The sequence below is a fragment of the Paraburkholderia nodosa DSM 21604 genome, from assembly GCF_000519185.1.
In the GTDB taxonomy this organism is placed as follows: domain Bacteria; phylum Pseudomonadota; class Gammaproteobacteria; order Burkholderiales; family Burkholderiaceae; genus Paraburkholderia; species Paraburkholderia nodosa.
In genome coordinates, this window is sequence record NZ_JAFA01000015.1 from 57,487 (window position 1) to 171,891 (window position 114,405).

Here is a 114,405-nt window from a genome sequence, read left to right on the forward strand (position 1 = left end):
GCGCGTAAGGATGAGCGTCTGCGAAATGCCGGGCAGCGTGAGTTCGCTGCCGAGCGCCGCCGCGCACGCCGAGGTCGCGGTCACGCCGGGCACGACTTCATAAGGAATACCAAGTAGACGCAGCCGCCGGATCTGCTCGCCGATTGCGCCATAGAGGGACGGGTCGCCCGAATGCACGCGCGCCACGTCGAAGCCCTGGGCATGCGCGCTCTCGAGCAGCGCGACGATCTCGTCGAGCGTGAGCGGCGCCGTGTCCACCACCTTGTGCGCGCGGTGGCCTTCCAGCACGGCGGGCGGCACGAGCGAGCCCGCGTAGAGAATGACGGGGCAGCTGCGCACGAGGCGCTGGCCCTTCACGGTGATCAGTTCAGGATCGCCCGGACCCGCGCCAATAAAGAAAACGGTCATGCGTGGAAACTCCGCTAAATAGGGTTCGCGAGCGCGTCGATTGCCGCTTGCGCCGACGTGAATTCACGTTGCGCTGCGGGCAGCGGCGGCCGCTGCATCATCACCACTGGCAAGCCCATTTCGCGCGCGACGGCGAGCTTCGCTTCGGTCGCGCCACCGCCGCTGTTCTTGCTGACCACGACGTCGATGCGCGCTTCGGTAAAGAGCGCGCGCTCGCCAACGGCTGTGAACGGCCCGCGCGCGTCGATCACGCGCGCGCGGGCGTGACCGGGATGCGCTTCGAGACAACGGATCGTCCAGTGCTGCTGCGGCGGCACTTCGTTCAGATGCGCAAGCGGCTCGCGCCCGAGCGTGAAGAGCGGGCGCGCGAACGGCACGATCGCTTCGACTACGCCGGCCCAGCCGCTCACCATGCGCCAGTCGTCGCCGGGCTGCGGCTGCCACGGCGCACGCCGCAGCGCCCAGTACGGCACGTGTGCCGCAGCGCACGCGTGCGCCGCGTTGGCGCTGATCTGCGCGGCATAGGGATGCGTGGCGTCGAAAACGAGCGCGATGTTTTCGTCGGCGAGAAAGCGCGCGAGCCCTTCTGCCCCGCCAAAACCGCCCACCCGCACCGCGCACGCGAGATCGGCGGGCACGCGGCCAAGGCCCGCGAGCGAGTACACGTGCTGCGGGCCGAGCGTGCGCGCGATCGCCAGCGCATCGCCGGTGCCGCCGAGCAGCAGGATGCGCGCCGTCATGGCTTGACGGTCTCGTAAAGCGTGACGGGCAACGCCTGACGCCAGGTATCGAAGCCGCCCAGCGGCTGCGCCTCGCCGATGCCGATGCGCGTGAGCGTGCCGCCGTGCTGCGCGCGCCATGCCACGAGTGCGGCTTCGCTCTGCAATGTCACCGCGTTCGCGACGAGCCGCCCGCCGCTCGCTAGCGCCGCCCAGCACGCGTCCAGCACGCCGGGTACGGTCACGCCGCCGCCGATGAAGACCGCGTCGGGCGCGGCAAGTCCTGCGAGCGCGTCGGGCGCGCGGCCCGCAACGAGTTGCAAACCCGGCACGCCCAACGCCGCGCGATTGTGCTCGATAAAACGTTGACGCTCGGCGTGCGCCTCGATCGCGATCGCGCGGCAAGCGGCGTGCGAGCGCATCCACTCGATGCCGATCGAGCCGCTGCCGGCGCCCACGTCCCAAAGCAGCGCACCAGGCGTCGGCGCGAGACGCGCGAGCGTGAGCGCGCGTACGTCGCGCTTCGTGATCTGACCGTCGTGGCGGTAGGCGTCGTCGGGGAGGCCGGGCGTGAGCGTCCAGCCGCGCGCAGGCGTTTGCGTACCATCGCTTTCGCATTCGAAGGCGACCAGATTGAGCGCCGCGGCTTCTTCGACGTGCCAAGCATCGGCGCGGCCTTCGATACGGCGTTCGAGCGGGCCGCCCAGATGCTCGAATACGGCAAGACGCGTGGCACCGAAGCCCGCTTCGGCGAGCAACGCGGCAAGCGCCGCGGGCGTACGCCCATCTGCGCTCAACGCGAGCACGCGCGAGCGCGCGTAGAGATGGCGGCGCAGCGCATCGAGCGGACGGCCGACGAGCGAGATCACCGCCGTATCCTGCAGCGCCCACCCCTTGCGCGCCGCCGCGAGCGAAAGCGACGACGGCGCGGGCAGCACGCGCATTTCACCGGGCGCCACGCGGCGCGCGAGCGTCGCGCCTACGCCGAACAGCATGGGGTCGCCGCTTGCGAGCACGCATACGGACTGATTCGACTCGCGGTACGCAAGCAGCGCTTCGACGCTGAACGGCTGCGGCCACGCTTCGCGCCGCGCACGCACGCGCAAGGGCAGCATCGCGAGATGGCGCTCGCCGCCCGTCACGATGGCCGCGTCGAACAGCGCGCGCCGCGCGTCGCGCCCGAGCCCCGCGTAGCCATCGTCGCCGATGCCCACCACCGTCAGCCATGCCTGCGTGCCCTGCATTCGCTCTCCCGCCGTTGCCTGTTTGGTTGCCTGTTTCTCTACACCGCCACGGGCCCGCAGCCCAATCGTGGGGCGGAGCACGCGTGAAAACGGGCATAATACCGTGTCCGCCGGCGCCGTTAAGGCAACCTTGCATGGGACCGGAGTACGCGCTGAAGCGCTAACTCCGGATCGCAATCAGGGAACACAGCATGCTGTGGCCGCCCCCGCGACTGTGAGCAGCGAGACCGCATCCACCCGAGCCACTGGTTTTACCGGGAAGGCCGATGCGGTCCACGACCTGCGAGCCAGGAGACCTGCCGGCCGAATGTTTGCGCGAACCCATATCGGGCGGGGTGTACCGATATCGCTGCCGTTTCCCGCCTGGCGTGCGGGCAGCGCGCCGCTGCCGCGCAATGCTTACCCGGTATTCCCTTGAAACACGAAACGAAACCCGTCTCGCCCGCTGCTGCATTGGCCGTCCTCCGCCCCTCGGCGTGCCCGGGGCTCGTGCGCATAGTCGCAGCGCGCGACGGCGGCCTGTGCCGCATCCGTTTGCCTGGCGGCGTGCTGAGCGCCGCGCGGGCGCGCGCCCTCGCCGACGCTGCGTCGACGCATGCGAGCGGCGTGCTCGAACTGACCAATCGCGCGAACGTGCAGATTCGCGGCGTGCGCGCCGGCGAGGAAGCGGCGTTGAGCGCCACGCTGATCGACGCGGGCCTCGGCCCCGCCGGCGTCGACGCCGCGAGTCCGGTCGAGCGCGCGTGCGCCGCCGACGAACTGCGCAACGTGATGCTGAGCCCGCTCGCGGGCCTCGACCCGAATGCGTTGTGCGACACGACGGCACTCGCCGCCGCGCTCATCGACATGATGCAGCGCGAGCCGCGTTTCGCCGCGCTCTCGCCCAAGTTCGCGCTGCAACTGGACGGCGGCGAACGTGTGGCGATGCTCGAGCATCCGCACGACATCTGGCTCGCCGCGCTGCCGCATGGCGCAACGGTGCGCTTCGCGGTGGGCCTCGCAGGTTGCCCCACGGCGCGGCCAATCGGCACGCTCGCGGCCGAAGACGTTTGCGCATCGATGCGCGCGCTGCTGCATGCGTTCCTCGATCTCGCGGGCGCGGACGCAACACGCATGCGCGACGTGCTGGCCGCTCACTCGCTCGACGCGCTGCTGCAGCGCGCGCAACAGCATGGCGAATGCGCGCTGATGCGTGACGCCGCCGCCCTGCACGCGTGGCGCCGCGCGGCGAGCCCCGCCGACTTGCGCCTCGGCGCACACGCGCTGCACGCCGACGGCAGCGGCTACGTGGGCGCGCAGCCCGCGCTGGGCCGTATCGACGCGCCAACGCTACGCGCACTCGCTGCGCTCGCGGAAGACTCGGGCGACACGACGCTGCGCGTGACGCCGTGGCAAGGCGTGCTGCTGCCCAACGTGCCCGCGCACGCCATGGCCAGCAAGCTCGAACGCCTGCACGCGCTCGGCCTCATCGTCTCGCGCGCCAACCCGCTTGGACGCCTGATCGCGTGCACGGGCTCGACGGGATGCGCAAAAAGCCACGCGGACACGAAAGCCGACGCACAGCGCCTCGCCGCCCTGCTGCCGCCCGGCACCGAAGCCCACCTGAGCGGCTGCGAGCGCTCCTGCGCGGCCGCGCATTGCGCGCCGTTCACGTTGCTCGCCCGCGCCCCGGACCACTACGACCTGTACCAGCGCGACGATACGCAAAGCGGCTTCGGCCAGCTCGTCGCGCGCAACCTGACGATCGAAGCCGCTGCGCTGGCACTCGCGCAGCAGCCCCGGAGTACCCAAGATGCCTGATTACATCCGCGACGGCCAGGCGATCTATCGCGAGTCGTTCGCGACGATCCGCGCCGAAGCCGACCTCTCGCGCATTCCCGCCGACCTCGAAAAACTCGCCGTGCGCGTGATTCACGCATGCGGCATGGTCGACGTGGCCGCCGACCTCGCGTTTTCCACAGGCGCGGGCACGGCGGGCCGCAACGCGCTCGCGGGCGGCGCGCCGATTCTCTGTGACGCGAAAATGGTCGCCAATGGCGTGACGCGCGCGCGCCTGCCCGCGAATAACGCCGTGATCTGCACGCTCGACGATCCCGCCGTACCGGATCTCGCGCGCGAGATCGGCAACACCCGCTCGGCAGCCGCGCTCGAACTGTGGCGGCCGCAACTTGCAGGTAGCGTCGTTGCGATCGGCAATGCGCCTACCGCGCTCTTTTATCTGCTCGACATGATCGCCGCCGGCGCACCGCGCCCCGCGCTGATCCTCGGCTTTCCCGTGGGCTTCGTCGGCGCGGCCGAGTCCAAGGCGCAGCTCGCAGCCGAAAGTCATGGCGTGCCCTTCGTTGTCGTGCATGGCCGCCGCGGCGGCAGCGCGATGGCCGCCGCCGCCGTCAACGCACTCGCTTCGGAGACCGAATAAATGATCCGCAAAGGACGTCTGCACGGCATTGGCGTCGGCCCCGGCGACCCCGAACTGCTCACGCTCAAGGCGCTGCGCCTGCTCAAGGCCGCGCCCGTAGTCGCGTATTTCGTCGCGAAGGGCAAGAAAGGCAATGCGTTCGGCATTGTCGAGGGCCATCTCGAAGCGGAGCAGGAACGCCTGCCGCTCGTGTACCCCGTCACGACCGAAGCGCTCGAACCGCCGCTCTCGTACGAAGCGATCATCGCCGACTTCTACGACGGCGCGGCGCAAACGCTTTCGCGCCATCTCGACGCCGGGCGCGACGTGGCCGTGATCTGCGAAGGCGATCCGTTCTTCTACGGCTCGTACATGTATCTGCACGACCGGCTCGCCGCGCGCTACGAGGCCGAAGTCGTGCCGGGCGTGTGCTCGATGCTGGGCGGCGCGGCCGTGCTCGGCGTGCCGCTCGTCTACCGCAACCAGAGCCTCGCCGTACTCTCAGGGGTGCTGCCCGAGGACGAATTGCGCCGGCGCCTGGCCGACGCGGACGCCGCCGTGATCATGAAACTGGGCCGCAACTTCGACAAGGTGCGCCGCGTGCTGGGCGAGCTGGGCCTCGCGCATCGCGCGCTATATGTCGAGCGCGCAACGATGGCGAACCAGCGTATCGTCCCGCTCGACGACGTCGATCCGATGGCTTCGCCCTACTTCTCGCTGCTCGTCGTGCCGGGGGTGAAATGGCAGTCGTGACGCCGCCCGCCATCGTCATTCTCGGTCCCGGCGCACTCCCCACGGCGCGGCGCGTGCAGGCGCTCTACGCAGGCGCGCAGGTCCATGCGCTGCAAGGCCGCGTGGCAGGCGATGTCGCGTTCAGCGAGCTTGGCGCGCATTTGCGCGAATGCTATACGCGCGGCCTGCCCATCGTCGCGTTGTGCGCGGCGGGCATCGTGATCCGCTGCCTCGCGCCGCTCCTTGCGAACAAGGGCGCGGAACCGCCGGTGCTCGCGCTCGCCGAGGACGGCAGCGCCGTCGTGCCGCTGCTCGGTGGACTCACCGGCGTGAACGTCATGGCGCGCGAAATTGGCGCGGCGCTCGCGGTTGCGCCCGCCATCACCACGAGCGGCGAATTGCGCTTCGGCACCTGCCTGCTCAATCCGCCCGCGGGTTATGCGCTTGCGAGCCTCGCGCAAGGCAAGCGCTTCGTCTCCGATCTGCTGGCGGGCGCAACGACACGCGTGGACGGCCAGGCACCATGGCTGGAAAACGTCGATCTGCCGCGCGACGCCGCGGCGCGCCATGCGATACGCGTGAGCGCGCACAGCTGGGACGGCAGTCCCGACGACCTCGTGATTCATCCGCGCAGCATCGTCGCGGCCGTGGGTGCGCCACGCGAAGCGCTTGCCGATTGCGTGCGCCGCGCACTCGTTGCACACGGCCTCGCGCCGCTCGCGCTCGCGGCGCTCGTCGCCCCTGCTGCGCACATGTGCGATGCGTCGCTCGCGCAGGCGGCAACGGAACTCGGCGTACCGCTGCGCTTCGTCGATAGCGCGGAGAACACCGCGCAAGCCACGCTCGCCGCCCTCGACTTTGTGGCAAACGTCGAACGCTATGCGCCGAACGACAACGGCGTCGCCCTCGCCTGCGCGGCCGCGCCACTCGACCCGCTCGCGCTGGGCCGCGCACGCGGCAAGCTCACGGTGCTGGGCCTCGGCCCCGGCCGCGCCGACTTGCTCACGCCCGCCGCGCGCGCCGCGCTCGACAGCGCCAACGATATCGTCGGCTATGCCACCTATGTGGAGATGGCGGGCCCGTTTCGCGCGGACCAGCAGCGCCACGCCACCGACAACCGCGAAGAACTGCAGCGCGCCCGCCACGCGTTCGAGATGGCGAGCGAGGGCCGGCGCGTGGCCGTGGTCTCGTCGGGCGACCCCGGTGTGTTCGCCATGGCGGCCGCCGTGCTCGAAGCGCTCGAAGGCTCGGACAACGCACGCTGGCATGCCGTCGAACTGGCAATCGTGCCAGGCGTTTCCGCGGCGCTCGCCACGGCCGCACAAGCCGGCGCGCCGCTGGGCCACGACTTCTGCATGCTGTCGCTTTCCGACAACCTGAAGCCGTGGACGGTGATCGAAAAGCGCCTGCTGCACGCGGCGCAGGCCGATCTCGTGATGGCGTTCTACAACCCCATCTCGCGCGCGCGGCCCTGGCAGCTCGAGCGCGCACTGGAAATCGTGCGCAGCGTGCGCGCGCCGCACACGCGCGTGGTGCTGGGCCGCGACGTGGGCCGCCCCGGCGAGACGCTGGGCGCCATGACCCTGGGCGAACTGCGTTCAGCGGATGTCGATATGCGCACGATGGTAATCGTCGGGTCGTCGGCCACACGTGGCTTTGCTCGCGGCGACGGCAGCGAGTGGATTTACACGCCGCGCTGGTATCGCGAGGATACCTAAAAGAAACTTACGCCTTCAACGTGGGTAGCGTGTCGCGCGGGTCGGGTGGCGCGCCCTCGAACTCGCGCGCTTTCACCTGATTGCGCCCCGCCTGTTTCGCCGCGTAAAGCTCCGCGTCGGCGGCGCGCAGCAGCGCCTGGGCGCCGCCGCGCTCGCGCGGCACGCAGGTCGCGCAGCCAATGCTCACGGTCAGCGTGCCGTATTCGCTGTGCTCGTGCGCGATTCCCAGCGCCGCCACCTGCTGGCGCACCGCTTCCGCGATTTTCACGGCGCCGTCGGCCGGCGTGGCCGGCAGGACCGCGGCGAACTCCTCGCCGCCGTAGCGCGCCACCATGTCCGTTGCGCGGCGGCAGGCCTCGCGTATCGCACGGGCCACGGCGGCGAGCACTTTATCGCCCTCGGCGTGCCCGTAGAAGTCGTTGAAGAGCTTGAACTTGTCGATATCGATGAAGAGCACGGAGAGCGGTTCGCCCGCGCGTCTCGCGTGCTGCCATTCGGTTTCGATGCGCAAGTCGAGTGCGCGCCGGTTGAAGAGACCCGTGAGCGCGTCGGTGACCGCAAGACGTTCGAATTCCTTTTGCGTGGCGAGCCGCGTGCGCATCGACAGTGCGAGCAGCCACGACGAAGCCGCGATCAGCGCGCCGAAGATCAACGCCATCGGCGCGTAGATCCGCAGGCGGTGGTGCCATGCGTCGAGCGCGCCGTCCACGGAAGGCGCGACCACCGCGATGAGCGACGTGTGCGGAACGCGCTTGAACGAGTAGATGCGCTCGACCTCGTCCCCCTCGCCCGCGGCGATGAACGAACCGGCACTGGTTTTCAGCATCGGCTGGACGTAATCCAGCTCGCCGATTTGCGCACCCACTTCGTAGTCCGAATAGGGTCGGTGCGCGAGCATGGTCCCGTCGCTCAGCAGGATGAACTCGCTGCCCTTCGGGTCGACGTCGACGCGGTCGAACAGTTGCTGAAAATACGCGAGCCGCAGCGTGAGCAGCACGACGCCGCCAAACGAGCCGTCGTACTCGCTCACGCGGCGTGACAGCGCAATCGAGTATTGGCCTTCGCGCGTGCGCGAGCGAATCGGGTCCGAAATAAACATGCCGACCGAGCGCTCGTGCTGCGCCGTGAAGTAGTCCCGGTCCGCGAGATTGACGCCGGGATACGCGCGGCCGTCCCGCGATTCGACGATACGGCCACTCGCGTCAGCGTAGAACGCGTCGTCGAGATACGCGCCGGTGGCCACGCGGCCGAACAGCAGCTTGCGGCGGATGTCGGCCGGAAGGCCTGGCGTGCGCGGGTCGCGCGCGCTGTCGGCGGCATCGAGCAGCAGGAGGTCGTAGATGCCGAAATTCGCCTCGAGGTCGTTCGACATCAGCGCAACGAGCGCGGCCGAATTGTGCTGTGTGCTGGCGATGGCCTGGGTGCGCTGCTGCATGAGCCCCACCAGCACGATGGCCACGATGGTCGCACCGACCAGCGAGCCCATCGTGCCGACAATGAACGGATGGCCCCCCACCCACTGCATGAGCGCCCGGTTCCATTGGCGGAGGATTCGCAAACATCGTGTCCAGAGCGTCATGAGGCGTTTCCTCTTGCTCCGCGCGTTTGGTTGATACCGCTTGCACCGCGTGCCGGCCGATTACAGATTGCATTCAGGGGCCATCATACTGCGGCTCGCGAAACCGCCTTCGAATCGCGGCACGCACTCAATATCCCTGCCGCAGCGCCGTAAACCAGATGAACCCGCGAAGTGCATTCGCGACGCGAACCGCTCACCGCCTAGCCCTGCGCCGATGACCAACCCGACCACCGAAGATCAAGCCGAAGCGACCGACGCCGCAACGCAAGCCGCCCCGCTCACGCCGGAAGCCCTGCCGGTTGGCGAGCCGCTCGCCTGGCCTGTCGTCGATCGCGACGGCGCCCTGCTGCTCGACGCCGGCTCGGTGCTGATGGGCGAAGCGGAACGCGACTTTCTGTTCCAGCATTTCGCGCCGCATCGCGGCGACATGGAAAGGCACGAGGTTGCACCGGAGAGCGCGGCGGCCACGAATGCGCCCAGCACCGGCGATACCGCCACCACCGCGCGCGACATGCACCTGAACATCGGCGCGCTGATGGGCCTGCGTCCGCAGATGGGCGCGAGCGGCGAGCCGATGCACCCGTGCCGTCTGATCGGCTTCGCGCCCAACGAGGCGTTCTTCGTGACGACGCCCTACGTCGATGGCCGCCCCATCGCCATTACGCCGGGCGAAAACGTCGAGATCGTCGCGATTGCGAGCCAGGCGGTCTATCGCTTCGTATGCACCGCGCATGCGCTCAGCCAGACGCCGTTCGACTATCTCGTGCTTTCGAAGCCCGCCAATATCCGCCGCCTGCGCGAACGCCGCTCGATTCGCGTGCGCGCGCAATTTCCTGTGCGCTACGGCATCGGCGAGGAAGGCGCGGGTTATGACGGCGTGGCGCTCGCACGCGGGATCAGCGCGCTCGGGCTTTCGGTGAGCGCCGCGTGGGCGCTCGGCAAAGTCGGCGAGCGGCTGCGCGTGGCCTTCCAGCTGCGCTCGGGCGACAATGCAACGGCGATCGAAACCAGCGCGATCATCCGCAACGTGCAGGCGGAAACGGGCGCCCCCGCGCACGCGACGCTCGGCCTCGAATTCGACCGCCTCACGGCCGCCGAGCAGATGGCGATGAAAGTCTACGTATTCGATCGTCAGGACGACGTGCTGTACTGGACCGGCGGCACCCGCTAACGCGCGTTCAGGCGAGCAGCGCCTGCGCGTTCAGGCACTCGCCGGCCCATGCCTGCGCGAGCGCCTCGCAGCGGCCCACGCGCAGCGTGCCAAGTTCGCAATCGATCACCGTGACGTGGTCGGCGTGACGTGGCCGCGCGGGCCACTGCGTCGTACGGCCGTCGCTGAACAGCCAGAGATGGCGCGCGCGCGCCGGATCGCGGCGCGCGGCGGTTTCGAGCACTCGCGCCGCGCGGCCGATGCCCGCTTCGAGCGGCGTGCCGCCGCCCCCGCTGATCGGCTCGATCCAGCGCTCGTTCCACCAGCGCGGCACAGCGGGCCCGAACCTCAGCTCGGCGCCGGCACCGCCGAAAGCAATCAGCGCCACTTCCACACGCTCGGCGCGGGCGCGATCGAACAGCGCGATCAACAACCCCTTGGCGAGCGCGAGTTGGCCGCGCGCCAGCATCGAGGCCGAGCAGTCCAGCACGAAGCAATGGAGCGCGCCGGAACCCGTCTTGCGTCTGGCGAAGCGGAAATGTTGCGCCTGCAATGACCCGGCGCGCTTGGCCGCGAGCGTGGGCGGCCAGGCGATGCGCTCGCCGTGCTTCGCGACTTGCGCGGGACCGCGCCCCGGGCCTTCTCGCCGTCGAGCGCCGCCCTGTGCCGAGGCGGCGGCCTGTGCCCGACGGGTCAGCGTTTTTTTGCGGGCAGCGGGATGACACCCTTCACGGCCTTCGCCGCGACGGGCTCGGGCGGCAACTCGCCCCAATCGGCATCCGATGTTGTTTCGGTATGCTTGTCTTCGCGCCCGGGCGCGGATGCCGGCGGCGGCAGCGGCTGGGGGGAAGACGGCGCATCGGAACGCTGCGGCATGGCGTGCCGGCGATGCGCGAGCACGCAATCGGCAACCTCGTCGACGTGCTCCGGGCTCACCGCTTGCGCTCCTTCGAACGCGGCCAGCGCACGCGCCGCACGCAGCATCACGAGGTCGGCGCGCAAGCCGTCAACGGCGGCCTCGATGCAACGCTGCGCCGCGCGCTCGTGGACGGCATCGCTCCAGTCGAGCTTGCCGAGCGTGTCGCGGGCCGCCGCAATACGCTGCGCGAGCGCGCGCTGTTCGGTCTCGCGCGCCACACAAAACGCCTGCGGATCGGCGTCGAATGCAAGCCGCGCCTTGACGATGCGTTGCCGCTCTGCGACGTCATAAGGCGTGCCGAGTTCGACCATCAAGCCGAAGCGATCGAGCAATTGCGGCCGCAACTCGCCTTCTTCCGGATTCATCGTGCCGACCAGCACGAAGTGCGCGTCGTGCATGTGCGAGACGCCATCGCGCTCCACGGTGTTCACGCCGCTCGCAGCCGCGTCGAGCAGCACGTCGACGAGCGCATCGGGCAGCAGGTTCACTTCGTCCACGTAGAGCACGCCGCCATGCGCGCGCGCGAGCAGCCCCGGCGCGAAGCGCACCGCGCTCTCGCGCAACGCCGCTTCGAGGTCGAGCGTGCCGATCAGCTTGTCCTCGCTCGCGCCGAGCGGCAGCGTGACGAACGCACCTTCCGGCAAGAGCGCCGCGAGCGCCCGCGCTGCCGTGGATTTCGCGGTGCCGCGCGGCCCGCTCACCAGCACGCCGCCGATCGCGGGGTCGATGGCCGCGAGCAGCAGCGCGCGCTGCAACGGCGCCTGGCCGACCAGCGCGGTAAAGGGAAACGCGGGACGCGTGGCCGCAGCGCTCATGGTCCTGATCCTTCCAGATGCTGCCCGGCTTCGAGCAGACGGTGTTCGAGTTGTGCGCGATGCTCGCCCGGCTCCTGCCAGAGACCGCGCTGGATCGCTTCGAGCAGGCGCTCGCACACGGCATGCAACGCGTGCGGATTGTGGCGCTGCATGAACTCGCGCGTGTCGTCGTCGTGCACGTAGGCGTTCGCGACGAGCGCGTACTGATGATCGCCCACCACGCGCGCGGTCGCGTCATAGCCGAACAGATAGTCCACGGTCGCCGCCATTTCCGCCGCGCCCTTATAGCCGTGACGCTTCACGCCGTCGATCCACTTCGGGTTCACCACGCGCGAACGGATCACGCGCGCGATCTCTTCGTGCAGCGGACGAATGCGCGGCGCAGCGGGGTTGCTGTGGTCCGCGTGATAGAGCGCGGGCTGCGCCTGCGAAAAATGCCGCGCTGCCGCGGCCATGCCGCCCTGGAACTGGTAATAGTCGTTCGAGTCGAGCAGGTCGTGTTCGCGGTTGTCCTGGTTCTGCAGGACCACATCGAGCGTCGCGAGACGCGCGCGGAACGCATCCCTCGCCTCGTCGCCCGCGCTCTTTTGCGCGTAGGCGTAGCCGCCCCACGCCTGATACGCGTTCGCGAGATCGGCGTCGGTCTGCCACTGGCGATGGTCGATCATCGACTGCAAGCCCGCGCCGTACGCGCCGGGACGCGCGCTGAACACGCGCCAGCCCGCGCGGCGGCGCGCCTCGTCGGCGGCCATGCCGTTCGCAACCAGCGCATCGCGCTCGCGCAGCACGCGTGCGCGCAGCGGGTTCTGGTGCTCCGGCTCGTCGAGATCGGCCACGGCTTGCACGGCGGCGTCGAACAGATGCATCACGTTGGGAAACGCGTCGCGGAAGAAGCCCGATACACGCAGCGTCACGTCGATGCGCGGCCGGTCCAGCGCCTCGACCGGCATGATCTCGAAGTCGGTCACGCGCTGGCTGCCGGCGGCCCACTTCGGCCGCACGCCGATCAGCGCGAACGCCTGGGCGATGTCGTCGCCGCCGGTGCGCATCGTCGCCGTGCCCCAGACCGAAAGCCCCACGGCGCGCGGGTAGTCGCCGTGCTCCTGGAGATGGCGCTCGATCAGCTGCTGCGCCGATTTCATGCCGAGCGCCCACGCGGCCTGGGTCGGTATGGCGCGCGTATCGACGGAGTAGAAGTTGCGGCCCGTGGGCAGCACATCGGGGCGGCCGCGCGAAGGCGAACCGCTTGGGCCCGGCGGCACGAAGCGGCCTTCGAAGCCACGGCGCAACTGGCGCAACTCTTCGGGGCCGCAGGCGTCGAGGCGCGGCAGCACGTCGTCGCGCAGGCGCGCGAGCACCTGGGCCGCGTGCGGCAGCGATGCGCGCTCCGCATTGCTTCGTTGGCCTGAGCAAATGTCTTCAATCAGCGTGGCTGCGAGCATTTCCAGGCGTTCGCGCGTGTCGCCCGCATGACGCCATGGCATATCGCTCACACCGGCGAGCAGCGGTGGACGCGGGCCCTGCCACGGCGCAGCCCAATCGACCGTGGCCGGATCGACGAGGTGATCGATGCGCAGGTCTCGCGCGAGCGCGTCGATGAGGCCCGCGTTCGCGCCCTGCCCGTCGCCGCATGCATAGCGCCCGAGCGCGAGCAGCGTGTCGCGCCGCTGCTGGCCTTGCGGCGATTCGCCGAACGTATGCAGGCCGTCGCGAATCTGGGCTTCCTTCAACTCGCAGAGGTAAGCGTCGGCGCGCGTGAGCAACTCGTCTTCGCCGGCCTGATCCTGCGGCGCGGAAACGCTCAATTCCTCGTGCAGCCGGTGCTCGATGATCGTCGCGAGTATGGTCTTGCGCAGCAGCTTCGCGCGGCGCGGGTCCACCATCAATGCTTCGTAATACTCATCGACCTGACGTTCCAGGTCTTGCAGCGGCCCGTAGTTTTCGGCGCGCGTGAGCGGCGGCATCAGGTGATCGATGATCACGGCCTGGGCGCGGCGCTTGGCCTGGCTCCCCTCGCCCGGATCGTTGACGATGAACGGGTACAGATGCGGCAGCGGGCCGAGCGCCATGTCGGGCCAACAGGTGTCGGCGAGCGCCACACTCTTGCCCGGCAGCCACTCCAGGTTGCCGTGCTTGCCCACGTGCGCGATGGCGTCGATGCCGAACGTCTCGCGCAGCCAGAAGTAGAACGCGAGATACGCGTGCGGCGGCACGAGTTCGGCGTCGTGATAGTTCGCGTAGGTGTCGTCGCCGCGCGAGCGCGAAGGCTGGATGCCCACGAACACCTGGCCACAGCGCCAGCCCGCAATCATGAAGCGGCCGCGGCGCACCGTGGGGTCATCCTCCGGTACGCCCCAGCGCGCGATCAGCGCGTTTTGCGCCTCGGCGGGCAACTGCGAGAAGCGCGCGCGGTAGTCGTCGAGAGAAAGACTCTGCCATGCGGGACGCAGCGCGCGCGTGTCGGGATCGTTCGTCACGCCCTGCGTGAGGATGCGCATGAGCGCGTCGCCGTCTGCGGGCACATCGGCCACGCGATAGCCTTCGTCGCGCAGCATGCGCAGGATGCCGACCACCGAGGCCGGCGTGTCGAGCCCCACGCCGTTGCCAATGCGCCCTTCGCTCATCGGATAGTTCGCGAGCACGAGCGCGAGTTTCTTCTCCGCATTCGACAGGCTGCGCAAACGGCACCACCGGCGCGCCAGTTCGGCGACGAACGCCACGCGTTCGACATCGGGCTGATAGCGCACGACATCGACCTGCGTCTCCTTGCAGTGGTACGCGAGGCCCTTGAAGCTGATTGCACGCGTAATCACGCGGCCGTCCACTTCGGGCAGCGCGATATGCATTGCGATGTCGCGCGAATTCAGGCCGTGATTGTCCTTCACCCAGTCTTCGCGATTGCCGCCGCTCAGGATCACCTGGAGCACAGGCGCGTCGCCGGCGAGCGCGATCGGTTCGGGGTCGTCGAGCGACGAAGCCGCGAATGCGGTGGTATTCAGCACGAGCGAGACGTCGTGCTCGGCCGCCAGTTGATCGAGTACGTCGCGGCTCAAGGTGTCCTTGAGCGACGTGATCGCAAGCGGCAGCGGGTTCATGCCGCGCGCCAGCAGCGCGGCGATCAGGGCATCGAACGCGGCGGTGTTCGCCGCCTGCAGATGCGCCTTGTAAAACAGCAGCGCGACGACCGGCGCGCCGGGTTGCCAGCGCGCGCGCCATTCGTCGATGGTCGCGACGTCGCGCTGCGGGCAATAGAGCGCGGCGGCCGGCAGCGCGACGGGCGGCGCAGGCTCGCTGCCCCAGTCGAATGCCCGCCACGCGAGCGCACGCAGGAACGATTCGGCGTTGGCCGCGCCGCCTTCGCGCAGATAACGCCACAGCAAGCGGCAAAACTCGGGCTCGGCGCGGCTCTTCGCGATGAGATTGGGATCTTCCTGCAAGTCGCCGGAAAACATCGCGAGCAGTTGCCCGCGGCGGTCGGCGAGCGAAACGACCTGCTCGATGCCATAAGGCCAGTACGTTTCGCCGCCCAGATGATCGACCACCACCACGCGCGCGTGCTGCAGGACGTCTTCGACGTAGAAGTCCACGGACGCGGGCTGGCGCAGATACGTGACGTTCGCGAGCCGCACGCTGGGAAAGCCTGCGGGCAGGCGCGGCACGACGCTCGCCAGCAGCGCGAGCGTCGTGTCCGCCGAACTGAGCACGACAATTTCGGCGGGCTGCTGGTCGATACGGATGACGCCCTGCGTGTCGTCGACGAAACCGCCTGGCGTGGTGCGCAGCAAATGCATGGGACGGCCTCGTCTAGCTCGGCGCGTTCACTTCGCGCCCGCGGTCTGCACGTTCGCCAAAGCGGTATCGAATGCCGCTTGCAGCGTCGCGCCATCGAGGTCCTCGCCGATCAGAACGAAGCGGCTCGCCAGCGGCTGCGCCGCGCTTTCCTGCGCGTTCCAGCGGCGGTCGAAATAGCTGTCGAAGCGGCGGCCCACGCCTTGAATCACGAGGCGCATGGGCGCGCCCGGCAACGCGGCAAAGCCCTTCACGCGATAGATCGTGTGCGCGTCGACGAGTTGTTGCAGCGCCTCGATCACGGTCTCGCGCGAAGCGGCATTGCCTGACACCACGACCGAATCGAACTCGTCATGGTGATGATCGGGATCGTCGGCCGAACCGTGATGGTCGTGCCGCAGATGAATGCTCTCCTCGGAGGCCGCCTCGAGCCCGAGCAGCGTATGCAGATCGAGCTTGCCGTGCTGCGCGCGCACGATTTTCACCTGCGGCGGCAGCTCTTCGCGCAGGTCGGCGATGAGCGCGTCCTGGCCCGCCTCGTCGAGCAGATCGGTCTTGTTGAGAATGACGAGGTCGGCGGCCGAAAGCTGGTCTTCGAACAGCTCATGCAGCGGCGATTCGTGATCGAGATTTGGGTCGGCGCGGCGCTGCGCGTCCACGGCCTGGGGATTTTCGGCGAACTGGCCGCTCGCGGCGGCGGGGCCGTCCACCACGGTGACGACCGCATCGACGGTGAACGCGTTGCGGATCGACGGCCAGTTGAACGCCTGCACGAGCGGCTTGGGCAGCGCGAGACCCGAGGTTTCGATCAGCACGTGATCGACATCGCCGCGGCGTTCGAGCAGTTTCTCCATCACGGGGAAGAACTCTTCCTGCACGGTGCAGCAGAGGCAGCCGTTCGCGAGTTCGTAGAGCTGGCCTTCCGTTTCGTTGCCGTTCTCGTCGCAGCCTATGCCGCAGCCACGCAGAATTTCGCCGTCGATGCCGAGTTCGCCGAATTCGTTGACGATGACCGCGACGCGCAGGCCGCCCGCGTGCTGAAGAATGTGACGCAGCAGCGTGGTTTTACCGCTGCCGAGAAAGCCCGTCACGATCGTGACCGGAATCTTGCGCATTTGCATGAAGTGCTCCTTCGGCGCCAGGCCGTGTCGAGGGGCATGATGCGTCGCGCCTGCCGTTCGTGCGGGTGTCGTGTTGCGCTCACGCGCGTATCCGTGGAGACGCTGTCACGCGTAACGATTCAACAACCTGCAGGGGACGAACGACCAGAAACGCACCCGGGCCACGCCCGGCTGACGCATGAAAATCACGGACCCGGCGCCGCATCCCCGCAGCGCGAATCCCACGTATCTGGCCGGTATCCGGACTGACGAGACACCGCTTCGCCTTCCCGCGCGAGCGGCCTTGCGGCCGGCTTGCACAGTGGCGTGGACTGCGTAAAGCATGGAAGCGGTTTGCGGCATTCGTGCGAACGCCGCGCTCGTTGTACCGTTGCGGGTGCAGTTCAGGTTGGCCATGCCCGAGGCGGGATGGCTCCCTGATTCCCGTTTAACTGCGCGCGCATTATGAGTCGCGCACGCGAGCACCAGAGTGCGTGCGAGTGTAGGCGCGGGGGGCCTGCGCGTCAAGGAAGGCGTGGGAAGCCGCAAACGCGTGTGCTATCGTAGCGCGCATCCGGCGCCGGCCGGAACGCGACTCCTTTGCTCGTTTTGCCTCTGCGGTCACGCCTTCGATCGACGCTCTCGCCGTGAATCCTGCCGAAAATCGCGCCTCGCGCGCAGCCTCATTCGAAGCCACGCTGGAACCCACGCAGCGCGTGCCGCCGCTCGCGCTCGGCATCGGCTGCCGGCGCGGCGTGACGCTCGTGCAGGTCGAAGCCGCGGTGCAGGCCGCGCTCGGCTCGTGGCCGCTCGACAGCGTAACGGCCGTGGCGACGCTCGACGCCAAAGCCGGCGAACCCGCCTTGCAAGCGTTTTGCGCGGCGCATGCGCTGCCGCTGCAAACGTACACGCGCGAGCAACTCGCCGCGACGCCCACACTGTCGGCGCCCTCCGCAGCCGCGCAAGCGCAGTTCGGCGTGGACGGCGTGTGCGAACCCTGCGCGCGGCTTGCAGCGGGCGGCGCTCCGCTCGTGCGCGGCAAGCTGGCGCTCGACGGCGTGACGGTCGCAATCGCAGGCTTTCTGCAAGACCCCGCAAACGCGGACGCGAAAACGCCGCAACCAACCCACTCCCGATGATGAAAACCGATCCCGAATCGCACCAACGCATGACGCAACGCCGCCGCGAAGGCCATGAGAAGAAGCAGGCCGCCGCGACGCACGAAAAGGGCCTGTTGATCGTCAACACCGGCAACGGCAAGGGCAAGAGCACGGCCGCGTTCGGCATGGCGGTGCGCATGCTCGGCCACGGCATGAAGCTCGGCGTCGTGCAGTTCATCAAGGGCGCGCTGCACACGGCCGAACGCGATTTTCTCGGCAGCGTTGCGCACTGCGATTTCGTGACGATGGGCGACGGCTACACCTGGAACACGCAGAATCGCGACGGCGACATCGCCACCGCGCGCAAGGGCTGGGACGAAGCGAAGCGCATGATCGAGAGCGGCGAATACGCCATGGTGATCCTCGACGAACTCAACACGGTGCTCAAATACGAGTACCTGCCGCTCGACGAAGTGCTCGGTGTAATCGCGTCGCGCGCGCCGCACGTGCACGTGGTCGTGACGGGCCGCCATGCCCCCGACGCCCTGATCGAAGCCGCCGACCTCGTCACGGAAATGCGCCTCGTGAAGCATCCGTATCGCGAGCAAGGCGTGAAAGCGCAAAAGGGCGTGGAGTTTTAAGCGCATGAGCGCAACGGTTGCCTGCCCCGCGCTCTTCATCAGCGCGCCCGCCTCGGGCCAGGGCAAGACCACGCTCACGGCTGGCCTCGCGCGCCTGCACCGGCGCGCGGGCCGGCGCGTGCGTGTCTTCAAGACCGGGCCGGATTTTCTCGACCCGATGATCCTTGCACGCGCGAGCGGCGCGCCGGTGCTCTCGCTCGACCTGTGGATGGTGGGCAAAGAGGCGTGCCGCACCCTGCTCGCGCAGGCCGCGCGCGAAGCCGACCTGATCCTCATCGAAGGCGTGATGGGCCTGTTCGACGGCACGCCGAGCAGCGCCGATCTCGCGACCGCGTTTGGCGTGCCGGTGGCCGCCATCGTCAGCGCGAAGTCGATGGCGCAAACCTTCGGCGCGATCGCGTTCGGTCTCGCGCGTTTTCGGCCGGACGTGCCGTTTCATGGCGTGCTGGCGAACCGCGTGGGCTCGCCGCGCCACGCGCAGATGCTGCAGGAGGCGTTGCCCGCCGACGTACGCTGGCTCGGCCACGTCGCGAGCGAAGCGACGATGGCGCTGCCCGACCGTCATCTCGGCCTGCATCAGGCGGCGGAGATCGACGACCTCGACGCGCGCATCGAACGCGCCGCCGACGCGCTCGCGCAAACCGCGCTTACCGAATTGCCGCCTGCGGTGACATTCGCCGATCCTTCGCATGACGAAGCGATTGCGCGCCAGCTCGAAGGCCGTCATATCGCCGTTGCCCGCGACGCCGCGTTCTCGTTTCTCTATCCGGCGAACATCGCGTTGCTCGAATCGCTGGGCGCGAACGTGAGTTACTTCTCGCCTCTCGCGAACGAGCCCGCGCCTGCCGGCGCAGAGGCGATCTTTCTGCCGGGCGGCTATCCCGAGCTACATGCTTCGACGCTCGCGCACAATACGCAGAGCGCGAATTCGTTGCGCACGCATGTATCAGCGGGCAAACCGCTCGTCGCCGAATGTGGCGGCATGCTCTATCTGCTCGATGCGCTGACCGACGTAGAAGGCACGCGCACGCCGATGCTCGGCCTGCTGCCAGGCGTTGCGGTCATGCAAAAGCGCTTCGCGGCGCTCGGCATGCAGCAGCTCGACGGCGCGCATGGCGCGCTGCGCGGCCACACGTTTCACTACTCGCGCGTGGCCACGCCGCTGGCGCCCGCGCTCACGGCACACCACGCACAAACTGGCGCGCCCGGCGAGGCGCTGTACCGGCACGGCTCGATCACGGCCACCTATATGCACGCTTACTGGCCCTCCAACCCGGCTTTCGCGGCCGCACTCTTTCATGGCACAGCCCTTTGACGAAGCCGAACGCGCGGCGGTCTACCGCGCGATCTACGAGCGCCGCGACATGCGGCACTTCGCACCGGGCCCGATCGATCCCGCGACGCTCGTGCGCCTGCTCGACGCCGCGCATCACGCGCCGAGCGTAGGCTTCATGCAGCCGTGGCGGATCGTGCGCATCACGGACCATTCGCTGCGCGAGCAACTTCACGCGGCAGTCGAGCGCGAACGCATCGCGACCGCCGATGCGCTGGGCAAACGCCGCGACGAGTTCATGAAGCTCAAGGTGGAAGGCATGCGCGATTGCGCCGAGGTGCTCGTGGTCGCGCTGATGGATCGCCGCGAAGCCCACGTCTTCGGCCGGCGCACGCTGCCCGAGATGGATCTCGCCTCGGTGGCGTGCGCGATCCAGAACATGTGGCTCGCGGCGCGCGCCGAGGGGCTCGGCATGGGCTGGGTGTCGATCTTCGACGTCGACGAGGTGCGCGCCCTGCTCGCCATGCCGCCCGGCGCCAAGCCGGTGGCGATACTCTGCGTGGGTCAGGTCGACGCGTTCTACCCGCAGCCGATGCTCGAAATGGAGAAATGGGCCGAACGCAAGCCGCTTGGTGAATGCGTGTTCGAAAACCGCTGGCCGCAGGACGAGGCGGCGAGCGTGCCCGAAGCGGCGCCGGATGCCACGCCCGGCGCCTGACACCCGCTCACGCTTCGCGCGCGTAGCAGACGGCCTCGACGTTGTTGCCGTCGGGATCGATCAGGAATGCTGCGTAATAATCGGGACTGTAGTCGGCCCGCACGCCGGGTTCGCCATTGTCTTTCGCGCCTGCGCGCAGGCCCGCTTCATAGAAACCTTCGACGGCCGCGCGGTTCGCCGCCGCGAACGCCACATGTACGCCGCGCGGCGCCAGCGCGGCGTCGGCGGAGACGGCGTGCAGCCAGAGTTTGGGCTCACCCGGCTGGCCGAGCCCCGCGTAGGTGTCGTCGCGCATGCACACCACGACGCCTAGCGGCGCAAGCAGCGCCTCGTAAAAACGCACGCTGCGTGCGAGATCCTGCACGCGCAATCCAATGTGATCGAACATGAGCGACTCCCGTGATGTCTGCGCGCAACCGTTGCGCCAGATTCCGGAGCCAGCATAGCGCCTTCGCGCTCGGCGCGGCCTGGGGAAAGTTGCCCTGAACTAGTGCGGATTGACGGGTGAGACGGAGAGCACTTCCGGCATGCCCGGCGCTTGATCCGCCGTGCCGGCGTTGGCCGGCCCCTTCAGCTTGACGCGCCATTGCGGCGCGCCCGCGTACGGCAGCCGCGCCAGTGCGCCCGCCACGAGGTACGGCACGGCCTCGCGTGCGTCGGCGTTGCGGTCGCGCTTCACGGCGCTCACCTTGTAGACCTCGCCGCCATCGGGCAACACGAAGAAACGCAGCGTCAGCGTATGCACGTAGGGCCGCCCGAACCACGGCAACGACGGTCCCTCGGCCGGCGCGCAGCCGGCGCCGCAGCCGGCGTCCACGACTTTTACCTCGGCGGGACGCGTGTCCCACGCCACCGAGACGAGATAGCGCGCCGCCTCGGGCGCGCCTGCTTTGAAGCCGCGCTGCGCGAGACCTTCGCTCAGCAACGCCTGGTACGGGAGAATCTCGCCCGCCTCGGCCTGGGCGGGCGTTGGCGCAAAACGGTAGGTCGCGGGTTGGCTGGTCGCCGCCGCAGCGGGCAGCGCGCCCGTGGCCGCGACGTCGGTCGTCACACCCGCGCATCCGGCGAGGGCGACGAATATCGGCAGGAGACAGATCGACAGCAAGGTCTTCACGAAACACTCCATCGGGTTGCCGCCGGCATGCGGCCAGCGGCATTCGGGTTATTCATGCGCAGCCGCAACGGCCTGGTGCGGCTCAAACCGGCGCGTCGAACGCGGGCAGCGACATCGTCAGGACGGTGCCCTTGCCTGGCTCGCTGTCCAGCTGGACGTCGCCGCCGTGGCGCGTCACGACGGTTTTCACGAACGCCATGCCAAGCCCCGCACCGCTCACCTCGGGGCGCTGTTCCGCGTGAAAGCGCTGGAACGGCTGGAACAGCCTCGCCTGATCTTCCTGCGCGATGCCGTAGCCCTGATCGCGAATCGAGCAGACCACACGCGGCGCAACGCGCTCGTCCAGCGCGACGGTGCAGACGATGCGCGTATCTGCAGGACTGTACTTCACTGCGTTGTTCAGCACGTTCACGAGCGCGCGTGTCATGAGCGAGCGGTCGGCGTTGATCCAGCCCATCTGCTCGCCTTCGAACACGGTGTCGATCTGGATGCGCTTCGCGTGCGCCTGCGGCCACACTTCGTCGCTCGCGTCGATCACCAGTTCCGCGAGGCTCGTGGGCTCGAGCGCGTACACCTGCGACTCGGCGCGCGCGAGTTGCACGAAGTCGTCGGCGAGCTTGAGCGAGCGGCGCGCGTAGCGCTCGATGCGTTCCATCACGCCGCGCACGGGCTCCGAGCCGAGCGTGCCGCGCTCGCGCTCTGTCTCGACGAGCGCGACGATCGAGGCCTGCGGCGAGCGCATGTCGTGCGACAGCAGGCGCAGCGCGTCCTCGCGCTGGCGTTCGGCGTCGTGCAGCTCGGTCACGTCGACGAGACCCGCGATCCAGCCCACCGCCTGCCCCTGCGCGTTCGTACAGCGCGCGTAGCGCAGCAGGTAGTCGCTGCCGTCGCGCGCGCGCACTTCCACGCCGCGCTCCATCAGCTCCGCGAACTCGTCGCGCGCCGGGTCGAGCGGCGCGGGCCAATGCGCGTGCGCAAACGCCATCGCGTCGGGCGCCGGGTCGATCGGCTTGACGAGCGCGAGGTCGCCGAACACGTCCTGCATCCGGCGCCCTTCCGCGGCGCTCACCGCCAGGCGCTCGAGATACGCACGCGAAGCATGATTCGCGATCAGCACGACACCGCGCAGATCGGCCACGAGAATCGGCTCCGGCACGGAATCGAGGCTGTCCCACACGAAGCGGCGCATGTCCTGCAGCCGCTGCGCGGCCTGCGCCATGAGCGCCATTTGCTGGGCGAGCGCGTCGCCGGCGAATTCGCGGCGCGGCGTGGCCGCCTCGGGCAGCAGGTAGGGTTCGTCGGCGAGCTGGCGCAGTTCCTTGCGCAGGTAAGCCATCGTCATTTCGAGGCGGCGCCAGCTCCACACCGGATAGACGATGAGCAGCGCGACGATCGCGGGCACGGGCGAGAGCCAGAGGCGCGCGTGCAGCATGCCCGCGCTCGCACCGAGCGACACGGCGATCAGGAGCGCGAGCAGCAGCAGCGTGCGCAGCGGCGAGAGCACGAGGAAGCCCGCGAGCAGCAGCACGAGCGGCGCGAGCGAGGCAAACACGACCATGACCGGCGGCGCGGGCTGGATGGCACTGCCGTTGAGCAGCGTGTCGAGCACGATGGCGTGGATGTACACGCCGGGCAGCGGCCCGAGCGTACCCGAGAGCGGCGTGGCGAAGCGGTCGTAGAGCCCCGAGGCCGTGACGCCGACGATCGCCACGCGCCCGCGCAACTGCTCGGGCGGCACGCGGCCATCGAGCACGTCGGCGAACGAGACCTTTTGGAAGGTCTGCGAATTCGCGCCGAACGGAATCAGGAAACGCGCTTCGGTGCCAGGCGCCGCCGCATGCAGGACATCATCGCGCTGCGCGGCCGCGGGCGTGCCGTGCGCGAGCTTCACGGCACCGTTGCGCACCGCCCGCCAGACCGGCACCATCAGTTGCGGCCAGCGCTGCTGCGCGTCGCCTTCGAAGAGCGCGACGCTGCGCACGATGCCGTCGCTATCGACTTCGAAGTTGATATGGCCCATGCCGGCGACCGCCTGCGCGAGCGGCGCGACCGGGCGCACGGCCTCGCGGCGACCGGTGTCGTCGGCGGGGGTGAGCAGGATGGGGAGGAACGCCGGGCGCGCGCGCAGCGCCTGCGCAAAGTGCGCGTCGTCGGGAGACGATTCGGTGAACAGCACGTCGTAGACGACGGCCGCGGCGCCCGCTTTCGCGAGCTGATCGACGAGCCGCGCATGCAGTTCGCGCGGCCACGGCCAGCGCCCGAGCGCGGCGACGCTCGCATTGTCGATCTCCACGAGCACGATGTCGGGCGACACCGGCAGCGCACGCGCGGAGAGCAGGCGGTCATAGACCAGATGGTCGGCGCCGCTCGTGAGCCGCCAGAGCACGCAGAGCACGACCACGACCACGCCCGCGCAGCCCACTCCGGCCCATTCGAACAGGAAGCGCCGCCCGACTGAGCGGCCAAGGCGCGCGGGCGGCCTCACGCTCATGCGCGGCTCCACCTCGTCTGGCCGAGTCACCAGTCGAGCCTGAACGACTGGACCGGGCTTGCCTTCTGGTAATAGTGGCCGTTGTCGAACTGCTCGGCGATCACCGTCCAGTAGTAGACGCCCTTCGGCAGGTCGCGCACGACCGCGTCGCCCGCCGTGATGTCGGTACGGTCGATGAGCGGCGCGCGCAGATCGGACGTCGTGGCGAGCACGAAGCGAAAGCGCGTGTTCGGCGCGTTGCGGTCGATGAACCAGCGGAACGCGAAGTCACGCGAGCCTTCAATGGGACCGGCGCTCGTGCCGAGCGCGACGCGCCGGCGCTCGAACGCATAGGACGCCGGCATGCCTTCGAGACCGCGAGCGTCGATAGCGGAGATGCGTACGAAGTAGGTGCCGTCGTCGAGGTTGGCAAACGACACGCGCGGGTCGGCGCTGCGCTGGTCGCGAATCATGTCGAGCAGACCCGCGTCGCGGCCGATTTGCACGCGCCAGGCGCTCGCTCCCGCTGAGGGCGCGATTTCGAAGGCGACGTCTTCGTCGTCCTGCACCCTGGACGGATGCAGCAGCTCGGGCGCGTCGAGCAGCGTGACGGGCGCGCCCGCCGGCTGGCCCGCCAGCGTGAGGTTGCCGTGCTGCGCGGCGACGAGTTGCTCCGAGGCGCTGAGCGGCGTACCCGGTGCCGGCGGCTGTGCGCGGGCGCCGTGGCCGTTGCGGGCCGGCGAGCCGGCGTCGACGCCCACCGCGCCGTCCAGCACCTCGACCGCCGTCGCGCCCTTGTCGCCGTCATAGCTCACGCGAAACTGCGTGCCGCGCACGCCGGCCACGACGGAAGGCGAGCGGATCTGGAAGCGATCGTCCTTCTTCGTGGCATGGGTGACCTCGCTGTTCACCTCGCCATGGTGGAGATCGACGATGCGGTCGGTCGCGCCCGTGAGCGCCGTTTGACGCAGCGTGGCAAGGTCGAGCGAGGTATCGGGCGGCAGCGCGATATGCGAGCCGTCGGCCAGTTCGAGGGTCGCGAAGCCGTTGTGGCCGGTCTGCACCCGGTCGCCTTCGACGAGGCTCTCGCCGACCGTGAGCGGCAGGAGCGGACCGGCGCGGAACGCATGCTGCACGGGACCGTTCGCGGCGACCACCTTCGCGCTCAAGCCATCCTGGCGCAGCAGCGCGACCGGCACCCGCAGCGTCGTGCCCGGCCGGAGGTGGCGCGGCTCGCTCACATGATTGAGGCTCGCGAGCTTCTTCCAGTCGGCGGGATTGCGCAGGTAACGCGTGGCGATGTCGTAGAGCGAGTCGCCGGGGCGCGTGACGTAGGTGGTCATCTCGGGCGGCTGCGCCGCAGCGCCCTCACGCGCCTCGGCGCCGCGGGGAAGTGCAAGGAATGCGAGCGCGAAGGCAAGGAACGGCGCCGCGGTGGCGCGCACCGCACGCGCGCCCGTCACGCGTTGTCCCCCTCGATACGCTCGAGCCGGTAACCGTAGCCGTAGATCGGCGTGAGGCGATAGCCGTTTTCGGGGCGCAGGCCGAGCTTCGAGCGCAGCATGGAGACGTGCGTGTCCATCGTGCGCGAAGGAATGTCGTCGGACTGCTTCCAGATCACGTCGAGAATGTGCGCGCGCGACAGCGGCCGACTCAGGTGCTGGAACAGCAACAGCGCGAGATCGAACTCCTTCTGCGTGAGCGCGACGTTGCGGCCGCTCACTGAAGCCTGGCGCGACTTCAGGTCGAACTCGTACTCGCCGAAGGTTTCCTTGAACGCGGGCGTGTGCAGCTGATAGGCGCGGCGCAGCAGCGAATTGACGCGGGCGATCAGCACCGGCGCCGAGACGGGCTTGACGACATAGTCGTCGGCGCCGGCGTTGAGCATTTGCGCGATGTCGGCCTCGCGGCTGCGGCTCGTCATGAAGAGCACCGGCAGGCGTGTGGAGAGGCTCTGCCGCACCCAGTGCAGCACCTCGTCGCCCGCCATGTCGGGCACGTTCCAGTCGAGCACGAGCAGATCGAACGTCTGCCGCCGAAGCTGCCTGACGAGCTCGCTGCCCTTGGCAAACGCGTGGCAGGCGTGGCCCGCCGCGCTCAAGGCCTGGCAGACGAACTCTGTCTGCGCTGCATCGTCATCCAGTACTGCAACTCTCATAGCACCCCGCAACCAGGTTTGTTATTCATCGTCTCAGGATGGACTGCCTCCCTGCCGCACCGCGCTGCTACCGGGACCATCGTCTGGCAGGCTCTGGCGCGCGCACCGGCGCCGGGTCGCCGGCCGTCCGCCCTGGCCCTGGCGGCACGCGGGACCCGCCGTGCGCCGAAGCCCGCTACTTTCGCCGCGTCTCGAAAAAAATGGGAGCGCGAGGCCGCGCTCGACTTCGGTGAACAGATCGCTCTCATGTTAATCACTCATGGTAGTCGAATTTGCCTTCGTTCGAACCGGGCCTGGCCTCCTCGCCCGCAGCCGACGGCGATTGCGCGAGCAGCGCGGTCAGATGGGAGCGCACGTGCTCCCATGCCGCGTGCGCATAGTCGGGCTGCAAGGCCGCGCGCGACTGCGCCGTCATGAACACGCGCAGCACGGTGGACGAACACTGTGTCAGGCGCTCGGCCGCGCCGAAACGCGAAAGGTTCAGCGCTTCGCTGAGCCACGGGAGTTCGGCCGCGCAGGAATCCGCGTAGGCCTCCATCGCGGCGCGCGCATGGCGGTCGCGCGCGAGGTCGAGTTCGATGCGGTCGAACTCGCGGCCACTGTCGGGGCCGTCCACGCGCGAGCCCGGTGGAAAACGCATACGGCCGGATCGGAAAAACATGTAGCCCCCGTGAAGACAAGCAGGCAGAGCATCAGAAGTGTGAAACGGCCAGGCGTTTTTTCGCGGACGCAACAACGTCGAGCCGCTCGCAATGCGCGAAGCGGCAAAGAGAATGCGTTCAGAAGTGCGGAAAAAAATGTGGCGACGGCCGCGTGCAGCGCACTGCATGGTCTCCGGATTCCGCCCCCGGAGTCGGACCGCCAGCGCAGTCATCGTCGTACGCAGCGCGAGCCCCGCTGCCAGCGTCACCGCCCGACGCTGTCAGCGGGCCGCAGCCGCCTCCCTGCACGACGAGGCACGTGCCGCCATCGCCACGTCCACCTCAAAGCACTGGTTTTCCCAGCGTTATCCGGCGAACTCGGGTTCGCTCTGACTTCCTCTTGCTGACTGCGTCGCCAGGTCCCGAGCGAGCCAGCCCCCGTAGCAGATATCCGTTGCCAGCGGCGCATGCGCGAAGCTCGCGTGGCGCTGGCGGCGTGCGGCCATGCCTGCATTAGCCGCGACGACGTATTCTCACCTGGGCGCCATGAATTTACTGTCAGGGATTGTTAAATCTGTCAGAACCGACGAAAAGCTGAGAAAAGCCAGGCGGATGCATGGGTTGGGCGATGGCTCTTGCGAGCCTGCGTAACGCGGCGCATGACCGTCATACACCTTGATTGATTCGCAATCCTAACTCGCAGTCGGAAAACAGCAGCGGCGGGATTCCCGCCATGGAGATCCCGCCGCTGCAGCGAAGAAACGCGCTATGCGTTAGTGCTCGGTTTGCCGGTCGTTGCCCCGTTCGCCACCCTGGCTGGGAGCATGGCCGCCCTGACCACCCTGAGGCGGCGCGGCCGGCCGCCCCTGCGGCTGTTGAGGTGCGGGCCCGGGCGCATGCATGCCGCCCTGCGGCTGGGGCGCCGGAGGACGCGCATAGCCCTGCGCGGGAGCGCCGGCCGGCGGTCGGCCGCCGAATTGCTGCTGCTCGGGCGGATGCCCCGCCTCGTGGGGACGCATGGTGCCCGGCTGCTCCACGTTGCCGGGCGGGCGTCCCGCGCCCTGCGGCGGCATGTAGCCCGGCGCACGCGGCGCTTCGGGGTTGCCCGGCGGGCGTTGCGCTCCGGGCGGCGGTGCGCCGCGCATCGGCTCATTGGGCGCGGGCGGGCGGCCGCCACCGCCAGACTGAATGGCGGGCGGACGGCCCGGCGCACCATGCCACACCGGCGCTGCCGGCGGGCGGCCGCGTTCAGGCGGCGGCACGTGCTCCCAGCGCTGTTGTTCGCCATACCATGGCCGGTCGCGATAGAAACTGCCCCAGTAGGCACCGAGCGAGAACGCCACGATCGGCAGGCCGATCTCCGCGCCATAGTCGGTGAGCGGCACGTAGTTGCCCTGATACGGATAACTGAGATACCCACCGTACACCCAGCCGCGCAGACCGGGCACCGTGACGTCGCACCACGAATAGTCGCCCACGCAGCCCATCACGGTGACGGGCTGGCCGGGTCCCAGTTCCGCGACGACGGGATAGTCGCCTGAAGGCCCTGCGTACAGATCCACCGGTTCGCTCGTGTAGGCCGCGGATTGCGCGCTGGCGTCGGACGACGCGAGCACGAGACCGGTTGCGAGGCACGCGCTGGCGAGCGCAGGTACGAGCGCACGCAGGCGCGTGTTGAGGCGCTTGGACATTGTTTCTCCCTGTTCCAGCTAATTTGTTTTGCGGTGAGCAATTGTCGTGCCCGGTCCCGTCTCTCGTTGCGGCGCTGCTTCGAGGTTATTCGTTTTCTTTGACGTAGTGAAGTCGCTGCGCGACTGGACGTATCCGCTCCCTCATCCAGGTGAACCTGCAACGACATTAACCATCCGATGCGCTCGACCGACCGGCATTCGAACGCCGGTCAAGGCTGAAAACCGGCCGTCGAGCTGCTGTTCTGGACGCACCGCCTCCCCGCCCTTGCGCCTGGCTCTGCTCGCGCGGCCTTGTCACGCGGGGCTCTGGTCTGGATTGCCCGCCAATGGCATGGCTGTTGCAGAGACGAGCGCGAGCCGCCACATCGCATGCGATGCATTCGGTCAAACGTGAGCAACGCGGCTCGTGACTACTTCAATCATTGGAGACGGAACCATGGAAGGGCTTTCGCAAGTCCAGGTGTTGGGCATCGACGCCGGCGGCACGATGACCGACACCTTCTTCGTGCGCGCCGACGGGCGATTCGTCGTCGGCAAGGCGCAGAGCAACCCTGAGGACGAATCATTCGCGATCTTCAACTCGTCGCAGGACGCGCTCGCGCACTGGCAGCGCGACGTCGACGCCGTCTATCCCGAGCTCGTGACCTGCGTGTACTCCGGCACGGCCATGCTCAACCGCGTCGTGCAGCGCAAGGGGCTCGACGTCGGGCTGCTCGTGAATAAAGGCTTCGAGCACGTGCACTCGATGGGCCGCGCGATCCAGAGCTACCTCGGCTATGCGCTCGAAGAGCGGATTCATCTGAACACGCACCGCTATGACGAGCCGCTCGTGCCGCTCTCGCGCACGCGCGGCGTCACCGAGCGCACCGACGTCCAGGGTGAAATCGTCATTCCCGTACGCGACGCCGAAGTGCGGCAGGCGACGCGCGAACTGGTCGCAGCGGGCGCGAAGGCCATCGTGATCTGTCTCCTGCAGTCGCATAAGAACGCCACGAGCGAGCGCCTGGCGCGCGACATCGTGCGCGAGGAACTGAAGGCGATCGGCGTGGACATCCCGGTGTTCGCCTCGGTCGACTACTATCCGCAGCGCAAGGAAAGCCACCGGATGAATACGACCGTGCTCGAGGCCTATGCAGCCGAGCCGTCGCGGCAGACGCTCAAAAAGGTCAGCGACCGCTTCCGCAAGCACGGTGCGAAATTCGACCTGCGGGTCATGGCGACCCACGGCGGCACGATCAGCTGGAAGGCGAAAGAACTCGCGCGCACGATCGTCTCGGGCCCGATCGGCGGGGTGATCGGTTCGAAGCTGCTCGGCGAGGCCCTCGGCTACGACAACATCGCTTGCTCGGATATCGGCGGCACGTCGTTCGACATGGCGCTCATCACGAAGGGCAACTTCGCGATCGCATCGGATCCCGACATGGCTCGCCTCGTGCTGTCGCTGCCGCTCGTCACGATGGATTCAGTGGGCGCTGGCGCGGGCAGCTTCGTGCGACTCGATCCCTATAGCGGCGCGATCAAGCTCGGCCCGGACAGCGCCGGTTATCGCGTCGGCACCTGCTGGCCGCAGAGCGGGCTCGCGACCGTGTCGGTATCCGACTGCCATGTGGTGCTGGGCTACCTGAACCCTGACAACTTCCTCGGCGGCCAGATCAAGCTCGATGTCAACCGGGCGCGCGAACACATCAAGGCGCAGATCGCCGATCCGCTCGGGCTCTCTGTCGAAGATGCGGCCGCTGGCGTAATCGAGTTGCTGGACCTGCAACTGCGCGAGTACCTGCGCTCGAACGTCAGCGCGAAAGGCTACAACCCGACGGAGTTCGTCTGCTTTTCGTATGGCGGCGCGGGCCCGGTCCACACCTATGGCTACACCGAAGGGCTCGGTTTCAAGGATGTCGTGGTGCCCGCGTGGGCCGCCGGCTTCTCGGCATTCGGCTGCGCGTGCGCGGATTTCGAGTATCGGTATGACAAGAGTGTCGATCTGGCGCTGCCGCAACTCGCCGGCGACGACGACAAGGTCCTCGCCGCACAAACCATCCAGAAGGCGTGGTCAGAACTCGCCGCCAAGGTGGTCGAAGAATTCCGCATCAATGGCTTCAGCGAGCAGGACGTGATCCTGCGCCCGGGTTTTCGCATGCAGTACATGGGGCAGCTCAACGACCTCGAGATCGAATCGCCCATCGCCAGCGCCGCGCAGGCTGGGGACTGGGACCGCATCGTCGCGGCATTCGAGGACACCTACGGCCGCGTCTATGCCAGTTCGGCGCGTTCGCCCGAGCTTGGCTTCTCTGTCACCGGCGCCATCATGCGCGGCATGGTGATCACGCAAAAGCCCGTGCTCCCCGAGGACGCGGAAGGCGGCGCCTTGCCGCCGGCCGAGGCGCGAACCGGCGTGCGCAGGCTCTATCGCAACAAGCAATGGCATGACGCCGTCCTGTGGAAGATGGAGGCGCTCAAGCCCGGCAACGAGATCACCGGCCCGGCGATCATCGAATCCGACGCGACAACCTTCGTCGTTCCGAAAGGCTTCGCGACCACGCTCGACAAGCACCGCCTCTTCCATCTCAGGGAAGTCCAGCAAGGAGACACGCAATGAACATGCTATCCAGCCAGGAAATTGGCTTCGCCGACCTCCTCAAGAACGGCCAGACCCTCAAGCAGTTCCGCGACGGCATCCTCGCGCGCACCGGTCAAACAGGCCATTACAACGGGCTCGAGCGGCTCGAATTGCGCGAGCGCGATCCGATCCGCTACGAAAAGATGTTTTCGAAGCTGCGCGGCGGCCTCGTCCATGCGCGCGAAACCGCGAAGAAGATCGCGGCAAGCCCGATCGTCGAGCAGGAAGGCGAACTGTGCTTCACGCTTTACAACGCCGCGGGCGACTGCGTGCTCACCTCCACCGGCATCATCATCCACGTCGGCACGATGGGCGCGGCGATCAAGTACATGATCGAAAATAACTGGGAAGCGAATCCCGGCATTCATCCCGGTGACATGTTCACCAACAACGACTGCTCGATCGGCAACGTCCATCCGTGCGACATCGCGACGATCGTGCCGATCTTTTCGCACGGCAAGCTGGTCGGCTGGGTGGGCGGCGTGACCCACGTGATCGACACAGGCGCAGTGACACCGGGATCGATGTCGACAGGCCAGGTGCAGCGCTTCGGCGACGGCTACATGATCACGTGCCGAAAGACCGGCGTGAACGACACACCGCTGCGCGACTGGCTTCACGAGAGCCAGCGTTCGGTACGCACACCGAAGTACTGGATTCTCGACGAGCGCACGCGCATTGCAGGCTGCCACATGATTCGCAACCTGATCGAAGAAGTGATCGAAGAGGAGGGACTCGAAGCGTACGAAAAATTTGCCTATGAAGTGATCGAGGAAGGACGCAGGGGTCTGCAGACCCGCATCAAGGCGATGACACTGCCGGGCAAGTATCGCAAGGTCGCCTTCGTCGACGTGCCGTACAACCATCCCGATGTGCAGACCTCGTCGGCGTTCGCGAAACTCGACTCGATCATGCACTCGCCCGTGGAAATGGAAATCCGCAAGGACGGTACGTGGCGGCTCGACTTCGAGGGCGCGAGCCGCTGGGGCTGGCACTCGTACAACGCGCACCAGGTCGCGTTCACGAGCGGCATCTGGGTAATGATGACGCAAACACTCGTCCCCACGCAGCGCATCAACGACGGCGCCTATTTCGGCACCGAGTTCCATTTGCCCAAGGGCGCCTGGATGAATCCGGACGACCGCCGCACGGGTCACGCCTATGCCTGGCACTTCCTGGTTTCGGGCTGGAGCGCGCTGTGGCGAGGTCTCTCGCAGGCCTATTTCAGCCGCGGCTATCTCGAGGAGGTCAACGCGGGCAACGCCAACACGTCGAACTGGCTGCAGGGCGGCGGCATCAACCAGGATGGCGACATCCATGCCGTCAACAGCTTCGAGGCTTCGTCGTGCGGCACGGGTGCCTGCGCAGTCAAGGACGGCCTCAGCCATGCCGCCGCGATCTGGAATCCCGAAGGCGACATGGGCGATATCGAGATCTGGGAGATGGCGGAACCGCTGCTCTACCTCGGCCGCAACATCAAGACGAACTCAGGCGGCTACGGCAAGTATCGCGGCGGGTGCGGCTTCGAAACGCTGCGCATGGTGTGGAAGGCGCAGGACTGGACCATGTTCTTCATGGGCAACGGCTACATGAACAGCGACTGGGGGCTCATGGGCGGCTACCCGAGCGCCACCGGCTACCGCTTCGAGGCGCATCGCACCGGCCTGAAGGAGCGCATCGCACTGGGCGAAAGCCTGCCGCTCGGCGGCGATGCCAACCCGGATTTCCCGGACTACGAGAATCACCTGAACGCGGGCGCCATCATCAAGCGCGATCATCAGTGCATGACCACGGAGGATTGCTACAGCAACTACGATCTTTACCTCAACTATCTGCGCGGCGGCCCCGGCTTTGGCGACCCGCTCGATCGCGAGCCCGAAGCCGTCGAACGGGATCTGAACAGTGCCTTGCTGTTGCCCGAATACGCGCAGAAGGTGTACGGCGCCGTCGCGACGAAGGATGCCAACGGACTCTGGACCGTCGACGCAAAGGCAACTGCGCTGCAGCGCGTCGCGATCCGCAATGAGCGCCTGGCCCGTTCGCAACCCACGCGCGAATGGATGAAAAGCGAACGCGAGCGCATCGTGCTCAAACACGCCGCACCCCAGGTGCAGCACATGTTCGCAACGAGCTTCGGGCTCTCGACGAAGTTCGAGCAGCAGTTCCGGGCGTTCTGGGATCTGCCGGACTCGTGGACGCTCACTGAAGACGAGCTCGACGTACCGACCTACGGCTCGAAATTCCGCATGGACCTCTCGAAGATGCCCGACGTCAAGACCGTCGTGCTGGTCGAAGAGTAAGTCCGCCGGCTTTCGCGCAACCATCAAGGAATTCGAGGAGGAAACGCAATGTCCACCTACACCAGGGAACAGATCCGGAATCTGGTCGACGGCAAGCTCGACTGGGACACGACGCTGCGCATGCTGTCGATGCCCAAGGACGGCGAGCGGTTTCAGATGTACGTCGAGTCGCTGCAGGCCAGGCTCGGCTGGAAAGACCGCATTGTGCTGCCGCTCGGGCCGCACCTGTACATCGTGCAGCAATGGGCGACGAAGAAATGGGTCACGCAGTGCGACTGCGGCCACGTGTTCTGCGACTACCGGGAAAACTGGAAGCTGCACGCCAACGTCTTCGTACGCGATACCGACGAAGCCATGGACGAAGTCTATCCGCGGCTGATGGCGCCCGATACGCAATGGCAGGTGTATCGGGAATACTACTGCCCTACGTGCGCAGCGATGCATGACGTGGAGGCGCCTACGCCGTGGTATCCGGTCGTCCATGACTTCGAGCCCGACATCGACGCGTTCTACTCCGAATGGGTCAAGCTGCCGGTCCCCGAGCGGGTCGATTAGCCTGAGGTTCGAACCGGCTGGCGCGCCTTGACGCCGGTGTGCCCCGCTTTCGCACAGCGCGAAGCGGGGCGTTCGTTTTCCGGCCGTTCGATTTCCGGACGGTCGGCGTGTTTCCGGGCGCGCTTTCGCTCAACCAGTTGAAGCCGACTCGCCCGATTGCGCTAGCAGCATGCACCACGAGGCCCGCCGGGGGCCGGCTGGCGCACGCATTGCTTGTACGGGATCGATTGCGAGCCGGTCATGGCACCGGATCGGAGTACGATACCCAGCAACGAGCCCGGCCGGTCCTGCCGGGCAAGACTGGAATGAAAAAAGAGGCCGGTCGCAAAAACGGCCTCACGGTTTGCTGCCAATGCGAACTGCGAGGAGACAGGTATGCAACAGACAGGCACGCCCATGGACTGGTTTTCCAGTCCCCAGCACGACGCCGGGATCATGACGGCATGGGAGCATCGGGTGGGCGGCGACGAATGGCACTCGGCCGAGGTGCGCGGCGTCGTCGACGATTCATGGCAGCGCTGCCTCCTGGGGCAGGTCAACCCGGCAGCGGATCGCGCACCGCCGCCGCTCGGCGAAGACCAGCTGATGCAGTGGCAAGGCGCCAGCAACCGTCTGATCAGCGCAAGTCTGCCGCTCATGCAGCAAATCCGCGAGTTGCTGACGCAGACCGGTACGGTCATGCTGCTTGCCGACCCGGACGGCATCGTCCTGAAGCACGAGGGCGACATGCGGATCATCGAGCCCGCGCGTGAGGTCGGGCTCGTGCCCGGCTGCAACTGGACCGAGCTCAACTGCGGCACCAACGCGATCGGGACTGCACTTGCACTGGGGCAGCCCGTGCAGATTCACGGCGCAGAGCACTTCTGCGCCGGCATCAAGCGCTGGACCTGCTCGGCAACCGTCATCCGCGATCCGTTCCATGGCCACGTGCTGGGCGTGATCGATGTCTCGGGACTCGCGGACACCTACAGCCGCTACACGCTTGCGCTGACCGTGTCGCTCGCGGGGCGCATCGAAAGCCGGCTTGCCAAGGATGCCATGCAGCGGCGTTTGCGCGTGCTGGACCTGTGCGCGTCACGCCTGGGTACCAACGGCCCGGACGGGGTACTCATCGTTGACGAGCAGGGACGCCTCGTCAAGGCGAATGCCCAGATCGTGCCCGCGCTGCGGCGACTCGGTTTCGACGTGCAGCTCGACGCCAGCTTCATGCTGCCCGGACTGGACACCAGGTCAGGCACCGTCGCTTCGGCGGCAGCACCGGCCTGGCTGCGGCATGCCCATGTCGAAATACTGCGCGAAGACGGTGTCGTGGGTTTCATGATCGTGATCCCCGGCACCCCCGCCGTTCGCGGCGCAAAACCGGTTGCCCGCGAACGCGAGCCACATCACGGCGCGACCCGCGGCTTCGGGCGCATCGTCGGAGACAGCCGCGTATTGCGCGCGGCCGTCGACAAGGCGCGCCAGCTCGCGCCCTCGAAAGTCCCTGTCCTGTTGCTCGGCGAGACAGGCGTGGGCAAGGAGCTCTTCGCGCAAGGCATCCACCAGGCCAGCGAACGGGCAAACGGGCCATTCGTCGCACTGAACTGCGGCGGACTCTCGAAAGACCTGCTCACGAGCGAACTGTTCGGCTATGCCGAAGGTGCTTTTACCGGGGCGCGCAAGTCGGGAGCCGCGGGCAAGATCGAAGCGGCCAACGGCGGCACGCTGTTTCTCGACGAGATCGGCGAAATGCCGCTCGACATTCAGCCGCATCTGCTGCGCGTTCTGGAGGAAAACGAAATATACCGGCTAGGCGAGAACACGCCGCGCAAGGTCAACTTCCGGCTCGTCGCCGCAACCCATCGCGACCTGAAGGATGCCATTGGCAAGGGCACGTTCCGCATGGACCTGTTCTACCGCATTGCGGTGACGACTGTGTCGATTCCGAGTCTGCGCGAGCGTACAGAAGACCTGCCAGCCCTCATTGCATACTGGCTCGCGCATATGTGCGCATCTTACGGTTTGCAGGACAGATCGTTCGACGATGAGGCCTATGCCTGTCTGCTCGATTATTCGTGGCCGGGCAACGTGCGCGAGCTGCGCAACGCGATCGAAGGCGCCCTCCTGCTGGCCCACGGCCCGACGATCAGCGTGGAGACGTTACCTGCGGAGGTTCGCGCTCCTGTGGTGCCAGTCGAGTGCGGCGCGCCAAGCGCTACAGGCACATCGGAACAGGGCGCGGAGGCATCGCTGCGGATGACCGAAGCCGAAACGATCCGCCGGGCGCTCGATCGCCACGCCGGCAATCTCACGCAGGCAGCGAATCAGCTGGGCATCGCCAAAAGTACGCTTTATGAAAAGGTCCGCAGATACGGCCTCGTGGCAGCCGTGAGTAACGCGCGCCGGTCAGGGGGCTTGCGCTAGACGAGCCAGACCTGCACGGCAAGGCCTGAACGGCTACGCCGCATTGCTGGGCGCGGCCGGGGCAGTTTCGCTATCGGCGGCGTTATTCGTTTTCTTCGAAGTAGTGCCCGAACTTGACCTGCTTGGTGCGGATATAACGCTCGTTTTCCTCGCGCATCGGAATCGCGAGCGCTACGCGCTCGATCACCGGGAGGCCGTGCTGCCGGAGCGTGTCGAACTTCTTCGGATTGTTGCTCATGAGCTTCACCGACGACACTTTCAGCAGGCGCAGGATCGCTGCCGCCGAATCGTATTCGCGCGCGTCGTCGGGCAGACCGAGATCGAGGTTCGCCTCGACGGTGTCACGACCCTGCTGCTGCAACTGGTACGCGCGGATCTTGTTCGACAGGCCGATGCCCCGGCCTTCGTGGCCACGCAGGTAGAGCAGCACGCCACGGCCTTCGGCCGCGATGTAGCGCAGGGCGAGGTCGAGCTGCTCGCCGCAGTCGCAGCGGTAGGAACCGAACACGTCGCCGGTCAGGCACTCGGAGTGAAGCCGCGTCAGCGTGGGCTCGCCGCTGCCCACGTCGCCCATGACGAGCGCGAGATGCTCGGCGCCGCCGTCCTTCACGCGGTAGACATAGGACTCGAACGTGCCGTAGCGGGTCGGCAGCGTGGCGGTCGCGTCAAGCACGACGCATTCATTGGCGTTGTCGCCGTCCGCACAGGACGACTCAGGAAGCGTAGGCATGATTCTCGAGCAAAAAACTGGCAAAACCGGCAAGGGACCGGGTTGAGGTTCGGAACCGGAGTTTACCGCCATTTGCTCCGCCCCGCCGCCCAGCCCCGTAGCGGGCAGCTCGGCCCGCGCCGCATGCCCCCGGCATAAATGGTGCGACCCCGCGCATACCCCGACGACGCATGGCACGCCAGCCGCCTATACTGGTATGGCTTTCCAATGGCTTGACGGGCAATACACCCGGCCTGCCGCGCCGCGCAATGACTGGACAACCAGAAGGACGAAGAGGGGTCGCCCTATGACAAGCGTTGCACAGGTACTCAAATCGAAGCCGGAACAGGTGGTCTACACGATCGAAGCCTCCGATTCCGTCTACAACGCAATCCGCCTGATGGCCGATAAGCAGATCGGCGCGCTGCTCGTGACCGACGGTCCAACGATCGCCGGCATCGTCACGGAGCGTGACTACGCGCGCAAGATCGTGCTGATGGACCGATCTTCGAAAACGACCGCCGTGCGCGACATCATGAGCACGCACGTGCGCTTCGTCGAACCGGAGCAGACCACCTACGACTGCATGGCGCTCATGACCGAGCGGCGCATGCGCCACCTGCCCGTCATGGACGGCGGCAAGCTCGTGGGGATGGTGTCGATCGGCGACCTGGTGAAGGAAATCATCGCGGAGCAGAAGTTCACGATCGAGCAGCTCGAGCACTACATCACCGGCGGGCCCGGCGCCTGACGTAACGCTCCCGCCCCTCCAGACCGCCAGACGTGAAAAAGCGCCCAATCCCGAAGGGGTTGGGCGAAGCCACCTTTCGGCGGCGGAGGTTCCACGCATGAAAAATCGCGCGATGGTTTGCGCGGGCGGCGTGCGACAAAGGCGGAACGGTGTCCGCCTTCGCCGGTATCGGTTAGGGGCGTTGCTGGGTGGGGGCGGCTGCCGGATCATCTTGCGAGGGCCTCTGTGCCCGCTCGAAGCGCCCGGGCACCGGCTTGCGCGGAAGCGGCCAGCCTGTGGCCGATCGATGTCGCCTGTGCCGGTGTCTGAGCGACGGCCATATGCACCGTTCGCGCTCCCTGGACTTTGGCGCCCCTGACGGCGCGCCCTGCCCGGTTATCCGCTCAGCTGCCCGCTCACTGACCCACTTAGTTGCCGAAGTACACCGACTGCGACGGGCGCACCGTGGCCGGCTGACCCGACTGCGCCGAACCCGAGGTCGACGGGCCATAGCCGCTCGTTTCGGCTGCCGGCGCTTGCGCCAGGCCCTGCTGCTGGCTCACGCGGGCTTCGGCGGCCTGGATATCGCTCGGGTACGTCGCGTCGTTGGCCGTAGCCGGGTTGTAGCCGGCCTTCTCGAGCTGGATCAGTTCGGACTTCACTTCGGCGCGCGTGACCGGACCGTTGCCTTGCACCTGGGCAAACGAAAGGGCCGGAGCCGCCACGAGGGCGGCGACGAATGCGGCTTGAATCAGGGTACGGGACTTCATGTTCATTACCTCCATCACTTGTTTTATGCCGGCGGCGGTGTCTGATTGCATCGCCGAACCAGTGATTTCAGTGTATTGAGCCAGGAGCCCAGGGGAAACCCTTATTTTGAGAAAATACACTTTCATTCGCGGCAACAATGCCGCGCGCATACGACGTCCCGCGAGCGCCTTGCGGCGCGGCACTTCCCGCGGATTCCGCCGGGGTGCTCGAGCCAGTCACAGCGGGGCGACGCTGCCGTCCAGCAGCTTGCGCGGGCCGCTCACGAACCGGCTGCCCAGTTCGTAGAAGCGCAGCGGCCGGTCCATCTCGCGCGAGAGCCCGATGCGCGTCGTCACGCCCACGGGACGCTCGGGTTCGTCCGCGCGGCCGATCCAGAGTCCGTGCCCGCGGCACAGGTCGACGCCGTCGAAGGCCGCCGCAATGCCGAACGCCTGCGAGAGCCGCCCCGGCCCGCGCGCGAGATCGCGCAGCGGGACGCCGGGGCGCAGCGCCTCCATCGCGCCGATGCCTTCGAGCGGCTCCAGCGCGCGAAACAGGATGCCCGCGCCCACGTCCACGGCCTCGCTCGACATGTTGAACATCCAGGCGCTGCCGTAGGTCAGCCGCACGTGGGCATGACCGCGCTCGAGGAACATCGCGGCGTTATAGGGCCGGCGTCCGATGTAGGCATAGCTCGTGGAGTCGCCCACGGGATACGCTTCGACTTCGACGAGCCGCCCGGCCATGCGCCCGCGCGCCAGGTCGCGCACGAGATATTTGCCGACCATGAAGCGCGCCAGCTCGGCGGTGTCGAGCGGCAGGTCGTTGCGGTGCAGTGGCAGGATCGTCATCGTCATCGAAGCGTTATCGGGGTGATCGGCGCGCGGGCATCGCGGTTTCGCGGACCGGCAGAGTGTAGCGCTGCCGCGCTCATGCACGGCTCATCTACCGCTTACCCGCGCGCGACCGGCCATTGCGCTACCATCGTCCGCATATCGGCGCGAACGGTTCGCGCTACCTCATGATCCGGCGCGCGCCGTTCGACGATGCGTCACGACCCGACGAGCGCCACCGAAGGAGCCGCACGATGAACGAACAAAGCGCGATTCAATTCCTCACGACCGTGCGCAAACCCCTGCTCACGCTGCACAAGGCGATTCTCGACCACGAGCGCAAGGACTACGAACGCGAGTTCGGACCGGTCACGCCGGCGGCCTTCCTGCAGGTGCTCATCAACGGCTCGGGCTTTCGCTGGCTCATGCCGTTCTCGACGGTGATCGCCAACGTCGACGAAACGCTCGACGCCAAGGACGCGAGCCCCGACGATCGCATCGGCGCGGCGCAGGGCGTGGCCGCGCTCTTTTCCGGCGAGGAATCGGCGGAATTCTACGAGCGTTATCAGGCGTTGTTGCAGGCGAGCCCCGACATCCTGCACTTGCACGGGACTGTCGCGCCGCTGCTCAACGCCCTGAAGAACTGAGCGCGATTCAGGCGCGCGGCGCCTTGCGGGGCGCCGTGGCCGCCGTTGCCTCGGCGGCCGCGCTGCCGCGCTTGCCCTTCGCCGCGGAAAGGCGCCGCCACAGCGTCGTCTTGCTGATGCCGAGCATCTCGCACGCGCGGTCGCGATCGCCGTTGCAGGCGTCGAGCGCGGCGCGGATTTCATCGGCTTCGGTGTTGAGGCTGCGCTCGCGCAGGGTGAGCGCGCCCTCGCCTGCCGTCGCTGCGGCGCCACTCGCCGCGTGGCGCGACTCGAACACCTCCGGCGCGATCGAGCGCAGCACGTCGGGCGTCAGCACCTCCTCTTCCGTATCGGCCAGCTCCACCACCATCCGCTCGACCACGTTCTGCAGCTCGCGCACGTTGCCGGGCCATGCGTGCCGCGCGAGCGCGCCGCTCACCAGCGCGAGCGTGCGCGCCGCGTCTTCGGGCGTGCGGATGCGCACGGCCACGCGCGGCTCGCGCCGCGAGGCCTGCAACAGCAGTTCTGCCGCCAGCAGCGCGATATCGGCGGCGCGCTCGCGCAACGGCGGAATGGCGAGATTGAGAATGTTCAGGCGATAGAAGAGATCCGCGCGAAACTCGCCCGCTTCGATCTGCTCGGTGAGCGCGCGGTGCGTGGCGGCGACCACGCGCACGTCCACGCGCGTGGGCTCCGTGGCGCCGAGGCGCACCACCTCGCGCTCCTGCAGCACGCGTAGCAGGCGGCTCTGCAACGGCAACGGCATCTCGCCGATTTCATCGAGAAAGAGCGTGCCGCGGTGCGCCGCCTCGATGAGCCCCACCTTGCCGCCGCGCCGCGCGCCCGTGAACGCGCCCTCCTCGTAGCCGAACAGCTCGCTCTCCAGCAACGCCTCGGGAAACGCGCCGCAATTCATCGCGACGAACGGAAAGTCGCGCCGCGGGCTTTCGCGATGAATGCCCTGCGCGATCATCTCCTTGCCGGTGCCGCTTTCACCGCGGATCAGCACCGTGGCGTCCGACTTCGCATAGCGCCGCGCGAGCTGGCGCACGCGCTCGATGCCGGGCGTTGCGCCGCTCAGGTCGTCCAGCCGGTAGCGCGCGACGAACTGCTGCGTGCGCTGGCGCGTTCGCAATGTGCGGTCGAGCCGCTCCACCGCCCGCGACTCCTGGAACGTGAGCACGGCGCCCGTCGTCACGCCGTTGTCGACGAGCGGCCCGCGATGCACGACGTAACTCACGCCGCGCACCGTCTCGAGCGATTCGCCATCGGCTTCGGGCAGCGCGAAGGCGATGTCGGGCGCGAGCGCCGCGAGCGACTGGCCCGCGGCCGCCGCCGGATCGATGCCGAGCACGGCCGCGAGGCGCTGGTTGATCGCCTCCACGCGGCCGCGCGCGTCGAGCGCGACCACGCCGTCCCGCAGATGTTGCAACACACTGTCGAGGCGCTGGCGGCGCTGCGTTTCGCGCCAGGTGGCTTGCACGAGATCCAGCGCGTTGTCGAACGCCGCGCGCACCGAGGGTCGCGAGTAGACGAAAAACGGCACGAGCCCGAGCCGGGCCGCGAGATCGTTGACGAGGCCCGGCCCCACGACCGCGCCCACGCCGCGGTCGCGCAGGTCGAGCACGCACGCCTCGGCGTCCTGGACCGTGCGGTACTGGCCGAACACCACGTCGATGCCATAGGCGCTGGCAAAGCGCCGCATCTCCACGGGCGTCTCGCCGTAGGTGACGAGCGCGACGAGATCGGCCTCGCGCCGCGCGCGGGCGAGCGCCTGCATCACGTCGAAGCCGGTGGGCTGCACGAGCACCACGGGCAGGTCGATCCGCGCCTTCAGATAGGTGCCGTTCGAGCCCGCCGCCACCACCACATCGGGCCGCTGGTTCAGCCCCGCTGCGGCGATTTCGGCCACCGCTTCCTCGAAGCCGCGCGGCACCACGCGCAGGTCCGCTAGCTCGTCGTATTCGCGGGCGATGTCGCGAAACAGGTCGCGCAGGCGGCTGATGCCCATGGCCCACACACGCGGGCGGATGGCGGACGAAGCGGGAGCGGGAAAGCGGTTCATGATGTCCAACGATACGGTCGTGGCGTCGAGGGCCGGCGTAGCCGAAAGCCGGCCGTCAGCCGGATTTCGCATTATCGCGCGTAGATTTCACTTTTGAAATTGCGATTTCATCATGGAAATCAGGGTCCGCTACCAGCAAACAGGATTCCGTCGCAAAATCAACGCGTTAGTCTCATAGCGCGGAGCTGGCACGCTATCTGCAGTATCAGGCGGCGATTCAATTGGAGACATCCCGCATGAACAACAAATCCCCCGCAAGCGCCGGCGCAAAATTCCGCGCAGCCGTGGCCGCCGAACAACCGCTGCAGGTCGTCGGCGCCATCACCGCGTATGCGGCCAAGCTCGCGCAGGCGACCGGCTTCAAGGCCGTTTATCTCTCGGGCGGCGGCGTGGCCGCCAACTCGCTCGGCGTGCCGGACCTCGGCATCAGCACCATGGACGACGTGCTGATCGACGCCCGCCGCATCACCGACGCCGTGGACATTCCGCTGATGGTCGACATCGACACCGGCTGGGGCGGCGCCTTCAACATCGCGCGCACGATCAAGTCGTTCATCAAGGCGGGCGTGGCCGCCGTGCACCTGGAGGACCAGGTGGGCCAGAAGCGCTGCGGCCATCGCCCGAACAAGGAAGTCGTGGCGACCGGCGAGATGGTGGACCGCGTGAAGGCCGCCGTGGATGCGCGCACCGACGACGGCTTCGTCATCATGGCCCGCACCGACGCGGCCGCCGTGGAAGGCATCGACGCCGCGATCGAGCGCGCGGTGGCCTACGTGGAAGCGGGCGCGGACATGATCTTCCCCGAAGCGATGAAGACGCTCGACGACTACCGCCGTTTCCGCGCCGCCGTAAAGGTGCCGATTCTCGCCAACCTCACGGAATTCGGCTCGACGCCGTTCTTCACGACCGAAGAACTGAAGAGCGCGAACGTGGATATCGCGCTCTACTGCTGCGGCGCGTATCGTGCGATGAACGCCGCCGCGCTGAACTTCTACGAGACCGTCAAGCGCGACGGCACGCAAAAGGCCGCCGTCTCGACGATGCAGTCGCGCGAAGACCTTTACCGCTACCTCGGCTATCACGCGTACGAAGACAAGCTCGACGCGCTCTTTGCCGCTAAGAAGTAAATCCGCCCACCATATAGTTCACAGATACCTGGAGAGAGGAAGACACCATGAGCGAAGCAGAAAACACCACGCAAGCCGCAGGCGGTTTCAAGCCGAAGAAGTCCGTTGCGCTGTCGGGCGTGACGGCGGGCAACACGGCGCTGTGCACCGTGGGCCGCACCGGCAATGACCTGCACTATCGCGGCTACGACATTCTCGACCTCGCCACGGCGTGCGAATTCGAGGAAGTCGCGTACCTGCTCGTGCACGGCAAGCTGCCGAACACGGCCGAACTGGCCGGCTACAAGGCGAAACTCAAGGCGCTGCGCGGCCTGCCCGCCAACGTGAAGACGGCGCTCGAAGCCGTGCCCGCCTCGGCGCACCCGATGGACGTGATGCGCACCGGCGTCTCGATTCTCGGCACGGTGCTGCCCGAGAAGGACGACCACAACCTGCCGGGCGCGCGCGATATCGCCGACCGCCTGATGGCGTCGCTCGGCTCGATGCTGCTGTACTGGTATCACTTTTCGCACAACGGCAAGCGCATCGAAGTCGAAACGGACGACGACTCGATCGGCGGCCACTTCCTGCACCTGCTGCACGGCCGCGCGCCGTCGAAGTCGTGGGTCGACGCGATGCACGTGTCGCTCAACCTGTACGCCGAGCACGAGTTCAACGCCTCGACGTTCACGGGCCGCGTGATCGCGGGCACGGGCTCGGACATCTACTCGGCCATCACGGGCGCGATCGGCGCGCTGCGCGGTCCGAAGCACGGCGGCGCGAATGAAGTCGCGTTCGAGATCCAGTCGCGCTACGAAAACGCCGACGACGCAGAAGCCGATATCCGCGCGCGCGTGGAGAAGAAGGAAGTCGTGATCGGCTTCGGCCACCCGGTGTACACGATCTCGGACCCGCGCAACAAGGTCATCAAGGAAATCGCGAAGAAGCTCTCGAAGGAGCAGTCGAACATGAAGCTGTTCGACATCGCCGAGCGCCTAGAATCGACGATGTGGGAAGTCAAGAAGATGTTCCCGAACCTCGACTGGTTCAGCGCCGTGTCGTATCACATGATGGGCGTGCCGACCGCCATGTTCACGCCGATCTTCGTGATTGCGCGCACGGCCGGCTGGAGCGCGCACATCATCGAGCAGCGCATCGACAACAAGATCATCCGCCCGAGCGCGAATTACACGGGTCCGGAGAATCTGAAGTTCACGCCGATCAGCAAGCGCTGAATGAGGCTCACCAGTCGTCCGGGCGGACTATGACGTTCGGACGACTGGGAGACGGCGGCGCGCGCGTATAGAGTGAGGACATTCGCTTACGACGCGCGCAGCTGCCGCCAACCCACTACATCTTTGGTCCCCAAGCCGTGAATACCGCCTACCGCAAGTCCCTCCCGGGCACCCGGCTCGATTACTTCGACGCGCGCGAAGCCGTCGAGGCCATCCAGCCCGGCGCCTACGACACGCTGCCGTACACCTCGCGCGTGCTCGCCGAAAACCTCGTGCGCCGCTGCGACCCGGCCACGCTCACCGCATCGCTCACGCAGCTCATCGAACGCAAGCGCGACCTCGACTTTCCGTGGTTCCCGGCGCGCGTGGTCTGCCACGATATCCTCGGGCAAACGGCGCTCGTCGATCTCGCCGGCCTGCGCGACGCCATTGCCGACCAGGGCGGCGACCCCGCCAAGGTGAATCCGGTCGTGCCGGTGCAGCTGATCGTCGATCACTCGCTCGCCGTCGAATGCGGCGGCTTCGATCCGGACGCGTTCAACAAGAACCGCGCGATCGAAGACCGACGCAACGAGGACCGTTTCGACTTCATCAACTGGACGAAGAAGGCGTTCAAGAACGTCGACGTGATCCCTCCGGGCAACGGCATCATGCACCAGATCAATCTGGAGAAGATGTCGCCCGTGATCCAGGCGCGTGAAGGCGTGGCGTTCCCCGACACCTGCGTCGGCACCGACAGCCACACGCCGCACGTCGATGCGCTCGGTGTGATCGCCATTGGCGTGGGCGGCCTCGAAGCCGAAAACGTCATGCTCGGCCGCGCCTCGTGGATGCGCCTGCCCGATATCGTCGGCGTGGAGCTGACCGGCAAGCGCCAGCCCGGCATTACCGCGACCGACATCGTGCTCGCCCTCACCGAGTTCCTGCGCAAGGAAAAGGTCGTGGGCGCGTATCTGGAATTCCGTGGAGCAGGCGCGTCGAGCCTCACGCTCGGCGACCGCGCCACGATCTCGAACATGGCGCCCGAATATGGCGCCACGGCCGCGATGTTCTTCATCGACGACCAGACGCTCGAGTATCTGCGCCTCACGGGCCGCGAAGAAGAGCAGGTCAAGCTCGTCGAAACCTACGCGAAGACCGCGGGCCTCTGGGCCGATACGCTCGCTAACGCGCAATACGAACGCACGCTCACGTTCGATCTTTCGAGCGTGGTGCGCAACATGGCTGGTCCGTCGAATCCGCACAAGCGTCTGCCGACTTCGGCACTCGCCGAGCGCGGCATTGCGGGCAAGTGGGAAGAAACGCCGGGCCAGATGCCCGACGGCGCGGTCATCATCGCCGCCATCACGAGCTGTACGAACACGAGCAACCCGCGCAACGTGATCGCCGCCGCCCTGCTCGCGCGCAACGCGAACGCACGCGGCCTCACGCGCAAGCCGTGGGTGAAAAGCTCGCTCGCACCGGGATCGAAGGCCGTCGAGCTTTACCTCGAAGAAGCCAACCTGCTGCCGGATCTGGAAAAGCTCGGCTTCGGCATCGTCGCGTTTGCCTGCACCACGTGTAACGGCATGTCGGGCGCGCTCGACCCGAAGATCCAGCAGGAAATCATCGACCGCGACCTCTACGCGACCGCAGTGCTCTCGGGCAACCGCAACTTCGACGGCCGCATTCACCCGTATGCGAAGCAGGCGTTCCTCGCCTCGCCGCCGCTCGTCGTCGCGTACGCGATTGCGGGCACGATCCGCTTCGACATCGAACGCGATTCGCTCGGCACGGACAAGGACGGCAAGCCCGTGTACCTCAAGGACCTCTGGCCGAGCGACGAAGAGATCGACGCCATCGTCGCGAAGAGCGTGAAGCCCGAGCAGTTCCGCAAGGTGTACGAGCCGATGTTCGCGGCCACGGCGGCAAGCGGCGAAACGACCGACCCGCTCTACGACTGGCGCGCGCAAAGCACCTACATCCGTCGTCCGCCGTACTGGGAAGGCGCGCTGGCTGGCGAGCGCACGCTCAAGGGCCTGCGCCCGCTCGCGGTGCTCGGCGACAACATCACGACCGACCACCTCTCGCCTTCCAACGCGATCCTGCTGGACAGCGCCGCGGGCGAGTACCTCGCGAAAATGGGCCTGCCCGAAGAGGATTTCAACTCGTACGCCACGCACCGCGGCGACCACCTCACGGCGCAGCGCGCGACCTTCGCGAACCCCACGCTCATCAACGAGATGGCCGTGGTGGACGGCGCCGTGAAGAAGGGCTCACTTGCGCGTGTCGAGCCGGAAGGCAAGGTCACGCGCATGTGGGAAGCCATTGAAACCTACATGGAACGCAAGCAGCCGCTCATCATCGTTGCGGGTGCGGACTACGGCCAGGGCAGCTCGCGCGACTGGGCGGCCAAGGGCGTGCGTCTCGCGGGTGTGGAAGTGATCGTGGCGGAAGGCTTCGAGCGCATTCACCGCACGAACCTGATCGGCATGGGCGTGCTGCCGCTGGAGTTCAAGGCGGGCACGAACCGCACGACGCTCGGCATCGACGGCACGGAAACCTACGATGTGATCGGCAAGCGCACGCCGCGCGCCGACCTCACGCTCGTGATTGAGCGCCGCAACGGCGAGCGCGTGGAAGTGCCGGTCACCTGCCGGCTCGATACGGCCGAAGAAGTGTCGATCTACGAGGCGGGCGGCGTGCTGCAGCGTTTCGCGCAGGACTTCCTCGAATCGTCGCAGGCAGCGGCATAAACGGGAAACGGGCGGCGCAGCGGTCACACGCGCGCCGCCCTTCGTTTCAGGACAACACATGGCACACGTACCTCAGATCAAGATCCCCGCCACCTACATCCGCGGCGGCACCAGCAAAGGCGTGTTCTTCCGCCTCCAGGATCTGCCCGCTTCGGCGCAGCAGCCCGGCGTCGCGCGCGACAAGCTGCTCATGCGCGTGATCGGCAGCCCCGACCCGTACGGCAAGCAGATCGACGGCATGGGCGGCGCGACGTCGAGCACGAGCAAGACCGTGATTCTGGCCAAAAGCAGCAAGCCAGACCACGACGTCGACTACCTGTTCGGCCAGGTCGCCATTGACAAGGCCTTTGTCGACTGGAGCGGCAACTGCGGCAATCTTTCCGCCGCCGTGGGCCCGTTCGCGATCAGCGGCGGCCTCGTCGACCCGAGCCGCGTGCCCGACAACGGCGTGGCGATCGTGCGCATCTGGCAGGCCAACATCGGCAAGACCATCATCGCGCACGTGCCGATGACGAATGGCCACGTGCAGGAGACGGGCGACTTCGAACTGGACGGCGTGACCTTCCCCGCCGCCGAAGTGCAGCTCGAATTCCTCGACCCGGCTGCCGAGGAAGAAGGCGCGGGCGGCGCGATGTTCCCCACCGGCAATCTCGTTGACGACCTCGAAGTGCCGGGCGTGGGCACGCTCAAGGCCACGATGATCAACGCGGGCATCCCGACGATCTTCGTGAACGCCGAGGCCATCGGCTACACGGGCACGGAATTGCAGGACGCGATCAACAGCGACGCGCAGGCGCTCGAGAAATTCGAGACGATCCGCGCGCACGGTGCGCTGCGCATGGGGCTCATCAAGCACCTCGACGAGATCGCCACGCGCCAGCACACGCCGAAAATCGCTTTCGTGGCGAAGCCCGCTGCCTATACGGCGTCGAGCGGCAAGCGCGTGGAAGCCGGCAATGTGGACCTGCTGGTGCGCGCCATGTCGATGGGCAAGCTCCATCACGCCATGATGGGCACGGCGGCCGTGGCGATCGGCACCGCGGCGGCCATTCCCGGCACGCTCGTGAATCTCGCGGCGGGCGGCGGCGAACGCAGCGCGGTGCGCTTCGGGCATCCGTCGGGCACGCTGCGCGTGGGCGCCGAGGCCCGCCAGGAAAACGGCGAATGGACAGTCACGAAGGCCATCATGAGCCGCAGCGCGCGCGTGCTGATGGAAGGCTGGGTGCGGGTGCCGGGGGACGCGTTTTAAGAAGCGGTTTTAAGCAGTGCGCGGTTTGCGGTGATGAAAAAACCGCCCTGACGTTGCGATGCGTCAGGGCGGTTTTGTTGTTCTCGCCGCGCAGTCTGGACACTGGAAACGCGGCGCCCTTGCGCCGCGATCCGAAACGCCGCGCTCAGCCCTGCGGCGACGACGGCAAATACGGCATCGGATCCACCGGCTTCCCGTCGCGGCGCACCTCGAACAGCACCGCCACGCGGTCATTGTTCTCGCTGCCCATCTCGGCGATCTGCTGGCCCTGATGCACCGTATCGCCGGTCTTCACGAGCAGACGGCGGTTGTGCGAGTAAGCCGTGAGGAAGTCCTTGTTGTGCTGGACGATGATCAGGCTGCCGTATTCGTTCAGGCCCGTGCCCGCGTACATGACCTTGCCGTCGGCGGCGGCGATCACGGGGTCGCCGGCCTTGCCCGCGATCTCGATGCCGCGCGTCGTGCCCGGCGCGAACGGCTCGACCACACGGCCATGCGCCGGCCACACGAGCGCGACGCTGCTCGCGTGGCGCGCCACTTCGGCGGCAACCTGGCGGTTTCCGGCTGCGTTCGGGTTGGCGTTCGCCGTCGCGCTGCCAGCTTGCGGCGCGGCCACCTGGACGGTGATCGTCTGCTTCGAAACCAGCTTGATCGACTGGCCTGCGCGCAGATGACCGTTCGGCTTCAGGTGATTCCAGGCGGCCAGATCCTTGACCGAAACACTGTGCTTTTGCGCGATGCGCTGCAGCGTGTCGCCGCGGCGCACGCGTACGTACGTCGTTTTCGTGACGACGCGCGTGACGGGCGCACTCGCCGCCTGTTGTGCACTGTCGTCGGCGCTCGCTGCATCGGAAGCCGGGGGCGCCGCTGCCGCCGTGTCGGGCTGCGGTTGTTGTTGCGGTTGCTGCTGGTTCATGTTGGCGCAGCCGCCCAGCAGGGCTGCCAATCCCAACGCTGCCCAGAACCCCTTGAGACCGCGCTGACCGATACGATCGTCTTCGAACATTCCTCTCTCCTGCGGTGCTTGCAGCCTTGCGATGCAGCGAGCGGATGCCCCGGACGGTCTGCTGCGTATGCCGCGCTCCCGCCCCTCATGGCGCTCCGACTCGCCTGCGCCGACTGCTCCGATCTGCGTCTAAATCGACTGCATCTCGAACCATAAACATTCAATGCACGCGATCGCCGTATTAACGAACGAGCGTGCCATCTCAAATTCGATCCGGCATTGTAAAGCGCAACTCCACGAAAACAGCCCAGGGAGAACACTTTGAAACAAATGTTAATTAGCCGAATTCTTGCCCGATAAAGGCATCGACAAAGGGCCAGAAGAAATTGCCCAAACCCGCGTCAGAGCGGCATTTGCCGCGACAGCATGATCGTGCCCCTTCCCCTGCCTTATCGGCACAGGCCCCGGAAACTTGAACGGCGCACTGGCGGCGCCCACTGAAAGGTATTTGAAATTACGCTAATATCGACGGCGTCAACGTAAACCCGCGTGTGGCGGGAACCCTCGCGTATTCTTCAGGTCTTTTCCTGCGTTTGTCGTGCGGCCGCCCCGGTGACCGCTTCACGGTTCCCGGCGCGAGGCGCCCCGCGAACCCCGCCCGAATTCCTGATTTCCTGATTTTCCAGCCAGGTACTTCCAGCATCTGCCCGCCTGGCCCGTTCAGCATCATCGGCTGCTTCATGCGCCCCATGCCGGCCCGGCCTGCTGCCCCAACATGTCAAAGTCATCCAACCGTCTAGTCGAACTCGATTTCTTCCGCGGCCTCGTCCTGCTCATCATCGTCGTCGATCACATTGGCGGCAGCATCGTCTCGCGCGTCACGCTGCACGCCTACGCGCTGTGCGACGCGGCCGAGGTCTTCGTCTTCCTCGGCGGCTTCGCCACGGCCACCGCGTGGGCTACGCTGTGCGCACGCCGCACCGAGGCTGCGGCGCGGCAGCGCTTCATCAAGCGTGCGTTCGAGATCTACCGCGCGTTCGTCGTGACGGCGCTGTTGATGCTGCTCGTCACCGCAATTCTCGTGGCGTGCAACGTGGATGCGCCCAACCTCGCCACCACTGATCTCGACGATCTCACGCTCGCGCCTGCCGCCGCGTTGCGCGACATCGTGCTGCTGCGCCGCCAGCCGTATCTGGCCGGCGTGCTGCCGATGTACGCCTGCTTCGCCCTCGCCGCCCCGCTCGCGTTGCCGCTCGCGCGCACGCGGCCGTGGCTGCTGCTGGCCGTGAGCCTCGCGCTCTGGGGCGTCGCGCCGCACCTGGCGCCGTGGTTGCCGCACGTCGAAGACGTGCAATGGGACTTCAACCCGTTCGCCTGGCAACTGATGTTCGTGCTCGGCGTGATCGCGCAAGCGCAGCCCGTGTTCCAGCGGGTGAACGCGCACCGTTTCGGCACGCTCGTGACCCTCGCCGCACTCGCTGTCGTGGCGGGCGCGGCGATCTATCACCTGCAGCTCGGCAACGTCGCGCTCGACGGCGACTTCAAGCGCAACCTCGCATGGTTTCGCGTGCTGAACTTCCTTGGCATCGCGTGGCTCACGGCGCATGTCATCCGCCTCGGCTGGGCGAAGCGCGTGGCGCATGCGCTGCCCTGGGTGGGCCTCGTGGGCCGCAAGGGGATGCTCTCGTTCGTGGCCGGCGCCGTGATTTCGCTCACGGTCGATTCGGTGCTCTACTGGTACACCGACGGCTACCTGAACGTGCCGCTCGGCCTCTGCGCAGACGCCGTCGCGATCACCGCGCTGCTGCTCGTCGCGCGTGCGTCCGACCCGCTCAGGCGTCTGCTGCCTTCGCGCGCCAAAGCTTCCGCCTGAAACGACGCGGCTCGCAGACCATGCACTGCGCGCCGGCTCGCCGCTCACGGCTTCCGGCGCGTACGAGCGGCTGCTAGCATGATGACCCCGCGCCGCCGGCGCGCCACCGCCCTCGATGTCCTTGCCATGCGCAGACTCCTTCGCACCGCGCTGCTCCCGCTCGCGCTCTCTTGCGCGGCGTTCGTCACGCCAGCGGCGCCTGCCGCGGCGAGCACGATCGTGGTCCGCACGTTCCACGCCGAGGCGCTCAACCGCGACTGGCCCTACGTGGTGTACCTGCCGAACGGCTATCGCGCCGACCAGGGCCGCTACCCGGTGCTCTATCTCCTGCATGGCAACAACGGCGAGCCCATGGACTGGGTCACGCAAGGCCAGCTCCAGACTACCGCCGACGCGCTGATCGCCCGTCACGAGATCCCGCCCGTGGTGATCGTGATGCCGCAGGGCGGCACCGACTGGTACGTCGACCGCAAGGAGAGGATGGAGACGGCGTTCTTCCAGGATCTGCTGCCCGAGATCGAGTCGCACTTCGCGGTGGACGACGCGCGCGACGGCCGCGCGATCGGCGGCGTTTCGATGGGCGGGTTCGGCGCGCTGCGCTACACGCTGGAGCACCCCGACATGTTCTGCGGCGCGCTGCTGCTTTCCCCGGCGGTCTATGCGGGCGACCCGCCGCCCAGTTCGGCGGCGCGTCACGTGGGCGTATTCGGCGACCATCAGTTCGACGCGCAGGTCTGGCGCACGCTCAACTATCCGGCGCTCTGGAAGCCGTATTTCGCGCGGCCCTGGCGCGTGCCGTTCTTCATCGCCGCCGGCGACGACGACCTCGTGATCCAGGCCGAGTCGTCGCTGCTCTACACGCGGCTGCGCGAGGCAGGCAACCCGGCGGCGCTGCGCATCGTGGACGGCGGCCACGTGTGGCCAGTGTGGCGCGAACTGCTGCCCGCTGCGCTCAAGTACACGCTCGCCTGCTTGCGTTGAGCGGGGCGCGCGGGGCGCCTCGCCGCGAACTGAGCGTAACTGGGCCTCACTCCGCCCAGTTCACCCAAAGCACCATCAGCACGGTCATGAGCGCCGGGCCGATGAAGATGCCGATCAGCCCGAAGGTCGTCGCCCCGCCCAGAATGCCGAACAGCACGAGCAGAAACGGCAGACGCGTGGAACTGCCGATCAGCACGGGCCGCACGAAATGCTCGGCGATGAACACCACCACGAATCCCCATATCGCGAGCGCAGCCGCCGCGATCAACGAACCCTGGATGACGAGCCACAGCGCCGCGCCACCGAACACGATGGGCGCGCAAAACGGCAGCATGGCCGCGATGGCGGTGACGGTGCCGAGCAGCGCCGCGTGCGGCACGCCGGTCGCGATATAGGCGGCGGCCAGCAGCACGCCCTCGCCCAGCCCCACGACCACGAGCCCCGTGACCGTGGCGCGCACGGCAGCGGCCATGCGCTGCAGGAGCTGCGCGCCGTCGGCGCCGAAGGCGCGGCGCGCACCGCGCATCACCGTCGCCGAAAGACGCGGGCCCGCCCGGAAGATCACGAACAGCGTGACGAGCATGAAGCCGAACGTCATCGTGGCGTGGGCGGCGCGCGCCCCAAAGTGGCGGCCGAACGAGGCGATGGTGTCGCCGTGCAGGCTCTTCATCGCCGGGGACACCTTGAGCGGCTGGGCGAGATTGGCCTGCCACCAGTCGCTCACCTGGCGGCTGCCGACCGGCAGATGCGAGACGAAGTCGGGCACCGGCACGCCGTTCTCCTGGGCGTCACGCAGCCAGAGGTAAAGCTCGTGGGCCTCGCCGCCGGCCTGAATGGCCGTGACGGCGATCGGCAGGAGCACGAGCAGGCCGATCGCGGCAGTGAGCAGCGTGGCGATCAGCGTCTTGCGGCCCTTGAACCAGGCGCGGCGCTCGATCGCCTGATAGGCGGGCCACAGGACGATGGCAAAAACGCTCGCCCAAGCCACGGCGGGCAGGAACTCGCGCACGATCCACAGCGCCAGCAACACGAGCGTGGCGTACAGCACCGCGGAGGCGGCGCGCTGGATTTTCTGCTCGTGTGCGGAGTTCGGAGCAGGCGGACGATGAATCATGTAACCTCTTGAAAATTCAAAAAACAGCTACCCGGGTTTCGTGGCTGCGCAGGTGCGGTGCAACCAGCCAGCGCGGTGCAGCAAACCGATCCAGCCGGGCCGGTCTTTCCTCAGATCCAGATCTCCCCCAGCCGTTCCGTCCCCACCCTGGAACGCCCTCCAGGCGCCCGTTTTCGGGCCACTCGATGTCGCGCCACGTACAACAGTGCGTTGCACAAATTCGAGATGTCGACCCCAAATCCGCCGCAAACCCCCATTCCTTCGTGAATCGCAACGTGTCGCAGGGCAATTGTTGCTGATAATGGAATGGTGTTTCAACGGCGACAGAATGGCACTTGTCAGCGCGCAGGACTACATTCGCGGCACCACACTTACGGAGCCGACAATGAAGAAAAAAGCGTGCCTCTCGCTTGACGGAGCCAACGGTGAGCGTATCGAAATACTCGAGCAGACGGATACGGCGCTGGTGATCCGCTGGGTCGAACCCGGTCGCTGCCATTATGGCGAACAGCGCTGGCGCCGCCGCTCGGCGCATTCTTCGGGCACCTGCGCGGTGTCGCGCCGCAAGATCCGCCGCGGCGACGCCGTGTTCAAGCCGGCCGAACGACCCGCGCCGCTCAACGCCTCCGTCATGATCGCCGCCGAAGTGTTCGGCGACCTCATCGGCGCGGAACTGGCGAAGTAAGCGCAGCGACGTCGTCCGGGCGCCTCAACGAGGCGCGAGCGAGATCGCCCGCGCAGCATGGCGCGGCGCGAAGCCCACCGAGGCAGCACACAACGCCGCCACGCGCGCGAGCACATCGGCGTCGAAGGCCACGGCGCGCGGGCCCGAGCGGTCCACGTGCAAGAGCAGCTGCTCGCTCGCCGAGACGGGCGCGGCGAGCGCATCGTCGAGATCGCCCGCGAACATCTCCAGATACAGGCGCACGCGTTTCGCGTCGTGCTCGATCACCCGGACCTCGACGCGCACCTGCGCGCCCTCCTTGATCTCGTGGAGATAGTTCAGGTGCGCCTCCAGCGTGTACATCGACCGCCCGCGCGCCTCGCGCGCAGCCGCGTCGAGCCCGATGGCGTCGAGCAGCGCGTCGGTCGCGTAGCTGTAAATGAGCATGTAGAACGCGTCGCGCAGGTGGCCGTTGTAATCGACCCACTCCGAGCGCACCGTGTCGCGGTAGACCACGGGCGCCGTTTCGTTCGTCATCCAGTCTCCTCCCCCGTCTCCACATTCGGTGCCCGCATGCAGGCGGGAGCAGTGTAACCGCAGACCCGCCCTGGCCGCCGCGACGCCGGCATGCTCCGGCGTCGCCGCATGCGCGGCCGCGCCGCCGTGCACGCCGCGCGCCGCTGGGGTAAGGTTGAACGGTCGCGGCGCAGCCGCCGCCCTTCGAACGCCCTTCAACCGCCGCCTCCCGCGCGGCGCTTCGCGAGGCCCCGTCATGGCAGAAAACACGCCCCCGCTTCCGTTTCCCCCGCAGCAGTTCTCGCTCGACGTGATGCTCGAGAAGTACGCCAAAGGCGACGAGCAGACCGCCGACGACATCTACCGCCGCGTCGCGCGCGGCGTCGCGCAGGTCGAGCCGCCTGCGCTGCGCGCCGAGGTCGAGGCGCGTTTCGTCGACAATCTGCGCAACGGCGCGCTGGGCGCGGGGCGGATCATGAGCGCGGCGGGGGCCGGCATCGAAGCCACGCTGATCAACTGCTTCGTGCAGCCGGTGGGCGACAGCATCCAGGGCGTGGACGACGAAGGCCGCCCCGGCATCTACGTCGCGCTGCTGCAGGCCGCCGAAACCATGCGGCGCGGCGGCGGCGTGGGCTACAACTTTTCGGCGATCCGGCCGCACGGCGCGCACGTGAAGTCGACGGGATCAAGCGCATCGGGCCCGTGCAGCTACATCGACGTGTTCGACGCCTCGTGCCGCACCGTGGAAAGCGCGGGCGCACGGCGCGGCGCGCAGATGGCCGTGCTCGACTGCGATCACCCCGACCTGCCCGAATTCATCGAGGCCAAGCATTCGAAGGGTCGCTGGAACAACTTCAACGTTTCGGTCGCGGTAACCGACGAATTCATGCGCGCAGTGGAAAACGACGCGCCGTGGCAACTCGTGCATCGCGCCGAGCCCTCGCCCGCGCTGCGCGCCTCGGGCGACCTGCAGCGCCGCGACGACGGCCTGTGGGTCTACGCCGAAACGCGCGCCCGCGCGCTGTGGGACGCGATCATGCGCTCGACCTACGACGTAGCCGAGCCGGGCGTGGTCTTCATCTCGCGCATGAACGAGGACAACAACCTGCGCGCGCTCGAAGCCATCCGCGCGACCAACCCGTGCGGCGAGCAGCCGCTGCCCGCCTACGGTTGCTGCAACCTCGGACCGCTCGACCTCACGCGCTTCGTGATCGAACCGTTTGCGCAATTGCGCGGCGGCGAACGCAAGAGCGCAAATTTCGACTGGAATCACCTCGCCGAACGCACGGGCACCCAGGTACGCTTTCTCGACGACGTGCTCGATGCCACGCTCTGGCCGCTGCCCGAACAGCAGGCGGAAGCAGCGGCCAAGCGGCGTATCGGCGTGGGCTTCACGGGACTCGGCGACACGCTCGTGATGCTCGGCATCCGCTACAACTCGCCCGAAGGCTGCGAATTCGGCGCGCGCGTGGGACGCACGATGCGCGATGCCGCCTATCGCGCATCGGTCGAACTCGCGCGCGAGCGCGGCGCCTTTCCGCTTTTCGACGCGAGGACGTACCTCGAAGAAGGCACCTTTGCCTCACGCCTGCCCGACGACCTCAAGGCCGGGATCCGCACGCACGGCATCCGCAACAGCCATCTGCTTTCCATCGCGCCCACGGGCACGGTGAGCCTCGCGTTCGCCGACAATGTCTCGAACGGCATCGAGCCCGCGTTCTCGTGGACCTACCAGCGCACGCGCCGCATGGCCGACGGCAGCCGCGAAACGTTCAACGTCGAAGACCACGCGTGGCGCGTGTACCGGGAACTGGGCGGCGACGTGAGCGCACTGCCCGCGTATTTCGTGAGCGCGCTGGAAATGAGCGCGCAGGAACACGTGGCGATGATGGCGGCCGTGCAGCCGTACGTCGACACGTCGATCTCGAAGACCGTCAACGTGCCCGCCGACTATCCGTTCGAAGACTTCGAAAACCTCTATCTCGACGCATGGCGGCGCGGCCTCAAGGGACTTGCGACCTACCGCCCGAACGAGACGCTCGGCGCGGTGCTGCAAACGCTGCCTCCTGAAGCGGCCGCAACGGCCGACGACGCGCTCGGCGACGCCCTGCTCGACCCGCTGCGCGTGGCGATCGACCATCGGCCCAAGGGCGAGTTGCCCGCCGTGATCGAAAAGATCGAATACATCACGCAGACGGGCAAGGTGTCGCTCTACGTGGCGGTGTCGTTTCTCGAAGTGACGGGCCAGGTGGGCGGCGAAGCCGTGACGATCGAGCGGCCTATCGAATTCTTTATCCCCGTGGGCCAGCGCGACGAGCAGCAGCAATGGATCACGGCGACCATGCGTTCGCTCTCGCTCGCGGCCCGCGGCGGGTTTGTTGCGCGCAATCTGCAGGATTTGCGCAAGGTGTCGTGGGATCGCGGCCAGGTGCGCTATGGCGAGACGCAGCGTCTGGACGGCCGGCGTATTCCGCTGTGGCACGACTCCGAGGTCGCGGCCATCGCCTACGCGATCCAGCAGATTCTGCATCGGCGCGGCTTTCTCGATGCCGAGGGGCGGCAGGTGCCGTCACGGCTGCTCGCGCAGCGGCGCGCCGGTGCGTTCGACGGTGCGTTGCCCGCGCAACTCACCGGCAACGCGCGGGCCGGCGCGGAGCATCCCGGCGACCAGGTGCTGGCCGGCGACAACGCGCTGCCCGCCGATACCCAGCACGCGTTTGCCCACGCGATGCTCGGCCGCAAGTGCGGGTCGTGCGGGGCGAATGCAGTGATCCGCAAAGACGGGTGCGACTTCTGCACGGCGTGTGGAGAGATCGGGACTTGCGGTTGAGGTCTGACGGCGTTCACGTACGGGGCGGCCTGGCGTCCGCCCTGCTTTCCCTGCGCCCCCCGAGATACCCCGCAAACCCCCGCGCCAGCGCACTCGCCTCACCACTGCGCACAAGCCTTAGCACCTGCGATTCATAAGGATTGCTAGCCAACGGCCTGAATACCACGCGCCCGCAGCCCGCAGCCCCGAGCGCGGCGGGGACGAGCGCGACGCCCATGCCGAACTCCACCATCGTGACGACGGTTTGCCAGAGCCGCGCTTCGTGGCGAATCTGCGGGCTGAATCCGGCCTCCACGCAAGTCGCGATGATCTGATCGTGATAATGCGGCGACACCGAGCGCGGGAACAGGATGAACGGTTCGCGCGCGAGCGTGCCAAGTTCGATGCGACGCCTGCGCGCAAGCTTATGCCCTTCTGGCAGACAGCAAAGAAACGGCTCGGAAAACAGCACCTTCGATTCCACCTCGGCCGGAAAGCGCCCCCAATGCGCGAAGCCGAGGTCGATTTGCAAGCGCTGCAGCGCCTGCACCTGCTCGGCCGTGTTCATCTCGCGCAGCACCACTTCCACGGCGGCATGATCGGCCTCGAATCGCCGCACCGCCTCAGGCAGCCCGCGATAGAGCATCGAATTGACGAAGCCGATGCGCAGCCGCCCCGCCAGCCCGTGCGCGGAGCGCGCCGCGATGCGCCGCACTTCGTCGGCCTGCTCCAGCAGCCGCCGCGCCTCTTCGAGCAGCACGTTGCCGGCGTTGGTCAGCGCGACGGCCTTGTTGGTGCGTTCGAGCAGTTGCACGCCTAGCTGATCCTCGAACTTGCGGATGTCGAAGCTCAGCGCCGGCTGCGAAATGAAGAGCCGGCGCGCCGCGCGCCCGAAGTGCAGCTCTTCGGCTACCGCCACGAAATAGCGCAGTTGCTTGAGTTCCATGGCGGGCTCCTTCTGCGTTTTATCGATAGATAGCGCTTATCGTACATGACATCGGTTGTATTGGACCGTTATCGAAGCCGCGCCTAAGCTACGCCGAATCGTAGAGCAAAACAGCATGGAGACAGCACACGATGAGCGATCGCCCCGCCTTCGCCACCCAGCCCGCACAGGCGAACCCCGCCCCCGCGGCCAGCGGCTCGGCCAACATTCCCGATAGCCGCGGCATCAACTTCTACACGAGCGATCCTGGCTTCGCGCCCCTTTTGCGCAGCTATCTCGGCGATACCGCATTCGGCGCGATCGAAACGCGCCTCGCCGCGCTCGGCCAGCGCGCCTCCGACGAACTCGACGCGCTCGCGCTAGTCGCCGACAAGCACCCGCCCACGCTCGAACAGCGCACGCGCAGCGGCGAAGCGATCCAGCGCATCGACAAGCATCCCGACTACGTGGCGCTCGAACGCGTCGCCTACGCGGAGCTTGGCCTCGCGGCCATGAGCCATCGCGAGAACGCGCCCGCGCCGCTCGTCAAATACGCGCTCACCTATTTGTTCGTGCAGGCCGAGTTCGGGCTGTGCTGCCCGGTGAGCATGACCGACTCGCTCACGCGCACGCTGCGCCGCTTCGGCTCGCCCGAACTCGTTGCGCGCTATTTGCCGATGCTCGCCTCGCAGGACTTCGACACGCTCTACCAGGGCGCGATGTTCATGACCGAGCAGGCGGCGGGCTCGGACGTGGCGCGTATCGCCACCCGCGCCACCCGCGAGCGTGACGCAAATGGCGAGGACATGTGGCGTCTTTACGGCGACAAGTGGTTCTGCTCGAATGCCGATGCCGATCTCGCGATGGTGCTTGCGCGCCCCGACGACGCGCCGCCCGGCATCAAGGGACTCGCGCTCTTCCTGCTGCCGAAGACGCTCCCCGACGGCACGCGCAACGCCTATCGCATCGTGCGCCTGAAGGACAAGCTCGGCAGCCGCTCGATGGCGAGCGGCGAGATCGTGCTGGAAGGCGCGCAGGCGTACCTGATCGGCGAGGTGGGCCGCGGCTTTCATCAGATGGCGGACATGATCAACATGTCGCGGCTGTCGAACGGCGTGCGCGCGGCGGGCCTCATGCGCCGCGCCGTGACCGAGGCGCTGCACGTGGCGCGCAACCGCGAGGCGTTCGGCCGCAAGCTCATCGAAATGCCGCTCATGCAGCGTCAATTGCTCAAGATGATGCTGCCCGCCGAACAGGCGCGCTCGATGTTCATGCGCATCGCCACGCTGCTCACGCGCGCCGATACCGGCGACGAACTCGCGGCGAAGTGCGTGCGCATTCTCACGCCGCTCATCAAGTTCCGCGCCTGCCGCGACGCGCGCCGCGTCACCGGCGACGCCATGGAAGTGCGCGGCGGCGTGGGCTATATCGAGGAGTGGAGCGATCCGCGTCTCGTGCGCGACGCGCATCTCGGCTCGATCTGGGAAGGCACGAGCAATATCGTCGCGCTCGATGTCGCGCGTGCGGCGAAGCGCGAAGGCGCGCTCGAGGCGCTGACGCAGCACGTGCATGCGGAGCTTGCGCAAAGCGGCCTGCCTGAAACCAGTACAGCGCTCCTGCGCGACGTGTTCGACCGCGCGGGTGCGGCGCTCGTGAGCGTGGCCGAATGCGGCCGCGACGAATCGGTGCGCCAGGCCGCGAGCGCGCTCTATCACGCCACGACGGCGGCCCTCATGGCCTGTGAAGCCGCGCAGATTTCGCACGACGCCCCCGATTACCGGCGCCTCGCATTCGCGCATCTGCTGGTGCGCCACAAGCTGCTGCCGCGCGACCCGCTCGCGCTCGATGAACGCGACGAAAACACCGCAACGCTGCGCGCGCTGGTGGACGAACGAGCGCTGACGCTCGATCAGGCCATGCAACTGATTCCGGCACAGCGGGACGACGCGCGATGAATACAACTCAGGAATCCACAGCAACCAGGGTGAACGGCGCGCTGCATGGGCTGCGCGTAATCGATCTGAGCCGCGTGCTGGGCGGTCCGTACTGCACCCAGTCGCTCGCGGACCACGGCGCCGAAGTCATCAAGCTCGAACCGCCCGACGGCGACGAAACGCGCGGCTGGGGCCCACCCTTCGTCGGCGATACGGCGTCGTACTACGTTGGCGTGAACCGCAACAAGCAGGGCATCGCCGTCGATCTCTCGCGCGAAGCAGGTCGCGCGATTCTGTGGCAGCTGCTCGAAGGCGCGGACGTGCTGGTCGAAAACTTCAAGCCGGGCACGCTCGCGCGCTGGGGCATGGACTACGAGCGCGATCTGCGTCCACGTTTTCCTCGCCTGATTCACTGCGCCATTTCGGGCTTCGGTCCGGATGGCCCGCTCGGCGGCCTGCCCGGCTACGACGCCGTGATTCAGGCGATGGCGGGCCTGATGAGCGTGAACGGCGAGCACGACGGCCCCGCGCTGCGCATGGGCCTGCCGATCGTGGACATGGTCACGGGCCTGAACGCGCTCGCCGGCATTCTGCTCGCACTGGCCGAGCGCGAAAAGAGCGGCCTCGGGCAATCGGTAGATATCGCGCTTTACGATTGCGGCGTGTCGCTCCTGCATCCGCATTTGCCTAACTATTTCGGCAATGGCCGCACACCGCAGCGCAGCGGCAACGCGCACCCGAACATCGCGCCGTACGACAGCTACGCGACCGGCAACGCGCCCATCTTCCTCGCGGTGGGCAACGACCGCCAGTTCGGGAAGCTCTGCGCGCACCTGGGCGTGCCCGGCCTCGCCGACGACCCGCGTTTCGCCGACAACCGCAGCCGCTGCGCGCATCGGCGGGAACTCAAGGCTGCACTCGAAGCGCGGCTGACCGCGCACGACTGCGAGCCACTCGCGCGCGACCTGATCCGGGCCGGCGTGCCGTGCGGCCCCGTGCAGACCGTCGACGCCGTGGCCGCGCATCCGCACACGCGGCACCGCCGCATGATCGTCGAAATGGATGGCTATCGTGGCACGGGCGCGCCCGTGAAGCTCTCGCGCACGCCGCCGACCTATCGCACGCGGCCGCCCGCGCTGGGCGCCGACACGCGCGCCGTGATGGACGCGCTCGGCATCGACGCGGATACGCAGCAACGGCTCTTCGAAGCCGGCATTGTCAAGGAACCCGAAACGATGCCAAGCGCCTAGCGTTCCATCCCACCTCAACGGAATACAGACCGGCCCAAGCCGGCTCACCCCGATCCAGGAGACATGCATGACCCGCCCCGGCACCACCCCTGCGCGCCAGCCCGCCCGCGCTTCGCTCGCCGCCTTCGTCGGCACCACCATCGAGTGGTACGACTTTTATATCTACGCCACCGCTTCGGCGCTCATTTTCGGCAAACTGTTCTTCCCCTCCCACGAGCCGTTCTACAGCACGCTCGCCTCGTTCGGCACCTTCGCCGTGGGCTTTTTCGCGCGCCCCTTCGGCGGGCTCGTGTTCGGGCATTTGGGCGACCGCATCGGCCGCAAGAAGGCGCTCGTCGCGACGCTGTCGATCATGGGCGTCGGCACCGTGGGCATCGGCTTTCTGCCGACCTACGCGAGCGCCGGCGCGCTCGCCCCGGCGCTCCTCGTGCTGCTGCGCGTGGCGCAGGGCATTGCGATCGGCGGCGAATGGGGCGGCGCGGTGCTCATGGCGGGCGAGCACGCGCCCAGGGAAAAGCGCACGTTTCTCGCCTCGTTTGCGCAACTCGGCAGCCCGGCCGGCCTGATCCTCGCGCTGCTGGCGTTTCGCAGCGTCGCGCATCTCGACCGGGACGCGCTCCTTTCCTGGGGCTGGCGTTTGCCGTTCATCGCGAGCGCGGTGCTGCTCGTGGTCGGCCTGCTGATTCGATCGGGCGTGGGCGAATCGCCGGAATTCGAGGCGATCAAGGCGCAGCGCCGCACCGCCGCGATGCCGATCGTCGAAGTGCTGCGCGACTCGTGGCGCGCCGTGCTGCTGTGCCTCGGCGCGAATGTGATCGGCGTGGCGGGCGCGTGGTTCGTCAACACCTTCATGCTCAGCTACACGACGCAAACGCTCGGGCTCGACCGCGGGCTGATTCTCGACTGCCTGTTCGTCGTCGCGTTCATCCAGCTCTTTACGCAGCTGTTTTCCGGCTGGTTTGCCCAGCGTGTGGGCGCCGGTCGCTTCCTCGTGCTGGCCGCCGCGCTGGCCATGATTTCGCCTTACCCGATGTTCGTGCTCGTCTCCACCGGTCGGCCGGTCGCCATCGTGGTCGGCATTGCAATTGCCGTGATGTGCATGTGCAGCTCGTACGCGGTGATGGCGGGCTTCATGACGAATGCGTTCCCGGTGCGCGTGCGCTACTCGGCTATTTCGATCTCCTACCAATGTTGCGCGGCGCTTGCGGGCGGCCTCACGCCGCTCGTCGGCACGCTGCTCGCGCATGACTATCCGGGCCAGTGGTGGCCGCTGGCGCTGTTCTACAGCGCGCTTGCGGCCATTTCGCTCGTGTGTATCGCGGTGCTGCAGCGCAAGCAGTCGTCGGCCACGCAAAGCGATGTGGCGTTCGCGTTGCAGGATTAGTGCCCTCGCCTACACGGCCGCCACGATGGCCTCGATCAGCCCGTTCAGCGCAACGCGCCACGCTTCGCTGTTCGGGCCTTCGGTCAGCAGCGCGCCGACCACCTCCCGATGCAGCGCATCGCGTTGTACGCCCGCAGGAAGAATGTCGCCGAAGCCCGCCAGCGACTGCGCGAGCGGCGCGCTGCCGCCCTCGCCTTCTTCGCGCGTGAAGACGCGCAACAGGTCTCGCGCCGCTTCGGGCACCGCCGCGATCATGAGCATGCGCTCCTCCCAGATCACGAAGCGGGCGAGCCGCGCCAGCAGGCTCTCCGTTCCGGCGCCGCCTTCGACGTTCGCGGTCGCGGCAAAGGCCGGCGTCGTCTCGAGCCATTCGATGAGGCGCGCGCCCTCCATCGGCCTCGCGATGCCATAGCCCTGCGCGCCGTCCACGCCGAGAATAGCGAGCGCGCGGAGGAGGTCGAGCGTGTCGACGCCTTCGGCAAGCACGAGCCTGCCCAGCGAATGGCCGAGACGCGTCAACTGGTAGATCACGCGCAGCGTGTTGAGCGCGCCGCCGCCGCTCACCTTGACCATCTCGCGGTCGAGCTTGATCCAGTCGAATGGCAACTCACGCAGGCGCGTGAGGCCGCTATGCCCGGCACCGAGATCGTCTTGCGCGAACAGCACGCCTAGCTCACGGAACTTCGCGAGAATGGCGCGCTGCCCCTGGCTCAGCGACAGTGCTTCGTTCTCCAGAACTTCCAGCGTGAGCCGCGCAGCCGGGCAACGGTGCGCGGCCAGCGCGGTGCGGGTGGCTTCGAAATAGCGGATGTCGTTGAGTGCCGCCGGCGGCAGGTTGATCGAGACATCGAGGTCGCGGCCCTGGGCGTACCAGCGTTCGCGGTCGGCGAGCGCCTGGTCGATGCCGCGCGCGAAGAGCGCGAGCAGATCGTCGGAGGCGAGCGCGGAGAGGAACACGTCGGGCACGAGCAGGCGCTCGCCGTCGCGCAGGCGCGCCAGCGCTTCGACCTTGGTCGCCTTGCCCGTTGCGAGGCTGAGCAGCGGCTGATAGTGCATTTCCAGCGCGCCGGTGCGCACGAGCGCCGCCCAATGCTGGCGCACGCTCACCGGCACCGCGGCGCGCAGGCCGTCGTTGGCGGGGATGCGCATTGCGGCGCAGCCCAGCAGCGTTTGCAGCAAATCGACGAAGGCCACCTGATGGGGCCCGACGAAGCCGCCCGGAAACGCGCTGTACAAACTCAGCACGGCGAGCGGCGGCTGCCCGGGCGCGGCCAGCGGAATCGCCACCGAAGAGCGCACGCCTTCGCGCGCCGCGAGATCGCGCCACGGCGCGACAAGCGGATCGGTCTGATAGTTGACCACGCGCTCGGGCTTGCCGCTGCGCCACGCGCGCCCAATGGCCCCCTGCCCTTGCAGATGATCGGCGCGCACGCTGATTTCCTGATCGTGCCCGGCGAGCACGTTGAGCATGCCGCCTTCCGTCCTGCCGCCCGCGCCGGCCTCGAAGTGAAAAATGCCCGCTTCGTCGGGACGGCCGATGGCGCAGGCGCTCACTTCGTCGTGCGCCGCCAGTGCGGCGATCACCTGGTCGATGAAATTCGTGTAGCTGCCCGCTTCCCACACAAGACGCGTGATGCGCAACAGCGCCTCCTGCTGCGAGTCCTGGACGGCCTGATACGCCTTGAGTTGCCACGCGAGGTCGGTGGTCAGGCGGCGCGCGTAGAGCGAGAGCTGCTGCGTGCTCACGGTGCGGCCAACGTCCGCGTAGATCAGCTCCTGAAGAATGCCGCGGCTGCGCACGAGTTCTTCCTTGTCGAGCCCGACGATGGCATGAATGCGGCCAATGCGCAGCGCCATGTCCTCGTGCTCGCGCGCGGTCAGGCCGAGACTGGCGAGAGCAAGAAGATTCTGGATCTGCCGCGCCTTGAGGTGCGCGAGTTCCGTAGCCGAAAGCATTTCGAGGATGCGGCGGGATTTGGGCAGGCGGCCCAGCTCCTCGTAGAAGCGGTTCACCACGTGGGCCGCGTGCTCGTGCAGCGCGCCAATCAGCGTTTTCATTTTTGAGCCTTCGATATCACCGCCCTGGCGTCACGGCCCAGATCTGCAAATTGGGCAAGGTGTCGCGCCAGGTTCATGGCCGTTGTGGTCATTAGCGGCCGCTCGAACAGCGATTGTGGCTCGCACAGAAGGGATGATACGTCATGCGCTGCCGGCGTCCGCGCGCGGTGGCATACACAGGGCGGCGCATGTGGCCGCTAAAAGCCCGCAACGCACGCCTTCAAAGCGGCGTGAGCAGCGCCTCGCCCGCGAAGTGCCGCGCCGCGTTTTCGGCGAAGTGGCGCACCGTGGCGGTGCGCACGTCGGGCGACGTCCCGGCCACGTGCGGCGTGAGTACGATGTTGTCTAACCCGATGAGCGCAGCGGGCGACTGCGGCTCGCCCTCGTAGACATCGAGCCCCGCGCCGCCCAGCGTCCCCGCCTTCAGCGCGAGTGCAAGCGCGGCCGTATCGACCACGCTGCCGCGCGACACATTGACGAGAAAGCCCTGCGGGCCCAGTGCATCGATCACGGCGCGGTCGATCAGATGCTTCGTTTGCGTGCCACCCGGCGTCGCGATCACGAGAAAGTCGCTCCACTGCGCGAGCGCCATCACGCTCTCGAAGTAGCGCGCCTGAGCGCCTTCGCGCGGCGTGCGGTTGTGATAGCCGAGTTCCATGCCGAAGCCCGCCGCCCGCCGGGCGACCTTCTCGCCGATATGCCCGTAGCCGACAATGCCGATCCGCCGCCCCGTGACCGTGGGGCGCATGGGCAGCGCGTCGCGCCAGACACCGGTGCGGCAGGCGGCGTCGAATTGCGGCACGGCGCGCACGGCCGCGAGCAGCAGCGCGAGCGCGTGGTCGGCCACGCAGTCGGCATTGACGCCCGCGCCATTGCACAGCGCGATGCCACGCTCGCGTGCGTGGTCGAGCGCGATATTCTCGTAGCCAGCGCCAAGCGCGCCCGCCAGTTCGAGCGCGGGCATGCGGTCGATTTCGTCGGCGGTGAGGCCTGTCGTGCCGTTGGTGAGCACCACGCGCACGTCCTTGCCGCGTTCTGTGACCGCTTTGGTGCGCGCATCGGCATCGGGCGCATAGATCACGTCGAATTGTTCGCCAAACCCGGCGAGGTCTTCATCGGCAAGCAGTATCAGGACCAGCAGGCATGGCTTCATCGTCGTGTCACCCTTCCGTCATTGTTTCGATGTACGAATCGAATGCCGCGGCGCCCGCGCGCGGACTTCACACGGCCGTCACATAGCGCGGCGGCAACACCTCGACGCGGGGCGCAGCCGCGGCGGCTGCGGCGTCGCGCGCCCGGCGCATCTGGTCGGCCGGGCTCATGCCGAAGAGGCGCTTGAATTCGCGGCTGAACTGCGACGCGCTTTCATAGCCCACGCGCGTGGCCGCTGCGCTCACGGTCAGGCCGTCGTGCGTGATCAGGAGGCGCGCATGATGCAGGCGCGTGGTCTTCACGTACTGCATGGGCGACGTCGAAGTGACGGCCTTGAAGTGCGCGTGAAAGACGGCAAGGCTCATGCCCGCCTCGGAGGCGAGCGTCTCGACGTCGAGGTCGCCACGGTAGTCGGTGTGAATGCGCCGCAGCGCCTTCGCGATACGCCCGAAGTGGTGCTGATGCGTGAGCGCCGCGCGAATCGCGTCGCCCTGCTCGCCCATGAGCACGCGGTAGCAGATTTCGCGCACGATCGATGGGCCGAGAATGCGCGCCTCGTACGGCTGCCCGAGCGCTTCGAGCAAGCGCAGCACGGCGTTCGACAGCGTGGCGTCGAGCGGCGTGGCGTAGATGCCCGAGGGTTCCGACACGGCGCGGCGCGGGTCGTCGAGCGCCATGAGCAGTTCGGCGACGGTCGTGAGATCGACGCGGATCGAGATGGCGAGAATCGGCTTCTCGGGGCTCGCCTCGGTCTCGCACTCGAACGGCATCGGCACCGAGAGGACCAGGTATTGCTGGGCGTCGTAGATGAACACCTGGTCGCCGAGAAAGCCGCGCTTGCGCCCCTGGCAGACGATGAAAATGCTCGGTTCGTACATGACCGGCTGGCGCGGATGACTTTCGCTGCCGCGGTAGAGCCGCACGCCTTCGACCGCCGTGGCGTGCACGCCGTCGCGCTGCGTGATTTGCATGAGCAGGTCGACCGTGCGCGCCTGCGTGGCGGCCGCCGGCGCGATGGCCGCCGCGGCGAGGGTTTTGACGTAGCCCATATCGGTTGTGCCCCAAAAGATGAAGTCAGGCAGAGAAACAGGCTTGCCAATCTATCACCGAACCTGCGGATGCGCTGCGCGCCAGGAGAATCAGGCAAGTCTTCGATAGCTTCAGGTATTCCCTGGGTGGGCCCCGATCCCTACGATGGGAACCCTGCCGCAACACCCATGCACCATAGGAGCCAACACATGTACCCAACCTACGGATACGCCGCCCGCGACGCCGCCTCGCCGCTCGCCCCGTTCGAATTCCAGCGCCGCGACCTGCGGGAACTCGACGTCCGTATCGACGTGCTGTTCTGCGGCGTGTGCCACTCCGACCTGCACCAGGCGCGCGACGAATGGCGCAACACGATTTTCCCGGTCGTGCCGGGCCACGAGATCGTCGGCCGCGTGGCCGAAGTCGGCAAGGGCGTCACGCAGTACAAGGTGGGCCAACTGGTCGGCGTGGGCTGTCTCGTCGACTCGTGCCGCACCTGCCCGAGCTGCGCCGAAGGCCTCGAACAGTATTGCGAGAACGGCTGGGTCGGCACCTACAACGGCGCCGACCGCGTGAGCGGCGACATCACCTACGGCGGCTACTCGACGCAGCTGGTGGTGGACGAAGCGTTCGTGCTGCGCGTGCCCGAGAACCTCGATGCCGCCGCGGCGGCGCCGCTCCTGTGCGCGGGCATCACCACGTATTCGCCGCTGCGCACGTGGGGCGCGGGCCCCGGCAAGAAGGTCGGCATCGTGGGTCTCGGCGGCCTCGGCCACATGGGCGTGAAGCTCGCCCATGCGATGGGCGCGCATGTGGTGCTGTTCACCACGTCGCCCTCGAAGATCGAAGACGGCAAGCGCCTGGGCGCGGACGAAGTGGTGATCTCGAAAGACCCGGAGCAGATGAAGGCGCACGCCAACAGCTTCGACCTGATCGTGAACACCGTGGCCGCGCAGCACGACCTCAACCCGTTCATCGAACTGCTGCGCCGTGACGGCACGATGACGCTGGTGGGCGCGCCCGAGCACGATCACCCGTCGCCGCAAGTGTTCAACCTGATCATGAAGCGCCGCCGTCTGGCGGGCTCGCTGATCGGCGGCATTGCAGAAACCCAGGAAATGCTGGACTTCTGCGGCAAGCATGGCATTACGTCGGATATCGAAATGATCAAGATGCAGGACATCAACAACGCCTATGAGCGCATGCTCAAGAGCGATGTAAAGTACCGCTTCGTAATCGACCTCGATTCGCTGCGCAAGTAACGCGCACGCCGCGCAGGCAACCAGCGCCGCGCATCCAGACGTAACACCCTGCCCCGCCGGGCCATCCGTTCCGGATGGCCCGCCAGCCCTTCCCCTTCGAGGCCTCCTTTTTTGGCCTCCCGTAGTCGAGCCGGCGCCCGCGTGCGCCGCCGTCTAAACGCCATCGCTGTTTAACCGCTGAGCGTCGCTTTCCGCGAGACGCCGGCACCGCGAAGCGCATTCGTCGCTACGCGGCTCGCCCTTTTTCTGCAGCAGCGCGGATTTCGTTCAAGCCTCAAGCCCATTGTCAGGAGCTAGCCCGTGATCGACCGCATCCAGGCGATGCGCACATTCGTGCGCATCGTCGACACCAATAGTTTCACCAAAGCCGCGCAGTCACTCGATATGCCGCGCGCCAGCGCCACTACGGTGATGCAAAACCTCGAATCGCTGCTCGGCACGCAATTGCTCGTGCGCACGACGCGGCGCCTTTCGCTCACGCCCGAAGGCGCCGCGTACTACGAGCGCGCCTCGCAGATTCTCGCCGACATCGACGATGCCGAAGCGAGCGTGCGCCAGTCGCCCGGCGCGATCGGCGGCCGGCTGCGCGTGGAGATGCCGGGCCTCATTGCCAACGCGATCGTGCTGCCTGCGCTCGACGAATTCCACGCGCGCTATCCGCAGATCGACCTCGTGATCGGCGTGAGCCTGCGCAACGTCGATCTCGTCGGCGAGGGCGTGGATTGCAGCATCCAGCTCGGCGAGCTGCCCGACTCGGGACTCGCCGCGCGGCGCCTCGGCGTGCTGGAGCACGTGACCTGCGCGAGCCCCGCGTACCTCGAGCGGCACGGCGCGCCGCAAACGCTCGACGATCTCGCGCAGCATCCGGTCGTCAACTTCCTTTCACCGCTCACGGGCCGGCCGTTCGAGTTCGACTTCGAGGTGGACGGCAGTCCGACCAAGGTGAAGGTGGACGGGTTCGTGCATGTCTCCGACGAGTTCGCCTACCTCACGTGCGGTCTGCAGGGCTATGGGCTGATCCAGCCGCCGCTGCTCGCGGCGCAGCCGTACCTCGACAGCGGTGCGCTGCAAGAGGTCCTGCCGCAATGGAAGCCGCTGCCCACGCCGGTATCGGTGGCGTTCGTAAAGTCGCGCCAGCTGTCGCCCCGCGTGCGCGTGTTCGTAGACTGGCTCGCGGAGCTGTTCGAGGACGCGGGCGCGGTCAATCGCGATCTTTCGCGGGTGCGGCAGTTGTTGGGGGGGCTGCAGCCGGCGCACGCCTGAGCGTTTGAGGTTTTTGTAGCAGGGTCCGTGCTTTCGTCTTTCTTTGTTTTCGCGTCGGTACGCGGGCGTTGCCCCGCACAGGGGCAACGCCCGCGTCCCGACGCGAACACAAGTAAACGCGCAAAGCGCCAAAAACACAGCGTCCCGCACGCTAAAAGCGCGGCCGCCTAAGCGCCATACCCCGCCGGGCATGAAACCGCGCAACCGTCTCATAAGGCAACCAGGCATCAGCCTGATACGGCGCGATGCCCGACGGATTGTGAAACCAGACGCCGCCATCGCCGCGTCCGTGCAGCAGGATCAGGTGGCCGCCCTGGCCGGGATGCATCCGCTCGGGGTAGCGGATCTCGGGGCTCACGGAGACGATGGCGAGCGTTTCGGCATCGATGCGCGCGGCGCTCGCCGCGATGCCCTCGTCGGTCATCACCTCCACGCGCACGCCGAACGCGGCTTCCACCCATCCGGCGAACGGGCGATAGATCAACCCGTCCACGCCGCCATCTTCGCGCACGCGATAGACGCCGTGCCGCAACGCCTCTTCGAGCATCTGCGCGCGCGGCGCATGCGCGACGCCCCAATAGTCGAGCGCCGATTCGAGGCAGGTCAGGCCGCACAGGCGCTTGGCCCAGAAGCGGTAGACGTCGGCCTCGGTGAAGCCGCTCGCCCGCCAGTGCGGGTCCTCGCACGGATCGGCGCCGCACTCGACGATGGGCGCCACCCAGTCGGCACTGCCCCACTGGCTGTAATACGGCACGCCTTCATGCCGCCATGTCCCGCCGTTGCGCACGTCGTCCAAACGATACCCCTCGCCGCAGTAAGGTTGATCTTCCGCGCGCGAGCGCACGGCGTTCAAAATCGTGCATCTTCGCAGCCACGTGCCTTCCCCGCAATGCCGCGAATATCGCAAGCCTGGTGTAAACGAAGCCGAATATACGCTTACATTCTCGTTATTCGGCGCCGCATTACATTTCGCTAAAATAGCGCCGTCGTTTGGCATTTTATGCGTTTAGAATATCGTGCTCCCGTGTGCGGCCCGCGCGAGGTCCGGTCAGACCGGCCTCACGGCGCCACGGCATGATCAATCAGAAACTGAATCCACGAATCCCTCCTTTGAGCAGTATGTCGAACGTTGCATACACAACCGACTCGGCCTCGGTGGCGGAGCGCGTACGCGAGCTGATGAGCCGTCACGGCATCGGCAAGCGTCAGCAAACGACCGAGCTGTGCCGGATTCTTGACCTGAGCTTTTCACAGGGGCACCGCAAGCTGCGCGGCAACAGCCCGTGGACGCTCGCGCAGATCAAGAAAGTGGCCGAAGCGTTCGGCGAACCGGCGGGCCAGTTGTTCGGCGCGCAGTTGCTCGACCCCGGCATGGTCGGGGCGAGCGCTCAGGAGGCGATGCTCTGCGTCAGCGCCGCCGAGCTGCCCTGCACCGCGTGGATCGGCGCACCGGTCGAGGCGGGCAGCCGCCCCGACTTCGTCGCCTACGAAAAGCAGGGCCAGTGGCGCGTGGTGCGCCCGGACGGCGCGCTCTACCAGAACGCGCGCGAAGTCCACAAGATCGAGATCTACCCGCGCCGCGCCGAGTCCGACAAGCCGCTCATCGCCGTCGTGGACGACGACCGCTCCTCCGCCGACAACCTGCGCGACTACCTCGAGCACAGCGGCTACACGGCGCTCGCGCTCTACGGCCTCGCGGCATTCAACGAAGCGCTCGAAAACAACGTGTTCGACGGCGTGGTGATCGACTGGCTGTTCGGCAGCCAGACCGCCGCCGAGGCGATCCGCAGCGTGCGCGCCTCCGAGAACCCCGATGCGCCCATCTTCGTGCTCACCGGGGAACTGCTGACCGGCAAGGCCAGCGAGTCGGAGATCAGCCAGGTGGTGCGCCACTACAACGTGGCCTGCTACGAAAAGCCGGCGCGCATGGCGATTCTCGTCGCCGACCTTTCGAAGCGGCTCAATCGCGGCTAACGCTGCGCATTGCCCTCTCTGCCCACTCCCACGCCTTTCAGGCCGCCGCGCGCGGCGCGCTCAGCGCGCGCTGCAACGCCGCGCGCAGCACCTCGTAATGCACCGGCTTCGTGAGCCGGTCGAAGAACAGCGCGCCCTCGCCGCCCGTCTTGCCCACATTGTCCGGAAGCGCCGCGAGCCCCGCCACGTCGGCACTCACTGCGATCACACGCGGCTGCGCCAGCACGTCCAGCACGGTTTCGAGCCCCGCCACGAAGTCGTAGCCGTCGCGGCCCGGCATGTGCAGGTCGAGCAGCACCACATCGCACGCCTCGTGCGCGAGCAGCGCGAGCGCGCTGTCGGCGTCGCCGGCCGCGAGCGCGCGGTAGCCCATGTGCGCGACCATCTCGCATAGCGAATCGCGCACGAGCGGGTTGTCGTCGACGACGAGCACCTGCGGCAGCGCCCGCGCGGGCAGCGCCGCTTCGGCCATGGCCGCGGGCACCGGCGGCTCGACCGGCGTGACGGGTATGCGCACGGTGAAGGTCGTGCCTTTGCCCACGCGGCTTTGCGTCTCGATCGTCCCGCCGAACAGCTCGACGAGGCCCCGCACGATCGCGAGCCCCATCCCCGCGCCTTCGTAGCGCCGCGAGCGCGACGTGTCGAGCTGCGTGAACTCCTTGAAGATGAGCGGAATCTGGTCCGCCGCCACGCCAGGTCCCGTATCGCCGACGACGATCACCAGCGTGTCGCCGCCAGCGGGCCTCAGCGCGCGTTCCTCGTCCTGCGATGGCCGCGCGGACCGCGCGGGCGCCTGCAGCCAGAATTCGAGCCGCACCTTGCCGCGCTCCGTGTAGCGGATCGCGTTCGTGACGAGGTTGCCGGCGATCTGGCGAATACGATGCGGGTCGGCCACCACGCGCCGCTGCGGTCCCACCCACGCATGCTCGAACACGAGCCCGCGCGAGCGCGCCGCCTGCTCGTTCTCGTCGACGATCGACTGCAGCAGTTCGCGCGGCTCGAACTCTTCCTGGCGCAATTCGAGCTTGCCCGCGCCGAGACGCGCGTAGTCGGTGAGGTCCTTCATCTGCGCTTCGAGCTGGCGCGCGGCGGTTTCGAGACGCTGGATCACCTTGCGGTCGGCTTCCGAATGCGAGTTGAAGCCGAGCAGTTCGATCGACGAGACGATCGCGTGCAGCGGCGTGCGCAGTTCGTGGCTGATCATGCCGAGGAAGGCGTCCTTCGCCATGCTCGCCTCGCGCGCGGCGCGGCTCGCCTGGTGCTCGGCTTCGAGCGCCGCGCGCTGCTGGTGCAGCAGACGCGTGCGGCGATAGCCGTTCATCACGAGCAGCACGCCCGCCGCCGCCGAAAGCACGAGCAGCACGAGCCCTGAGGCAAACAGTTCCCGGCGTTTGGCGATGAAGTCGTGCCGGATCGCCTCGCGCTCGGTCACATCGGCGAAACGCCTGTTCAGCGCCAGGTCGGTGACCTGGGTCCAGTGCAGGTCGAGCGCCATGAGCATCGGCACCGCGCGTTCGGGGTTGTCCGCGAGCGTGGCGATTTCAGCCTCGAACGGCGAGATCGTCGCGGCCAGAATGGCGAGGTCGGCGTCCTGGCGCCGCTTGAGGCCAGGGGTCGAGTCGAGCGAGAGCGTCGAGCCCTTCATCACGTTGAGCTTCGACTGCAGCACCTCGTAGCGCAGCCGCACCTTGTCGAGATCGCGGTCGATGCCGTCCGCGAACATCAGCAACTGGCTCTCGAAGCGCGCGTAGGCGATCTGGAGCTGCGCGGCGTCCCAGTACAGGCCGTCGTAATTGCCCGTGATGCGCTGCACGACCTGCGGATTGAGCAGGTTCGCATAGAGCAGATAGCCGACCGCCACCACGGGCGGCGCGAGCGCCGCCATCCAGATGATCGCCTGCAGCAGACGTCGTAAGGGACGTTGTATCACCCGCTACTCACCGCTTGATCGTCATCGACTTGATCTGCCACGCGAACTTCGAGTCGCCGGCCGCACCGTCGAGCTCGAGTGGATGCTGGTCGCGCGGATAGATCAGGAACAACGGGCCGAAATTGCTTACCTTCAGGCGCTGGCCGTTCATCTCATAGGCGACCACCACGCCATAGCGCGCGGCGTCGGCCACGGGCACCACGCAGGTGTAGTCGTCGAGCGTGTGGATCTCGATCTGGCTGCCGTAAGCGCCCACGGCCTTGAGCACGTCCGAAAGCAGCGGGCCAGTGAAGGTCGAGCGCGGCGTCCAGGTCGTGGCCGTCGTGATCGAATGCGCGGGCAGCGCGAGCAGCTGCGCCTCGCTGAAGTGATACGCCGTGTGGGCCGCGTTGTTGGTCACTCGCACCTCGCCATCGACGTCGAGCGAGAGCGAACCCGCAGAACCCGCCGCCTGCGCCGAGGGTGCAAAAAGCGGCGCCGCGAGCGCGAACCCCGCCACGGCGGCCCAGCGCCGCCAGCCTGGCCATCCCATCCAATGCCACATCTTGCCCGAGCCCTTTCGCGCGATGATTCGCGTCGTTGTCGTGTGTCTTCGTGCGGCGCATGCGCCGCTTTTTGCGGCAATGCGCCGCTTTTTCCTGCTGCTTTCCCTCGATTTCCCGCGACCTCCGCCCGCCATGCCAGCAGGCGCTGGTGAGCATAGGCATAATATCGTCAAACATTGCACTGACAATAGCCGTCTTTTTCTCGTACATCGCTATCGGAAACGCGCGTTGAGCATTTGCCGCGCAGTTGCCGATCACGCGCTTCGTCACCCATTTCACCCCATGGATAAACCTGTCGTTCCGCTCACCTACGAACAGCTCGATCACTGGGTCGAGTCGCTGCAACCAGCGCTGGTCGCGGAGGAATTCGACCTCGTGGTCGGCATCTTGCGCGGCGGCGCGCCGCTCGCGCTGATGGTTTCGCACGCAACGGGTGCGGGTGTCGCGTTCCTGCGCTATGACCGCGCCACGCGCGAAGTGCGCTGGGACTCCACGTTGCCGCTGCCCGAACCTGGCTCGAGAGTGCTGCTCTGCGAGGACATCGCGGGGCGCGGCCATACGCTCGTGGACTGCATCGCGTTTCTGAGCGAGCACGGGCTCGTCGTGCGCACGCTCACCGGCGCCTACGACGACCTCAGCCGTTTGCGCCCCGATTATTCGATCGACGCAAGCGGCTATTTCGCACTGTTCCCGTGGGAGCGCCAGGCCTACACCGACCGCTATCGCGCCGACTGGATCCGCGACGGCGAAGGCGAAGGCACGCGCATGGCCGACGACCACGAGTACGCCGTCTACGCCATCGATCTCGACGGTGTCCTGCTGCCCGACATCCCGGTTGCACGCTACGACGAAGACCTCGTCGCCGCGCTCGCCGAGCGCGATGAGCTGGTGCCGTTCGAGCGCCTGCCGGGCATCGACATCAAACGCACGCGCGCGATCATCACGGGGCGTCCGGAGATCGACCGCGAGCGTACGCTCGCCTGGCTCGAACGCCACGGCTTCGGGCACCTCGAACTGATCATGCGCACGCCGGACGAACACGACGACACGGCCGCGGCCGTGGCTGCGCACAAGGCCGCGGCGGCCATCCGCAGCGGCGTCACACACTTCATCGAGAGCGATCCGGTGCAGGCCATCCTGATCGCCCAGAGCGCGCCGCTCCTGCGCGTGATCTGGTGGAACGCCCAGGCGCGCACGGGCACGCTGATCGGCGCCTCGGCCTGGAGCTGAGCGAAAAAGCGCTCAGACGCCGCCGCGCCGGCCCTCGATGAACCGCGCGGCGCGCGGCGACGCCACCACGATGAGCTTCATGGCCGCGCGCGTCGCGCCGACAAAGAGTTTGCGCGCGGCGCGCTCGTCGAATGACTCGAAGTCCACCTCGGTCAGGATCACGCACGACGCGGACTGGCCCTTGAAGCGGTAGATCGAATCGAGCTGCAGGTCGCCCTCGCGGTACTGCGGATTGCCGAACAGGTCGTATTGGCCTGTGAAACTGCGCAGCCGGTGCGGACCGAGCTGATCGAGCGCCGTGAACAGCGAATGCTCGCGCCCGCGATAGGAAAGCACGACGATGTCCTGCTTGCGAAAGCCGAGCGAAAGCGCCTGTGTAATCGCGCGTTTGGTCGCCAGAACCGCCCCGGGTTCTGCGCCGGGTTCGGATTCATGCTCGTCCCAGCTCGCCACCGTCACGTCGGAGCCGTCGAACGGACTCCCCGCCGCGAGCTGCGCGATGGCGGGCACGGTCGGTCCCGCGACGTCGCGCAGGAACGCGAGGATGTCGCGCGGGCTGCGGTAGTTCGTGTTCTCGCGCAGCACGGTCCAGCCCGCCAGCGCGAGCGGCTCGCGCACGTACAGGTTCTGCAGCGGATCTTCGAGCCACCACCATGCAGCGTCCGGCCGCAACAGGCGTTCGAGTGCGCCCACCCACGGCTGCTGGAAATCCTGCCCTTCGTCGACGATCAGCACATCGAACTGCCAGCGTTCGGCAACCGGCATCTCGCCGAAGCGCCGCACGAGGTCGTCGAACGCGCCGGGGCTCTCGAAGTCGGGCACGTGGCCGCCGTCACGCGCGACCCAGTCGCACAGCTGGTGATAGGTCGCCACCTTCGCCTCAGGCGGCGCGAGCTGCGCGATGTGGTCAGCGAGCGGCCGGTTGAAGCACACGTAGAGCGGGCGCGCGCCGCGCGCCACCGCGTCCTTCATGACCTGCACGGCCAGTTGCGTCTTGCCCGAGCCCGCCGTGCCGATCACGCGCAGCCGGAACGGGGCGAATTCGAGCCGCCGCGCCCACGTGGCGAGGCCGCCCGCGAGCCGCGTGACGAGCGTGCCCGCCGCGCCGAGCAGCGCGCTGGTGTCGGGCGTGAGCGAAAGTTCGTCGGCGAGAAAGTGATGGATCTTGGCGGCGCACGGCAGGCGCGGCTCGTCGGCGGGCATGGCCTCGAGCACGATGGCGGCCAGTTGCGCCTTGCGCGTGGCGTCGACGATGCGCGCCGGGTTCACGCCCGCGATGGCGGGCTCGCGCACCACGTGGTCCGGGCAGTAGAACAGCTCTTCGAGCACGTAGGTGCCCGCGCCGAAAGACGCCGTAAAGCGCCGGTGCAGCCCTTCGACCGTGCGCGCCAGCGCGATCGCCACGTTGCGCTCGGTTTGCATGTAGGCCTTGACGAGCCCGCCCGGCGTTTCGCGCAAAAAGCCCGTTTTCTGCTCGACGATCATCACGCGCCCGGCCGGGCTGACGATCACGAAATCGGCCTCGCCGAAGACCGAAAAGCCTTCGGAGAGTCGCGTCCAGTGCACGCCGTGATAGACGGTGTAGCCGTTCGGCAAACCGCGTGCGAGCGCGGCGAGCGTTTCACGCTCGCGCGCGGCGGCGCCGGTGGCCTCCAGATGCTGCCAGTCGTCGGGGACAATGCGGGCCATAGGCGGGTCTCGGACGTGAGTTGGGGGTCGAGGCGGGACGGCCGCGCAGGAAAGCGAGGGAGCGGCGCCGCACGAATCGGGCGCGACGGCGGAACTCCCGGCGCCGCGCAGCGCCTATTCTACGAAATGCCGGGCTGCGCAAAAAACCGCGCGAGAATCGTGTATCGTGGCGGCCTGCGCCAGGCTTGACCCTTTTTCCCCTTGCAAGGAGTACGCGCCAGATGATTACGATCTGGGGACGCGCCAATTCGGTGAATGTCCAGAAAGTCCTGTGGTGTTGCGATGAACTCGTGCTGCCGTTCCAGCGCATCGACGCGGGCGGCCCGTTCGGCCATCTCAACGAGCCTTCCTATCTCGCCATGAATCCGAACGGCAAGGTCCCGACGATCACCGACGGCACGTTCGTGCTGTGGGAGTCGAACGCGATCCTGCGGTATCTGGCGATGGAGTATGGCCCCTCGAGCCTGCTCTACCCGACCGACCCGAAGGTGCGCGCCGCGATCGAGCGCTGGCTCGACTGGTCGATCGGCACGCTCGCGCCCGCCGAGCGCCCGGTGTTCCTCGCGCTCGTGCGCACGCCGTCCGAAAAGCGCGACACGGCGAAGCTCGCGGCCGACTTCGATCAGCTGACCCCGCTTTGGCGGCTGCTCGACCACCATCTGCAAGGCCGCTTCTTCATGGAAAACGAGCGCTTCTCGCTCGCCGACATCGTGCTCGGCGCGTACGCGCGGCGCTGGTTCGGGCTCGAAGGCGTGGAGCGCGAGCCGCTGCCGAATATCGAGCGCTGGTATCAGCGCATCGCGCAGCGCCAGGGCTTCCGCAAGTACATCGATCTGCCGCTCACCTGAGCCGTCGCTCCATGGCGGCGCGGGCGGGCCGGCGGCGCGCCCCGTATAATCGCGAGCATGAAGACAGCAAAACCGTCCCTGGACGCCCCGGCCGTGCACAGCGACACGCACGGCGAGGCGCACGACCACGCGCACGATCACGGCCACGCCCACTCGCACGACCGCGTAGAGGGCGCTTCGGTCGAGTCCGCGCTCGCGATGGCCGAGGCCTATTGCCGCGAGCGCGGCGAAAAGCTCACGCCGATCCGCCGCAAGGTGCTCGAGTTGCTGCTCGCCTCGGGACGCGCGACCAAGGCGTATTCCCTGCTCGACGAAATGCGCCAGATCCATCCGGGTTCGGCGCCGCCCACGGTTTACCGGGCGCTCGACTTCCTGCTGTCGGCGGGGCTCATCCACCGCATCGAGTCGATCAACGCGTTCGCTGTGTGCCACGACCTCACGCAGTGTCAGCACGGCATTCTCGTGGTGTGCCAGCAGTGCGGCAACGTCACCGAGTTGCACGAGCCCAAGCTGCGCCAGGCGTTGGTCGCGCAGATCGAGGCCGCGGGCTACCGGCTCGCCGGCGACGGCATCGAGCTCAAGGGTCTCTGCGCGCAATGCCAGGAGAGTCAGGCCAACCCGGCCGACAAGGCCGCACACCCGGGCGCCCCTGCCGCGCCCCAAGCCGCCGCGCAGTCCTCGTCCGCTAGCTGAGCGTTTTCGCCCGCCGTTCGGCGCGGGCAATAGATCGGCCGCGCCGCATGTCGCGGCGCTTCAGTCCATCAGCACCCGCACCTTTGCCGCCGCGCTACGCGCGCGGCGTCACAGCGACTGGCGCGCGTCGATCGCGTCGCTCAGCAGCGTCACCAGTTCTTCCGGCCGGGCCGGCTTGGTCATGAAGTGCTGGAAGCCTTCGCCGATGCTGCGCAAACGCCAGCTTTCGTCGGTATGGCCCGTGAGCGCGACTGCGACGGTCGGTGCGTGATCGCCGCGAATTTCGTAGTCGCGCAGACGCTGGATCAGGTAGAAGCCGTCCATGGCCGGCAGGTCGAGATCGCAGACCACGGCGTCGGGGTGCAGGCTCAGGGCCGCTTCGACGCCCGTTTCAGCGTCTTCGACCGCCACGACATGCGCACCCTCCGCCTCGAGCAGCGAAGTCAGTGACGCCCGGCTGTGCGGGTCGTCTTCGACGAGGACGATGGTCGTCCGGTCGAGCTTGTGTACTGCGTTCATTGTGTTTGCTTACATGCCTTTGTATCTGTCAGGCCGAGTGCCGCGTGGCGACGAGCCCGGTGTCACGCCGGGCGTACGACAACGCGGGCCGTCCTGATAAAGCAATCTTAATGCCGTCCGGTTCCTGCGTGCTGCGAGTGCGCCCATCCGCGCCGCGCACGATAGCCGCATCACAAGACAGCCCGATGACGGCCGCGCTCACGCCTTGCCGCCCTGTTTTGCGTCCTGCTTCGAACCTTGTCGCGAAGCGGTGAGCCCCTTGGCTCTGCCGGTTTGCGCATAGGCTTCGAGTGCACGCTGGCGCGCCAGTTCGTGCTCGACGACAGGTTCTGGATAATTTTTGCCGAGGCGCACGCCCGCCGCCTCGAGTTGCTGCGCGCCGGCCTTCCAGGGCTGGTGCACGAGCGCGTCGGGCAGGCCCGCCAGCTCCGGCACCCAGTGCCGCACATAAGCGCCGCGCGGGTCGAACTTCTGGCCCTGCAGCACCGGATTGAAGATGCGGAAGTACGGCGCGGCATCCACGCCCGAGCCCGCCACCCACTGCCAGTTGGCCGGGTTGCTGGCCGGGTCGGCGTCGACGAGCGTGTCCCAGAACCAGGACTCGCCCGCGCGCCAGTCGATCAGCAAATGCTTGCTCAGGAACGACGCCGCGACCATGCGCACGCGGTTGTGCATCCAGCCCGTGTGCCAAAGCTCGCGCATGCCGGCATCGACGAGCGGGTAGCCGGTCAGCCCGCGCTGCCACGCTTTCAGGCCAGCCGTGTCCTTGCGCCACGGCATGGCGTCGAAAGCGGGACGCAGGTTGCGCGTTGCCAGATCGGCGTAGTGAAAGCGCTGGTAGTGACAGAACTCCCGCCAGCCCAGCTCGCTCGCGAACTTTTCGGCGCTCGCGGCGCGGCGCGCCGATCCACGTCCGTGCGCGTGCTGCGCCGCCCCGAGCGCCGCCCAGACCTGGCGCGGCGAAATTGCGCCGACGGCGAGATACGGGGAGAGGCGGCTCGTGGCGGCGTCGCCGGGTTCGTCGCGCTCGCCGGCGTAGGCGTCGAGGTCGGTGGCGAGGAACGCGCGCAGACGCTCCAGCGCGGCTTCCTCACCCGCTGGCCAGGCCTCGCGCAAGCCGCCCGACCAGTCGGGCGCGCGTGGTGCGAGGCCGAGTGCGTCAAGTTTCGATGCGCGCTGGGTAAGACGTGCTGGCAGCGATTGAAAAATCATCCGTTCGGGCTCGCCTTCCGGCGGCGGCGGATCGCCCATGCGCAGGCAGGCGCGCCAGTAGGCGCTAAAGACTCGGAACGGCTCGCCGGACTGATTGAGCACCGTCCACGGCTCGTTAAGGAGCTGGGCGCTGAAGCTCTCGACGCTGACGCCGCGCTCGCGCAGCGAAGCTTTGAGGGCGCGATCGACCTCGCGTTGCGCCGCGCCGTAGCGGCGGTTCCAGTACACAGCTTGCGCGCCGGTTTCCGTAACGAGGGCGTCCAGAGTAGCCGCCTCGTCGCCCTGCAAGAGCAGCAGGCGGCCGCCGCGGGCAGCCAGCGCCGCTTCGAGCGAGCGCAGCGACGCATGACGCCACCAGCGCGCCGCACCGCCCTCCGGCCGCTCGCCCGAGGCGTGCGGATCGTGGATCCAGACACAGATCAGCGGGAGGCCGCTCGCCGTGGCCTGCGCCAGCGCGGGCTGGTCGGCAAGCCGGAGATCGTCGCGAAACCAGACGATGGCGGGCGCTTGATTGGCACTAACGCGGGAAGAAACGGAAGAAGAAGGCAGACCGGACCTCGACCGGGAAACATTCGCACGGCACTGCGCACGGGCCGTGCCGCAAAGGTCACGGAGCGTACCACGGCGCACGGCGGCGATTAATCCGTATCAATGCCCGTATCGGCGCGTACGTCGACGCGACGAGGCCCCACGCCCTCGGTAATGAGCGCGACCGCATGGCGCGCGATCGCCTCGACACCCACGTGAGGCTGCTGCGCGTCGCCGCGCCACATCTGGCTGGTGGCGAGCGGCAGCAGCGTGAGGCCCATCAGCGACTGGAACAGCAGCGAAGGCTCCAGCGCCGCGTTGAGCCGGCCCTCGCGCTGCCAGCGCGCAATTGCCGTGTGGGCCGTTTCCTGGTGCTCGCGGCCGAGGCGCTCGAGCATGCGCTGGCGCAGCACGCCGCCCTCGCTGATGACGTCGCGCACCCACAGCGGCGGAAACCAGGGATTGCGCTGCCCCAACGCCACGAAGCGCTGCGCGAGCGCGGTGAGCGCCGCCACGGGATCGTCGGGATGCTCCGCGAAGATGTCGCCAAGCGCCTCGCGCAGCGGCACGAAACGCTCGTCGATCAGCACGTCGATCAGTTGATCGCGCGTCTTGAAGTAGTAGTGGACCATCGCGGGCGTCACGCCTGCCTCGCGGGCGATGGCGGCAAGCGACGTGTCGAGAATGCCCTGGCGCGCAAACAATGCAAGCGCCGCGTCGATCAGACGCGCGCGCTGCTCCGCCCCGCCCACGCCGCCACTCGGCCGGCCGGGACGGCGGGCGGCGGGCCGGCCTGATGTGCCGCCTGCGCTGTCGAGGGTGGGTTCTGGCACTTTCATGGATGTTTTATCGGGTAACGAATTGAATTTTGACCAACTGGAACAATTGTCCTAATATTAACCTCCGAATTAATTAATTTCAAGGCAGATGGACACGATGGAACCCAGCACGAACCACCCTGTTCCCGCTACGGCGGGGGCTGGCGCTCACGCGAAAGCGGCGGCGCTGGCGTCGGGCCCGGCGGCTGCCGATACCGGCGGTCACCCGCGGGAAGGCCACCCGCCGATCCGGCTGCTGTTTCCGGCGCTCCTGCTCGTCATGCTGCTGGCCGCGCTCGACCAGACCATCGTTTCGACGGCGCTGCCCACCATCGTCGGCGAGCTGGGCGGGCTCGACCGGCTCTCGTGGGTCGTCACGGCCTACCTGCTCACCTCGACGATCGTCGTGCCGCTCTACGGCAAGTTCGGCGACCTGTTCGGGCGCAAGATCGTGCTGCAGGCCGCCATCGTGATCTTCCTGATCGGTTCGGCGCTTTGCGGCGTGGCGCAGAACATGGAACAGCTCATCGTGCTGCGCGCCCTCCAGGGGATCGGCGGCGGGGGCCTGATGGTCGTGACGATGGCCGCCATCGGCGACGTGATCCCGCCCGCGCAGCGCGGCAAGTATCAGGGCATGTTCGGCGGCGTGTTCGGCATCGCCACGGTGATCGGGCCGCTGCTCGGCGGCTTTCTCGTCGAGCATCTGTCGTGGCGCTGGATTTTCTACATCAACCTGCCGCTCGGCGCGATCGCGCTCGTCGTGATCGGCGCGGTGTTCAAGCCGCGCGCCGCACACGTGAAGCACGTGATCGACTACATGGGCGCGGGCTGGCTCGCCGCCGCCCTCACCTGCCTGATCCTCTTCACGAGCGAGGGCGGCTCGCTGCTGCCGTGGACTTCGCCCACGCTCTGGCTCACGCTGCTGCTTGGCATCGTCGCCGTGGCGGGCTTCATCCACGAGGAAAAGCACGCTGCCGAGCCCATCATCCCGCTCGAACTCTTTCGCGAGCGCACCTTCGTGCTCGCGAGCCTGATCGGCTTCATCGTGGGTGTGTCGCTGTTCGGCTCGGTCACGTTCCTGCCGCTCTATCTGCAGGTGGTGAAGGGCTCGACGCCCTCGCAGGCCGGCATGCAGATGCTGCCGATGATGGGCGGCGTGCTCGTGATGTCGATCATCACGGGCCGCATCATCAGCAAGATCGGCAAGTACCGCATGTTCCCGATTGCGGGCACGGCGCTCGTGGCCGTGGCGATGATGCTGCTCGCGCGCCTGCGGATCGACACGCCCATTCACCTCATGTATCTCTACATGGGCCTGCTCGGCTGCGGCCTCGGCATGGTGATGCAGGTGCTGGTCCTCGCCGTGCAGAACGCTGTGGAGTTTCGCCACATGGGCGTGGCCACGTCGGGCGCGACGCTGTTCCGCTCGATTGGCGGCTCGGTGGGAGTGGCCGCGTTCGGCGCCGTGTTCTCGCATGGGCTGAACGCGCGGCTCGAAAAGGTGCTTACCGCCGGCGTGGAACTGCCGCAGCCGCTTACGCCCGACGTGATCCACCATCTGCCGCCCACGCTGCACGCGCAGTATCTCGACGCGTTCGCCGGCGCGCTGCACACGGTTTATCTCTCGGCTGCGGTCGTGGTGGTGTTCTCGTTCGCGCTGTCCTGGCTGCTGCGCGACGTGCCGCTGCGCAAGCAGCATTGAGCGCGTTTCCCTGATTTTTCCCTTCCAGCCAGCGGCTCCCCGCTGGCTTTTTTGTGCCTCGCGAACCGGCATTACATCGACCTGATGGGGCCTGATGGAGCCCGTTCGCACCACCATTACATTTTCCACACATTTAATTACAGTTAGCTAAAATCGCGGGCATCGCGCGCCGGGACCCGGCGGCGCGCGTTCCAACTCTCGCGACGGCCGCATGACGGCCGCTCGCCACAAAACACACAAACCAGGAGAAGACCCGCCCATGGACGTCCAGACCGACCAAACCACGCTATCCGCGCAAGACACGAGGCGACGCGTATTCGCCATCGTCGGCGCCTCGTCGGGCAATCTCGTCGAGTGGTTCGACTTCTATATCTACTCGTTCTGCGCGCTGTATTTCGCGCCCGCGTTCTTCCCGAGCGGCAACACCACCACGCAGTTGCTCAACACCGCCGGCGTGTTCGCCGCGGGCTTCCTCATGCGGCCCATCGGCGGCTGGCTGTTCGGCCGCATCGCCGACCGCCACGGCCGCCGCACCGCGATGATGATCTCAGTGCTCATGATGTGCGGCGGCTCGCTCGTGATCGCCATGCTGCCCACCTACGCGCAGATCGGCGCGTTCGCCCCGTTCCTGCTGCTGCTCGCGCGGCTCTTCCAGGGGCTGTCGGTGGGCGGCGAGTACGGCACGAGCGCGACCTACATGAGCGAGGTCGCGCTCAAGGGCCGGCGCGGCTTCTTCGCGTCGTTCCAGTACGTCACGCTGATCGGCGGCCAGCTCTGCGCGCTGCTCGTGCTCGTGATCCTGCAGCAAACGCTTTCCACCGAAGAACTGAAGGCCTGGGGCTGGCGCATTCCGTTCGTGGTCGGCGCATTCGCCGCGCTGATCTCGCTCTATCTGCGCAAATCGCTCGACGAAACCTCGACGAACGAGTCGCGCCACAAACGCGACGCGGGCACGATTCGCGGCGTGTGGCAGCACAAGGGCGCGTTCTTCACGGTGGTGGGCTTCACGGCAGGCGGCTCGCTGATCTTCTACACGTTCACGACCTACATGCAGAAGTACCTCGTGAACACGGCCGGCATGCACGCGAAAACCGCCAGCAGCGTGATGACCTGCGCGCTCTTCGTCTACATGCTGATGCAGCCGGTGTTCGGCGCACTGTCCGACAAGATCGGCCGCCGCACGTCGATGATCCTGTTCGGCGCATTCGCGGTGATCGGCACGGTGCCGCTCATGCACGCGCTCAAGGACGTGTCGAGCCCGGTGGCCGCGTTCGCGCTGATCACGGTGGCGCTGGCGATCGTCAGCTTCTACACGTCGATCAGCGGCCTCATCAAGGCCGAGATGTTCCCGCCCGAAGTGCGCGCGATGGGCGTGGGCCTCTCGTACGCGGTGGCCAACGCGCTGTTCGGCGGCTCGGCCGAATACGTCGCGCTGTGGTTCAAGTCCGTCGGCAGCGAGTCGACGTTCTACTGGTACGTGACCGCGTTGTGCGCGATTTCGCTGATCGTCTCGTGGCGCATGCGCGATCCGTCGAAGGAAGGCTATCTGCGTCACGAACCGTAATGCACGGGCGCGGCCGCTTCATGCAGGCTGCGCCACCCGCTCCATCGCACGCTGCAATGTTTCGTAGACCTTCGGACGATTGCACTGCGAAACATTGAAGCGCAGAAAATCGCCCGCGCTGCGCGACACGCTGAACACGTTGCCCGGCGCGAGCACCACGCCTTCCACCAGCGCCTCGCGCGCGATCTGTGCGGCGTCGAGTCCATCCGGCAATTGCGCCCATACGAATAGTCCCGCCTGCGGACGCGTCCATGCGGTCAGGCCCAGCGCCGCGAGCCGCTGCAGCGTTTCGCCCATGGCGTCGGCGAGCTTCACGCGCAAGCCGTCCAGGTGCCGCCGATAGGTGCCGTCCACGAGCAGGCGATGCACGAGTTCCGCCACCATCTCCCCATTGCCGAACGAGACTGCGAGCTTGAGATCCACGAGCGGCTCGATCCAGTCGGCGCGCGCCGCGATGAAACCGCAGCGCGCCGCCGCCGACATCGTCTTCGAAAAGCTGCCGATCGTCACGACGCGCGCTAGCCCGTCGAAGGCCGCGAGGCGCGGCGCGGGCTCGATCTCGAAGTCGGCGAAGATATCGTCCTCGACGATCAGGAGGTCGTGTTCCTCCGCGAGCTTGAGCAGGCGATGCGCGACGGCGGGCGCGAGCGTCGCGCCAGTGGGGTTGTGGACCGCCGAGTTCGTCACGTAGAGGCGCGGGCGCGATTCGGCCAGCGTGCGCTCGAACGCGGCGAGATCCGGGCCCGTCGGCGTGTACGGCACGCCGACCACGCGCACGCGATGCGCGCGCAGCAGCGCCTGGAAATTGAAGTAGCACGGGTCGTCCACGAGCACGGTGTCGCCCGGCTCCAGCAGAAAGCGGCACAGCAGGTCGAGCGCCTGGGTGCCGCCGTCGGTCAGCACGATCTGCCCGGGCGCCGCCTCCACGCCGTGCTGGCCGAGCCGCCATGCCAGCTGCTGGCGCAGCGCCGGCAGGCCGAGCGGCGAGGCGTAATCGGTGAGCGGCGCGCGCGGGTCGCGTGCGAGGGCGCGCAGTGCGCGCCGCACGGCGTCCTGCGGCAGCCACGAGGCGGGCAGCCAGCCGCAGCCGGGCCGCAGCGCGTCGGCGTCGGTCTGCAGCGACTGGCGCGTGAGCCAGAGCGGATCGATCTCGCGGTCGAGCTGCGGCCCGAGCGCGGCGAGCGCGAGCGGCGGCGCGTGCCCGGCCACGAAAAATCCGGCGCCGCGCCGCGCGACGAGCACGCCTTCGGCGACGAGGCGCTCGTAGGCCTCCACCACCGTCGAGTTCGACACGCCAAGCTGCTCGCTCATCGCCCGGATGGACGGCACGCGCGCGCCCGCAGCCAGCGAGCGCGCGGCAATGCGCTCGCGCAGCGCCTGCATCACCTGCTCGACGCGCGTCATGGGCAGGGCTTGCGCCCTCGCTCTGTCTTTCATCTGTACTGCTCCGTGTTCAATACAGTTTGAACAAATTGTACTGATCTGTAGCTTACCCTCGCGCGGCGCGGCGCGCATCATCGGGGATCGATCTCCGATCTTCCCTCTTGCCCAAGCCCATGCGCAAAACGCTCGATTCCACCACCGACGGCTGGCTCTGCGGCCTCGCAGGCGTCCTCATCTTCAGCGGCTCGCTGCCCGCCACGCGGCTCGCCGTGCTCGGCTTTGCCCCCGTGTTCCTCACCAGCGTGCGCGCGACCATCGCGGGTATCCTCAGCGTGCTGCTGCTTGTTGCGCTGCGCGCGGCGCGGCCCGCGCGCGCCGAGGTCTGGCCGCTCGTCATCGTCGCGCTCGGCGTCGTGGTGGGCTTCCCGCTCCTCACGGCGCTCGCGCTCCAGCACGTGAGTTCGGCGCACGCCATCGTGTTCGTCGGCTTGCTGCCGCTCGCCACGGCCGGGTTCGGCGTGCTGCGTGGGGGCGAGCGTCCGCAGCCGGCCTTCTGGATCTTTTCCGCGGCGGGTAGCGCCGCCGTGGTGGCGTTCGCGCTGCGCCACGGCATCGACGCCTCGCCGCTCGGCGACGCGCTCATGCTCGGCGCGATCGTCGTGTGCGGGCTCGGCTATGCGGAAGGCGCGCGGCTCTCGCGGCGCCTGGGCGGCTGGCAGGTGATCTGCTGGGCGCTCGTGATCTCGCTGCCCCTGATGGCGCCGCTCGCGTGGTGGCTGCGGCCCGCTTCGCTCGCCGCAGTGGGCGCGGCCTCGTGGTGGGGGCTTGCCTATGTGTCGCTCTTCAGCATGCTGATCGGCTTCGTATTCTGGTATCGCGGGCTCGCGCTCGGCGGCATTGCGGGCGTTGGGCAGTTGCAGCTGCTGCAGCCGTTTTTCGGCTTCGTGCTCGCGGCGCTGCTGCTGCACGAGTCTGTGCCGCCCGCGATGATCGCCGTCACCGCCGTGGTGATCGCGTGCGTGGCAGGCGCGCGGCGCTTCGGGCGCGCGAGCGGCGCTTCCGCTGTCGCGAATCGCGCGGGCACGCAGCGCGTCTAGGTCGGGCTTTTTTGGCGCGCTTCAAAAGCGCGCCCGCGCGAGGCATAGTGAGGAACGCAAACCTCCTTCGCGCCTCGCTCCAGCCGATGAATCCACACTCCGACGCGCTCGTGCGCGACGCCACCGCCGACGACTTTCCCGCCATCGCCGCGATCTACGCGCACCACGTGCTGCACGGCACGGCGTCGTTCGAGGAGACGCCACCCTCGCTCGACGAACTCCTGCGCCGCCACGCCGCCGTGCGCGAACACGGCCTGCCCTGGCTCGTCGCCGAGATCGACGGCCGCGTGGCGGGCTACTGCTACGCCACGCCCTACCGGCCGCGGCCGGCGTACCGCTTCACGGTCGAAGACTCGATCTATATCGACGAGGCGTTTCGCGGCCGCGGACTCGGCCACACGCTGCTTGATGCGCTGATCGAGCGCTGCGAGGCAGGCCCGTGGCGGCAGATGATCGCCGTGGTCGCCGACCCGCGCGGCGGCTCGCTCAAGCTGCACGAGCGCCTGGGCTTCGCGCTGACCGGCACGCTGCGCGGCGTAGGCTTCAAGCACGGCGAGTGGCGCGACACCGCGCTCATGCAGCGCACGCTCGGGCCGGGCGCGGATACTCCGCCCAAGGGCTGACGCGCGACGCTCAAACGCATCGCGGCACGCCACGCGCGCGCCGCAAGCGAAACGCCGCTCGTACAATACGTCCTTTCGCAACGGAGCCAGACCCAAGGCTCCGCAGACAAGGACTGATTCGCCATGCAACCCCTCCTCGAACACCTGAACCCGGCCAACTGGGGCTTCCTGTGGGACGCGCTCTCCGCGCTCGCGCTGCGCCTGTGCGCGGCAGCGGCAATCCTCTGGTTCGGCTGGTGGTTCTCCCGGCGCGTAGCCAACTGGATCGCGCGGCGCGGCGGCGGCATCGACCCCACGCTGCGCCCCATCGTGCGCGACACCGCCGTATGGGGCGTGCGCCTCGTCGCCGTCATCGGCGCGCTCTCGCAAATCGGCATCCAGACCGCCAGCATCGTCGCAGTGCTCGGTGCGGCCGGTCTCGCGATCGGTCTCGCGCTGCAGGGCACGCTGCAGAACATCGCGGCCGGCATCATGCTGTTGCTGCTGCGGCCGTTCAAGGTGGGCGACTATATCGACGGCGGCGGGGGGAGCGTCGCGGGCACCGTGGAGGCCGTGAACCTCTTCACCACGCGCCTCACGAAACCCGACGGCATCTGCGAATACGTGCCGAACGGCGCGCTATGGAGCAATTCGATCCGCAATTTCAGCCGCAATCCCACGCGCCGGCTCGACCTCGAAGTGGAAGTGTCGGTGCGCGACGACGTGAATCGCGCCATCGACGCGTTGCGCACGCTCGCCGCCGCCGACCCGCGCGTGCTGGCCTCGCCCGCGCCCCAAGTGATGGTGACGCGCTTCGACGACAGCACCGCCGTGCTCAACATTCGTGTGTGGTCGAACATCGACACCTTCTGGGACATGCGCTGGGAGCTTTCGCGCAAGGTGCGCCAGGCGCTCAATGACGCGCAGTGCTCGCTGCCCCTGCGCACGCGCGAGCTGCACATCGTGCAGACGCAACCGGCGGAACCCGAGCACCCGACGCAATCGACGCAATCGACGCAATCGACGCAACAAGCGCAGCAATGAACGCGTACGCGCGCCGCCTGCGCGGCTACGCCAGAGGGCTCGTGCCGCACGGCTACCTGGCCTTGCTGCTGGTGATCGACGGCCTGCTGCTGGTGCGCCCGGTCGCGCAGAAAGCGCTCGAACACGCGCGCGGCAACTGGTTCGACGACTGGATCACGCTCATCAACGCGTTCGGCGTACTCGCGCTGCCCCAGGCGCTCGTTGCGACCGGACTCACGATGATGTCGTTCGGCATCGCGCTGCGGGCGCGCGTGGCGTGGGTGCTTTCACTGGTGCTGCTCGCCGGCGCAGCCAGCATCTGCCTGTGGGGCGACTATCGCAGCCACGCGCTCGCCGGCTTCTCGCTCGCACTCGCCTGCGCGCTGATCTACTACTGGCGCCACTTCGATCGCGCGAGCGTCGCCGTGGGCTCGTTGTTCGCATTCCTGAGCATTGGCTCGTTGGTCGTCTATGCGGTGTTCGGCTCGCTATACCTCGGCGACGACTTTGCGCCGCCGATTCGCAATCTCGTCACGGCGTTCTATTTCTCGATCGTGTCGATGTCCACGGTCGGCTACGGTGATATCGTGCCGCGCACGGACACCGCCCGGCTTTTCACGGCTTCGATCATCGTGCTCGGCATCACCGTGTTCGCGACTTCGATCAGCGCCGTGATCGGGCCCGTGATCGGCGGCCATTTGAAACGCATCGTGAAAGGAGGCATTTCCAACGTGACCCGCAAGAACCACTATCTGATCGTCGGCGCGTCGCCGCTCGCGCATAGCGTGTACGCGGGGCTCCTCAAGCGCGGCTACACGGCGACCGTGATCGTCGCGCCGAATACGCCGCACAACTATCCGCCAGAGGCCGATCTCATCGTCGGCGATGCGAGCGACACCGCCACGCTGCACAACGCGGGCGCCGAAACCGCGCTCGCCGCGCTCGCGCTGCGCTCGGACGACGCCGAGAACGCCTTCGTGATTCTCGCGATCAAGGAGATCGCGCCGAAGGTGCGCACCGTGGCGCTCGTCAACGACAGCCGCAACGTGCAGCGGCTGCGCCTGTTGCAGCCGGACATGGTGTTTTCGCCGCAACTGCTCGCGGGCGAACTGCTCGCGCGCACGCTCAACAACGAAACCATCGACAACACGCTGGTCGAACAGTTGCTGTTCGGCAAGAGCGCGGGCGGCGCGGCGTAAGCGTCTGGTCGCCGCCTTCTATCGGTCCGGCAGCGGCAGGCGCCGGAACAGCGTGGGATAGTCGATCACGAGCCCGTCTTCGTCCACGCGCAGGTTCGCCGTGAAGTCGCGAAAGATCCCCTCGTAGCGATACTCGCGGTCGCGCTCGATGCACACATAGGCCTGCTCGACGGGCTTGGGCTCCAGCTCGGGCGCGGCGATGTACGCCACGCGGATCGGCTGGCGCTCGCCGCGCGCGAGGCCCAGACGCCGGATCGGCAGTGTGTTCGTGTACGGCGTCGCGGCGATGTCGATGTCGATGCAGCCGTTGAGCGCTTCCAGTGCGCGCCCCTCGCCGTCGGTCCAGTGGCCCTTGCCGTCGCTGTGGAGCACGAGCGAGCCGCCGCCCATCACGCGAAACGCCGCCCAGCGCACGCGCCAGTGCGCGTCGCACTCGATGGCGTAGCACAGGCCATACGACTTGCCGTAGCGCTCGCCGACGACCACGCTTTCCGCGCGGATCGTGTCGCCTTTTTCGCCAAATTTCGGGCCGCAATGCGCATCGAACGCCAGATGCTCAATGCCCTCGCCCGTCTCGGATGCCCAACGCACTTCACGCATCGTTCGCCTCCCATGCAAAGCTGTCGACCAGAGTTAGTGCTTTAGCACTTACTCTGGTCCCATGCAAAGCCGTCGACCAGAGTTAGTGCTTTAGCACTTACTCTGGTCCCGTGCAGAGCCGTCTCTGGATGACCATCGGAACCGCCTTGCGCATATCGTAACCCGGCGACAAATAGCGACTATCAACCCACGCGCATGCGCGAGGCGGTCTGCATCGCCTATGCTCGCACTCTGGCCGGCCGTGCGCCTCGCACCGGGGCCGCACCTGCCCGTACCCGCACGTTACGCCTTCGCCATGTCCGCCCGATTTTCCGCCGCTGCCGGCGCCACTGCCGATACCGCCGCCGTTGGCGCGCTGTCGCGCAGCCTCGGCCAGATCGTGCTGCAGGCGCATGCGGGAACGGGCGCGTGCCTGCTCGCGGCGCTCGCGCTCACCGACCGGCGGCTGGCTTTCGCCGCCCTGCTCGGCGCCGCGGCGGCCAACGTCTGCGCGGTCGTGGCGGGCCACGCAGAAGCGGCGATCCGCGACGGCCTCGCCGGCTACAACGGTGCGCTCGCCGCGCTCGCGGCATTCACCTTCGTCGGCGATGCGGGCACGGCGGCGGCGCTCGCGCTGATCGCGGGCGGTGCGAGCGCGTGGCTCGCCGGGCCGCTGAACCGCCGCCTCGCGCGCGCCCGGCTCGGCCTGTACTCCGTGCCCTGCCTCATCGCGACCTGGATCTGGCTGCCGCTGCACCCCGGCAGCGCTCCCGTCGCCAGCGCAATCGCCGCAGCACCGCTGGCCCCACACGGCACCCCGCTCGCAGCCGCCGCACACGCCGCCGCCGGTGTGTTGAGCGGCCTCGCGCAAACCACCTTTGCATCGGGCGCGGTGGCAGGCCTATGCGTGCTCGCGGGCCTCGCCTGGTCGTCGCGGCGCGCAGCCGCCTACGCGCTCGGCGGCGCGGCGCTCGCGAGCGCGCTCGAACTCGCGTGCGGCGCGAGCCCGGACGCGTTCACCGCGGGCCTCGCCGGCTTCAACGGCGCGCTGGCCGCGCTCGCGGTCTGCGCCCTCGGCACACGCGCCACGATCTGTGCGACCATGCTCGCCGCGGCCCTGCATCTGGCCGCCGTGCGCTGCGGATTGCCTGCGCTGACCGCACCGTTTGTGCTAGCAAGCTGGAGCGTGCACGCGGCGGCGCGGCGCCTGCGCGCGCGAACTGCGTCTTCCACGCCGTCTGAAGAGTCCATCGTCCGCTGAAGGAATCGCCATGTCTTTCGCCCATCGCCCGACGAGCACCTGCGCCGAGACCGCGCCGCGCTCCGCCGCGGAGCAGCAACTGCGCGTCGATCTCGCCGCCGCTTACCGCCTCATCGCACTCAACGGCTGGGACGACCTCATCTACACGCACGTCTCCGCCGCCGTACCCGGCGAGTCGGGCCGCTTCCTCATCAATCCGTTCGGCCTCGCCTTCGACGAAGTGCGCGCCTCGAACCTCGTGAAGATCGACACCGAAGGCCGTATCGTCGGCGCAAGCGAGCATCCCGTGAACGCCACCGGCTTCGCGCTGCACGCGGCTGTCCATCTCGCGCGGCCCGACGCCGTGTGCGTGATGCATCTGCACAATACGGCGGGCATCGCCGTGTCGATCCAGCGCGACGGCCTCCTGCCCGCCTCGCAGCACGCACTGCGCTTTTACGGCCAGCTCGCGTGGCACGACTACGAAGGCCTCGCGTTCACGCCCGCCGAAGGCACGCGCCTCACGGCAAGCCTCGGCGCGCACCCGGCCATGCTGCTGCGCAATCACGGCACGCTCACCACCGGCCGCACGGTGGCCGAAGCTTATGTGCTGATGGCGACGCTCATCAAGGCCTGCGAAATCCAGTTGCAGGCGCAGGCCGGCGGCGTGCCGCTCGTCGTGCCGCCGCCCGAGGTGGCCGAACACACGGCCGAGCAGTTGCGCGACGGCGGCGCGATCGAAGGCGTGCTCGAATGGCCGGCGCTGCTGCGCAAGCTCGATCGCATCGATTCGTCATACCGCGACTGATCGCGCCCATTTCATCGCTTCGCTAACTTTTCAAGGAGACTCGCATGCCGACATTCCACATCGAAATGTTCGAAGGCCGCAGCGTCGAACAAAAACGCCAGCTCGCCGCCGCCCTGACCGAGACCACGTGCAAGGTGCTCGGCGTCGAACCGCAATCCGTCGACATCATTTTTCACGACGTGAAGCCGGAAAACTGGGCGACGGCCGGCAAACTGTGGAGCGATCCACGCTAAAGCCGCCATTTCCATCGCATTCCTGATCTTTTTCGCCTGGCGTCGCACGCACCGCTCGCGCCGCCAGGCGCGCCTGACTTCTCCCCCGCACGAGTCCTGACGCCGCTCTCCGAGGCACATTGCCGCACCCCATGCGGTTGCGCGGTGTATTGACGCAGCGCGACACCCTTCGTACGTCCCCTCCGCAAAACGAGCGTTTAATCTAAATTGATCTGTATCAATGCGTTAGCGCATGTTTTCGTCTCATTGATATTGACGACTGCGACACGCTGGCGCACGTCGCAGTGCAGCAAAACTGCCGCCGTTCCCCTACGCTTACGTCCATTGCACGAGAAGCGCAGCGCCCCCACTGCCTCGCCGTGCGGCGTTTCTTCCGCGCTTTTCCCGGTAAGCAAGCAACAGGCACGCACATGCACACGTCACTATCCGCCTTCGACCTGGCCCGGCTGCAGTTCGCCTTCACCGTCTCGTTTCACATTGTCTTTCCGGCGCTCTCCATCGGCCTCGCGAGCTTCATCGCCGTACTCGAAGCCTGCTGGCTCAAAACGCGTCAACCGTTCTACAAGGACCTCTGCCTGTTCTGGTCGAAGGTCTTCGCCGTGGCGTTCGGCATGGGCGTCGTGTCCGGCGTCGTCATGAGCTATGAGTTCGGCACCAACTGGTCGGGCTTTTCGTCGTTCGCGGGCCCCATCACCGGACCGCTGCTGATGTACGAAGTCATGACCGCGTTCTTTCTCGAAGCGGGCTTCCTCGGCATCATGCTGTTCGGCTGGAACCGCGTGAGCCCGCGCGCCCACTTCGGCGCAACGCTGATGGTCGCCATCGGCACGCTCATTTCCACGTTCTGGATCCTCGCCTCGAATAGCTGGATGCAGACGCCGCAAGGCTTCAAGATCGTCGATGGCCACGTCGTGCCGGTGGACTGGTTCAAGATCATCTTCAATCCGTCGTTCCCGTACCGTCTCGCGCACATGGCGATCGCCGCGTTCATCGTGGCCGCGCTCGTGGTGGCCGCGAGCGGCGCGTGGCATCTGCTCAAGGGGCGGCGCGACCCCGCCATCAAGAAGATGTTTTCGATGGCGCTCGGCCTGCTGCTCGTGCTCGCACCGGTGCAAGCCTTCGTGGGCGATGCGCACGGCCTGAATACGCGCGAATATCAGCCCGCCAAGATCGCCGCGATCGAAGGCATCTGGGACACCGAACAAGGCGGCACCGCGCTCAATCTGTTCGGCATTCCCGACATGCAGGCCGAGACGACGCGCTACGCCGTTTCCATTCCGCACCTGGGCAGCCTGATCCTCACGCATAGCTGGGACGGCGAGATCAAGGGCCTCAAGTCCTTCCCCGCCGACGAGCGGCCCAATTCGCCGCTGCTGTTCTGGAGCTTCCGCGTCATGGTCGGCTTAGGGCTCCTGATGATTCTGCTCGGCGTGACCGGCTGGGTGCTGCGCCGCCGCGGCACGCTCTACGAATCGCGCGGTTTCCAGCGCTTCGTGCTCGCCATGGGACCGACGGGCTTCATCACGCTGCTCGCGGGCTGGGTCACGACCGAGGCCGGCCGTCAGCCCTGGGTGGTCTACGGCGTGATGCGCACGGCGCAAGCGGTGTCGCCGCTCACGGCGCAACAGGTGGGCGTTTCGCTGATGGCGTTCGTGGCGGTGTACTGCCTCGTGTTCGGCACGGGCATCTACTACCTGCTCAAGCTTCTGCGCAAAGGTCCTGCGCTGCCCGAGACCAAACCACATGCGCCCCGCGAGCCACGTGAACCGCGCGTGGCCCATCCTGCGCTCGCTGTGGGTCAGACCGCGCGCCGCCCCATGTCCGCCGCCGATCAGCTGATCGACGCCTGAGGCTCCCCGCATTCATCGTTACGAGGCTAGCAAGCAAATGGATGTCACCGTCATCTGGGCCGCGATCATCGCGCTCGGCCTTCTCCTCTACGTGGTGCTGGACGGCTTCGATCTCGGCATCGGCATCGTGTTTCCGCTCTTTCCCGACGAGGATGAGCGCGATCTCATGATGAACACGGTCGCCCCGGTGTGGGACGGCAACGAGACCTGGCTCGTGCTCGGCGGCGCGGGACTCTTCGCCGTGTTCCCCGTGGTGTACGCGACCGTGCTTTCCGCGCTCTACCTGCCGCTCGTGTTCATGCTCGCGTGCCTGATCTTCCGCGGCGTGTCGTTCGAGATCCGCGCCAAGGCCAATCGCACCAAGCACTTGTGGGACCTCGCGTTCATCGGCGGCTCGACGGGCGCGGCGTTTTTCCAGGGCATCGCGCTCGGCGCATTCCTGCAAGGCATTCCGATGGACGGCGGCCAGTTCGCCGGCGATGCCTTCGGCTGGCTCACGCCCTTCAGCCTGCTTTCGGGTTTCGGGCTTGTCGCGACCTATGCGTTGCTCGGCTGCTGCTGGCTCGTCGCGAAGACCGAGGGCGACCTGCAGCGCCGCCTGCGCAAGCTAGTCTGGCCGCTCACGGTGATGCTGCTCGGCTTCATCGCGCTCGTGAGCCTGTGGACGCCGCTGCAGGACCCGGCCATCGCCGAACGCTGGTTCCGTTCGGGCCTCTTCTGGCGTCTCGCGCCGGTGCCGCTGCTCGTGCTCGCCTGCGCCGCGTGGATGCGCTGGGCCGTGCATGCGCGCCATCACAAGACGCCCTTCATCGCGGCCATCGGGCTCGTGCTGCTCGGCTATGCGGGCCTGCTCGTGAGCCTGTGGCCCTACGCGATTCCGCAGGGCCTCACGCTGTGGGAAGCGGCGGCGCCGCGCGAGAGCCAGATGTTCACGCTCGCGGGCGCAGCGTTCATTCTGCCGGTCATCCTTGCGTACACGATGCTCGGTTACTGGGTCTTTAGAGGCAAGGTGCGTCATGGCGACACCCATCACTACCACTAACACGGCGCGCCGGGCGCTGCCCGGCTGGCTGTGGTTCGCACTCCTCTGGTGTGCGGGCGTGGCCGCGGCCGTGTCGCTCGGGTTCGCGTTCAAGGTCTTCATGAACCTCACGCTGTTTGCCGTGAAGTGATTTGCACGAGTGCACTCGATTTGACCACGCCGCGTTAGACTGTAGGCTCCCTGTCACCCGTGCGAAAACTTCATGCAACAGATGACCTTCATGGAATGCGTCAAGCGCGCATGGGCGAGCGCCTGGCAAGCCGCCGTGCAAATGCCGTTTCTCGTCGTGGGGACCTTTGCGATCTACGCGGCGCTCGGCTGGTTCGGGCTCGCCGGGCGGCCCGTGCCGGCCGAAGGCGCGACGCCCTCCGCCGGACTCATTGCGCTCGGCAATCTCGCCTCGCTCCTGAATTCGCTTGTCTACCTCTGGTTCACGCTCAAGATTTCGCGCTTCGTGCTGCTAGGCGAGCGCAGCGCGCCGCTCATGCCGGCCGGAGCCAAGCCGTTCCTGCGCATTTTCGCGGTCGGTCTCATTCTGGCGGTCTCGCTCGGCGCATTCGCGCTCTTGCTGTGGGTCGTGCTGCGCCCGCAATACCAGGGCGGCGCGGCGTTCCTCTTTCTGGTGGTCATTGCGATCTGGATGTTCGTGGCGGTGCGCCTCTCGCTGCTCTTTCCGGCGCTCGCAGTCGGCAGCCGGATCTCCTTCGGCGCCGCATGGCGCGACAGCCGTGGGCACTTCTGGAGCCTCTTTGGCGTCACCTTCGTCGCCGCGCTACCCATTGCCGTATGCGGCCTGCTCGTGCTGATCGGCATGGGCCTCGCGGGCGTCACGCCTGAAACCGTACGGCAGCCGGGCTGGCTCACTGCGCTCGCCATTGGCCAGAGCATCGGCAACATCGTGTTCGCGCTGCTCACCACCACGGCGCTCGCCTGGCTTTATCGCCGTTACGCGCAAGCCCTGACTTCGCCCGCCACGCGCTAATCTCGCACTACCATATGCCCGGCACGAAGCGATAACGCACACGCGTCAGATACTCGCGGTAGCCGGGCAGATTCTCCGCGAGCGTCTGTTCTTCGCGCACCGCGCGATAGCCGATCCCCACGACCATGACGGGCACGCACGCAAGCCCCCACCACGAACCGAGCATGAGCGGCGTGCCGACGAGAAAGAGCAGCGCGAAACCATACATTGGGTGACGCACGTAGGCATACGGGCCGGTGTCGCTGACCGTATGGCCGCGTTCGCTCTGAATCTTCACCACGGGCGCCGCAAAGCGGTTCGCCGCAAAGACGGCGCGCGTCGCATAGATATCGACGAAGATGAAGATGGCGCCGAGCACGCTGAGCCACAGCGGCACGCGCGACCAGCCCATGCGCACGGCGTCGATTCCCATCAGGCACAGCCACGCGCAAAAACCCACGGAAACACACAGCATGAACACGCGGTCCCACGGCTGCTGCGTGCGTTGCGCGAACGGCGCGAGCCGCTCGACGAGGAGGCCCGGATCTTCGCGGCCGAGCCACAGACCGATCCACACGCCGCACAACGCCCACTCGATGAGCCACAGCCACGCCGCCGTCCACGCCAGCGTGCCCGCCGAAACGAATAACAGCAAGCCCATCAATCCGAACCAGACCACGACTTGCACGAATAGCTTCGCCATCAGCGCTTTCGTCATTTTCAGCTCAGTCATGATGCCCTCCTTGCGCGCGGGCGCGGCGTCGCGTCGGACGCCGACTCGCGCCTACTGTTGCGCGCTGTGCGACATCATGCGCGCATATAGCGTGTCGGCGTCGATACGCTGCCCCGCTTCGCCGCGTGCGAGATCGATGCCGAAGCGTTCGCGCAGACACTGCGCGAGTTCCGCTCCACTTGCGATCGTACGCTCCTCGCTCACCTGACCTTGTGCGTCGCGCTCGGTAAAGCGCTCGTTGAACAGGATCGCGCGGCCGCCTTCGCGCGCGATGCACGCCATCAGGCTGAACGTGAAGAACGACTCGGGCGAAGCCGACGTGTACCAGTTCGCTACTTCGTAGTCGACCCACTCCGCGGGCGTCAATTCGAAGCGATAGAGATCGATCCACTTCTCGCCATCGTGCAATTGCAGCTTGCGCTCGTTCGCCGACAACGTCACGAGCCGCGCCGGTTCATGAGGCGTCGGCTGTTCCGCATCTGTCGAAAACGAGAGCGGCGCGCGCAGCGTCGCGGCACCGAAGCCCCCGTCGACGAGCCACGTGTCGCCTTCCGCCTTCACGCGCAGCAGCATATGCGTGCGCGGCGAGTGCGCGTCGGGTTCACGCCCGTACAGCACACGTGCGGCGAGCGGGGTCACCGTAAAGCCCAGTTGCATGAGCACGTGCGCGAGCAGGGTGTTGTGCTCGAAGCAGTATCCGCCGCGGCGCTGCGTCACGATCTTCTCGACGATGTCCGGCAGTTTGATCGACACGCGCCGCCCCGCCAGCGGATCGAGATTCTCGAACGGAATGGCAAGCGGGTGCAGACGATGCAGTTCGCGCAGCACGGCGAGGGTCGCGGCGCGCGGACCGTCGTATCCGATGCGGGCGAAGTACGTGTCGAGATCGAGTTCGTAGCGCGGGGAAATGTCGGTCATGGAGCCAGTTTGTTTCGAAGTTTGAGCGTCGAGCGTGCGTTCACACCTGTGATGATAGGCGACTTCATTCACCTGACTAATTCGTCGAAAATTAACGATCTGTAATGCGCAAACACACAAACGACAGCACTTCGTAAGGATGTCGATGACTCAGCGTAAAACAGTTGAGAATCATTCTCGTTTTTGTTGACGCTCGCATTCACTATTAGTACGATGGCGCCGTCTGGAGATGTCGGGTATTCAGCGGCTTGCGAATAACAAACGCCAACGCGATCAATCAAGCAATCATTTCAATAAGTAAGGAATACGATGGAATCGACCCGAACCGTCCGCGTATCTGCGCTGGCCTGCTCGCGCAGCGCAGCGCCGGGCCGCCCGACGCGTCGGCGAGCACCGGCGTTGCGCGCCATTGCCGTGCTTGCCGCGAGCGCCACTTTCGCGTGCGGAGCCGCCCGCGCACAAAGCAACGCGAACCCCGACGCCGCCCCTGAAGCACCGGAAGCCGATCTCGCCATTCAGGCGCAGCCGTCGAATTTCTGGACCGGCTTCTGGTCGCGCCAGACCATGCTCGGCGACATGGGCGGCCTGCGGCCGTGGCTCGGTAAATACGGTGTCACATTCCAGCTCACGGAGACGAGCGAGTACCTCGCGAACCTGCGCGGCGGTCTCAAGACCGGTGGCGCGTACGACGGCCTCACGACGGCGACGGTCCAGGTCGACACGAGCAAGGCGCTCGGCATTCCGGGCGGCCTCTTCAACGTGAGCGCCCTGCAGATCCACGGCACCAACCTGAGCACGTCGAACCTCGGCACGCTGAACACGGCAAGCGGCATTGAAGCGACGCCGACCACGCGCCTGTGGGAGCTGTGGTACCAGCAATCGTTCTTCAACAAGCGCCTCGACGTGAAGATCGGTCAGCAGAGTCTCGACCAGGAATTCATCGTGAGCCAGTACGGGGCGCTCTTCATCAACACGATGTTCGGCTGGCCGGCCCTGCCTTCGTACGACATGCCCTCGGGCGGCCCCGCTTATCCGCTCGCGGGTCTCGGCGTGCGCGTGCGCGGACAGATCACGCCTTCGTTGACGGCGCTCGCAGGCGTGTTCTCCGGCGACCCGCTCGGCAACGATCCGAACAACCTTAGTGGTACGAACTTCAATCTGCATAACGGCACGTTGTGGATCGGCGAGCTGCAGTACGCCATCAACCAGCCGTCCGAAGGCGAGCTGGTCAGTGCGGACAGTCACGGCCTGCCCGGCACCTACAAGCTTGGCTTCTGGTACAACAAGAACTCATTCGCCGACCAGCGTTTCGACAACACGGGCCTTTCGCTCGCGAATCCGGCTTCGACCGGCATCCCGGCGCAGCACCAGGGCAACTACAGCTTCTATGCGGTGGCCGACCAGATGATCTGGCGTCCCGACCCGGACGAGCCGCGCAGCATCGGCGTGTTCGCGCGCGTGATGGGCGCGCCCGGCGACCGCAATCTCGTGAGCCTCGCGGCCAACCTCGGCATTGTGATGAAGGCGCCGTTCAAGGGCCGCGATAACGACAGCGTCGGCCTTGCCGCCACGTACATCAAGGTCGGCAACAACGTGCACAACCTCGACCTCGACCAGCAGATGTTCACCGGCGGTCCTTACGGCGTGCGCACGCAGGAAACGGCGCTCGAAGCCACCTATCAGTACCAGGTCACGCCGTGGTGGATTCTCCAGGCCGACGCGCAATACACGTTCAATGCGGGCGCCGGCCAGAATCCGCAGGATCGGACCGCGCCGCTGCGCAATACGTTCGTGATCGGCGTGCGGACCAACATCACGTTCTAAGCCTCGCAATCGAAACCATGTCCAACACCAGGTCCTCGCGTTTTTCTTCCGGCGTGCGCGCCGGCCTCGCGAGGCACGGAGATTCAGTATGAAACACGCTACGCGCACGCTCCTGCAATGCACGGTCCACGCGGCCCGCTCCGCGCTCGCGCTTGCCGCCGCTGCGGCGCTCGCCGGTGCGCCGCTCGCCGCTCACGCCGACCCGCAGGGCCTGCTCGAGACCGTCAAGCACCACACCACGCTCATCAACACCGTGCCCGACAACGGCGACCAGAACCCGTATGCGATCTTCGTCGCGCCGGTCTCCTCCGGCACCGTGAAAGAAGGCGACGTGCTGGTCGACAACTTCAACAACGCGGCCAACCTGCAGGGCACCGGCAGCACGATCGTCGACTATCACCCGGACACGAAGCAGATGACGCTGTTCGCGACGATTCCGCGCGATCTCAAGGAATGCCCGGGCGGCGTCGGCCTTTCGACCGCGATGACGATGCTCAAGTCGGGCTGGGTCATCGTGGGCAGCACGCCGAGCAACGACGGCACGACCGGCACCAAGGGCGCTGGCTGCATGATCGTGCTCGACAGCGGCGGCAAGATTGCCAAGGTCATCAGCAGTCCCAACATCAATGACCCGTGGGGCAACATGGCCGTGGTCGACAACGGCGACCACGCCACGCTGTTCGTGAGCAACGCGGGCTTCGGCGTGGGCGGCGCGGACGGCAATCCGCCCGTGTTCAAACAGGCCACGGTGCTGCGCCTCGATCTCGACATCCCGAGCGGCCAGGCACCGGTCCTGAAGAGCGAAACCGTGGTGGCGAGCGGCTTCGGCGCGCAGGCGGACAAGGGCGTGTTCCTCGTCGGCCCGACCGGCCTCGCGCTTTCGGCGGACAACAAGCTGCTCTACGTGTCCGACGCGATCGGCAATCGCATCAACGTGATCGAAGACCCGCTCACGCGCGACACGAGCGCGGGCGTGGGCCGCCAGCTCACCGCCGACGGCCTGCTGCACCGTCCGCTCGCCATGATCGTCACGCCGCAAGGCCACCTGCTCGTGACGAATGCCTTGAACGGCCAGGTCGTCGAGATCGACCCGGCCGCGGCAAAGCAGCTGTACGCGCGCTGGATCGATACCGACAAGGCGCAAACGCCTCCGGGCAACGGCGACCTGTTCGGCATCGCGCTGACCCCGGCAGGCGACGGCTTCTACTACGTGGAAGACGACGTAAACACTCTCGTGCTGGCTAAATAATCATGTCCTCCGACGATACCCCCAACCAACCCTCGCGCCCCGCGCGGCGCGGCTTCCTGAAGGCCGGTGCCGCGCTCGGTGCGAGCCTTGGCGCAGGCGCGGCCACGAGCGGCCTCGCCCAGGCCGCCGAGGCAAAGCACCACGCGATGCCCGCCGACCCGATGCTCGCCGTCGAGCCGTTCTACGGAGAGCACCAGGGCGGCATCGTGACGCCGCAGCAGGCGCACACGTATGTCGCGGCCTTCGACCTCACGACGACCTCGCGCGACGACGTCATCAACCTGCTGCGCAAGTGGACCGAGTCCGCGGCGCGCATGAGCCAGGCGCAGCCGGCGGCCTCGCTGGACGGCACCGGCGACGACCACTCCGCGCCCGACTCCGGCGACGTGCTGGGCCTCGGCCCGGCGGGCCTCACCGTCACCTTCGGCTTCGGCCCCGGCCTCTTCACGTCGCAGGACAAGGACCGCTACGGTCTCGCGCACAAGCGCCCTGCCGCGCTCGTCGACCTGCCGCGCTTCAACGGCGACCAGCTGATCGCGCAGAAGACCGGCGGCGATCTGTTCGTGCAGGCGTGCGCCAACGACGCGCAAGTCGCTTTCCACGCGGTGCGCCAGCTCGCGCGCCAGGGCTACGGAATCCTGACGATGCGCTGGGGCCAGGCGGGCTTCCTCTCGGGCCCGCGCGCGCAAACGCCGCGCAACCTCATGGGCTTCAAGGACGGCACGAACAACCCGCCGACCGCGGACCCGAAGGCGATGAACCAGTTCGTCTGGGCCACCGCCGCCGACGCGCCCTGGATGCAGGGCGGCACCTATACGGTGGTGCGCCGCATCCGCATCACGCTGGAGCACTGGGACCAGATGGAACTGGGCTTCCAGGAGCAGGTGTTCGGCCGACACAAGTACAGCGGCGCGCCTATCGGCCAGAAGAAGGAATTCGACAATGTCGATCTCGACGCGCAAGATAAGGACGGCAATCCGCTGATTCCCGAGAACTCGCACGTGCGTCTGTCGAACCGCGCGTCGAACAACGGCGCGCAGATCCTGCGCCGCTCATACTCGTACAACGACAGCACGGACTTCTACATCGAGCGCTGGCCGCCGTGGCGCCAGGAGACCGAATATGACGCGGGCCTCATCTTCGTCGCCCACCAGGGCGACCCGCGCACGGGCTTCATTCCGATCAACGAGCGCCTCGCGAAGTTCGACATGATGAACCAGTTCACGACGCACGTGGGCAGCGCGATATTCGCATGCCCGCCCGGTGCGAAAGCGGGCTCGTTCATCGGCGCGGAGCTGTTCAGCGCTTGAGATCAATCGATAACAACGGACAACGAAGTAATATGAAAATTTCCATGATGCGTGCGCCGCTGCGCGCCGCCGCCCTCTCGCTCGCGCTTGCCGGCATGCTGCCGCTCGCCGCGCACGCGGCCTCGATCACGCTCTACAACGCCCAGCACGAGCAGGTCGTGAACCAGCTTGCGAAGGACTTCGAGCAGCAGACTGGCATCGACGTGAAGATCCGCAGCGGCGAAGGTCCCGCGCTCGCGGCACAGCTCGTCGCCGAAGGCGAGAAGACGCCCGCCGACGTCTACTTCACGGAGAACTCGCCTGAATTGATGCTGCTGGAAGAAAAAGGCCTGCTCGCCCCCGTGCAGCAAGCGACGCTCGCAACCGTGCCCGCGCGCTTCAGCTCGCCGCAAGGACAATGGGTGGGCGTGACCGCGCGCGAAAACGTGCTCGCGTACAACACGGCCAAGGTGCAGCCCGCGCAATTGCCGAAATCGATTTTCGATCTCGCCAAACCCGAATGGAAGGGCAAGGTCGGCATCGCGCCGAGCGACGCCGACTTCCTGCCGCTCATCGACGCCGTGCTCGCCGTGAAGGGCGAAGCCGCCACGCTCGAATGGCTCAAGGGTCTGAAGACCAACTCGCAGATCTTCGACGACGATGAAGGCGTGGTCGCTGCCGTGAATCGCGGCGCGGTCGCCACCGGCATCATCAACAACTACTATTGGGACCGCCTGCACGCCGAGATCGGCGACAAGAAAACGCAGAGTGCCGTCGCGCATTTCGCCGATGGCGACGTGGGCGCGCTCGTCAATGTTTCGGGTGCCGCCGTGATGAAGTCCGCGCACAATATGGACGGTGCGCAGAAGTTCCTCGCCTACCTCGTGAGCGAGCGCGCGCAGAAGCTGATGGCGCAGGACCACATCAGCTTCGAGTACCCGCTGCGGCCCGGTGTGGCGAGCGATCCCATCAACAAGCCGTTCGACCAGCTGAAGCCGCCCGCGCTGACCATCCAGCAGCTCGGCGACGACAGCCAGGCGGGCAAGCTGCTGCGTCAGGCTGGCCTGCTGTAATCGGCATGGAGTACGAAGCAAGATCGTGAGTGAAGCAGTTACGACGGCGCAAGCCGTGCCCGAGTCTCATCAAGTGGATGTCGCGGGGGGCCCGCCCCCGCGCGCGCGGCGGCGTGCGCCGCGCGCGCTCTTCGCCGCCGCCGCGCTCGGCCCGCTGCTGGTGCTGCTGCCGCTCGCCCTGACGTTCTGGCGCGCGCTGTCCTTTGGTCTGGCCGACGCCGCCGAGCTGATCTTCCGGCCGCTGGTTGGCGAGTTGCTCGTCAACACGCTCTCGATTACCGTTTCGGCCACGCTCGCCTGCGCCGTGCTCGGTACCGCGGTGGCGTGGCTCGTCGAGCGCACCGACGTGCCGGGGCGGCGCGCCTGGGCGCTCCTCGCCGCCGCGCCGCTCGCCATGCCCGCGTTCGTCACGAGCTACGCGTGGGTCTCGCTGAGCCTCGATTTGCAGGACTTTCTCGGCGCATTCATCGTCATCACGACGGCCTACTTCCCGCTCGTCTACCTGCCCGTGGCCGCCGCGTTGCGCGGCCTCGACCCCGCGCTCGAAGAATCGGCGCGCGCGCTCGGCTGCAACCGCTGGGCCGTGTTCGTGCGCGTCGTGCTGCCGCAATTGCGGCCCGCGCTGTTCGGCTCGATGCTGCTCGTCGCGCTTGGCGTGCTCTCCGAATTCGGCGCATTTACGCTGCTGCGCTTTCGCACGTTCACCACCGAAATCTATGCGGAATACCGCACGAGCTTCGATGGCGGCGGCGCCTCGCTGCTGGCCTGCGTGCTGATCCTGCTCTGCCTCGTGTGTCTCGTGCTCGAGTTTCGCGTGCGCGGGCGCGCGCGCTACGAGCGCGTGGATCGCGGCGCACGCCGCGCGAGCGCGCGCCATGCGCTCGGCCGCTGGCGCTGGCCCGTCGCGGCGGGCTTCGTCGCGCTCAATGTGGCGACGCTCGGCGTGCCGCTCGCGATGATCGGCTACTGGCTCACGCAGCCCGGCGCGGCGGCCATCACGCCCGCCGACGTCTCGCCGGAGTTGCTGGTTTCGACCACGTTCGCCTCGCTGCGCCTCGGCCTCACGGCTGCGTTTTTCACCACACTGCTTGCGCTGCCGCTCGCGTATTTGCTTGCGCGCTATCCCGGCCGCGCCGCCACCTTTCTCGAACGCACGGCCTTCATCGCGCAGGGTGTGCCCAGTCTCGTCATCGCGCTTGCCATCGTCTCGCTCGCGGTGCGCGCGCTCGAACCGCTCTACCAGGGCACCACGCTGCTGATTACGGCCTACGCGATCCTCTGTCTGCCCCTTGCGCTCGTGAGCGTGCGCGCGGCGCTCATGCAAGCACAGCAGCGCCTCGAAGATACGGCGCGCGCGCTCGGCCTGGGATGGTTCGCAACACTGCGCCGCGTCGTGCTGCCGCTCGCGGGTCCCGGCCTCGGCGCCGCGGCCTCGATGGTGTTCATCTCGGTGGTCACCGAACTGAACGCCACGCTGCTGCTCGCCCCCATCGGCACGCACACGCTCGCCACGCAGGTCTGGACCGACACCTCGACGCTCGCCTTCGCGGCCGCCGCGCCCTATGCCGCACTGCTCACCGCGCTTTCGCTCGCCGCGTCGGGCCTGCTGTTCGCGTTTGCGGGCCGTTCCGCGCTCGCGGGCCATGCAACGGTCAACATGCCGGTCGATACGATCAACGCGCCGCCCGACGACGCCTGAGCCTCACTTAGCCCCATGAGCACACTTCGCATTTCCGGCCTCCAGAAGGCCTTCGACGGCCACCCGGTCCTGCACGGCATCGACCTTTCCGTGCGCTCGGGTTCGCTCGTCGCGCTGCTCGGACCTTCGGGCAGCGGCAAGACCACGCTGCTGCGCGTGCTGTGCGGCTTCGAGCGCGCCGACGCCGGCACGATCGAGATCGACGGCCGCCGCGTCGCCGGCGACCGGCTGCATCTGCCGACCGAGCAACGTCATATCGGCTACGTACCGCAAGAGGGCGCGCTCTTTCCGCACCTCACGGTCGCCGAGAACATCGTATTCGGGCTGCCGCGTGCGCAGCGGCGCGCGCAGCATCGCGTGGCCGAATTGCTCGAACTCGTCGGTCTTCCGGAATCCTATGCATCGCGCGCGCCGCAACAACTCTCGGGTGGCCAGCAGCAGCGCGTGGCGCTCGCCCGTGCGCTTGCGCCCTCTCCCGGCCTCGTGATGCTCGACGAGCCGTTCTCGTCGCTCGACGCCGCGCTGCGCGTCGAAACGCGCGAAGCCGTGGCGCGCGCGCTCGCCGCCGCCGGCGCGACCGCCGTGCTCGTCACGCACGACCAGGCCGAGGCGCTCTCGCTCGGTCACGAAGTCGCCGTGCTGTGGCGCGGCAAGCTGTTGCAGAGCGGGCCGCCGCAAACGCTGTATCGCCGCCCGGCCACGCGCGAACTCGCGGCCTTCATCGGCGAGGCGGTGCTGCTGCCGGGTACGGTCGCCAACGGGCGAGCGCATTGCGTGCTCGGCGCGCTGCCGATCCAGCAAGACCAGCATGCGCAAGAAGGCGCCGTGGACGTGATGCTGCGCCCCGAGCAGATCGACGTGCTGCCCGACACGGCGCAACGCGACGGCGCGCTGGAAGCCGTGGTGCGCGCCATCACCTTCCAGGGTCAGGACGCCGCGCTCACGCTGCAGCTGATCGATGCGCACGCAACGGTCCGCGCGCGCGTGCCCGGCTATCGCACGCCGCGCGAAGGCGAGCGCGTGCGGCTTGCGGTGGGCGGCGAAGTGAGCGTCTATCCGCGCTGACGCGGCACTGAAAGGTCCTGCACCATCTGCTGCGCGAGGTAGTCGCAAGTCGGCCGGTTCGACTTGACGCTGCGCGCCACCACGATTTCGAGCGGCTCGATCTTCGGCAGGCCCTGCGCCTCGCCGAGGATCGCGAAGCGCGCCGGCACGCTGCAACGCGTGAGCGCGACGATCGCAATGCCTGCCTCCACCGTCGCCGTCAAACCCATCAAACTCGCGCTGCTATACGCGGCGCGGTAGCGGATGTGCGCGGCATCGAGCGCCGCCACGGTATGCGCGCGCGCCACGCTGCCATGCTCGTAGAGCCCCACCGGCAGCGGTGAGATGGCAAGCGGCGCGGGGTCGGTGGCGGACCCCACCCAGACCATCTCCTCGGCCCGCACGAATTCGCCGCGCATCTTGCGGTCGCGCGTGACGAACGCGATGTCGATCTTGTTGTCCGCCAGCATCGGCCCGAGCGCGACGCTCTGCGCGCAGACGATCTCGATCTCCACATGCGGATAGAGGGTAGAAAAGCGCCGCAACACCGGCGAAAGCAGCGACGCCATGTAGTCGTCGGGCGCGCCGAGCACCACGCGCCCCGTCACCTCGGGCCGCACCAGCGCCGCCCACGCCTCCTCCTGCAGATCGAGCGCGCGCCGCGCATATTCGAGCAGCGTGTTGCCCGGGCGCGTGAGCGCGAGATTGCGCGTGTCGCGCGTAAATAGCGTGGAGCCGAGCATCTGTTCGAGCCGCTTGATCTGCATGCTCACGGCCGCCTGCGATCGATGCACGGCCATGGCGGCCCTCGTGAAGCTGCCCGCGTCCGCCACGGCGGCGAAGGTGCGCAGCAAATCGATGTCGAATTCGGGGTTCATACGCGAGGGGGCCGGGTGCCAGCCTATTCATAAGCTGCGTTGATGGAATTCTTCAATTTAATTCGTTTGCTCGCGCCCTGCAACCGGCGAATACTTAAGCTGTCTCCAACCCGCTTTCGATTCCCCAGCTCCGGCCATGCAATCCGAACATCACGGCAACCGCCAGCAAGGCGTCCTCATGCTCGCGGGCGGCGGCCTCCTGATGGGCACGATCGGCGTGTTCGTCGAGGAGGCGCGTCTCGGCGCCCTCACGCTCGTGTTCTTCCGCTGCTTTTTCGGCATGCTCGCGCTCGCCGGGTATTGCGCGTTCAAGGGCTGGCTTTCGCCGCGACAGTTCACGCGCCGCACGCTCACGCTCGCGCTGATTTCAGGCGTGCTGATGGTCACGCAGTGGGTCGCCTTCTTCGACGCGATCCATCGCACGAGCATTGCCGTTTCGACAGTCGTGTTCCATGTGCAGCCGTTCTGGGTCGTGCTGATGGGCGCAGCGCTCTTTCACGAGCGGCTCGGCGCCGACCGGCTGGGCTGGATCGGCATTGCCTTCGTGGGACTCGTGCTCGCTTCCGGCGTACTCGCGGAAACCCACGTGGCCGATCGCACGAGCTACATGATCGGCATTGGCGAGTCGCTGGGCGGCTCGGTGCTCTATGCGAGCGTCACGCTGATCGCCAAGAGCCTGCGCAACTTTCGCCCGCATCTGCTCACGCTTACGCAATGCGTGGTGGGCTCCGTGTGCCTGCCGCTCATCGCGCCGTTTTTCGCGCCGCTCGAACTCGCGCATATTTCCGCCACGCAATGGGGCTGGCTCGTCGGCATGGGCGTGCTGCACACGGGGCTTTCGTACGTGCTGATCTACGGCGCGCTGCCGATGCTGACGACACCCGTGATCGCCGTGCTGCTGTTCGTGTATCCGCTCACCGCGATCGCCGTCGATGCGATCGTCTACGGTCGGGCGCTGAGCGTGCCCCAGCTTGCGGGCATGGTGCTGATCGTGGCGGCGAGCCTCGGGGTCAATCTCGGCTGGCGCCTGTTGCCGCCGAGGCTCGTGAAGGCGCGGCGCTAACCGACGCGCCGCATAGGGGAATCAGGAAGGCAGCGTTTGACCCTTCGTTTCCGGCGCAAACGGAATGATCAGGAGCCCCAGAACGAAGGCTAGCGCCGTGAGCGCCACCGGCACGCCGAGTGTGTGCATACGCAGTACGGCCGCGCCCAGCAGGAAGTTCACGCCCGCACCCACGAAGCGGCCAAATGACGTGCAGAACGCGAACGCCGTAGCGCGCACACGCGTTTCGAACTGTTCAGGCAACCAGAGGCTGAACAGCGCGAAGTTGCCGCCAAAGAAGCCCAGCACGAAGAGCAGCGCGATGAACGGCACGAGTCCGTTCTCCAGGTAGAACGCCCAGCCGAAGCTCGCCGCGATCGTCACGGCCATGCCCGCGAAATAGACGGCGAGCGTCCACTTCCGCCCGATGCGCTCGGCCATGGGCGGCAGTGCGAGGCAACCAAGGATCGTGCCGATCGACAGGATGCCCGTGGCGATAGACGCCGTGCGGATCGCCTCGGCCTTGTTCGCCCCCGCCTTTGTCGCCAGCTGGATCACGGCGGACGGCTCATAAACCGCACCTGCCCACAACCCGATGATCGCGATGGTCAGCAACGCGCACGCCACCACGGTGCGCAGGCGGTAGACGTCGCCGAAGATTTCACGCAGCGGGCGGCCGCGGTGCACATGGCTCGCCTCCGACTTCTGCCACTTGGCCGGTTCCTCCACACGCAGGAGCACGAGAATGGCCACCACCACCGGCACTGCGCCCGTGAGGAACATGGCGCGCCAGCCGAAGTGCACGCCGACCGTGTAATTGAGCGCGGCCGCAATGAAGAAGCCCGCGTAATAGCCGGTCTGCAGATAGCCCGCACCCATCTTGCGGCGGTCTTCGGGCCACGATTCGGCAACGTATGTGCCCGCGAGCGCCCACTCCCCGCCGATGCCCACGCCCGCGAGAAAGCGGTAGATGGCGAGCGACCACACGCTGTGCGCGGTGGCCGAAAGTCCCGTGAAGATCGCAAACATGAAGATGGTGCCGGCCAGCACGCGCGTGCGGCCGAAGCGGTCCGCGAGCGGCCCCCAGATGAACGACAGCCCCCAGCCGACGAGGAAGAGCGCGAACAGGATCGAGCCGGCAAGCCCGATGTTCGCCGCGCTCGCTTCATAGCCCGAGCGCGGCAACAGTTCCGTGAGCGCGGGCGTGAGCACGAGTGCGTAGATGAACGAGTCCATCCCGTCGAGCGTCCAGCCTGCCCAGGCGCCCCAGAAACCGGCGATCTGCGACCGGTTGAGCGGTGTCTTGGCGCGAGTTCGCCGCGCGGACTCGGTGATCGAATTCATGATGCTCCTCTCTCCTTTGATGCCTCGCCAGCCCGCGCGGCCGGATGCGCACGCGCGCCGCGAAACGCGGAAATGCAGGCCGCGACAGTGCCGGCCCCCTTCAGGAACTCCCTGTAAGCCCCCGTTCTTCTTACCCGTCTATAGTGAAACTGGTGTTTCTGTGTTGCGGGTTTTCGAGGCTTTCGCCTTGGTCGTTTTATATATAATATTTGATCTCATGAACGACGCAACGAATGGTTTTCCCCTGGAAGGCGCTGCCGCGCCTCGCACCAGCACCTCGCGCATGATCGCCGACGCCCTGCGCAGCGCGATCGTCGAGGGCAAGCTCGCGCCCAACGCGCCGCTGCGCCAGGACGCGATCGCGCGGCATTTTTCGGTCAGCGCGATCCCCGTGCGCGAGGCGCTGCGCCAGCTCGCGAGCGAAGGCTGGGCGAAGATCGAGGTGAACAAGGGCGCGAGCGTGGCCTCGCTTTCCGCCGACGAAGCGCGCGAAATCTACGAGATCCGCTCCGCGCTCGAAAGCCTCGCGCTCGGCCTTGCCATTCCGAATCACACGAGCGCCACGCTGCGCGAAGTGACCGCGCTGGCCGCCGCCGCGAAGCGCGAGCGCGATCCGTCGCTCTATGTCGCGCGCAACGAGGCCTTTCACATGAACCTCTACGCGCCCGCCGGCCGCCCGCAGCTCATGGAGATGCTCATCACGCTCCATCGCCGCGGCGAACGTTATCTGCGCCTCAAATTCGGCTTCCCCGAATACAAGGGCGAATCCGATAGTGAGCACACCGAAATTCTCGCCGCCGTGAAGCGCGGCGACGTACCCACCGCGCAAAAGCTCGTGGCCGAGCACCTGCTCGGTACGGGCGAACTGATCTACCGTTTCCTGACCGAGCGCGCCGCGCTGCCTGCAGTGCCGCCTTCGGTGCAAACTGCCGCCGCCAAGCCGCGCGCCGCCTCTTCCCGCTCACGGAGCCGAACCGCCGATGAAGCCTCAAGCTAATACGCCAACCTCGCCAGACCTCGCACCGCGTTCGTGGACCACGCGCCGCGACGAAAAGGCCCGCCGCCTCGCCGCCGTTTCGGGCTGGCTCGAAGACGGCGTCCTGCCCGCCTCGCGCATGACCGATGCGCTCGAACTGCTGATCCGCCCCGGCGACCGCGTCGCACTGGAAGGCGACAACCAGAAGCAGGCCGACTTCCTCTCGCGTTCGCTGGCCAAGGCCGATCCGGCCAAGGTCAACAACGTTCACCTGCTGATTTCGAGCATCAGCCGCCCTGAGCATCTCACGCTGTTCGAGCGCGGCATTGCGCACCGCGTGGACTTCGCGTTCGCGGGACCGCAGAGTCTGCGCGTCGCGCAGTTGCTCGAAGATGGCCAGCTCGAAGTGGGCGCGATCCATACCTATGTCGAGCTGTACGCGCGCATGTTCGTCGACCTGATTCCCCAGGTCGCGCTGCTGTGCGCCGAAAAAGCCGACCGCCACGGCAATCTCTACACCGGCCCGAATACCGAAGACACCCCGACCATCGCCGAAGCCGCCGCGTTCAGCCAGGGCATCGTGATCGTTCAGGTGAACGAAATCGTCGATGAACTGCCGCGTGTGGACATTCCCGGCTCATGGGTCGACGTGGTCGTGCAGGCCGACCGGCCGTTCGCGGTCGAGCCGCTCTTTACGCGCGATCCGCGCCACATCGGCGACTTGCAGGTGCTCACCGCGATGATGGTTATCAAGGGCATTTACGCGCACTATGGCATCGCCGCGCTCAATCACGGGATTGGTTTCGACACCGCGGCGATCGAATTGCTGCTCCCCACCTACGGCGAATCGCTCGGCCTGAAGGGCAAGATCTGCCGCAACTGGACGCTCAATCCGCATCCCACGCTGATTCCCGCCATCGAATCGGGCTGGGTGGAAAGCGTGCATTGCTTCGGCAGCGAAGTGGGCATGGAAGACTATATCGCCGCACGGCCCGATGTGTTCTTCACCGGCAGCGACGGCAGCCTGCGCTCGAATCGCGTGCTGTGCCAACTCGCGGGGCAATATGCCGTGGATCTCTTCATCGGCTCGACGCTGCAGATCGACGCGGACGCGAATTCGTCCACCGTCACGCGCGGCCGGCTTGCGGGCTTTGGCGGCGCGCCGAACATGGGCCACGATCCGCGCGGTCGGCGCCATGCGAGCGAAGCGTGGCTCAAGCTGCTCAAGGACAACGGCCCGGTTTCGCGCGGCCACAAGCTCGTGGTGCAACTGGCGGAAACCTGGAAGAAAGGCGGCGAGCCGACCTTCGTGGATGAACTCGACGCCATCGCCGTGGGCCAGAAGAGCTGCATGCCCGTTGCGCCCGTGATGATCTACGGCGATGACGTGAGCCATGTCGTGACCGAAGAGGGCATTGCGCACCTGCATCGCGCAGAGGGCATCGAAGAGCGCCGCGCCGCGCTCGCGGCCGTGGCGGGCGTGACGCCCATCGGCCTGCGCGCGCAGCAGCAGAAAACCGACGAACTGCGCCGCCGCGGCATCGTGCAGTTCCCCGAGGATCTCGGCATCTTGCGCGGCGAGGCCAAGCGCTCGCTGCTCGCGGCGCGCAGCATCGACGATCTGGTGACGTGGTCGGGCGGGCTCTATACGCCGCCCGCTCGTTTCCGCAGCTGGTAAGCGCGATGCGGACACTTCCTTTTACGGCGCTTGCCGAGGGCTCGGCGGGTCTCGCGCGGCGTGTCCCGTACGCCGGCGACGCGCGGCTGGCCTCCTCCGACGCGCAACTCGCCCGCTTCGCCCGCGACGCGCTGATCGAAGAGGCGCGCCTCACGCCCAAACCCGCGCTCGTGGACGCGCGCGGTAGTGGCGCGCACAGCGACCTCGATCTCGCGACGATGCTGCGCTCGGCGCATGCGCTCGAACCCACGTTCGAAGCGCTCGCGCGCGCCTCGCGCGGGGCCGCGCCCGGCACGGCGCTGCGCACCGATCTCGCGCGCATCGGCCGCGCCGGCGAAGCCGCGATGATGCGCGCGACGCAAGGCAGCAACGCGCATCGCGGCGCGATCTGGATCGTCGGGCTGCTGGTGGCGGGCGCGGCGATCGCGCATACGCCGCAAAGCCGCGACAGCGAGTGTGCCCACGCGGCGCACATCTGCGAAACGGCCGCGCAGATCGCGCGCTTCGACGACCGGCTCGCGCAGCCCGCGCAAAGCAACGGCGAGCGCGTGCGTCAGCGCTACAACGTGGGCGGCGCGCGCAGCGAAGCGCAAGACGGCTTTCCGCACGTCGTGCGCGTGGGCCTGCCCGCACTGCACGCCGCACGCGCGCAAGGCCATGACGAAGCCCACGCGCGCGTGGACGCCCTGCTCGCGATCATGGCCTCGCTCGACGACACCTGCCTGCTGCATCGCGCGGGGCTCATCGGGCGCGAGGCCGCGCAAACGGGTGCGCAGCGCGTGCGCGAGGCGGGCGGCCTTGCCACGCAAGCCGGCCGCGCCGCGTTCGACGCGCTCGAACGCGCGCTGCTCGCACTCAACGCATCGCCGGGTGGCGCGGCCGATCTGCTCGCCGCGACGCTCTTCATCGACAGACTGGTTCAGCACCGCATGGGCGGGAGGACGGTTTCATGGAACAACTGACATTCGACTATCCGGCGCAACGCGCCGTGACGACGCGCGCCCACGTGGGCGTGGTGGGCTCGGGCGATCTCGAAGTGCTGCTGCAGCCCGCGAGCGACATGCAGGCGCGCGTGGTCGTGCAGACAAGCGTGGACGGCTATAGCCACATCTGGAAGAGCGTGCTCGACCGCTTCTTCACGCGCTACGACGGCGCGGCGCTCATCGAGATCAACGACTTCGGCGCCACGCCCGGCGTGGTGGCGCTACGGCTCGCGGAAGCCGTGGAAGCCGCGCAGGAGGCGCAGTCATGAGCAACACTAATCAATTGACGCCCGCCACGCTGCTGCGCGAGAGCTTCATCGAATTGAGCGCGCGCGAACGCGCAGCCGCCGTGCTGGACGCGGGCACGTTCCGCGAACTGCTCGGGCCGTTCGATCGGATCGAATCGCCGTGGCTGCCTTTGCAGGGCATCGTCTGCCAGGCCGACGACGGCGCGGTGATCGCGCGCGGCACCATCGACGGCGAGCCCGCCGTCGTCGCCGCGATCGAATCGGCGTTCCAGGGCGGCAGCATCGGCGAAGTGTCGGGCAGCAAGATCGCCGCCGCACTCGAACTGGCGCTCGCCGACTGCGAGCGCGGCAAGATCGTGCGGCCCGTCATCCTGTTCGAAACCGGTGGCGTGCGCTTGCAGGAGGCCAATCTCGGCCTCGCCGTGATTGCGGAGATCCAGTCGGCCATCGTCGCGTTGCGCGCGCACGTGAACGTGGTCGGCGTGATCGCGGGCATGGTGGGTTGTTTTGGCGGCATGTCGCTCGCGGCGGCCCTGTGTTCGACGCTCGTGATGACGAAGCAAGGCCGCCTCGGCATGAATGGTCCGGAGGTGATAGAGCAGGAAGCCGGCATCGAGGAACTCGATTCGAGCGACCGCCGCCAGGTGTGGCAATTGATCGGCGGCGAGCAGCGCGCGCAAACGGGTTTCGCCGATGCGCTCGTCGAAG

The 114,405-nt window shown here is 67.4% G+C and carries 96 protein-coding genes and 2 riboswitches (2 of these 98 cut by a window edge); of the genes, 57 read left to right on the plus strand and 39 right to left on the minus strand.

The annotated features are described in order from the left end of the window. The 3 genes in view from cobM to A3CW_RS0122315 are tightly spaced (at most 14 nt apart) and all read right to left on the minus strand, a layout consistent with a single transcriptional unit that may run on beyond the window. Window positions 1-408, minus strand: the 5' portion of a protein-coding gene (gene cobM, locus A3CW_RS0122305; protein WP_028205551.1) for a precorrin-4 C(11)-methyltransferase. The gene continues 324 nt to the left of window position 1, outside the view; only the first 408 of its 732 coding nucleotides appear in the window; it begins with the start codon at window positions 406-408; the stop codon falls past the left edge of the window. A 14-nt stretch (window positions 409-422) separates the two neighbouring features. Further along, entirely contained in the window at window positions 423-1,148 is a 726-nt protein-coding gene (locus tag A3CW_RS0122310) for a cobalt-precorrin-6A reductase (RefSeq protein ID WP_028205552.1), read from the minus strand. After that, the gene (locus A3CW_RS0122315) at window positions 1,145-2,371 is read right to left on the minus strand and encodes a bifunctional cobalt-precorrin-7 (C(5))-methyltransferase/cobalt-precorrin-6B (C(15))-methyltransferase (protein ID WP_028205553.1); all 1,227 of its coding nucleotides are present in this window, start codon (window positions 2,369-2,371) and stop codon (window positions 1,145-1,147) included. Before A3CW_RS0122315 ends, A3CW_RS0122310 begins: the two co-directional genes overlap by 4 nt. A gap of 124 nt (window positions 2,372-2,495) precedes the next feature. Continuing rightward, a riboswitch (cobalamin riboswitch) is annotated at window positions 2,496-2,689 on the plus strand. Window positions 2,690-2,785: 96 nt separating this feature from the next. Between A3CW_RS0122315 and cobG the strand changes: the two genes are divergently transcribed. From cobG to cobJ, 4 genes are read left to right on the plus strand one after another with little or no spacing between them, the layout of a single operon-like run. Then, on the plus strand, window positions 2,786-4,171 hold the full coding sequence (gene cobG / locus A3CW_RS0122320; RefSeq protein ID WP_245623718.1) for a precorrin-3B synthase: 1,386 nt from the start codon (window positions 2,786-2,788) through the stop codon (window positions 4,169-4,171). Next, on the plus strand, window positions 4,164-4,790 hold the full coding sequence (locus A3CW_RS0122325; protein ID WP_028205555.1) for a precorrin-8X methylmutase: 627 nt from the start codon (window positions 4,164-4,166) through the stop codon (window positions 4,788-4,790). The genes cobG and A3CW_RS0122325 overlap by 8 nt, the downstream gene beginning before the upstream one ends. Further along, entirely contained in the window at window positions 4,791-5,522 is a 732-nt protein-coding gene (locus A3CW_RS0122330; protein ID WP_028205556.1) for a precorrin-2 C(20)-methyltransferase, read from the plus strand. It abuts the gene before it with no gap. After that, window positions 5,510-7,219 carry a precorrin-3B C(17)-methyltransferase gene (gene cobJ / locus A3CW_RS0122335; RefSeq protein WP_035513592.1) on the plus strand — a complete coding sequence of 570 codons (1,710 nt, stop codon included), beginning with the start codon at window positions 5,510-5,512 and terminating at the stop codon, window positions 7,217-7,219. Before A3CW_RS0122330 ends, cobJ begins: the two co-directional genes overlap by 13 nt. A gap of 7 nt (window positions 7,220-7,226) precedes the next feature. Here cobJ and A3CW_RS0122340 read toward each other — a convergent pair whose 3' ends face one another. Then, a complete protein-coding gene (locus A3CW_RS0122340) occupies window positions 7,227-8,777 on the minus strand; it encodes a sensor domain-containing diguanylate cyclase (protein ID WP_161782949.1) in 1,551 nt (516 codons plus the stop codon). 235 nt (window positions 8,778-9,012) lie between these two features. Here A3CW_RS0122340 and A3CW_RS0122345 point away from each other — a divergent pair, with 235 nt between their 5' ends. Continuing rightward, window positions 9,013-9,969 (plus strand): flagellar brake protein, encoded by a 957-nt coding sequence (locus tag A3CW_RS0122345; RefSeq protein WP_028205559.1) that lies wholly within the window; start codon window positions 9,013-9,015, stop codon window positions 9,967-9,969. Window positions 9,970-9,976: 7 nt separating this feature from the next. On the opposite strand, the gene A3CW_RS47185 is transcribed toward A3CW_RS0122345, so the two are convergent. From A3CW_RS47185 to cobW, 4 genes are read right to left on the minus strand one after another with little or no spacing between them, the layout of a single operon-like run. Beyond that, the gene (locus tag A3CW_RS47185; RefSeq protein WP_407669763.1) at window positions 9,977-10,720 is read right to left on the minus strand and encodes a vWA domain-containing protein; all 744 of its coding nucleotides are present in this window, start codon (window positions 10,718-10,720) and stop codon (window positions 9,977-9,979) included. Beyond that, entirely contained in the window at window positions 10,642-11,682 is a 1,041-nt protein-coding gene (locus A3CW_RS0122355) for an ATP-binding protein (RefSeq protein WP_028205560.1), read from the minus strand. The genes A3CW_RS47185 and A3CW_RS0122355 overlap by 79 nt, the downstream gene beginning before the upstream one ends. Next, the gene (gene cobN / locus A3CW_RS0122360; protein ID WP_028205561.1) at window positions 11,679-15,473 is read right to left on the minus strand and encodes a cobaltochelatase subunit CobN; all 3,795 of its coding nucleotides are present in this window, start codon (window positions 15,471-15,473) and stop codon (window positions 11,679-11,681) included. The genes A3CW_RS0122355 and cobN overlap by 4 nt, the downstream gene beginning before the upstream one ends. A 27-nt stretch (window positions 15,474-15,500) precedes the next feature. Beyond that, a complete protein-coding gene (gene cobW, locus A3CW_RS0122365; RefSeq protein WP_035513595.1) occupies window positions 15,501-16,592 on the minus strand; it encodes a cobalamin biosynthesis protein CobW in 1,092 nt (363 codons plus the stop codon). Between the two features lie 215 nt (window positions 16,593-16,807). Then, a riboswitch (cobalamin riboswitch) is annotated at window positions 16,808-17,076 on the minus strand. A gap of 142 nt (window positions 17,077-17,218) precedes the next feature. Between cobW and A3CW_RS47190 the strand changes: the two genes are divergently transcribed. From A3CW_RS47190 to bluB, 4 genes are read left to right on the plus strand one after another with little or no spacing between them, the layout of a single operon-like run. Then, on the plus strand, window positions 17,219-17,710 hold the full coding sequence (locus A3CW_RS47190; RefSeq protein ID WP_245623719.1) for a cobalamin biosynthesis protein: 492 nt from the start codon (window positions 17,219-17,221) through the stop codon (window positions 17,708-17,710). Then, window positions 17,710-18,312, plus strand: coding sequence for a cob(I)yrinic acid a,c-diamide adenosyltransferase (gene cobO, locus A3CW_RS0122375; RefSeq protein WP_028205563.1), 603 nt, complete (start codon window positions 17,710-17,712; stop codon window positions 18,310-18,312). The genes A3CW_RS47190 and cobO overlap by 1 nt, the downstream gene beginning before the upstream one ends. Window positions 18,313-18,316: 4 nt before the next feature. Further along, on the plus strand, window positions 18,317-19,627 hold the full coding sequence (locus A3CW_RS0122380; protein WP_028205564.1) for a cobyrinate a,c-diamide synthase: 1,311 nt from the start codon (window positions 18,317-18,319) through the stop codon (window positions 19,625-19,627). Continuing rightward, window positions 19,611-20,303 carry a 5,6-dimethylbenzimidazole synthase gene (gene bluB, locus A3CW_RS0122385; RefSeq protein ID WP_028205565.1) on the plus strand — a complete coding sequence of 231 codons (693 nt, stop codon included), beginning with the start codon at window positions 19,611-19,613 and terminating at the stop codon, window positions 20,301-20,303. The genes A3CW_RS0122380 and bluB overlap by 17 nt, the downstream gene beginning before the upstream one ends. A gap of 7 nt (window positions 20,304-20,310) precedes the next feature. On the opposite strand, the gene A3CW_RS0122390 is transcribed toward bluB, so the two are convergent. From A3CW_RS0122390 to A3CW_RS50295, 7 genes are all read right to left on the minus strand, one after another. Then, a complete protein-coding gene (locus A3CW_RS0122390) occupies window positions 20,311-20,691 on the minus strand; it encodes a VOC family protein (RefSeq protein ID WP_028205566.1) in 381 nt (126 codons plus the stop codon). Between the two features lie 99 nt (window positions 20,692-20,790). Beyond that, window positions 20,791-21,417: a DUF4136 domain-containing protein gene (locus A3CW_RS0122395; RefSeq protein ID WP_161782950.1), complete on the minus strand. Its 627-nt coding sequence runs from the start codon at window positions 21,415-21,417 to the stop codon at window positions 20,791-20,793. An 82-nt stretch (window positions 21,418-21,499) separates the two neighbouring features. Further along, the gene (locus tag A3CW_RS0122400; RefSeq protein WP_028205568.1) at window positions 21,500-23,908 is read right to left on the minus strand and encodes a CHASE2 domain-containing protein; all 2,409 of its coding nucleotides are present in this window, start codon (window positions 23,906-23,908) and stop codon (window positions 21,500-21,502) included. A 26-nt stretch (window positions 23,909-23,934) separates the two neighbouring features. Continuing rightward, a complete protein-coding gene (locus A3CW_RS47195; protein WP_051481640.1) occupies window positions 23,935-25,350 on the minus strand; it encodes a FecR domain-containing protein in 1,416 nt (471 codons plus the stop codon). Continuing rightward, on the minus strand, window positions 25,347-26,045 hold the full coding sequence (locus tag A3CW_RS0122410) for a response regulator transcription factor (RefSeq protein WP_028205569.1): 699 nt from the start codon (window positions 26,043-26,045) through the stop codon (window positions 25,347-25,349). The genes A3CW_RS47195 and A3CW_RS0122410 overlap by 4 nt, the downstream gene beginning before the upstream one ends. A gap of 253 nt (window positions 26,046-26,298) precedes the next feature. Continuing rightward, the gene (locus A3CW_RS47200; RefSeq protein ID WP_245623720.1) at window positions 26,299-26,685 is read right to left on the minus strand and encodes a peptidase; all 387 of its coding nucleotides are present in this window, start codon (window positions 26,683-26,685) and stop codon (window positions 26,299-26,301) included. A gap of 774 nt (window positions 26,686-27,459) precedes the next feature. Further along, complete coding sequence (locus A3CW_RS50295; RefSeq protein ID WP_081771758.1) at window positions 27,460-28,377, minus strand: SH3 domain-containing protein; 918 nt, start codon at window positions 28,375-28,377, stop codon at window positions 27,460-27,462. A 436-nt stretch (window positions 28,378-28,813) separates the two neighbouring features. Between A3CW_RS50295 and A3CW_RS0122425 the strand changes: the two genes are divergently transcribed. From A3CW_RS0122425 to A3CW_RS0122440, 4 genes are all read left to right on the plus strand, one after another. Further along, entirely contained in the window at window positions 28,814-30,973 is a 2,160-nt protein-coding gene (locus A3CW_RS0122425) for a hydantoinase/oxoprolinase family protein (RefSeq protein WP_028205570.1), read from the plus strand. After that, window positions 30,970-33,294 carry a hydantoinase B/oxoprolinase family protein gene (locus A3CW_RS0122430; protein ID WP_028205571.1) on the plus strand — a complete coding sequence of 775 codons (2,325 nt, stop codon included), beginning with the start codon at window positions 30,970-30,972 and terminating at the stop codon, window positions 33,292-33,294. The genes A3CW_RS0122425 and A3CW_RS0122430 overlap by 4 nt, the downstream gene beginning before the upstream one ends. Window positions 33,295-33,342: 48 nt before the next feature. After that, complete coding sequence (locus tag A3CW_RS0122435; RefSeq protein ID WP_028205572.1) at window positions 33,343-33,849, plus strand: acetone carboxylase subunit gamma; 507 nt, start codon at window positions 33,343-33,345, stop codon at window positions 33,847-33,849. A 375-nt stretch (window positions 33,850-34,224) separates the two neighbouring features. Further along, window positions 34,225-36,252: a sigma-54-dependent Fis family transcriptional regulator gene (locus A3CW_RS0122440; RefSeq protein WP_028205573.1), complete on the plus strand. Its 2,028-nt coding sequence runs from the start codon at window positions 34,225-34,227 to the stop codon at window positions 36,250-36,252. An 82-nt stretch (window positions 36,253-36,334) separates the two neighbouring features. Here A3CW_RS0122440 and ribA read toward each other — a convergent pair whose 3' ends face one another. Then, window positions 36,335-36,982: a GTP cyclohydrolase II gene (ribA, locus tag A3CW_RS0122445; RefSeq protein WP_035513597.1), complete on the minus strand. Its 648-nt coding sequence runs from the start codon at window positions 36,980-36,982 to the stop codon at window positions 36,335-36,337. A gap of 286 nt (window positions 36,983-37,268) precedes the next feature. Here ribA and A3CW_RS0122450 point away from each other — a divergent pair, with 286 nt between their 5' ends. Continuing rightward, on the plus strand, window positions 37,269-37,712 hold the full coding sequence (locus A3CW_RS0122450) for a CBS domain-containing protein (protein ID WP_028205575.1): 444 nt from the start codon (window positions 37,269-37,271) through the stop codon (window positions 37,710-37,712). Between the two features lie 407 nt (window positions 37,713-38,119). Here the strand turns inward: A3CW_RS0122450 and A3CW_RS0122455 are convergent, their stop codons facing one another. Next, on the minus strand, window positions 38,120-38,461 hold the full coding sequence (locus tag A3CW_RS0122455) for a DUF4148 domain-containing protein (protein ID WP_028205576.1): 342 nt from the start codon (window positions 38,459-38,461) through the stop codon (window positions 38,120-38,122). A gap of 216 nt (window positions 38,462-38,677) precedes the next feature. Continuing rightward, window positions 38,678-39,298, minus strand: coding sequence for a DNA-3-methyladenine glycosylase (locus A3CW_RS0122460; protein WP_028205577.1), 621 nt, complete (start codon window positions 39,296-39,298; stop codon window positions 38,678-38,680). A 230-nt stretch (window positions 39,299-39,528) separates the two neighbouring features. Between A3CW_RS0122460 and A3CW_RS0122465 the strand changes: the two genes are divergently transcribed. Then, window positions 39,529-39,921 (plus strand): thioredoxin domain-containing protein, encoded by a 393-nt coding sequence (locus A3CW_RS0122465; RefSeq protein ID WP_028205578.1) that lies wholly within the window; start codon window positions 39,529-39,531, stop codon window positions 39,919-39,921. A 7-nt stretch (window positions 39,922-39,928) separates the two neighbouring features. Here A3CW_RS0122465 and prpR read toward each other — a convergent pair whose 3' ends face one another. Then, window positions 39,929-41,965, minus strand: a complete 2,037-nt coding sequence (prpR, locus tag A3CW_RS0122470) for a propionate catabolism operon regulatory protein PrpR (RefSeq protein ID WP_028205579.1) — start codon at window positions 41,963-41,965, stop codon at window positions 39,929-39,931. A 236-nt stretch (window positions 41,966-42,201) separates the two neighbouring features. Between prpR and prpB the strand changes: the two genes are divergently transcribed. The 4 genes from prpB to prpF all read left to right on the plus strand — a co-directional run bounded on the left by prpB (window position 42,202) and on the right by prpF (window position 48,290). Then, window positions 42,202-43,092, plus strand: a complete 891-nt coding sequence (prpB, locus tag A3CW_RS0122475; protein ID WP_035513600.1) for a methylisocitrate lyase — start codon at window positions 42,202-42,204, stop codon at window positions 43,090-43,092. A gap of 47 nt (window positions 43,093-43,139) precedes the next feature. Beyond that, a complete protein-coding gene (prpC, locus tag A3CW_RS0122480) occupies window positions 43,140-44,306 on the plus strand; it encodes a bifunctional 2-methylcitrate synthase/citrate synthase (protein WP_028205581.1) in 1,167 nt (388 codons plus the stop codon). A 137-nt stretch (window positions 44,307-44,443) separates the two neighbouring features. After that, window positions 44,444-47,041, plus strand: coding sequence for a Fe/S-dependent 2-methylisocitrate dehydratase AcnD (acnD, locus tag A3CW_RS0122485; RefSeq protein WP_028205582.1), 2,598 nt, complete (start codon window positions 44,444-44,446; stop codon window positions 47,039-47,041). Between the two features lie 58 nt (window positions 47,042-47,099). After that, window positions 47,100-48,290 (plus strand): 2-methylaconitate cis-trans isomerase PrpF, encoded by a 1,191-nt coding sequence (prpF, locus tag A3CW_RS0122490; RefSeq protein ID WP_028205583.1) that lies wholly within the window; start codon window positions 47,100-47,102, stop codon window positions 48,288-48,290. 145 nt (window positions 48,291-48,435) lie between these two features. On the opposite strand, the gene A3CW_RS0122495 is transcribed toward prpF, so the two are convergent. Further along, window positions 48,436-49,296, minus strand: a complete 861-nt coding sequence (locus tag A3CW_RS0122495; protein WP_028205584.1) for a peptidoglycan DD-metalloendopeptidase family protein — start codon at window positions 49,294-49,296, stop codon at window positions 48,436-48,438. 715 nt (window positions 49,297-50,011) lie between these two features. Here A3CW_RS0122495 and A3CW_RS0122500 point away from each other — a divergent pair. Then, the gene (locus A3CW_RS0122500) at window positions 50,012-51,109 is read left to right on the plus strand and encodes an OpgC domain-containing protein (protein WP_028205585.1); all 1,098 of its coding nucleotides are present in this window, start codon (window positions 50,012-50,014) and stop codon (window positions 51,107-51,109) included. Between the two features lie 126 nt (window positions 51,110-51,235). Further along, window positions 51,236-52,090, plus strand: a complete 855-nt coding sequence (locus A3CW_RS47210; RefSeq protein ID WP_035513640.1) for an alpha/beta hydrolase — start codon at window positions 51,236-51,238, stop codon at window positions 52,088-52,090. Window positions 52,091-52,136: 46 nt separating this feature from the next. Here A3CW_RS47210 and A3CW_RS0122510 read toward each other — a convergent pair whose 3' ends face one another. Then, window positions 52,137-53,204 carry an AI-2E family transporter gene (locus A3CW_RS0122510; protein ID WP_028205586.1) on the minus strand — a complete coding sequence of 356 codons (1,068 nt, stop codon included), beginning with the start codon at window positions 53,202-53,204 and terminating at the stop codon, window positions 52,137-52,139. 385 nt (window positions 53,205-53,589) lie between these two features. Between A3CW_RS0122510 and A3CW_RS0122515 the strand changes: the two genes are divergently transcribed. Then, a complete protein-coding gene (locus tag A3CW_RS0122515; RefSeq protein WP_028205587.1) occupies window positions 53,590-53,889 on the plus strand; it encodes a DUF3331 domain-containing protein in 300 nt (99 codons plus the stop codon). Between the two features lie 24 nt (window positions 53,890-53,913). Here A3CW_RS0122515 and A3CW_RS0122520 read toward each other — a convergent pair whose 3' ends face one another. Then, entirely contained in the window at window positions 53,914-54,405 is a 492-nt protein-coding gene (locus tag A3CW_RS0122520) for a thioesterase family protein (RefSeq protein WP_028205588.1), read from the minus strand. A gap of 235 nt (window positions 54,406-54,640) precedes the next feature. Here A3CW_RS0122520 and A3CW_RS0122525 point away from each other — a divergent pair, with 235 nt between their 5' ends. Beyond that, window positions 54,641-57,214, plus strand: a complete 2,574-nt coding sequence (locus A3CW_RS0122525; RefSeq protein WP_028205589.1) for an adenosylcobalamin-dependent ribonucleoside-diphosphate reductase — start codon at window positions 54,641-54,643, stop codon at window positions 57,212-57,214. 13 nt (window positions 57,215-57,227) lie between these two features. Here the strand turns inward: A3CW_RS0122525 and A3CW_RS0122530 are convergent, their stop codons facing one another. Then, on the minus strand, window positions 57,228-58,139 hold the full coding sequence (locus A3CW_RS0122530) for a LysR family transcriptional regulator (protein ID WP_028205590.1): 912 nt from the start codon (window positions 58,137-58,139) through the stop codon (window positions 57,228-57,230). A gap of 131 nt (window positions 58,140-58,270) precedes the next feature. On the opposite strand from A3CW_RS0122530, the gene A3CW_RS0122535 reads away from it, so the two are divergent. The 3 genes from A3CW_RS0122535 (at window position 58,271) to A3CW_RS0122545 (ending at window position 62,686) form a co-directional block, all read left to right on the plus strand. Then, window positions 58,271-60,073 (plus strand): acyl-CoA dehydrogenase family protein, encoded by a 1,803-nt coding sequence (locus A3CW_RS0122535; protein ID WP_028205591.1) that lies wholly within the window; start codon window positions 58,271-58,273, stop codon window positions 60,071-60,073. Further along, window positions 60,070-61,302, plus strand: coding sequence for a CaiB/BaiF CoA transferase family protein (locus A3CW_RS0122540; protein ID WP_035513603.1), 1,233 nt, complete (start codon window positions 60,070-60,072; stop codon window positions 61,300-61,302). Before A3CW_RS0122535 ends, A3CW_RS0122540 begins: the two co-directional genes overlap by 4 nt. Before the next feature lie 67 nt (window positions 61,303-61,369). Next, complete coding sequence (locus A3CW_RS0122545; protein ID WP_028205593.1) at window positions 61,370-62,686, plus strand: MFS transporter; 1,317 nt, start codon at window positions 61,370-61,372, stop codon at window positions 62,684-62,686. Between the two features lie 9 nt (window positions 62,687-62,695). Here A3CW_RS0122545 and A3CW_RS47215 read toward each other — a convergent pair whose 3' ends face one another. From A3CW_RS47215 to A3CW_RS0122560, 3 genes are all read right to left on the minus strand, one after another. Next, window positions 62,696-64,744, minus strand: a complete 2,049-nt coding sequence (locus A3CW_RS47215) for an EAL domain-containing protein (RefSeq protein ID WP_051481641.1) — start codon at window positions 64,742-64,744, stop codon at window positions 62,696-62,698. A gap of 220 nt (window positions 64,745-64,964) precedes the next feature. Continuing rightward, window positions 64,965-65,897: a 2-hydroxyacid dehydrogenase gene (locus tag A3CW_RS0122555; protein WP_028205594.1), complete on the minus strand. Its 933-nt coding sequence runs from the start codon at window positions 65,895-65,897 to the stop codon at window positions 64,965-64,967. A gap of 67 nt (window positions 65,898-65,964) precedes the next feature. Then, on the minus strand, window positions 65,965-66,945 hold the full coding sequence (locus A3CW_RS0122560) for an AraC family transcriptional regulator (RefSeq protein WP_028205595.1): 981 nt from the start codon (window positions 66,943-66,945) through the stop codon (window positions 65,965-65,967). 189 nt (window positions 66,946-67,134) lie between these two features. Here A3CW_RS0122560 and A3CW_RS0122565 point away from each other — a divergent pair, with 189 nt between their 5' ends. Both A3CW_RS0122565 and A3CW_RS0122570 read left to right on the plus strand, forming a co-directional pair. Next, entirely contained in the window at window positions 67,135-68,187 is a 1,053-nt protein-coding gene (locus A3CW_RS0122565; RefSeq protein ID WP_028205596.1) for an NAD(P)-dependent alcohol dehydrogenase, read from the plus strand. Window positions 68,188-68,487: 300 nt separating this feature from the next. Next, complete coding sequence (locus tag A3CW_RS0122570) at window positions 68,488-69,450, plus strand: LysR family transcriptional regulator (RefSeq protein ID WP_028205597.1); 963 nt, start codon at window positions 68,488-68,490, stop codon at window positions 69,448-69,450. Window positions 69,451-69,601: 151 nt separating this feature from the next. On the opposite strand, the gene A3CW_RS0122575 is transcribed toward A3CW_RS0122570, so the two are convergent. Beyond that, a complete protein-coding gene (locus A3CW_RS0122575) occupies window positions 69,602-70,246 on the minus strand; it encodes a C39 family peptidase (protein ID WP_028205598.1) in 645 nt (214 codons plus the stop codon). Between the two features lie 323 nt (window positions 70,247-70,569). Here A3CW_RS0122575 and A3CW_RS0122580 point away from each other — a divergent pair, with 323 nt between their 5' ends. Continuing rightward, window positions 70,570-71,424 carry a helix-turn-helix domain-containing protein gene (locus tag A3CW_RS0122580; protein WP_028205599.1) on the plus strand — a complete coding sequence of 285 codons (855 nt, stop codon included), beginning with the start codon at window positions 70,570-70,572 and terminating at the stop codon, window positions 71,422-71,424. 37 nt (window positions 71,425-71,461) lie between these two features. Here A3CW_RS0122580 and A3CW_RS0122585 read toward each other — a convergent pair whose 3' ends face one another. After that, window positions 71,462-73,309 carry an ATP-binding response regulator gene (locus A3CW_RS0122585; RefSeq protein WP_211254080.1) on the minus strand — a complete coding sequence of 616 codons (1,848 nt, stop codon included), beginning with the start codon at window positions 73,307-73,309 and terminating at the stop codon, window positions 71,462-71,464. A gap of 52 nt (window positions 73,310-73,361) precedes the next feature. Continuing rightward, the gene (locus tag A3CW_RS0122590) at window positions 73,362-73,886 is read right to left on the minus strand and encodes a molybdopterin-dependent oxidoreductase (protein WP_028205601.1); all 525 of its coding nucleotides are present in this window, start codon (window positions 73,884-73,886) and stop codon (window positions 73,362-73,364) included. A 295-nt stretch (window positions 73,887-74,181) separates the two neighbouring features. Here A3CW_RS0122590 and A3CW_RS0122595 point away from each other — a divergent pair, with 295 nt between their 5' ends. After that, window positions 74,182-75,129 carry a phosphoribosyltransferase gene (locus A3CW_RS0122595; RefSeq protein WP_028205602.1) on the plus strand — a complete coding sequence of 316 codons (948 nt, stop codon included), beginning with the start codon at window positions 74,182-74,184 and terminating at the stop codon, window positions 75,127-75,129. A gap of 12 nt (window positions 75,130-75,141) precedes the next feature. Here the strand turns inward: A3CW_RS0122595 and A3CW_RS0122600 are convergent, their stop codons facing one another. Next, entirely contained in the window at window positions 75,142-76,818 is a 1,677-nt protein-coding gene (locus A3CW_RS0122600) for an ATP-binding domain-containing protein (protein WP_028205603.1), read from the minus strand. A 221-nt stretch (window positions 76,819-77,039) separates the two neighbouring features. Between A3CW_RS0122600 and A3CW_RS0122605 the strand changes: the two genes are divergently transcribed. Further along, complete coding sequence (locus tag A3CW_RS0122605) at window positions 77,040-77,666, plus strand: glutathione S-transferase family protein (protein WP_028205604.1); 627 nt, start codon at window positions 77,040-77,042, stop codon at window positions 77,664-77,666. Between the two features lie 57 nt (window positions 77,667-77,723). Further along, a complete protein-coding gene (locus A3CW_RS0122610; protein WP_028205605.1) occupies window positions 77,724-78,359 on the plus strand; it encodes a Fur family transcriptional regulator in 636 nt (211 codons plus the stop codon). 108 nt (window positions 78,360-78,467) lie between these two features. Here A3CW_RS0122610 and A3CW_RS0122615 read toward each other — a convergent pair whose 3' ends face one another. The 3 genes from A3CW_RS0122615 to A3CW_RS47225 form a co-directional block, all read right to left on the minus strand. Beyond that, a complete protein-coding gene (locus A3CW_RS0122615) occupies window positions 78,468-78,878 on the minus strand; it encodes a response regulator (protein WP_028205606.1) in 411 nt (136 codons plus the stop codon). 198 nt (window positions 78,879-79,076) lie between these two features. Next, window positions 79,077-80,639 (minus strand): cryptochrome/photolyase family protein, encoded by a 1,563-nt coding sequence (locus A3CW_RS47220; protein ID WP_081771768.1) that lies wholly within the window; start codon window positions 80,637-80,639, stop codon window positions 79,077-79,079. Window positions 80,640-80,728: 89 nt separating this feature from the next. Continuing rightward, entirely contained in the window at window positions 80,729-81,457 is a 729-nt protein-coding gene (locus A3CW_RS47225) for a TetR/AcrR family transcriptional regulator (RefSeq protein ID WP_051481642.1), read from the minus strand. Between the two features lie 97 nt (window positions 81,458-81,554). Between A3CW_RS47225 and A3CW_RS47230 the strand changes: the two genes are divergently transcribed. After that, complete coding sequence (locus A3CW_RS47230) at window positions 81,555-83,138, plus strand: MDR family MFS transporter (protein ID WP_081771769.1); 1,584 nt, start codon at window positions 81,555-81,557, stop codon at window positions 83,136-83,138. 259 nt (window positions 83,139-83,397) lie between these two features. Then, window positions 83,398-84,702, plus strand: a complete 1,305-nt coding sequence (locus A3CW_RS0122635; protein ID WP_028205607.1) for an MFS family transporter — start codon at window positions 83,398-83,400, stop codon at window positions 84,700-84,702. An 18-nt stretch (window positions 84,703-84,720) separates the two neighbouring features. Here the strand turns inward: A3CW_RS0122635 and A3CW_RS0122640 are convergent, their stop codons facing one another. Further along, on the minus strand, window positions 84,721-86,139 hold the full coding sequence (locus A3CW_RS0122640) for an aminotransferase-like domain-containing protein (RefSeq protein ID WP_028205608.1): 1,419 nt from the start codon (window positions 86,137-86,139) through the stop codon (window positions 84,721-84,723). Window positions 86,140-86,258: 119 nt separating this feature from the next. Between A3CW_RS0122640 and A3CW_RS47235 the strand changes: the two genes are divergently transcribed. The 4 genes from A3CW_RS47235 to kch all read left to right on the plus strand — a co-directional run bounded on the left by A3CW_RS47235 (window position 86,259) and on the right by kch (window position 90,006). Further along, on the plus strand, window positions 86,259-87,182 hold the full coding sequence (locus A3CW_RS47235) for a DMT family transporter (protein WP_051481643.1): 924 nt from the start codon (window positions 86,259-86,261) through the stop codon (window positions 87,180-87,182). An 86-nt stretch (window positions 87,183-87,268) separates the two neighbouring features. Next, complete coding sequence (locus A3CW_RS0122650; protein ID WP_028205609.1) at window positions 87,269-87,805, plus strand: GNAT family N-acetyltransferase; 537 nt, start codon at window positions 87,269-87,271, stop codon at window positions 87,803-87,805. A gap of 123 nt (window positions 87,806-87,928) precedes the next feature. Continuing rightward, entirely contained in the window at window positions 87,929-88,828 is a 900-nt protein-coding gene (locus A3CW_RS0122655) for a mechanosensitive ion channel family protein (protein ID WP_028205610.1), read from the plus strand. Continuing rightward, window positions 88,825-90,006, plus strand: a complete 1,182-nt coding sequence (gene kch / locus A3CW_RS0122660) for a voltage-gated potassium channel protein (protein ID WP_051481644.1) — start codon at window positions 88,825-88,827, stop codon at window positions 90,004-90,006. Before A3CW_RS0122655 ends, kch begins: the two co-directional genes overlap by 4 nt. A gap of 18 nt (window positions 90,007-90,024) precedes the next feature. Here the strand turns inward: kch and A3CW_RS0122665 are convergent, their stop codons facing one another. Further along, window positions 90,025-90,606, minus strand: a complete 582-nt coding sequence (locus A3CW_RS0122665) for a putative glycolipid-binding domain-containing protein (RefSeq protein ID WP_028205612.1) — start codon at window positions 90,604-90,606, stop codon at window positions 90,025-90,027. Between the two features lie 295 nt (window positions 90,607-90,901). Between A3CW_RS0122665 and A3CW_RS47240 the strand changes: the two genes are divergently transcribed. From A3CW_RS47240 to A3CW_RS0122700, 7 genes are all read left to right on the plus strand, one after another. Further along, window positions 90,902-91,846 (plus strand): urea transporter, encoded by a 945-nt coding sequence (locus tag A3CW_RS47240; protein WP_051481652.1) that lies wholly within the window; start codon window positions 90,902-90,904, stop codon window positions 91,844-91,846. Between the two features lie 10 nt (window positions 91,847-91,856). After that, window positions 91,857-92,633, plus strand: a complete 777-nt coding sequence (locus tag A3CW_RS0122675; RefSeq protein WP_028205613.1) for a class II aldolase/adducin family protein — start codon at window positions 91,857-91,859, stop codon at window positions 92,631-92,633. Window positions 92,634-92,677: 44 nt separating this feature from the next. After that, entirely contained in the window at window positions 92,678-92,866 is a 189-nt protein-coding gene (locus A3CW_RS0122680) for a 4-oxalocrotonate tautomerase (RefSeq protein ID WP_028205614.1), read from the plus strand. A 410-nt stretch (window positions 92,867-93,276) separates the two neighbouring features. Beyond that, window positions 93,277-94,716, plus strand: coding sequence for a cytochrome ubiquinol oxidase subunit I (locus A3CW_RS0122685; protein WP_028205615.1), 1,440 nt, complete (start codon window positions 93,277-93,279; stop codon window positions 94,714-94,716). A gap of 37 nt (window positions 94,717-94,753) precedes the next feature. Then, window positions 94,754-95,758: a cytochrome d ubiquinol oxidase subunit II gene (gene cydB, locus A3CW_RS0122690; RefSeq protein WP_028205616.1), complete on the plus strand. Its 1,005-nt coding sequence runs from the start codon at window positions 94,754-94,756 to the stop codon at window positions 95,756-95,758. Continuing rightward, window positions 95,733-95,888 (plus strand): hypothetical protein, encoded by a 156-nt coding sequence (locus tag A3CW_RS53380; protein ID WP_169739115.1) that lies wholly within the window; start codon window positions 95,733-95,735, stop codon window positions 95,886-95,888. The genes cydB and A3CW_RS53380 overlap by 26 nt, the downstream gene beginning before the upstream one ends. Before the next feature lie 72 nt (window positions 95,889-95,960). After that, complete coding sequence (locus tag A3CW_RS0122700; RefSeq protein WP_154678009.1) at window positions 95,961-96,740, plus strand: hypothetical protein; 780 nt, start codon at window positions 95,961-95,963, stop codon at window positions 96,738-96,740. Window positions 96,741-96,747: 7 nt separating this feature from the next. On the opposite strand, the gene A3CW_RS0122705 is transcribed toward A3CW_RS0122700, so the two are convergent. Both A3CW_RS0122705 and A3CW_RS0122710 read right to left on the minus strand, forming a co-directional pair. Beyond that, entirely contained in the window at window positions 96,748-97,425 is a 678-nt protein-coding gene (locus A3CW_RS0122705; protein WP_028205618.1) for a methyltransferase family protein, read from the minus strand. Between the two features lie 78 nt (window positions 97,426-97,503). Next, complete coding sequence (locus A3CW_RS0122710; RefSeq protein WP_028205619.1) at window positions 97,504-98,370, minus strand: arylamine N-acetyltransferase family protein; 867 nt, start codon at window positions 98,368-98,370, stop codon at window positions 97,504-97,506. 309 nt (window positions 98,371-98,679) lie between these two features. On the opposite strand from A3CW_RS0122710, the gene A3CW_RS0122715 reads away from it, so the two are divergent. The 6 genes from A3CW_RS0122715 to A3CW_RS0122740 all read left to right on the plus strand — a co-directional run bounded on the left by A3CW_RS0122715 (window position 98,680) and on the right by A3CW_RS0122740 (window position 106,569). Then, window positions 98,680-100,194 (plus strand): carbohydrate porin, encoded by a 1,515-nt coding sequence (locus A3CW_RS0122715; protein WP_081771759.1) that lies wholly within the window; start codon window positions 98,680-98,682, stop codon window positions 100,192-100,194. Between the two features lie 88 nt (window positions 100,195-100,282). Then, window positions 100,283-101,443, plus strand: coding sequence for an NHL repeat-containing protein (locus A3CW_RS0122720; protein WP_051481645.1), 1,161 nt, complete (start codon window positions 100,283-100,285; stop codon window positions 101,441-101,443). A gap of 2 nt (window positions 101,444-101,445) precedes the next feature. Further along, the gene (efeB, locus tag A3CW_RS0122725) at window positions 101,446-102,753 is read left to right on the plus strand and encodes an iron uptake transporter deferrochelatase/peroxidase subunit (RefSeq protein WP_028205622.1); all 1,308 of its coding nucleotides are present in this window, start codon (window positions 101,446-101,448) and stop codon (window positions 102,751-102,753) included. A gap of 32 nt (window positions 102,754-102,785) precedes the next feature. Further along, window positions 102,786-103,805, plus strand: a complete 1,020-nt coding sequence (locus A3CW_RS0122730; RefSeq protein ID WP_051481646.1) for an iron ABC transporter substrate-binding protein — start codon at window positions 102,786-102,788, stop codon at window positions 103,803-103,805. Between the two features lie 55 nt (window positions 103,806-103,860). Further along, entirely contained in the window at window positions 103,861-105,504 is a 1,644-nt protein-coding gene (locus A3CW_RS47245) for an ABC transporter permease (protein WP_051481653.1), read from the plus strand. Between the two features lie 15 nt (window positions 105,505-105,519). Next, a complete protein-coding gene (locus A3CW_RS0122740) occupies window positions 105,520-106,569 on the plus strand; it encodes an ABC transporter ATP-binding protein (protein ID WP_028205624.1) in 1,050 nt (349 codons plus the stop codon). Here A3CW_RS0122740 and A3CW_RS0122745 read toward each other — a convergent pair. Continuing rightward, on the minus strand, window positions 106,557-107,426 hold the full coding sequence (locus A3CW_RS0122745) for a LysR family transcriptional regulator (protein WP_028205625.1): 870 nt from the start codon (window positions 107,424-107,426) through the stop codon (window positions 106,557-106,559). The two genes, A3CW_RS0122740 and A3CW_RS0122745, sit on opposite strands and share 13 nt — an antisense overlap. Before the next feature lie 136 nt (window positions 107,427-107,562). On the opposite strand from A3CW_RS0122745, the gene A3CW_RS0122750 reads away from it, so the two are divergent. Continuing rightward, window positions 107,563-108,489 carry a DMT family transporter gene (locus A3CW_RS0122750; RefSeq protein WP_028205626.1) on the plus strand — a complete coding sequence of 309 codons (927 nt, stop codon included), beginning with the start codon at window positions 107,563-107,565 and terminating at the stop codon, window positions 108,487-108,489. A 21-nt stretch (window positions 108,490-108,510) separates the two neighbouring features. Here the strand turns inward: A3CW_RS0122750 and A3CW_RS0122755 are convergent, their stop codons facing one another. Next, complete coding sequence (locus A3CW_RS0122755; RefSeq protein WP_028205627.1) at window positions 108,511-109,812, minus strand: MFS transporter; 1,302 nt, start codon at window positions 109,810-109,812, stop codon at window positions 108,511-108,513. Window positions 109,813-110,029: 217 nt separating this feature from the next. Between A3CW_RS0122755 and A3CW_RS47250 the strand changes: the two genes are divergently transcribed. The 5 genes in view from A3CW_RS47250 to A3CW_RS0122780 are tightly spaced (at most 5 nt apart) and all read left to right on the plus strand, a layout consistent with a single transcriptional unit that may run on beyond the window. Beyond that, window positions 110,030-110,809 carry a GntR family transcriptional regulator gene (locus A3CW_RS47250; protein ID WP_081771760.1) on the plus strand — a complete coding sequence of 260 codons (780 nt, stop codon included), beginning with the start codon at window positions 110,030-110,032 and terminating at the stop codon, window positions 110,807-110,809. Continuing rightward, window positions 110,793-112,466: a malonate decarboxylase subunit alpha gene (gene mdcA, locus A3CW_RS0122765; protein ID WP_028205628.1), complete on the plus strand. Its 1,674-nt coding sequence runs from the start codon at window positions 110,793-110,795 to the stop codon at window positions 112,464-112,466. The genes A3CW_RS47250 and mdcA overlap by 17 nt, the downstream gene beginning before the upstream one ends. Before the next feature lie 5 nt (window positions 112,467-112,471). Then, complete coding sequence (locus A3CW_RS47255; protein WP_081771761.1) at window positions 112,472-113,428, plus strand: triphosphoribosyl-dephospho-CoA synthase; 957 nt, start codon at window positions 112,472-112,474, stop codon at window positions 113,426-113,428. Next, complete coding sequence (locus A3CW_RS0122775; RefSeq protein ID WP_028205629.1) at window positions 113,416-113,718, plus strand: malonate decarboxylase subunit delta; 303 nt, start codon at window positions 113,416-113,418, stop codon at window positions 113,716-113,718. Before A3CW_RS47255 ends, A3CW_RS0122775 begins: the two co-directional genes overlap by 13 nt. Then, window positions 113,715-114,405, plus strand: partial view of a biotin-independent malonate decarboxylase subunit beta gene (locus A3CW_RS0122780; protein WP_028205630.1) — the 5' portion only. 191 nt of this gene lie beyond the right edge of the window; only the first 691 of its 882 coding nucleotides appear in the window; it begins with the start codon at window positions 113,715-113,717; its stop codon lies off the right edge, out of view. Before A3CW_RS0122775 ends, A3CW_RS0122780 begins: the two co-directional genes overlap by 4 nt.

What these genes read in the sequence shown, in the direction of transcription:
- A3CW_RS0122310 (WP_028205552.1), bottom strand. Translation starts at nt 1,148, where the DNA reads ATGACGGCGCGCATCCTGCTGCTCGGCGGCACCGGCGATGCGCTGGCG.
- A3CW_RS0122315 (WP_028205553.1), bottom strand. Translation starts at nt 2,371, where the DNA reads ATGCAGGGCACGCAGGCATGGCTGACGGTGGTGGGCATCGGCGACGAT.
- A3CW_RS0122325 (WP_028205555.1), top strand. Translation starts at nt 4,164, where the DNA reads ATGCCTGATTACATCCGCGACGGCCAGGCGATCTATCGCGAGTCGTTC.
- A3CW_RS0122330 (WP_028205556.1), top strand. Translation starts at nt 4,791, where the DNA reads ATGATCCGCAAAGGACGTCTGCACGGCATTGGCGTCGGCCCCGGCGAC.
- cobJ (WP_035513592.1), top strand. Translation starts at nt 5,510, where the DNA reads ATGGCAGTCGTGACGCCGCCCGCCATCGTCATTCTCGGTCCCGGCGCA.
- A3CW_RS0122345 (WP_028205559.1), top strand. Translation starts at nt 9,013, where the DNA reads ATGACCAACCCGACCACCGAAGATCAAGCCGAAGCGACCGACGCCGCA.
- A3CW_RS0122355 (WP_028205560.1), bottom strand. Translation starts at nt 11,682, where the DNA reads ATGAGCGCTGCGGCCACGCGTCCCGCGTTTCCCTTTACCGCGCTGGTC.
- cobN (WP_028205561.1), bottom strand. Translation starts at nt 15,473, where the DNA reads ATGCATTTGCTGCGCACCACGCCAGGCGGTTTCGTCGACGACACGCAG.
- cobW (WP_035513595.1), bottom strand. Translation starts at nt 16,592, where the DNA reads ATGCAAATGCGCAAGATTCCGGTCACGATCGTGACGGGCTTTCTCGGC.
- cobO (WP_028205563.1), top strand. Translation starts at nt 17,710, where the DNA reads ATGAAAACCGATCCCGAATCGCACCAACGCATGACGCAACGCCGCCGC.
- A3CW_RS0122380 (WP_028205564.1), top strand. Translation starts at nt 18,317, where the DNA reads ATGAGCGCAACGGTTGCCTGCCCCGCGCTCTTCATCAGCGCGCCCGCC.
- bluB (WP_028205565.1), top strand. Translation starts at nt 19,611, where the DNA reads ATGGCACAGCCCTTTGACGAAGCCGAACGCGCGGCGGTCTACCGCGCG.
- A3CW_RS0122390 (WP_028205566.1), bottom strand. Translation starts at nt 20,691, where the DNA reads ATGTTCGATCACATTGGATTGCGCGTGCAGGATCTCGCACGCAGCGTG.
- A3CW_RS0122400 (WP_028205568.1), bottom strand. Translation starts at nt 23,908, where the DNA reads ATGAGCGTGAGGCCGCCCGCGCGCCTTGGCCGCTCAGTCGGGCGGCGC.
- A3CW_RS0122410 (WP_028205569.1), bottom strand. Translation starts at nt 26,045, where the DNA reads ATGAGAGTTGCAGTACTGGATGACGATGCAGCGCAGACAGAGTTCGTC.
- A3CW_RS47200 (WP_245623720.1), bottom strand. Translation starts at nt 26,685, where the DNA reads ATGCGTTTTCCACCGGGCTCGCGCGTGGACGGCCCCGACAGTGGCCGC.
- A3CW_RS50295 (WP_081771758.1), bottom strand. Translation starts at nt 28,377, where the DNA reads ATGTCCAAGCGCCTCAACACGCGCCTGCGTGCGCTCGTACCTGCGCTC.
- A3CW_RS0122425 (WP_028205570.1), top strand. Translation starts at nt 28,814, where the DNA reads ATGGAAGGGCTTTCGCAAGTCCAGGTGTTGGGCATCGACGCCGGCGGC.
- A3CW_RS0122430 (WP_028205571.1), top strand. Translation starts at nt 30,970, where the DNA reads ATGAACATGCTATCCAGCCAGGAAATTGGCTTCGCCGACCTCCTCAAG.
- A3CW_RS0122435 (WP_028205572.1), top strand. Translation starts at nt 33,343, where the DNA reads ATGTCCACCTACACCAGGGAACAGATCCGGAATCTGGTCGACGGCAAG.
- A3CW_RS0122440 (WP_028205573.1), top strand. Translation starts at nt 34,225, where the DNA reads ATGCAACAGACAGGCACGCCCATGGACTGGTTTTCCAGTCCCCAGCAC.
- ribA (WP_035513597.1), bottom strand. Translation starts at nt 36,982, where the DNA reads ATGCCTACGCTTCCTGAGTCGTCCTGTGCGGACGGCGACAACGCCAAT.
- A3CW_RS0122450 (WP_028205575.1), top strand. Translation starts at nt 37,269, where the DNA reads ATGACAAGCGTTGCACAGGTACTCAAATCGAAGCCGGAACAGGTGGTC.
- A3CW_RS0122455 (WP_028205576.1), bottom strand. Translation starts at nt 38,461, where the DNA reads ATGAAGTCCCGTACCCTGATTCAAGCCGCATTCGTCGCCGCCCTCGTG.
- A3CW_RS0122460 (WP_028205577.1), bottom strand. Translation starts at nt 39,298, where the DNA reads ATGACGATGACGATCCTGCCACTGCACCGCAACGACCTGCCGCTCGAC.
- A3CW_RS0122465 (WP_028205578.1), top strand. Translation starts at nt 39,529, where the DNA reads ATGAACGAACAAAGCGCGATTCAATTCCTCACGACCGTGCGCAAACCC.
- prpR (WP_028205579.1), bottom strand. Translation starts at nt 41,965, where the DNA reads ATGAACCGCTTTCCCGCTCCCGCTTCGTCCGCCATCCGCCCGCGTGTG.
- prpB (WP_035513600.1), top strand. Translation starts at nt 42,202, where the DNA reads ATGAACAACAAATCCCCCGCAAGCGCCGGCGCAAAATTCCGCGCAGCC.
- prpC (WP_028205581.1), top strand. Translation starts at nt 43,140, where the DNA reads ATGAGCGAAGCAGAAAACACCACGCAAGCCGCAGGCGGTTTCAAGCCG.
- prpF (WP_028205583.1), top strand. Translation starts at nt 47,100, where the DNA reads ATGGCACACGTACCTCAGATCAAGATCCCCGCCACCTACATCCGCGGC.
- A3CW_RS0122495 (WP_028205584.1), bottom strand. Translation starts at nt 49,296, where the DNA reads ATGTTCGAAGACGATCGTATCGGTCAGCGCGGTCTCAAGGGGTTCTGG.
- A3CW_RS0122500 (WP_028205585.1), top strand. Translation starts at nt 50,012, where the DNA reads ATGTCAAAGTCATCCAACCGTCTAGTCGAACTCGATTTCTTCCGCGGC.
- A3CW_RS47210 (WP_035513640.1), top strand. Translation starts at nt 51,236, where the DNA reads ATGCGCAGACTCCTTCGCACCGCGCTGCTCCCGCTCGCGCTCTCTTGC.
- A3CW_RS0122510 (WP_028205586.1), bottom strand. Translation starts at nt 53,204, where the DNA reads ATGATTCATCGTCCGCCTGCTCCGAACTCCGCACACGAGCAGAAAATC.
- A3CW_RS0122515 (WP_028205587.1), top strand. Translation starts at nt 53,590, where the DNA reads ATGAAGAAAAAAGCGTGCCTCTCGCTTGACGGAGCCAACGGTGAGCGT.
- A3CW_RS0122520 (WP_028205588.1), bottom strand. Translation starts at nt 54,405, where the DNA reads ATGACGAACGAAACGGCGCCCGTGGTCTACCGCGACACGGTGCGCTCG.
- A3CW_RS0122525 (WP_028205589.1), top strand. Translation starts at nt 54,641, where the DNA reads ATGGCAGAAAACACGCCCCCGCTTCCGTTTCCCCCGCAGCAGTTCTCG.
- A3CW_RS0122530 (WP_028205590.1), bottom strand. Translation starts at nt 58,139, where the DNA reads ATGGAACTCAAGCAACTGCGCTATTTCGTGGCGGTAGCCGAAGAGCTG.
- A3CW_RS0122535 (WP_028205591.1), top strand. Translation starts at nt 58,271, where the DNA reads ATGAGCGATCGCCCCGCCTTCGCCACCCAGCCCGCACAGGCGAACCCC.
- A3CW_RS0122540 (WP_035513603.1), top strand. Translation starts at nt 60,070, where the DNA reads ATGAATACAACTCAGGAATCCACAGCAACCAGGGTGAACGGCGCGCTG.
- A3CW_RS0122545 (WP_028205593.1), top strand. Translation starts at nt 61,370, where the DNA reads ATGACCCGCCCCGGCACCACCCCTGCGCGCCAGCCCGCCCGCGCTTCG.
- A3CW_RS47215 (WP_051481641.1), bottom strand. Translation starts at nt 64,744, where the DNA reads ATGAAAACGCTGATTGGCGCGCTGCACGAGCACGCGGCCCACGTGGTG.
- A3CW_RS0122555 (WP_028205594.1), bottom strand. Translation starts at nt 65,897, where the DNA reads ATGAAGCCATGCCTGCTGGTCCTGATACTGCTTGCCGATGAAGACCTC.
- A3CW_RS0122560 (WP_028205595.1), bottom strand. Translation starts at nt 66,945, where the DNA reads ATGGGCTACGTCAAAACCCTCGCCGCGGCGGCCATCGCGCCGGCGGCC.
- A3CW_RS0122565 (WP_028205596.1), top strand. Translation starts at nt 67,135, where the DNA reads ATGTACCCAACCTACGGATACGCCGCCCGCGACGCCGCCTCGCCGCTC.
- A3CW_RS0122580 (WP_028205599.1), top strand. Translation starts at nt 70,570, where the DNA reads ATGTCGAACGTTGCATACACAACCGACTCGGCCTCGGTGGCGGAGCGC.
- A3CW_RS0122585 (WP_211254080.1), bottom strand. Translation starts at nt 73,309, where the DNA reads ATGGCGGCGCTCGCGCCGCCCGTGGTGGCGGTCGGCTATCTGCTCTAT.
- A3CW_RS0122590 (WP_028205601.1), bottom strand. Translation starts at nt 73,886, where the DNA reads ATGGGATGGCCAGGCTGGCGGCGCTGGGCCGCCGTGGCGGGGTTCGCG.
- A3CW_RS0122595 (WP_028205602.1), top strand. Translation starts at nt 74,182, where the DNA reads ATGGATAAACCTGTCGTTCCGCTCACCTACGAACAGCTCGATCACTGG.
- A3CW_RS0122600 (WP_028205603.1), bottom strand. Translation starts at nt 76,818, where the DNA reads ATGGCCCGCATTGTCCCCGACGACTGGCAGCATCTGGAGGCCACCGGC.
- A3CW_RS0122605 (WP_028205604.1), top strand. Translation starts at nt 77,040, where the DNA reads ATGATTACGATCTGGGGACGCGCCAATTCGGTGAATGTCCAGAAAGTC.
- A3CW_RS0122610 (WP_028205605.1), top strand. Translation starts at nt 77,724, where the DNA reads ATGAAGACAGCAAAACCGTCCCTGGACGCCCCGGCCGTGCACAGCGAC.
- A3CW_RS0122615 (WP_028205606.1), bottom strand. Translation starts at nt 78,878, where the DNA reads ATGAACGCAGTACACAAGCTCGACCGGACGACCATCGTCCTCGTCGAA.
- A3CW_RS47225 (WP_051481642.1), bottom strand. Translation starts at nt 81,457, where the DNA reads ATGAAAGTGCCAGAACCCACCCTCGACAGCGCAGGCGGCACATCAGGC.
- A3CW_RS47230 (WP_081771769.1), top strand. Translation starts at nt 81,555, where the DNA reads ATGGAACCCAGCACGAACCACCCTGTTCCCGCTACGGCGGGGGCTGGC.
- A3CW_RS0122635 (WP_028205607.1), top strand. Translation starts at nt 83,398, where the DNA reads ATGGACGTCCAGACCGACCAAACCACGCTATCCGCGCAAGACACGAGG.
- A3CW_RS0122640 (WP_028205608.1), bottom strand. Translation starts at nt 86,139, where the DNA reads ATGAAAGACAGAGCGAGGGCGCAAGCCCTGCCCATGACGCGCGTCGAG.
- A3CW_RS47235 (WP_051481643.1), top strand. Translation starts at nt 86,259, where the DNA reads ATGCGCAAAACGCTCGATTCCACCACCGACGGCTGGCTCTGCGGCCTC.
- A3CW_RS0122650 (WP_028205609.1), top strand. Translation starts at nt 87,269, where the DNA reads ATGAATCCACACTCCGACGCGCTCGTGCGCGACGCCACCGCCGACGAC.
- A3CW_RS0122655 (WP_028205610.1), top strand. Translation starts at nt 87,929, where the DNA reads ATGCAACCCCTCCTCGAACACCTGAACCCGGCCAACTGGGGCTTCCTG.
- kch (WP_051481644.1), top strand. Translation starts at nt 88,825, where the DNA reads ATGAACGCGTACGCGCGCCGCCTGCGCGGCTACGCCAGAGGGCTCGTG.
- A3CW_RS0122665 (WP_028205612.1), bottom strand. Translation starts at nt 90,606, where the DNA reads ATGCGTGAAGTGCGTTGGGCATCCGAGACGGGCGAGGGCATTGAGCAT.
- A3CW_RS47240 (WP_051481652.1), top strand. Translation starts at nt 90,902, where the DNA reads ATGTCCGCCCGATTTTCCGCCGCTGCCGGCGCCACTGCCGATACCGCC.
- A3CW_RS0122675 (WP_028205613.1), top strand. Translation starts at nt 91,857, where the DNA reads ATGTCTTTCGCCCATCGCCCGACGAGCACCTGCGCCGAGACCGCGCCG.
- A3CW_RS0122680 (WP_028205614.1), top strand. Translation starts at nt 92,678, where the DNA reads ATGCCGACATTCCACATCGAAATGTTCGAAGGCCGCAGCGTCGAACAA.
- A3CW_RS0122685 (WP_028205615.1), top strand. Translation starts at nt 93,277, where the DNA reads ATGCACACGTCACTATCCGCCTTCGACCTGGCCCGGCTGCAGTTCGCC.
- cydB (WP_028205616.1), top strand. Translation starts at nt 94,754, where the DNA reads ATGGATGTCACCGTCATCTGGGCCGCGATCATCGCGCTCGGCCTTCTC.
- A3CW_RS53380 (WP_169739115.1), top strand. Translation starts at nt 95,733, where the DNA reads ATGGCGACACCCATCACTACCACTAACACGGCGCGCCGGGCGCTGCCC.
- A3CW_RS0122700 (WP_154678009.1), top strand. Translation starts at nt 95,961, where the DNA reads ATGCAACAGATGACCTTCATGGAATGCGTCAAGCGCGCATGGGCGAGC.
- A3CW_RS0122710 (WP_028205619.1), bottom strand. Translation starts at nt 98,370, where the DNA reads ATGACCGACATTTCCCCGCGCTACGAACTCGATCTCGACACGTACTTC.
- A3CW_RS0122715 (WP_081771759.1), top strand. Translation starts at nt 98,680, where the DNA reads ATGGAATCGACCCGAACCGTCCGCGTATCTGCGCTGGCCTGCTCGCGC.
- A3CW_RS0122720 (WP_051481645.1), top strand. Translation starts at nt 100,283, where the DNA reads ATGAAACACGCTACGCGCACGCTCCTGCAATGCACGGTCCACGCGGCC.
- efeB (WP_028205622.1), top strand. Translation starts at nt 101,446, where the DNA reads ATGTCCTCCGACGATACCCCCAACCAACCCTCGCGCCCCGCGCGGCGC.
- A3CW_RS0122730 (WP_051481646.1), top strand. Translation starts at nt 102,786, where the DNA reads ATGAAAATTTCCATGATGCGTGCGCCGCTGCGCGCCGCCGCCCTCTCG.
- A3CW_RS0122740 (WP_028205624.1), top strand. Translation starts at nt 105,520, where the DNA reads ATGAGCACACTTCGCATTTCCGGCCTCCAGAAGGCCTTCGACGGCCAC.
- A3CW_RS0122745 (WP_028205625.1), bottom strand. Translation starts at nt 107,426, where the DNA reads ATGAACCCCGAATTCGACATCGATTTGCTGCGCACCTTCGCCGCCGTG.
- A3CW_RS0122750 (WP_028205626.1), top strand. Translation starts at nt 107,563, where the DNA reads ATGCAATCCGAACATCACGGCAACCGCCAGCAAGGCGTCCTCATGCTC.
- A3CW_RS0122755 (WP_028205627.1), bottom strand. Translation starts at nt 109,812, where the DNA reads ATGAATTCGATCACCGAGTCCGCGCGGCGAACTCGCGCCAAGACACCG.
- A3CW_RS47250 (WP_081771760.1), top strand. Translation starts at nt 110,030, where the DNA reads ATGAACGACGCAACGAATGGTTTTCCCCTGGAAGGCGCTGCCGCGCCT.
- mdcA (WP_028205628.1), top strand. Translation starts at nt 110,793, where the DNA reads ATGAAGCCTCAAGCTAATACGCCAACCTCGCCAGACCTCGCACCGCGT.
- A3CW_RS47255 (WP_081771761.1), top strand. Translation starts at nt 112,472, where the DNA reads ATGCGGACACTTCCTTTTACGGCGCTTGCCGAGGGCTCGGCGGGTCTC.
- A3CW_RS0122775 (WP_028205629.1), top strand. Translation starts at nt 113,416, where the DNA reads ATGGAACAACTGACATTCGACTATCCGGCGCAACGCGCCGTGACGACG.